The sequence below is a fragment of the Nocardia sichangensis genome, assembly GCF_047200615.1.
Taxonomy (GTDB): Bacteria; Actinomycetota; Actinomycetes; order Mycobacteriales; family Mycobacteriaceae; genus Nocardia; species Nocardia sichangensis.
This window is the reverse complement of record NZ_JBJZOK010000012.1, coordinates 1-113380: the sequence shown is the minus strand read 5'-3', so window position 1 is coordinate 113380 and position 113380 is coordinate 1. Positions and strand designations below refer to the sequence as shown.

The 113380-nt window shown below is 68.3% G+C and carries 105 protein-coding genes, 4 tRNA genes and 2 pseudogenes (1 of these 111 cut by a window edge); 49 read left to right on the top strand and 62 right to left on the bottom strand.

The annotated features are described in order from the left end of the window. A protein-coding gene (locus ACL03I_RS18700) for a lipase family protein (RefSeq protein ID WP_412806554.1) crosses the window boundary here: on the top strand, positions 1-114 show its final stretch. It extends 1161 nt beyond the left edge of the window; the window shows 114 of its 1275 coding nt (coding positions 1162-1275); its start codon lies off the left edge, out of view; its stop codon occupies positions 112-114. An 18-nt stretch (positions 115-132) separates the two neighbouring features. Here the strand turns inward: ACL03I_RS18700 and ACL03I_RS18695 are convergent. Together ACL03I_RS18695 and ACL03I_RS18690 are read right to left on the bottom strand one after the other, a co-directional pair. Next, a pseudogene (locus ACL03I_RS18695) lies at positions 133-1189 on the bottom strand (phosphotransferase family protein). Further along, positions 1186-2394 carry an acyl-CoA dehydrogenase family protein gene (locus ACL03I_RS18690; protein WP_355075763.1) on the bottom strand — a complete coding sequence of 403 codons (1209 nt, stop codon included), beginning with the start codon at positions 2392-2394 and terminating at the stop codon, positions 1186-1188. The pseudogene ACL03I_RS18695 and the gene ACL03I_RS18690 overlap by 4 nt, the downstream one beginning before the upstream one ends. 90 nt (positions 2395-2484) lie before the next feature. Between ACL03I_RS18690 and ACL03I_RS18685 the strand changes: the two genes are divergently transcribed. Next, positions 2485-3096 (top strand): TetR/AcrR family transcriptional regulator, encoded by a 612-nt coding sequence (locus tag ACL03I_RS18685; protein ID WP_355075765.1) that lies wholly within the window; start codon positions 2485-2487, stop codon positions 3094-3096. A 406-nt stretch (positions 3097-3502) separates the two neighbouring features. After that, positions 3503-5071, top strand: coding sequence for a hypothetical protein (locus ACL03I_RS18680; protein WP_412806553.1), 1569 nt, complete (start codon positions 3503-3505; stop codon positions 5069-5071). Positions 5072-5158: 87 nt separating this feature from the next. Here the strand turns inward: ACL03I_RS18680 and ACL03I_RS18675 are convergent, their stop codons facing one another. Further along, complete coding sequence (locus ACL03I_RS18675; RefSeq protein WP_355075767.1) at positions 5159-5695, bottom strand: PadR family transcriptional regulator; 537 nt, start codon at positions 5693-5695, stop codon at positions 5159-5161. A 141-nt stretch (positions 5696-5836) separates the two neighbouring features. On the opposite strand from ACL03I_RS18675, the gene ACL03I_RS18670 reads away from it, so the two are divergent. The 4 genes from ACL03I_RS18670 to ACL03I_RS18655 all read left to right on the top strand — a co-directional run bounded on the left by ACL03I_RS18670 (position 5837) and on the right by ACL03I_RS18655 (position 8956). Continuing rightward, a complete protein-coding gene (locus ACL03I_RS18670; RefSeq protein ID WP_412806552.1) occupies positions 5837-6709 on the top strand; it encodes an SDR family NAD(P)-dependent oxidoreductase in 873 nt (290 codons plus the stop codon). Then, positions 6706-7548: an SDR family NAD(P)-dependent oxidoreductase gene (locus tag ACL03I_RS18665; RefSeq protein ID WP_364429931.1), complete on the top strand. Its 843-nt coding sequence runs from the start codon at positions 6706-6708 to the stop codon at positions 7546-7548. The genes ACL03I_RS18670 and ACL03I_RS18665 overlap by 4 nt, the downstream gene beginning before the upstream one ends. Before the next feature lie 63 nt (positions 7549-7611). Beyond that, a complete protein-coding gene (locus ACL03I_RS18660) occupies positions 7612-8217 on the top strand; it encodes a ClpP family protease (protein ID WP_364429928.1) in 606 nt (201 codons plus the stop codon). Positions 8218-8362: 145 nt separating this feature from the next. Next, positions 8363-8956, top strand: a complete 594-nt coding sequence (locus ACL03I_RS18655; RefSeq protein ID WP_355075775.1) for a ClpP family protease — start codon at positions 8363-8365, stop codon at positions 8954-8956. Here the strand turns inward: ACL03I_RS18655 and ACL03I_RS18650 are convergent, their stop codons facing one another. Then, positions 8957-9343 carry a helix-turn-helix domain-containing protein gene (locus tag ACL03I_RS18650; protein WP_355075777.1) on the bottom strand — a complete coding sequence of 129 codons (387 nt, stop codon included), beginning with the start codon at positions 9341-9343 and terminating at the stop codon, positions 8957-8959. Between the two features lie 129 nt (positions 9344-9472). Between ACL03I_RS18650 and ilvD the strand changes: the two genes are divergently transcribed. Beyond that, the gene (gene ilvD, locus ACL03I_RS18645) at positions 9473-11179 is read left to right on the top strand and encodes a dihydroxy-acid dehydratase (RefSeq protein ID WP_355075779.1); all 1707 of its coding nucleotides are present in this window, start codon (positions 9473-9475) and stop codon (positions 11177-11179) included. A gap of 314 nt (positions 11180-11493) precedes the next feature. On the opposite strand, the gene ACL03I_RS18640 is transcribed toward ilvD, so the two are convergent. The 4 genes from ACL03I_RS18640 to ACL03I_RS18625 form a co-directional block, all read right to left on the bottom strand. Then, a complete protein-coding gene (locus ACL03I_RS18640; RefSeq protein WP_355075781.1) occupies positions 11494-12222 on the bottom strand; it encodes an alpha/beta fold hydrolase in 729 nt (242 codons plus the stop codon). A 37-nt stretch (positions 12223-12259) separates the two neighbouring features. Further along, positions 12260-13225 (bottom strand): alpha/beta hydrolase, encoded by a 966-nt coding sequence (locus ACL03I_RS18635; protein WP_355075783.1) that lies wholly within the window; start codon positions 13223-13225, stop codon positions 12260-12262. A 39-nt stretch (positions 13226-13264) separates the two neighbouring features. Next, on the bottom strand, positions 13265-13987 hold the full coding sequence (locus ACL03I_RS18630) for an alpha/beta fold hydrolase (protein ID WP_355075785.1): 723 nt from the start codon (positions 13985-13987) through the stop codon (positions 13265-13267). 103 nt (positions 13988-14090) lie between these two features. Beyond that, positions 14091-15098, bottom strand: coding sequence for a GlxA family transcriptional regulator (locus ACL03I_RS18625; protein WP_379254187.1), 1008 nt, complete (start codon positions 15096-15098; stop codon positions 14091-14093). A 77-nt stretch (positions 15099-15175) separates the two neighbouring features. On the opposite strand from ACL03I_RS18625, the gene ACL03I_RS18620 reads away from it, so the two are divergent. After that, positions 15176-15787, top strand: a complete 612-nt coding sequence (locus tag ACL03I_RS18620) for a TetR/AcrR family transcriptional regulator (protein ID WP_397279212.1) — start codon at positions 15176-15178, stop codon at positions 15785-15787. 24 nt (positions 15788-15811) lie between these two features. Here ACL03I_RS18620 and ACL03I_RS18615 read toward each other — a convergent pair whose 3' ends face one another. Then, positions 15812-16675 (bottom strand): helix-turn-helix transcriptional regulator, encoded by an 864-nt coding sequence (locus ACL03I_RS18615; protein ID WP_412806551.1) that lies wholly within the window; start codon positions 16673-16675, stop codon positions 15812-15814. Between the two features lie 137 nt (positions 16676-16812). Between ACL03I_RS18615 and ACL03I_RS18610 the strand changes: the two genes are divergently transcribed. Further along, positions 16813-17736, top strand: a complete 924-nt coding sequence (locus ACL03I_RS18610; protein WP_355075791.1) for an SDR family NAD(P)-dependent oxidoreductase — start codon at positions 16813-16815, stop codon at positions 17734-17736. Positions 17737-17861: 125 nt separating this feature from the next. Here the strand turns inward: ACL03I_RS18610 and ACL03I_RS18605 are convergent, their stop codons facing one another. Next, entirely contained in the window at positions 17862-18284 is a 423-nt protein-coding gene (locus ACL03I_RS18605) for a hypothetical protein (protein ID WP_355075793.1), read from the bottom strand. A gap of 151 nt (positions 18285-18435) precedes the next feature. On the opposite strand from ACL03I_RS18605, the gene ACL03I_RS18600 reads away from it, so the two are divergent. Further along, the gene (locus tag ACL03I_RS18600; protein ID WP_412806550.1) at positions 18436-19449 is read left to right on the top strand and encodes a Ppx/GppA phosphatase family protein; all 1014 of its coding nucleotides are present in this window, start codon (positions 18436-18438) and stop codon (positions 19447-19449) included. 9 nt (positions 19450-19458) lie between these two features. On the opposite strand, the gene ACL03I_RS18595 is transcribed toward ACL03I_RS18600, so the two are convergent. Together ACL03I_RS18595 and ACL03I_RS18590 are read right to left on the bottom strand one after the other, a co-directional pair. After that, positions 19459-20409: a serine/threonine-protein kinase gene (locus ACL03I_RS18595; RefSeq protein ID WP_412806549.1), complete on the bottom strand. Its 951-nt coding sequence runs from the start codon at positions 20407-20409 to the stop codon at positions 19459-19461. A 188-nt stretch (positions 20410-20597) separates the two neighbouring features. Beyond that, positions 20598-21014 (bottom strand): hypothetical protein, encoded by a 417-nt coding sequence (locus tag ACL03I_RS18590; protein WP_355075798.1) that lies wholly within the window; start codon positions 21012-21014, stop codon positions 20598-20600. Positions 21015-21241: 227 nt separating this feature from the next. Here ACL03I_RS18590 and ACL03I_RS18585 point away from each other — a divergent pair, with 227 nt between their 5' ends. Then, positions 21242-21400 (top strand): DUF6011 domain-containing protein, encoded by a 159-nt coding sequence (locus tag ACL03I_RS18585; protein WP_364430161.1) that lies wholly within the window; start codon positions 21242-21244, stop codon positions 21398-21400. Between the two features lie 114 nt (positions 21401-21514). Here ACL03I_RS18585 and ACL03I_RS18580 read toward each other — a convergent pair whose 3' ends face one another. Genes ACL03I_RS18580 through ACL03I_RS18570 form a run of 3 tightly spaced genes read right to left on the bottom strand, consistent with a single transcriptional unit; the run spans position 21515 to position 22864 of the window. Continuing rightward, complete coding sequence (locus ACL03I_RS18580; RefSeq protein ID WP_356967063.1) at positions 21515-22366, bottom strand: class I SAM-dependent methyltransferase; 852 nt, start codon at positions 22364-22366, stop codon at positions 21515-21517. Positions 22367-22370: 4 nt separating this feature from the next. Continuing rightward, the gene (locus ACL03I_RS18575; RefSeq protein WP_356967066.1) at positions 22371-22712 is read right to left on the bottom strand and encodes a VOC family protein; all 342 of its coding nucleotides are present in this window, start codon (positions 22710-22712) and stop codon (positions 22371-22373) included. Beyond that, positions 22709-22864 (bottom strand): CopG family transcriptional regulator, encoded by a 156-nt coding sequence (locus tag ACL03I_RS18570; RefSeq protein WP_355075803.1) that lies wholly within the window; start codon positions 22862-22864, stop codon positions 22709-22711. The genes ACL03I_RS18575 and ACL03I_RS18570 overlap by 4 nt, the downstream gene beginning before the upstream one ends. 148 nt (positions 22865-23012) lie before the next feature. Here ACL03I_RS18570 and ACL03I_RS18565 point away from each other — a divergent pair, with 148 nt between their 5' ends. The 4 genes from ACL03I_RS18565 to ACL03I_RS18550 all read left to right on the top strand — a co-directional run bounded on the left by ACL03I_RS18565 (position 23013) and on the right by ACL03I_RS18550 (position 28170). Continuing rightward, a complete protein-coding gene (locus ACL03I_RS18565; RefSeq protein ID WP_355075804.1) occupies positions 23013-23645 on the top strand; it encodes a TetR/AcrR family transcriptional regulator in 633 nt (210 codons plus the stop codon). A 285-nt stretch (positions 23646-23930) separates the two neighbouring features. After that, on the top strand, positions 23931-25172 hold the full coding sequence (locus ACL03I_RS18560) for a PucR family transcriptional regulator (RefSeq protein WP_355075806.1): 1242 nt from the start codon (positions 23931-23933) through the stop codon (positions 25170-25172). 97 nt (positions 25173-25269) lie between these two features. Then, a complete protein-coding gene (locus ACL03I_RS18555; protein ID WP_355075808.1) occupies positions 25270-26640 on the top strand; it encodes an ABC1 kinase family protein in 1371 nt (456 codons plus the stop codon). Positions 26641-27024: 384 nt separating this feature from the next. Further along, a complete protein-coding gene (locus ACL03I_RS18550) occupies positions 27025-28170 on the top strand; it encodes an esterase/lipase family protein (protein WP_355075809.1) in 1146 nt (381 codons plus the stop codon). 219 nt (positions 28171-28389) lie between these two features. Here ACL03I_RS18550 and ACL03I_RS18545 read toward each other — a convergent pair whose 3' ends face one another. Then, on the bottom strand, positions 28390-29019 hold the full coding sequence (locus tag ACL03I_RS18545; RefSeq protein WP_356967072.1) for a VOC family protein: 630 nt from the start codon (positions 29017-29019) through the stop codon (positions 28390-28392). A gap of 295 nt (positions 29020-29314) precedes the next feature. On the opposite strand from ACL03I_RS18545, the gene ACL03I_RS18540 reads away from it, so the two are divergent. Then, positions 29315-30595 carry an ATP-binding protein gene (locus ACL03I_RS18540; RefSeq protein WP_356967176.1) on the top strand — a complete coding sequence of 427 codons (1281 nt, stop codon included), beginning with the start codon at positions 29315-29317 and terminating at the stop codon, positions 30593-30595. 88 nt (positions 30596-30683) lie between these two features. Here the strand turns inward: ACL03I_RS18540 and ACL03I_RS18535 are convergent, their stop codons facing one another. The 3 genes from ACL03I_RS18535 to ACL03I_RS18525 form a co-directional block, all read right to left on the bottom strand. Further along, the gene (locus ACL03I_RS18535; protein WP_412806548.1) at positions 30684-31700 is read right to left on the bottom strand and encodes an LLM class flavin-dependent oxidoreductase; all 1017 of its coding nucleotides are present in this window, start codon (positions 31698-31700) and stop codon (positions 30684-30686) included. 267 nt (positions 31701-31967) lie between these two features. Next, a complete protein-coding gene (locus ACL03I_RS18530; RefSeq protein WP_355075815.1) occupies positions 31968-32264 on the bottom strand; it encodes a putative quinol monooxygenase in 297 nt (98 codons plus the stop codon). Positions 32265-32289: 25 nt separating this feature from the next. Beyond that, positions 32290-33339 carry an aldo/keto reductase gene (locus ACL03I_RS18525; protein WP_364429876.1) on the bottom strand — a complete coding sequence of 350 codons (1050 nt, stop codon included), beginning with the start codon at positions 33337-33339 and terminating at the stop codon, positions 32290-32292. A gap of 141 nt (positions 33340-33480) precedes the next feature. On the opposite strand from ACL03I_RS18525, the gene ACL03I_RS18520 reads away from it, so the two are divergent. After that, the gene (locus ACL03I_RS18520) at positions 33481-34335 is read left to right on the top strand and encodes a helix-turn-helix transcriptional regulator (protein WP_364429873.1); all 855 of its coding nucleotides are present in this window, start codon (positions 33481-33483) and stop codon (positions 34333-34335) included. Here ACL03I_RS18520 and ACL03I_RS18515 read toward each other — a convergent pair. From ACL03I_RS18515 to ACL03I_RS18485, 7 genes are all read right to left on the bottom strand, one after another. Next, positions 34294-35541 carry an FAD-dependent monooxygenase gene (locus ACL03I_RS18515; RefSeq protein ID WP_355075819.1) on the bottom strand — a complete coding sequence of 416 codons (1248 nt, stop codon included), beginning with the start codon at positions 35539-35541 and terminating at the stop codon, positions 34294-34296. The genes ACL03I_RS18520 and ACL03I_RS18515 overlap by 42 nt on opposite strands. Positions 35542-36138: 597 nt before the next feature. Next, positions 36139-37221 (bottom strand): zinc-dependent alcohol dehydrogenase, encoded by a 1083-nt coding sequence (locus tag ACL03I_RS18510; RefSeq protein ID WP_412806547.1) that lies wholly within the window; start codon positions 37219-37221, stop codon positions 36139-36141. 77 nt (positions 37222-37298) lie between these two features. Further along, entirely contained in the window at positions 37299-38531 is a 1233-nt protein-coding gene (locus ACL03I_RS18505; RefSeq protein ID WP_412806546.1) for an MFS transporter, read from the bottom strand. 141 nt (positions 38532-38672) lie between these two features. Continuing rightward, complete coding sequence (locus tag ACL03I_RS18500; RefSeq protein ID WP_355075824.1) at positions 38673-39560, bottom strand: intradiol ring-cleavage dioxygenase; 888 nt, start codon at positions 39558-39560, stop codon at positions 38673-38675. Continuing rightward, positions 39557-40627, bottom strand: coding sequence for a maleylacetate reductase (locus tag ACL03I_RS18495; RefSeq protein ID WP_412806545.1), 1071 nt, complete (start codon positions 40625-40627; stop codon positions 39557-39559). The genes ACL03I_RS18500 and ACL03I_RS18495 overlap by 4 nt, the downstream gene beginning before the upstream one ends. Beyond that, entirely contained in the window at positions 40624-41031 is a 408-nt protein-coding gene (locus ACL03I_RS18490) for a nuclear transport factor 2 family protein (protein WP_412806544.1), read from the bottom strand. Before ACL03I_RS18490 ends, ACL03I_RS18495 begins: the two co-directional genes overlap by 4 nt. Then, positions 41028-41918, bottom strand: a complete 891-nt coding sequence (locus ACL03I_RS18485) for an NAD(P)-dependent oxidoreductase (RefSeq protein WP_355075830.1) — start codon at positions 41916-41918, stop codon at positions 41028-41030. The genes ACL03I_RS18490 and ACL03I_RS18485 overlap by 4 nt, the downstream gene beginning before the upstream one ends. A 469-nt stretch (positions 41919-42387) precedes the next feature. Here ACL03I_RS18485 and ACL03I_RS18480 point away from each other — a divergent pair, with 469 nt between their 5' ends. Continuing rightward, positions 42388-43137 (top strand): helix-turn-helix domain-containing protein, encoded by a 750-nt coding sequence (locus tag ACL03I_RS18480; RefSeq protein WP_355075832.1) that lies wholly within the window; start codon positions 42388-42390, stop codon positions 43135-43137. A 414-nt stretch (positions 43138-43551) separates the two neighbouring features. Here the strand turns inward: ACL03I_RS18480 and ACL03I_RS18475 are convergent, their stop codons facing one another. Together ACL03I_RS18475 and ACL03I_RS18470 are read right to left on the bottom strand one after the other, a co-directional pair. Continuing rightward, positions 43552-44181 (bottom strand): TetR/AcrR family transcriptional regulator, encoded by a 630-nt coding sequence (locus ACL03I_RS18475; protein ID WP_355075834.1) that lies wholly within the window; start codon positions 44179-44181, stop codon positions 43552-43554. Positions 44182-44240: 59 nt separating this feature from the next. Continuing rightward, positions 44241-45116, bottom strand: coding sequence for a hypothetical protein (locus tag ACL03I_RS18470; protein WP_412806543.1), 876 nt, complete (start codon positions 45114-45116; stop codon positions 44241-44243). 294 nt (positions 45117-45410) lie between these two features. Between ACL03I_RS18470 and ACL03I_RS18465 the strand changes: the two genes are divergently transcribed. Beyond that, entirely contained in the window at positions 45411-46202 is a 792-nt protein-coding gene (locus tag ACL03I_RS18465) for a hypothetical protein (RefSeq protein WP_355075838.1), read from the top strand. A 708-nt stretch (positions 46203-46910) separates the two neighbouring features. On the opposite strand, the gene ACL03I_RS18460 is transcribed toward ACL03I_RS18465, so the two are convergent. Beyond that, a tRNA-Leu gene (locus tag ACL03I_RS18460) sits at positions 46911-46992 on the bottom strand. Positions 46993-47378: 386 nt separating this feature from the next. Between ACL03I_RS18460 and ACL03I_RS18455 the strand changes: the two genes are divergently transcribed. Both ACL03I_RS18455 and acpS read left to right on the top strand, forming a co-directional pair. Further along, entirely contained in the window at positions 47379-56696 is a 9318-nt protein-coding gene (locus ACL03I_RS18455) for a fatty acid synthase subunit beta domain-containing protein (protein ID WP_412806542.1), read from the top strand. Between the two features lie 76 nt (positions 56697-56772). Next, entirely contained in the window at positions 56773-57210 is a 438-nt protein-coding gene (gene acpS / locus ACL03I_RS18450; RefSeq protein WP_043721202.1) for a holo-ACP synthase AcpS, read from the top strand. A 38-nt stretch (positions 57211-57248) separates the two neighbouring features. Here acpS and ACL03I_RS18445 read toward each other — a convergent pair whose 3' ends face one another. Beyond that, on the bottom strand, positions 57249-57869 hold the full coding sequence (locus tag ACL03I_RS18445; protein ID WP_355075985.1) for a TetR/AcrR family transcriptional regulator: 621 nt from the start codon (positions 57867-57869) through the stop codon (positions 57249-57251). A 298-nt stretch (positions 57870-58167) separates the two neighbouring features. Between ACL03I_RS18445 and ACL03I_RS18440 the strand changes: the two genes are divergently transcribed. Then, complete coding sequence (locus ACL03I_RS18440; RefSeq protein WP_412806541.1) at positions 58168-59394, top strand: hypothetical protein; 1227 nt, start codon at positions 58168-58170, stop codon at positions 59392-59394. 59 nt (positions 59395-59453) lie between these two features. Here ACL03I_RS18440 and bcp read toward each other — a convergent pair whose 3' ends face one another. Beyond that, positions 59454-59927, bottom strand: a complete 474-nt coding sequence (gene bcp / locus ACL03I_RS18435; RefSeq protein WP_355075844.1) for a thioredoxin-dependent thiol peroxidase — start codon at positions 59925-59927, stop codon at positions 59454-59456. 166 nt (positions 59928-60093) lie between these two features. On the opposite strand from bcp, the gene ACL03I_RS18430 reads away from it, so the two are divergent. Further along, positions 60094-60315, top strand: coding sequence for a DUF3618 domain-containing protein (locus ACL03I_RS18430; protein WP_067802691.1), 222 nt, complete (start codon positions 60094-60096; stop codon positions 60313-60315). 63 nt (positions 60316-60378) lie between these two features. On the opposite strand, the gene ACL03I_RS18425 is transcribed toward ACL03I_RS18430, so the two are convergent. Together ACL03I_RS18425 and ACL03I_RS18420 are read right to left on the bottom strand one after the other, a co-directional pair. Next, a complete protein-coding gene (locus tag ACL03I_RS18425) occupies positions 60379-60675 on the bottom strand; it encodes an excalibur calcium-binding domain-containing protein (protein WP_355075846.1) in 297 nt (98 codons plus the stop codon). 139 nt (positions 60676-60814) lie between these two features. Then, on the bottom strand, positions 60815-61792 hold the full coding sequence (locus ACL03I_RS18420; RefSeq protein WP_355075848.1) for a pirin family protein: 978 nt from the start codon (positions 61790-61792) through the stop codon (positions 60815-60817). 70 nt (positions 61793-61862) lie between these two features. On the opposite strand from ACL03I_RS18420, the gene ACL03I_RS18415 reads away from it, so the two are divergent. After that, positions 61863-62315 carry a MarR family winged helix-turn-helix transcriptional regulator gene (locus ACL03I_RS18415; RefSeq protein ID WP_355075850.1) on the top strand — a complete coding sequence of 151 codons (453 nt, stop codon included), beginning with the start codon at positions 61863-61865 and terminating at the stop codon, positions 62313-62315. A 15-nt stretch (positions 62316-62330) separates the two neighbouring features. Here ACL03I_RS18415 and ACL03I_RS18410 read toward each other — a convergent pair whose 3' ends face one another. The 5 genes from ACL03I_RS18410 to ACL03I_RS18390 all read right to left on the bottom strand — a co-directional run bounded on the left by ACL03I_RS18410 (position 62331) and on the right by ACL03I_RS18390 (position 64829). Beyond that, positions 62331-62867: a DnaJ family domain-containing protein gene (locus tag ACL03I_RS18410; RefSeq protein ID WP_355075851.1), complete on the bottom strand. Its 537-nt coding sequence runs from the start codon at positions 62865-62867 to the stop codon at positions 62331-62333. A gap of 93 nt (positions 62868-62960) precedes the next feature. Next, the gene (locus tag ACL03I_RS18405) at positions 62961-63275 is read right to left on the bottom strand and encodes a hypothetical protein (RefSeq protein WP_355075853.1); all 315 of its coding nucleotides are present in this window, start codon (positions 63273-63275) and stop codon (positions 62961-62963) included. A 137-nt stretch (positions 63276-63412) separates the two neighbouring features. Then, positions 63413-64045 (bottom strand): transglycosylase SLT domain-containing protein, encoded by a 633-nt coding sequence (locus ACL03I_RS18400; RefSeq protein ID WP_356968312.1) that lies wholly within the window; start codon positions 64043-64045, stop codon positions 63413-63415. A gap of 518 nt (positions 64046-64563) precedes the next feature. After that, positions 64564-64764, bottom strand: coding sequence for a hypothetical protein (locus ACL03I_RS18395; protein ID WP_355075856.1), 201 nt, complete (start codon positions 64762-64764; stop codon positions 64564-64566). Continuing rightward, positions 64757-64829: transfer RNA gene (locus tag ACL03I_RS18390), tRNA-Lys, on the bottom strand. Before ACL03I_RS18390 ends, ACL03I_RS18395 begins: the two co-directional genes overlap by 8 nt. 305 nt (positions 64830-65134) lie before the next feature. Between ACL03I_RS18390 and ACL03I_RS18385 the strand changes: the two genes are divergently transcribed. After that, positions 65135-66373 (top strand): L,D-transpeptidase, encoded by a 1239-nt coding sequence (locus ACL03I_RS18385; RefSeq protein ID WP_412806540.1) that lies wholly within the window; start codon positions 65135-65137, stop codon positions 66371-66373. A 63-nt stretch (positions 66374-66436) separates the two neighbouring features. Here the strand turns inward: ACL03I_RS18385 and ACL03I_RS18380 are convergent, their stop codons facing one another. The 3 genes from ACL03I_RS18380 to orn form a co-directional block, all read right to left on the bottom strand. Continuing rightward, a complete protein-coding gene (locus ACL03I_RS18380) occupies positions 66437-66688 on the bottom strand; it encodes a hypothetical protein (RefSeq protein WP_355075858.1) in 252 nt (83 codons plus the stop codon). Positions 66689-67288: 600 nt separating this feature from the next. Then, positions 67289-67364 (bottom strand) — tRNA-His (locus tag ACL03I_RS18375). A gap of 55 nt (positions 67365-67419) precedes the next feature. Then, positions 67420-68058: an oligoribonuclease gene (gene orn / locus ACL03I_RS18370; RefSeq protein WP_397279306.1), complete on the bottom strand. Its 639-nt coding sequence runs from the start codon at positions 68056-68058 to the stop codon at positions 67420-67422. 200 nt (positions 68059-68258) lie between these two features. On the opposite strand from orn, the gene ACL03I_RS18365 reads away from it, so the two are divergent. Further along, positions 68259-69947 carry a helicase HerA-like domain-containing protein gene (locus tag ACL03I_RS18365; RefSeq protein ID WP_412806539.1) on the top strand — a complete coding sequence of 563 codons (1689 nt, stop codon included), beginning with the start codon at positions 68259-68261 and terminating at the stop codon, positions 69945-69947. A 9-nt stretch (positions 69948-69956) separates the two neighbouring features. Here the strand turns inward: ACL03I_RS18365 and lysA are convergent, their stop codons facing one another. From lysA to ACL03I_RS18345, 4 genes are all read right to left on the bottom strand, one after another. After that, the gene (gene lysA, locus ACL03I_RS18360) at positions 69957-71297 is read right to left on the bottom strand and encodes a diaminopimelate decarboxylase (protein ID WP_412806538.1); all 1341 of its coding nucleotides are present in this window, start codon (positions 71295-71297) and stop codon (positions 69957-69959) included. Positions 71298-71439: 142 nt separating this feature from the next. Beyond that, a complete protein-coding gene (cmrA, locus tag ACL03I_RS18355; RefSeq protein WP_355075865.1) occupies positions 71440-72243 on the bottom strand; it encodes a mycolate reductase in 804 nt (267 codons plus the stop codon). Positions 72244-72349: 106 nt separating this feature from the next. Further along, a complete protein-coding gene (locus ACL03I_RS18350) occupies positions 72350-74380 on the bottom strand; it encodes an FAD-dependent oxidoreductase (protein WP_412806537.1) in 2031 nt (676 codons plus the stop codon). Beyond that, positions 74377-74955 (bottom strand): PadR family transcriptional regulator, encoded by a 579-nt coding sequence (locus ACL03I_RS18345; protein ID WP_355075869.1) that lies wholly within the window; start codon positions 74953-74955, stop codon positions 74377-74379. Before ACL03I_RS18345 ends, ACL03I_RS18350 begins: the two co-directional genes overlap by 4 nt. A gap of 123 nt (positions 74956-75078) precedes the next feature. On the opposite strand from ACL03I_RS18345, the gene ACL03I_RS18340 reads away from it, so the two are divergent. Beyond that, the gene (locus ACL03I_RS18340; protein WP_355075871.1) at positions 75079-76440 is read left to right on the top strand and encodes an MFS transporter; all 1362 of its coding nucleotides are present in this window, start codon (positions 75079-75081) and stop codon (positions 76438-76440) included. 72 nt (positions 76441-76512) lie between these two features. Here ACL03I_RS18340 and ACL03I_RS18335 read toward each other — a convergent pair whose 3' ends face one another. Next, positions 76513-77133: a TetR family transcriptional regulator gene (locus tag ACL03I_RS18335; protein WP_355075873.1), complete on the bottom strand. Its 621-nt coding sequence runs from the start codon at positions 77131-77133 to the stop codon at positions 76513-76515. A gap of 172 nt (positions 77134-77305) precedes the next feature. Between ACL03I_RS18335 and ACL03I_RS18330 the strand changes: the two genes are divergently transcribed. Genes ACL03I_RS18330 through ACL03I_RS18320 form a run of 3 tightly spaced genes read left to right on the top strand, consistent with a single transcriptional unit; the run spans position 77306 to position 79914 of the window. Next, on the top strand, positions 77306-78427 hold the full coding sequence (locus ACL03I_RS18330; protein ID WP_412806536.1) for a ferredoxin reductase: 1122 nt from the start codon (positions 77306-77308) through the stop codon (positions 78425-78427). 20 nt (positions 78428-78447) lie between these two features. Beyond that, positions 78448-79596, top strand: a complete 1149-nt coding sequence (locus tag ACL03I_RS18325) for a fatty acid desaturase family protein (RefSeq protein ID WP_355075877.1) — start codon at positions 78448-78450, stop codon at positions 79594-79596. Then, positions 79597-79914, top strand: coding sequence for a hypothetical protein (locus tag ACL03I_RS18320; protein ID WP_355075879.1), 318 nt, complete (start codon positions 79597-79599; stop codon positions 79912-79914). Here ACL03I_RS18320 and ACL03I_RS18315 read toward each other — a convergent pair whose 3' ends face one another. Next, the gene (locus tag ACL03I_RS18315; RefSeq protein WP_355075881.1) at positions 79915-80445 is read right to left on the bottom strand and encodes a DUF4254 domain-containing protein; all 531 of its coding nucleotides are present in this window, start codon (positions 80443-80445) and stop codon (positions 79915-79917) included. Positions 80446-80831: 386 nt separating this feature from the next. On the opposite strand from ACL03I_RS18315, the gene ACL03I_RS18310 reads away from it, so the two are divergent. Next, the gene (locus tag ACL03I_RS18310; RefSeq protein ID WP_355075883.1) at positions 80832-81152 is read left to right on the top strand and encodes a hypothetical protein; all 321 of its coding nucleotides are present in this window, start codon (positions 80832-80834) and stop codon (positions 81150-81152) included. Between the two features lie 43 nt (positions 81153-81195). Here ACL03I_RS18310 and ACL03I_RS18305 read toward each other — a convergent pair whose 3' ends face one another. From ACL03I_RS18305 to lpqS, 3 genes are all read right to left on the bottom strand, one after another. After that, on the bottom strand, positions 81196-82434 hold the full coding sequence (locus ACL03I_RS18305; RefSeq protein ID WP_412806535.1) for an MFS transporter: 1239 nt from the start codon (positions 82432-82434) through the stop codon (positions 81196-81198). Continuing rightward, complete coding sequence (locus ACL03I_RS18300) at positions 82431-83483, bottom strand: PLP-dependent cysteine synthase family protein (protein WP_412806605.1); 1053 nt, start codon at positions 83481-83483, stop codon at positions 82431-82433. The genes ACL03I_RS18305 and ACL03I_RS18300 overlap by 4 nt, the downstream gene beginning before the upstream one ends. A 229-nt stretch (positions 83484-83712) precedes the next feature. Continuing rightward, positions 83713-84129: a putative copper homeostasis (lipo)protein LpqS gene (gene lpqS / locus ACL03I_RS18295; RefSeq protein WP_412806534.1), complete on the bottom strand. Its 417-nt coding sequence runs from the start codon at positions 84127-84129 to the stop codon at positions 83713-83715. 238 nt (positions 84130-84367) lie between these two features. Between lpqS and ACL03I_RS18290 the strand changes: the two genes are divergently transcribed. Further along, positions 84368-85045, top strand: a complete 678-nt coding sequence (locus ACL03I_RS18290; protein WP_355075891.1) for a DUF4389 domain-containing protein — start codon at positions 84368-84370, stop codon at positions 85043-85045. A 25-nt stretch (positions 85046-85070) separates the two neighbouring features. Here the strand turns inward: ACL03I_RS18290 and ACL03I_RS18285 are convergent, their stop codons facing one another. Genes ACL03I_RS18285 through ACL03I_RS18275 form a run of 3 tightly spaced genes read right to left on the bottom strand, consistent with a single transcriptional unit; the run spans position 85071 to position 87647 of the window. Next, positions 85071-86057: an ABC transporter ATP-binding protein gene (locus ACL03I_RS18285; RefSeq protein WP_356968286.1), complete on the bottom strand. Its 987-nt coding sequence runs from the start codon at positions 86055-86057 to the stop codon at positions 85071-85073. Further along, positions 86054-86881: an ABC transporter permease gene (locus ACL03I_RS18280; RefSeq protein WP_356968284.1), complete on the bottom strand. Its 828-nt coding sequence runs from the start codon at positions 86879-86881 to the stop codon at positions 86054-86056. The genes ACL03I_RS18285 and ACL03I_RS18280 overlap by 4 nt, the downstream gene beginning before the upstream one ends. Beyond that, positions 86874-87647 carry an ABC transporter permease gene (locus ACL03I_RS18275; protein WP_355075897.1) on the bottom strand — a complete coding sequence of 258 codons (774 nt, stop codon included), beginning with the start codon at positions 87645-87647 and terminating at the stop codon, positions 86874-86876. Before ACL03I_RS18275 ends, ACL03I_RS18280 begins: the two co-directional genes overlap by 8 nt. Before the next feature lie 227 nt (positions 87648-87874). Here ACL03I_RS18275 and ectB point away from each other — a divergent pair, with 227 nt between their 5' ends. Together ectB and ACL03I_RS18265 are read left to right on the top strand one after the other, a co-directional pair. Then, positions 87875-89131 carry a diaminobutyrate--2-oxoglutarate transaminase gene (ectB, locus tag ACL03I_RS18270; RefSeq protein WP_412806533.1) on the top strand — a complete coding sequence of 419 codons (1257 nt, stop codon included), beginning with the start codon at positions 87875-87877 and terminating at the stop codon, positions 89129-89131. 147 nt (positions 89132-89278) lie between these two features. Next, positions 89279-89677 (top strand): group I truncated hemoglobin, encoded by a 399-nt coding sequence (locus ACL03I_RS18265; protein WP_412806604.1) that lies wholly within the window; start codon positions 89279-89281, stop codon positions 89675-89677. Positions 89678-89801: 124 nt separating this feature from the next. On the opposite strand, the gene ACL03I_RS18260 is transcribed toward ACL03I_RS18265, so the two are convergent. Beyond that, positions 89802-90131, bottom strand: a complete 330-nt coding sequence (locus tag ACL03I_RS18260; protein WP_356968276.1) for an ArsR/SmtB family transcription factor — start codon at positions 90129-90131, stop codon at positions 89802-89804. A gap of 86 nt (positions 90132-90217) precedes the next feature. Between ACL03I_RS18260 and ACL03I_RS18255 the strand changes: the two genes are divergently transcribed. Next, positions 90218-91207 carry a quinone oxidoreductase family protein gene (locus tag ACL03I_RS18255; protein WP_355075903.1) on the top strand — a complete coding sequence of 330 codons (990 nt, stop codon included), beginning with the start codon at positions 90218-90220 and terminating at the stop codon, positions 91205-91207. A 31-nt stretch (positions 91208-91238) separates the two neighbouring features. Here the strand turns inward: ACL03I_RS18255 and ACL03I_RS18250 are convergent, their stop codons facing one another. The 5 genes and pseudogenes from ACL03I_RS18250 to ACL03I_RS18230 form a co-directional block, all read right to left on the bottom strand. Then, a complete protein-coding gene (locus ACL03I_RS18250) occupies positions 91239-91403 on the bottom strand; it encodes a hypothetical protein (RefSeq protein ID WP_355075998.1) in 165 nt (54 codons plus the stop codon). A 16-nt stretch (positions 91404-91419) separates the two neighbouring features. After that, positions 91420-91773 (bottom strand): annotated as a pseudogene (locus ACL03I_RS18245) (carboxylesterase family protein); the annotation flags it as partial. Between the two features lie 3 nt (positions 91774-91776). Further along, on the bottom strand, positions 91777-92649 hold the full coding sequence (locus tag ACL03I_RS18240) for a VOC family protein (RefSeq protein WP_412806532.1): 873 nt from the start codon (positions 92647-92649) through the stop codon (positions 91777-91779). 160 nt (positions 92650-92809) lie between these two features. Beyond that, positions 92810-93781, bottom strand: a complete 972-nt coding sequence (locus ACL03I_RS18235) for an Lrp/AsnC family transcriptional regulator (RefSeq protein WP_355075907.1) — start codon at positions 93779-93781, stop codon at positions 92810-92812. Between the two features lie 285 nt (positions 93782-94066). Further along, positions 94067-94140: transfer RNA gene (locus ACL03I_RS18230), tRNA-Arg, on the bottom strand. A 199-nt stretch (positions 94141-94339) separates the two neighbouring features. Between ACL03I_RS18230 and ACL03I_RS18225 the strand changes: the two genes are divergently transcribed. The 8 genes from ACL03I_RS18225 (at position 94340) to ACL03I_RS18190 (ending at position 106751) form a co-directional block, all read left to right on the top strand. Next, positions 94340-96373 carry a cytochrome c oxidase assembly protein gene (locus ACL03I_RS18225; RefSeq protein WP_412806531.1) on the top strand — a complete coding sequence of 678 codons (2034 nt, stop codon included), beginning with the start codon at positions 94340-94342 and terminating at the stop codon, positions 96371-96373. Then, entirely contained in the window at positions 96370-97338 is a 969-nt protein-coding gene (locus ACL03I_RS18220) for a serine/threonine dehydratase (RefSeq protein WP_355075911.1), read from the top strand. The genes ACL03I_RS18225 and ACL03I_RS18220 overlap by 4 nt, the downstream gene beginning before the upstream one ends. Before the next feature lie 159 nt (positions 97339-97497). Continuing rightward, complete coding sequence (locus tag ACL03I_RS18215) at positions 97498-97995, top strand: single-stranded DNA-binding protein (RefSeq protein ID WP_355075913.1); 498 nt, start codon at positions 97498-97500, stop codon at positions 97993-97995. An 80-nt stretch (positions 97996-98075) separates the two neighbouring features. Beyond that, the gene (gene ettA, locus ACL03I_RS18210; protein ID WP_039796561.1) at positions 98076-99752 is read left to right on the top strand and encodes an energy-dependent translational throttle protein EttA; all 1677 of its coding nucleotides are present in this window, start codon (positions 98076-98078) and stop codon (positions 99750-99752) included. Positions 99753-100324: 572 nt separating this feature from the next. Next, complete coding sequence (locus ACL03I_RS18205; RefSeq protein ID WP_355075915.1) at positions 100325-100447, top strand: hypothetical protein; 123 nt, start codon at positions 100325-100327, stop codon at positions 100445-100447. A gap of 193 nt (positions 100448-100640) precedes the next feature. Then, complete coding sequence (locus tag ACL03I_RS18200) at positions 100641-105578, top strand: NAD-glutamate dehydrogenase (RefSeq protein ID WP_412806530.1); 4938 nt, start codon at positions 100641-100643, stop codon at positions 105576-105578. Next, positions 105575-106039, top strand: a complete 465-nt coding sequence (locus tag ACL03I_RS18195; RefSeq protein WP_452493430.1) for an acyl-CoA thioesterase — start codon at positions 105575-105577, stop codon at positions 106037-106039. The genes ACL03I_RS18200 and ACL03I_RS18195 overlap by 4 nt, the downstream gene beginning before the upstream one ends. A gap of 46 nt (positions 106040-106085) precedes the next feature. Next, a complete protein-coding gene (locus tag ACL03I_RS18190; protein WP_355075919.1) occupies positions 106086-106751 on the top strand; it encodes a hypothetical protein in 666 nt (221 codons plus the stop codon). Between the two features lie 551 nt (positions 106752-107302). Here the strand turns inward: ACL03I_RS18190 and ACL03I_RS18185 are convergent. Together ACL03I_RS18185 and ACL03I_RS18180 are read right to left on the bottom strand one after the other, a co-directional pair. Next, complete coding sequence (locus tag ACL03I_RS18185) at positions 107303-107611, bottom strand: AzlD domain-containing protein (protein ID WP_355075921.1); 309 nt, start codon at positions 107609-107611, stop codon at positions 107303-107305. Further along, the gene (locus ACL03I_RS18180) at positions 107611-108306 is read right to left on the bottom strand and encodes an AzlC family ABC transporter permease (RefSeq protein ID WP_355075923.1); all 696 of its coding nucleotides are present in this window, start codon (positions 108304-108306) and stop codon (positions 107611-107613) included. The genes ACL03I_RS18185 and ACL03I_RS18180 overlap by 1 nt, the downstream gene beginning before the upstream one ends. Positions 108307-108501: 195 nt before the next feature. On the opposite strand from ACL03I_RS18180, the gene ACL03I_RS18175 reads away from it, so the two are divergent. Then, positions 108502-109068: a helix-turn-helix domain-containing protein gene (locus tag ACL03I_RS18175; protein ID WP_412806529.1), complete on the top strand. Its 567-nt coding sequence runs from the start codon at positions 108502-108504 to the stop codon at positions 109066-109068. Positions 109069-109072: 4 nt separating this feature from the next. Here the strand turns inward: ACL03I_RS18175 and ACL03I_RS18170 are convergent, their stop codons facing one another. Further along, complete coding sequence (locus tag ACL03I_RS18170) at positions 109073-109777, bottom strand: HNH endonuclease (RefSeq protein ID WP_355075927.1); 705 nt, start codon at positions 109775-109777, stop codon at positions 109073-109075. Positions 109778-110020: 243 nt separating this feature from the next. Here ACL03I_RS18170 and ACL03I_RS18165 point away from each other — a divergent pair, with 243 nt between their 5' ends. From ACL03I_RS18165 to ACL03I_RS18150, 4 genes are all read left to right on the top strand, one after another. Then, the gene (locus ACL03I_RS18165) at positions 110021-110425 is read left to right on the top strand and encodes a globin (RefSeq protein ID WP_195043276.1); all 405 of its coding nucleotides are present in this window, start codon (positions 110021-110023) and stop codon (positions 110423-110425) included. A gap of 217 nt (positions 110426-110642) precedes the next feature. After that, a complete protein-coding gene (locus ACL03I_RS18160; RefSeq protein WP_412806528.1) occupies positions 110643-112247 on the top strand; it encodes a glycoside hydrolase family 13 protein in 1605 nt (534 codons plus the stop codon). 104 nt (positions 112248-112351) lie between these two features. Next, a complete protein-coding gene (ctaJ, locus tag ACL03I_RS18155) occupies positions 112352-112630 on the top strand; it encodes an aa3-type cytochrome oxidase subunit CtaJ (protein WP_355075930.1) in 279 nt (92 codons plus the stop codon). Continuing rightward, a complete protein-coding gene (locus ACL03I_RS18150) occupies positions 112617-113081 on the top strand; it encodes a DUF5130 domain-containing protein (protein ID WP_355075932.1) in 465 nt (154 codons plus the stop codon). The genes ctaJ and ACL03I_RS18150 overlap by 14 nt, the downstream gene beginning before the upstream one ends. Positions 113082-113380 lie beyond the last annotated feature (299 nt).

Here is a 113380-nt window from a genome sequence, read left to right as displayed (position 1 = left end):
AACACCCTTGCCGAGCAGAGCGTGGTCGCTTGGCTGCGCGACCGATTCGCCGGGATACCGGTCGCCAACGGCTGCGCCGTCGCGGATGTGGGGTCCATCGCGCTCGGTCGATGACGGAGTTCGCGTGACGTGTTACTCGAGGCCCGCGTCCTTCCGGCAGCGGAAATCCAGGTAGTTGATCATCTTCCAGAAATCCTTGAACGCCGGGTTCGTGGTCTGGCCGTGGTGGTAGCGGTAGTAGATCTGCTGGGCGATGACGGCCAGGCGGAACAGCCCGAAGACCTCGTAGAACGGCCAGTTCTCGGCGGAACGGCCGGTGCGCGCGCAATAGTGTTCGACGATCTGCGCGCGGGTCAGCATGCCGGGCAGGTGACTCGGCTGGCGGCGGGAAGCCCGCATGACCTCGTCGTCGTCCGCCTGCACCCAATAGGCCAGCGCGCCACCGAGATCCATCAGTCGGGTCGCCCAGCGTCGCCATTTCCCAATCGAGCACACCGACGATCGTGCCGGAGCCCGACGGATCCAGCACCAGATTGTCGAGCCGGAAGTCGTTGTGGATGACAGTGGTGGCGACGTCCGCGGGCTGGTTGGCATCGAGCCAGGCCATCACCGCGGCGAAATCGCTGACATTGTCGGTGCGCGCGTTCACGAAGCGCCGCGACCACCCCGCGACTTGGCGGCCGACATAGCCCGCGCCTTTGCCGATTCCGGTAAGACCGGCCGCCTCGGGGTCGACCTGGTGCAATTCGATCAGGCAGTCGAAAGCCGTGGTGGACAACCGCTTCGCCTGATCGGGGGACAGGCTGGTGCCCTCCGGCAGATCGCCGCGCAGGATCGTCCCCGCCACCCGCTCCATCACGTAGAAATCGCTGCCGATCACGTCCGGATCGGCGCACCGGGCCACCATCCGCGGCACGTAGCGATAGTGCGGACGCAGCCGCTCCTGCACCAGGAACTCGCGGCCCATGTCGTGCGCGGAAGCCGCCTTCGTTCCGCTCGGCGGACGGCGCAGGATCAGGTCACGATCCGGGTAGCGCAGCAGATACGTCAGATTGGACGCGCCGCCGGAGAATTGGCGCACCTCGGGCGGCTCGCTCAGACCGGGAACCCGCTCGGCGAGCCAGGTGTGCAGGGCGGCGACGTCGAAGGCGTCCTCCGCGCGGACGGCGGTGGCCTCCGGAGCGCTCACCGGTCGGTCCCGTATTTACGCAGCTCCTGCCGGGCGATCACGCCGAGGTGCACCTCGTCGGGGCCGTCGGCGAAGCGCAGCGAACGAATGCCGGCGAACGCGCGCGCCAGCGGGAAGTCATCGGAAAGCCCCGCCCCGCCGTGCAATTGGATCGCCATGTCCAGCACCTCTTGGGTCATCCTCGGCACGACCGCTTTGATCTGGGAGACCTCGCTGCGCGCGCCGGCCAAGCCCTTGGTGTCCAGCAGCCAGGCGGTGTGCAGGACCAGCAACCGCGCCTGATCGATCGCGACGCGCGCGTTGGCGATGCGCTCGCGGTTCCCGCCGAGGTTGGCCAGCGGCTTGCCGAACGCGGTGCGCGACAGGGCGCGGCGGCAGCCCAGTTCGAGCGCGCGCTCGGCTAGGCCGATGGCGCGCATGCAGTGGTGGATGCGGCCGGGACCGAGACGGCCCTGCGCGATCTCGAAGCCACGTCCCGGCCCGGCGATCACGGCGTCCAGCGGCAGCCGCACGTCGGTGAAAGTGACCTCGCCGTGGCCGAAGGGCTCGTCCAGGTAGCCGAAGGTGGTGAGCATCCGTTCGACCCGCACGCCCGGGGTGTCCAGCGGAACCAGCACCATCGAATGCCGCTGGTAGGGGTGCGCCTCCGGGTCGGTGAGGCCCATGAAGATGACGAACTTGCAGTTCGGGTGGCCGATGCCGGTGCTCCACCATTTGCGGCCGTTGAGCACGATCTCCTCACCGTCCACCACGGCGGTCGCGGCCATATTGGTCGCGTCGGAGGAGGCCACCTCGGGTTCGGTCATGCAGAACGCCGAGCGGATCGTGCCGTCCAGCAGCGGTCGCAGCCACTGCTGCCGCTGCTCGATGCTGCCGTAGTGCAGCAGGACCTCGGCGTTGCCGGTGTCGGGTGCGTTGCAGTTGAACACTTCCGGCGCCCACCCGGAACTGCCCATCGCCTCCGCCATCGGGGCGTAGTCGACGTTGCTCAGGCCCGCGCCGAGTTCCGGATCGGGCAGGAAGAGGTTCCACAGACCCGCGTCCCGCGCCTTCTTCTTGAGCTCCTCGACCACCGGCGGAACCGCCCATGGCGATTCCCGCAGGGCGGCGGCGTGCTCCTCGTCGCGCGGCTCGATCTCGTCGCGCACGAACTGCCGCACCTGATCGGTGAGGCGGACGGCTCGATCGGAGTGCGTGAAGTCCATACCCATCCTCGAGGTCTGCTGAGCATTGCTCAACTTCCGGTCAGGTCATTGGTAGCATATTGTTGAGCATTGCTCAATAGAGGAGGGTGGATGACCGAGGTCGCCGTGGAGCCGGGCGGCCGGCGCTCGGCGGACGACCGGCGCAGGCAGCTGATCGGAATCGGCCTGGGCATGCTGATCGACCGGCCCTGGCACCGGATCACCGTCGACGCGGTCGCGCAGCAGGCGGGCATCTCGCGCGGGCTGCTGTTCCACTACTTCCCGACCAAGCAGGACTATTACGCGCAACTCGTCCGCGCCGCGTCGCAGCGATTCCTGCGCGCCACCGGCCCGGACCCCGACGCCGCGGACCCGCTCGCTTCGATGATCGCGAACTTCGTGAGCTACATGCGCAAGCGCAGCGGACCGCTGGTGGGGCTGCTGCGCGCCGCCGGGCAGGACCCGGTCCTCGAATCGATCATGGAGCGGATGCACGACGAACTGACCGATCGGGTGTTCGCCGCGCTCGGCAGGCCCGCGCGGTCGACCGCCGAGCGCCTGGTGGTGCGTTCGTGGTGGGCGATGGCCGAGGACCTGACGGTGCAGTGGTTGTCCCGCGACGACATCGACCAGGACCGGCTGGACTCGTTGCTGTTCGACACATTGTCGCGGGTGCTCGACTCGGTGGACGCCGAATGCCGGGCGGATCCGCCTGCGGAGTGAGCCGCCCGGTGCGAGAAGGTTTCCGCGATTCGGCGGGCCGGAATGGCCGCGCGAAATACTTGGTGCGCGGAAATGGCGGAACGCGGTCGGCCCGGTGCCGCCGAGGGGCGAATCTCGACGGCACCGGCGTATCCGAACGCGCTGCGGGAGCGCACGCGCCGCCGCGAAGGGAAAGCGCGCCAGTTCAGCATAGAGCGATCAATGGTCTGGCGCGCGGGGAAGGAAGTGCCTGCGACCGCCGGGAAATCACGTCGCACAGCGTGTGTCGTCCGCGGCACGCCGAATAGTTTTGCGAGATGGCAAATGAACAGTTTCGCCGGTAGCGGTGGATCGACTATGAATAAACCGTGCCGTTGCCATACGTGATCACTTGTCTGCCATCGCGTCTCCCGTGCGGGGAGCGCTGATGGTCATCGAACATCCCATCGAGGACGAGGTTACACAGCTGGCGAGGCGGGTCGAGAAGGCCCGTGGACGGCTCGCCTACCAGTTCGATCCCGCGCTCACCGAGGCGCTGTCGGAGGACGAACTGTATGCCGAACGTGAGCTCGCCGAACGGATTCGCACCCAGGAGCGCGGACAGCGCTGGAAAGAGGCGCAGGCTGCCGCCGCGGCATCCGACCGCGCCAGGCAGACCACCGAAGCGATCGAGAAGGCCGACATGCGAGATCTCCTGCTCGCCCGCAAGGCGATTGCCGCGCAGCGACGCGAATCCAGCCCGCACGCGAAGCTGGCCTCGCTGTATCGGCATCGGTCCTGGTCGCTGCGCGCGCTGGCGGGTGTCGTCGCGGCGGGCATGTTGTGGTCGGCGGTCAACGTCCAGCACAACATCGCTCCCGGCGGCGCGACCGATCCGCTCTACTGGTTCAGCTACCTGCTCGAAGGCATGATCAGCGTCTGCCTGATCATCATCATGATCGGCACGAACAAAGTCGCCGAATGGGGTGTGATCGACAACCGCCGCCAGGTCGCGACGGCCGAAGTCGCCCTGCTGGCGCTGACCGTCAGCCTCAACACCTATCCCTACTTGCGCGCGGGCGCCTGGTACGACGCGGCCGTGCACGCCATCGCGCCGGTGATGATCGGTGTCGCGCTGCTCATCCACGACGCCGCGAGCGCTCGCTACGGCCTCGCCATCGCCAGGGCCACCGAGCAGGTCCGTGACCTGCCCGACCCGGCCGAGCAGATCCGGCTCACGCTGCCCAGATACCGCGCGCCGGTCGCGCCCGAGGCGCCGAGCGCTCCACCCGAACAGCGGCACTACGAACCGCCTCCTGTTGTCCCGGCGCCCCCGGAGGAGATCGTCGAGCAGGACGTGGTCGAGGTCGCCGAAATCCAGTTCCTGCCGGAGGTCTCCGACGAGCAGCCCGTGGCCACGGTGAAAGCCGAGAAGAAGCGGCCGCCGGTCGAGGCGCCCCGCAAGCCCGTGCTGCCCGAGTCCATCGAAGATCTCGACGCGATGGCGGCTTTCGACGCGCGCCCCACGTCGCCGGTGCAGGTCAAGGACACCGACGTCATCGTCACCAATGGCGGTGCGCCCGCCGCCAATGGGAAGAAGCTCGCTGCGAACGAGCCCGCACCGGTATCGGCCGCGAAGGCCGAGTCCCGGCCGGCCGCGCGCGTGCCCGCCGAAGACTCCGCGGCGAAGGTGGTCGTCCGGCAGACGCCGCCGGCCAAGCCGCGTACGCCGGTGGCCGAGGCGGAGGTCTCGACGGCCGAGATCCCGGCCGTCACCCGGCAACCGCTGGCGGACGGCAAGAGCGACAGCTCGACGCCGGAGCCGAAGAACGGCAAGGACAGCCCCGCGCCCGACGTCGCGCAAGCGCCGACGGCTCGCCCGCCGGACATCTACGACACCGGTTCGTTCCGCGTCGCCGACATCCTCGAGCAGGAACTCGCCGAACTGCAGGCCGAACGCCGCCGCGCCCGCACCAGCAGGCAGCGTTCCGCCTCCACCGCGGGTCGCGAGTCCTAGCGAGTACGCCCCCCGGTAAGGATGCCCGCCGGCGCACCACGCGCCCGGCGGGCATCGGCGTCTTCCGGTCGGAATACGCTGGGATCGTCAGGATTCCGGGTCGGACAAAGGCGCTGTCTTCGCCCACTCCGCCCACTCGGCGAGGGCGTCGTACAGTCGGACCGCGGCTTCGACCGTGACACGCATCGAGCGGGTCTGCGGGGAGTCGCCGAAGTCCCCGCGGTCTTTGGCGTTCGCGTACTCGCGGTAGATTTCCGCCTTCTCCCGGTAGAACCGGGCTTCCCTGGTGAGGTGCGCCTCCAGTTCGTCGGAGTTCAACAGCCAGAAGAACAACGAGCGCAGGACCGGTTCCAGACGGATGGTGTGGTCCACATCGACGTGCACCAGCCAGCGGCGCAACTCGGCGACGCCGTCGTCGGTGATGCGGTACTCCTTGCGCCGGCGCGGGCCCTCCGCCGCCGCCTCGACCAGTCCTTCTTCCGCGAGCCTGGTCAGCTCCCCGTAGATCTGGGGATGCTTGGCGGGCCAGATCGCGCCGAGCATCTCCTCGAATCGGCGCGTCAGGTCGTAGCCACTGCCGGGCTGGTCGGCGAGAAGTCCGAGTAACCCGTGACGCAGTGACATCGACGCTCCCTATTCCGTGATCAGTGGCCCGGCTGGAGCGTACCTCTGTCGTTCTGCCGTAGTTCACCGTCTTGACTGTTCCAACATGTACATTTATACATGTTGCAAGGAACATGTGGTTGCCTACTTATGGAGGCTGATATGACGACTCAGGGTTCGAAGGCGGTGCTGATCACCGGTGCGGGCGGCGGAATCGGTTCCGCCACCGTCGAGGCATTCGCCGCGCGGGGCTACCGCGTCTACGCCGGAGTGCGGACGCTGCGAAACGCCCCCCGGTTCGGGCACGCGAACGTCGTGCCGGTGGAACTCGATGTGACCGACAGCGCGGGCGTTCGCCATGCGCTCGACGCGGTCGCGGCCGACCGTGGCCCAGCCGGATTGCAGGTGCTGGTGAACAACGCGGGCGTCATCGTGCAGGGGCCGCTGGAGCTGGTCCCCGACGCGGAACTGCACCGGCAGTTCGACATCAACGTCTACGGCCCGCACCGGGTCCTGGTGGCCGCACTTCCGCTGTTGCGGGCTGGCGGCGGCCGGGTGATCAACATCAGCGCGGCGAGCGCTCGCACCGCGATGCCGTACCTGGGACCGATCTCGGCGAGCAAGGCCGCGCTCGAATCGTTGTCCCACGCGGCACGCGTCGAGCTCGCGCCCTGGGGCATCCCGGTCTCTGTGGTGGAGCCGGGCGCGCTCGAGACGACGATCTTCGCCAAGGCCGAATCGGCTGCGCGCGAAGCACTCTTGCTGGCCGACGCCGACCGTGTCGAGCTCTACCGCGCACAATTGGCCGCCGTCGAAAAGGCGCTGGCGGAACAGAAGACACGGCCGGTCGGCACGGTGGTCGACGCGATCGTGCGGGCAGCCGAGGCCAGGCGGCCCAAAGACTGCTACGTCGCGAGTTCGGACGCACGCATGCTGCGGATGCTCGCGTATCTGCCTTTCCGCCTGCGCGATCGGGTGATCGCCGGTGCATTGGGCTTGGGCAAATCCGACGTAGCGGCCGGAGCGGCGCGATGAGCCGGATCGTGTTCGCCGGAGCCACGTCCGGGCTGGGACGGCAAGCGGCACTGCGGCTGGCGAAGGACGGCCACGACCTCGTGCTGGTCGGCCGCGACGCGGACAAAGGCGCGCGGCTGGCTCGCGAGACCGGTGGCCGGTTCGTGCGCGCCGATCTGGCGGTCTCGACGGGTATCGACCACGTCGCGGAGCAGGTCGCCGAGCGGTTCGACGGCGTGGACATCTTGATCAACAACGCCGGTGTCATGACGCCCGAACGTCGCGTGACCGGCGAGGGAATCGAGCTGAATCTCGCCGTCCATCATCTCGCGCCGTTCTCCCTGACCGGACGACTGCTGCCGTTGCTGTGTCGCGGCGGCGGCCGGGTGGTCAACGTCAATTCCGAAGGCCACCGGCAGTCGATGTTCCGCGCGGGCCCGGTGCGCATCGACTTCGACGACTTGCCGAGCGAGCGGAACTTCGACCCGTTCGTGACCTACAGCCGTACCAAGTTGGCCAACCTGTTGTTCACCTACGAACTGCGTCGCAGGTACCCGCAATTGACTGTGGCCGCATTGCATCCCGGCTTCGTGCGCACCGACCTCGGCCGAGAATTCCCACGGGCGCGGGTGGCGATGCTGCACCTGACGGCATTGTCCGCGCGGCAAGGCGCCGCGCCGGTCGTCCACCTGGCGACGACGCGGGATCTGGTGAACGGGGCCTATTACAACCGCTTCACCGAGACGCGCAGCTCGGACGCGTCCTACGACCGGGATACCGCGCTGCGGCTGTGGGAGGTGACCGAACGGCTGCGTGGCCCGTTCGCCGCCCCGGTTCGGGATCCCTCGCTCGACTGCTGAGAGCGGATCTGCCGAGGGCAGCAGGGGAACGGTCCGGCGCCACGCGTGCGGCACCGTGGAGCCATGGCTCACGATGACAAGACTCCGATGTTCAGCTGGCGGGCACGCGAGCAACTGCTCAGTCGCCGCATCGTCGTGCTCGACGGCGCGCTCGACGACGACAACGGGACGCTGCTGATGACCCAGCTGCTCACGCTCGCCGCCGAGGATCCCGAGGCGGGTATCTCACTGTGGATCCATTCGCCGGGCGGATCGGTCCCCTCGATGCTCGCCATCCGCGACGTCATGCGGCTGGTGCCGTGCGAAGTCTCCACGCTCGCGCTCGGATTGGCTTGCAGCGCGGGACAATTTCTCTTGTCGTCGGGCACCAAGGGTAAACGTTTCGCGCTGCCGCACGCCCGGGTGCTGATGCACCAGGGATCGGCGGGCATCGGCGGCACGGCCGTCGACGTCGAGGTCCAGGCCGACGATCTGCGCTACACCGTGGACACCGTGCTCGGGATCATCGCCGAGGACACCGGCCAGCCGTTCGATCGGATCTACGAGGATTCGCTGCACGACCGATGGTTCACGGCCGCGCAGGCCAAGGAGTACGGCTTCATCGACCACATCGTCGACTCGTTCGGGCAGGTCGTCCCGCAACGCCAGCGAATCGGGATCTCGGCATGATCGGTCAGCCCCGGAGGCGGCAGCGCAGCGTGACCACGGAGGGGCCCGATCATGCCGGAAGCGGGCACAGCATGATCGGTCAGCCCCGGAGGCGGCAGCGCGGCGTGACCACGGAGGGGCCCGATCATGCCGGAAAGGACACAGCATGAGCACCTACACCATCCCGAATGTGATCGCGCAGCATCCGCGTGGCGGGGAGCGGATCACCGACATCTACTCCCACCTGCTCGCCGAGCGCATCGTCTACCTCGGCACGCCGATCGACTCCGGGGTCGCCAACGCGCTCATCGCGCAGCTGCTGCACCTGGAATCGGAGAGCCCGGAGCAGGAGATCAACCTCTACATCAACTGCGAGGGCGGCGATCTGTCCTCCATGCTCGCCGTGTACGACACCATGCAGCACATTCGTTCGCCCATACAGACCACCTGCGTCGGCCAGGCGATCGCGGTCGGCGCGGTGCTGCTTGCGGGCGGCGAGCCGGGCCGTCGCGCCATGCTCCCGCACGCCAGGGTGGTGCTGCACCAACCCGCCGCACGTGGACAGGGCGCGATTCCCGACCTGATCCTGCAGGCCGACGAGCTGGTGCGGTTGCGGGCGGAGATCGAGTCGATCCTGTCCCGGCACACCGGGCAGTCGGTGGAGCGACTTCGGCACGACACCGACCGCGACCGGGTCTTCACCGCGTCGGCCGCGATCGAGTACGGCCTGGTCGACCAGGTTCTGGGACGGCGCGACTGATCAGGCCGCCAGCGCCATCAGCGTGGGCCCGGTGCCGGAACGCGGCGCCGACCGCGGCAGGAGGGCGATCCTGCGGCGCGCGCGGAGTTCGTCCGCCACCTGGCCGGTGAGCTCACCCAGCGTGGTGGCGAGCGATCCGGCCAGGGCGGCGATCATCTCGCTCGACGGCTCCTTGCGTCCCCGCTCGACCTCCGACAGATACTGCGGGGAGATACCCGCCCGCCGGGCCGTCTCGACCAGCGTCTCGCCGCGGTCCTGCCGCAGGGTGCGCAACTGTTCGCCGAGCACCTCGCGCCACAAGGGTTCCGGCGGCGTTCGCGAGTCCGGTTGAGGGGTGCGGTCATCGCGTCCACCGGGAATCGAGTGCAGTCTCGGGTGCTCGCTCATGAGCAGAGCGTACGGTTCCGGGCCGCCGGAGTGCCCGGCATTACGCTCAGGGCGGACGAGCGGCGGGTCTTCGCGAATTCGGCGTGGTCGTCGCGGTAATCGGCGCGGAGGCGAGCATGATGGGAAACCGTGCCCGAGAACTCGAAAGTCCCCGATCTGAAACCGCGCAGCCGTGACGTCACCGACGGGCTGGAGAAGACCGCCGCTCGCGGGATGTTGCGCGCGGTCGGCATGGGCGACGACGACTGGGAGAAGCCGCAGATCGGCGTGGCCTCCTCGTGGAACGAGATCACGCCCTGCAATCTGTCTCTGGAGCGACTCGCCCGGGGCTGCAAGGACGGCGTCTTCTCCGGCGGCGGCTTCCCCATGCAGTTCGGCACCATCTCGGTGTCCGACGGCATCTCCATGGGACACGAGGGGATGCACTTCTCCCTGGTCTCACGTGAGGTGATCGCCGACTCCGTCGAGACGGTGATGCAGGCCGAGCGGCTCGACGGTTCGGTGCTGCTGGCCGGCTGTGACAAATCGCTGCCCGGGATGCTGATGGCCGCGGCCCGGCTGAACCTGGCGAGCGTGTTCCTGTACGCGGGGTCGATCCTGCCCGGCATCGCGAAGCTCTCCGACGGCAGCGAGCGCGAAGTGACGATCATCGACGCCTTCGAAGCGGTCGGCGCCTGCGCCCGAGGGTTGATGAGCCGTGACGACGTCGCCGCGATCGAGCGGGCGATCTGTCCCGGCGAAGGCGCATGCGGCGGCATGTACACCGCCAACACCATGGCCAGCGCGGCCGAGGCGCTGGGCATGTCGCTGCCCGGCAGCGCGGCGCCGCCCGCGACCGACCGGCGCCGCGACGGTTACGCCCGCCGCAGCGGCGAGGCCGTGGTCGAGTTGATCCGCCAGGGCATCACCCCGTCGGACATTCTCACCAAACCCGCTTTCGAGAACGCGATCGCGGTCGTCATGGCGTTCGGCGGCTCCACCAATGCCGTGCTGCACCTATTGGCCATCGCGCACGAGGCGAATGTCGACCTGTCGCTGGACGACTTCGCGCGCATCGGTCGCCGTGTGCCGCACCTGGCGGACGTCAAGCCCTTCGGCAACCACGTGATGACCGATGTGGACCGGATCGGCGGCGTGCCGGTCATGATGAAAGCCTTGCTCGATGCCGGGTTGCTGCACGGCGACTGCCTGACCGTGACGGGTCGGACGGTGGCGGAGAACCTGGCCGACATCACCCCGCCGGACCCCGACGGCAAGGTGATCCGCGCGATGGCCGCGCCGATCCATCCGACCGGTGGCATCACCATCCTCTCCGGTTCTCTCGCGCCGGATGGCGCCGTGGTCAAGTCGGCGGGTTTCGACTCCGACGTGTTCACCGGCACGGCACGGGTTTTCGATCGGGAACGGGCCGCGATGGACGCCCTCGAAGACGGCACGATCGCGGCCGGCGACGTGGTCGTCATCCGGTACGAGGGGCCGAAGGGCGGTCCCGGGATGCGCGAGATGCTGGCCATCACCGCGGCCATCAAAGGCGCGGGCCTGGGCAAGGACGTGTTGCTGCTCACCGACGGGCGGTTCTCCGGCGGCACCACGGGCCTGTGCGTCGGGCACGTCGCGCCGGAAGCCGTCGACGGCGGCCCGATCGCCTTCGTGCGTGACGGCGACCCCATTCGGCTCGATGTCGCCGAGGGCACGCTCGACCTGCTGGTCGATGCCGACGAACTCGCCCGCCGCCGCGCCGGCTGGGAACCGTTGCCGCCCCGCTACACCCGCGGCGTCCTGGCCAAGTACACGAAGCTGGTGGGCTCGGCTTCGATCGGTGCCGTCTGCGGCTGACGGATGCTCGATGCCGCGCACGACAGGGCCGAGTATCGAGGCCGCGCAGGCTGAGAACCGTTGCCGCCGATTGCATCGCAATGTCGTATCGAAGTACGCGGAGCTGGTGGCCCGGGCTCGATCAGGGCTGTGCGGCTGAGGAATTCGGTGCAGCGCAAGGCATCCGGTCTAGTACTGCGACCGCGCCTAGCTCTGTGAACTGGTTGTACGGCTCGACGGCTCGCCGCCAGTCGAGCTACGGAGGAGGGGATGGGTCGGGCCCGCGCGGGGGAATCTCCCACCGCGCGGGCCGCTTTGCGTGACCGCGCTGATCCCTAACCGGCGGCGGCTCGGGCGATCAGCTCACCGACTGCGTCGGGAGCGGACACCGAGACCGCGTGCGAGGCCGAGACCTCGACGATTTCGGCGCTCGCGCGTTCGGCCATGAACCGCTGCGCCTCCACCGGAATGTTCTTGTCCTCGCCGGTGACCAGCGCGAACGACCGGATGTCCTGCCAAGCGGTGGCCGTCGCGGGCTGTTGCAACGCGTCGAGGGCGACCGGTCGCTGGGTCGCGGCCATCAGCTCGGCCGTGGCGGCGGGCACGTCGGCGGCGAACTGCCGGTGGAATTCCGCCTGCCGGATGTAGAGCTCGGTACCGGTGCCCCCGTCGGGAAGCGGATAGGACGCGGCCCGGGTAGTGGGCCCGAGCGTCGATCCGGGGAACTTGTCGGTCAATTGCAGTGCGCTCTCGCCTACATCCGGAATGAACGCGGCGATATAGACGAGCGCTTCGACGTCGCTCCGTCCGGCGGCGGCCACCGTGATGACGCTTCCGCCGTAGGAATGGCCGACCAGAACGCTCGGCCCTTCCACGGAATCGAGTACCGACGCGACATAGGCCGCGTCACTGTCCAGACCGCGCAGTGGATTAGCGGCCGCGATCACGGGATGTCCCTGTGCGCGCAGCCGTTCGATGACCCCGTTCCAGCTGGACGAGTCGGCGAACGCGCCGTGGACCAGCACGATGGTCGGCGTGGAAGGACTGACGGGCTCGGTGCTCACAAGTGTGGTTCCTTCGAATCGGGTGGTCGGGGACCGGTCAGTCGGTGTACAGCGCGGACCGCAACGTCGCGACGGCCTGCGCCACCGCGGCTTTGGCGGCATGGGTGTCGTGCAGCGAGTTGACCATCACGAAGTCGTGGACGATCCCGCCGTAGCGCACCTGGGTGACCGGCACGCCCGCGGCGCGCAACTTGCCCGCGAAGGCCTCGCCCTCGTCGCGCAGCACGTCGGCTTCGGCGGTGATGACCAGCGCGGGCGGCAGCCCGGCCAGTTGCTCGGTGGTCGCCCGCAGCGGTGAGACGGTGATCTGCGCGCGCTCGTCGGCGCTGGTGGTGTACTGATCCCAGAACCACTTCATGCCCTCGCGGGTGAGGAAGTAGCCCTCGGCGAACTGCTGGTAGGAGCCGGTGTCGAAGTTGGCGTCGGTGACCGGGTAGAACAGCACCTGCTGAACGAAGGAGACGTCGCCGCGCTCCTTGGCCATCAGGGTCAGCGCGATGGCCATGTTGCCACCGACCGAGTCACCCGCGATCGCGATCCGGGACGAGTCGAGGCCCTTCGTCGCGCCCTCCGCGGTAACCCACTGCGCCACCCGGTAGGACTGCTCGTTGGCCACGGGATACCGCACATCGGGCGACCGGTCGTATTCGGGGAAGACCACGGCGGCGTGCGTGCCGACGGCCAGGTCGCGAACCAGGCGGTCGTGGGTGTGCGCGTCGCCGAAAACCCATCCCGCGCCGTGGGTGTAGATGATCACCGGCAGCGTTTCGGTGACGCCCTGCGGCTTGACGATCCGAACCCGCACCGAGCCCGTCGGGCCGCCCTCGACCGTGATCCACTCCTCGTCGACCTCGGGCTTGAAGATCGGCGCGTCCTGCACGGAGTCCACCGCCTTGCGCCCCTCCTCGGGCGGGAGCTGGTAGAGGAACGGCGGCTGCGAGGTCGCGTCGACGAACTCCTGCGCCGCCGGTTCGAGCGAGATGCCCAGCGGGTTACCTGACATGATCGTGCCTCTCGTAGAAGTGGTGGAAACTGCGGTTATTCAGGCGGATTGATCGATCGCGCCGGTGATGACAGCCACGACTTCGTCAGGGTGGGTCTGCATCACCAGGTGTGGTCCGTCGATCTCGACCACCGCGCGCATTCCGGCTCGCTGGTAGCCGAATCGTTCGACGTCGGGGTTGATGGTGCGGTCGGCGCCGGACACGATGCCCCAGGCCGGTTTCGTCTTCCACGCGGCCGCCGAGGCGGGCTCGGTGAACGCGAACGCCGACAGCGGCCGCTGCGAGACCGCGAGGACCGCGGCCTTCGCCGGGTCCAGGCCCGCGGCGAAGACATCGGGGAAGGCGTCGATGGCGACCGAGACGTCCGTGCCGGGCTCGTCACCCTCGATCGGGTACGGCGCGTAGACGAGGTTGGCCGCCAGATCGGAATCCGGGAATCCGCCCTGTAATTGCCCGAGGCTCTCGCCTTCTTCCAGGGCGTAACCGGACACGTAGACCAAGCCCACCACGTTGTCGGCGACGCCTGCCACGGTGATGACGGCGCCGCCGTAGGAGTGGCCGGCCAGCAGGACGGGGCCGTCGATCCGTTCCACGAACGACTTGATGTAGGCCGCGTCCGCCGACAGGCTGCGGTTGAACACCGGGGGAACCACGACGCGATGGCCCTGGTCGAGCAGCCGTGCGGTGACGGGGGACCAGCTCGAGGCGTCGGCGAAGGCGCCGTGCACCAGAACGATGGTCGGACTTGCCGGGGCGGACATCGGTTTCCTTTCTCCAGCGCTCGGTGAGCGGCGCTGTGGCCGACTCAGTCTCGGCCGTAGGCCCCGCCGCGCGCCCCTCCCCACGGGCCACAAAAGCCTCCGTTCAGGACACGGCCTGCTCCAGCGCCGGATCGATCCGGGCGGTCGACCGGAAACGCTGCTGGTACTTGCGCGGGGAAATGCCAACGCGTGCCACGAAGGCCCTGCGCAACGCCTCGCTGGTGCCGTACCCCGCGGCCATGGCGGTCTCCGTCACGCTGTATCCGGCGTGCAGCATGTCCCTGGCCGTGCCGAAGCGGATGAACGCGACGTATTCCGCGGGCGAGCGTTCCAGTTCCGCGCGGAACAGCCGGGTCAGATGCCGGACGCTGACCCGTGCGTGGGCGGCCAGCGTCTGCACCGTATGCGGATAAGCGGGGTCCGCGCAGATCAGATCCACCACCCCGCGCACCAGCGGGCTGCGCGGCGCCGGTCCGGTGAGCGACGCGGAGAACTGTGACTGACCGCCCGCGCGCTGCATGTAGACCACCAGCGCCTGCGCGACGCGCCGCGCGACGTCGGCGCCGTGGTCCTCTTCGACCAGCGCCAGGGCGAGATCGACGCCCGCGGCGACCCCGGCCGAGCTGTACAGATTGCCGTCCCGCACGAAGATCGCGTCCGGGTCCACCTCGATCGACGGATAGCGTCGCGCGAGCTCGGTCGCGAATTTCCAGTGCGTCGTCGCGCGGCGCCCGTCGAACAGGCCCAGATCGGCCAGGACGAACGCACCGCTGCAAATGGACGCCAGCCTGCGGGTGTTGCAGGAAAGATGCCGCGCGGCCGCCAAGACCTCCGGTGTCATGAACTTCCCTGGTGGCAGCTCGCTGCCCGGAATCACCACGGTGTCGAAACGACCCGCGTCGGCCGCCGCACAGCTCACCTCCACCCGCGCGCCGATCGAGGTCTGCGCGTCCTTGCCGTCAGCCGAGACCAGCACCACCTCGTACCCCGCCACCGACTGATTGGCCTCGACGAACACCTCGGCGGGCCCGACGAAGTCGAGCATCTTCACGCCGTCGAAGACCAGGATGCCCACCCGTTTGCTGGGCGAGGCGGCGAATTTGTTGGACATGTCACCATTATTGTGGAGGCACGGCTCCAGAACAAGCGATGTGCCGCAGTTCGCACGCCGATTGGTACGGTGAGCACATGGGACGGCCGCGACGATTCGACGAGTCGAACCTGCTCGACGCCGCGACCGAGTTGTTCTGGTCGAAGGGTTTCGACAGCACTTCGGTGGAAGACGTCTCGCTCGCGACCGGCGTCGGGAACGGGAGCATCTACGCCGCCTACGGCAGCAAGCGCGGACTGTTCCTGGCCGCGTTCGAACGCTATTGCGAGGGCCGTGCGCGTCTGGTGCGCGATGCCATCGGTTCGGCGGGCGGTTCGGCGCGCTCCGCGGTGCGCGCGCTGTATCAAGCGATCATCGAAGACTGCGCGGCGCAACCGGATCGGCGCGGTTGCCTGATGATCAACAGCATCGCGCAGCTCGGCACTCGGATCCCCGAAGTCGCCACCATCGGCAGCCGCACCACCACCGAGATGGAGCGGGGCGTCGCCGACCGGCTGCGGCCCGCGATGCACGACGCGGGAGACGACGACGAAGCCACGCTCTCGGCGGTCAGCGCCGCTGTCGTGGTGGTCGCCCAGGGCCTGATCCAGCTCAGCCGTCAGGGATTTCCAGCACAGCGGCTGCACGAGATCGCCGATGTGTCGAGCGCGGCCTTACCGCGGGAATGGGCCGATCAGCTCGTGCACTGACCCGGGACGTCGATCGCCGTGCGTTCAGGGCAGTGTGCCCGCCGCGCGCCCGTTGGTGACGCGCAGGAGGTCGAGCTTCCCCGCGTCCTCGCTGCCGCCTGCCGCCGTGTAGGTGACCATGCGGAGGTCGGCGCCCGGGACGACGAGGACGTCGCAGTCGAGGGTGATGTCGCCGAGCTCGGGATGCCGGACCGTCTTCCGGTCGCTGGTGTGCTGCGACGCTGTCGCCGTCGTCCACAGCTGGGCGAATGCGGCGGAGGTGTCGCGCAATTCCCGCACGAGACGATCGAGTCCCGCGTCGGCGGGATAGCGGGACACCGCGTCCCTGAGATCGGCCACGATCGACGCCGCGAAGGCGCCGTGCCCGCGGTCGGACCGGAACGGACGCATCGAGGCGCGGGCCGCGCCGGTGCCGAAAACCGCACGGGCGAGGTTGCGCTCGCCGACCGGGACCAGCGCGGGGTCACCATGCAGCCCGCTCCACATGCCGTTCCACCACAGCAGCGTCCAGTCGGCGCCGAACACCCCGATCGGGACGTCGCCGAGGCGGGCGGTGAGCCGTTGGATGCCCGGCGGGACATGCGTGCCGATCGTCCCGTCCCGCGGGGGCAGCAATCCGGCTGCGCGATACAGCTCGTCGCGCTCGGTCCTGGACAGTTGCAGGGCCCGCGCGAGGGCGCCGACCACCTGCGCGGAGGGGTTACGCGCGCGACCCTGCTCCAAGCGCAAGACGTAGTCGACCGAGAGTCCGGCCAGCTGCGCGAGCTCCTCACGGCGCAATCCCGGAGCACGACGGCCGCCGGTCACCGGGAACCCGGCGTCGGCGGGCGCGAGACGATCCCGCCAGGCGTGCAGGAGCGCGCCGAAATCGGAGCGAGCGGAAGCCATGCGCTCATTCTCGCCGCCGCGCGCCGCATCAGCCTGGGTACTGTCAGTCCTGGTGACGAGCGCGGCACTGGCTGCCGAGGGCCGCGGCGGCGACCATCGAGGCGACCGACGGGCTGTCATCAAGTGAAGGAGCCGCTATGCCCTCGACCATCGTGATGACCGGGGCGAGTCGCGGGATCGGCCGCGTCGCCGCGGAGCGCATCGTGCACGCGGCGCCGCAGGCGCATCTCGTCGTCGCCGCACGCGGGTCCACCGGTGCGCGACTCGCGGCCGAACTCGGCGCGGGCGGGCACCGGGTCTCGCACGTCCCGGTGGACCTCGATTCGCTGGACAGCGTGCGATCGGCCGCGGACGAGATCCGCAGCAGGCTCGACCTGGGCGAGCTGCCGCCGCTGCACGGTTTCGTGGGCAATGCGGGAATCCAGTACACGAACGCGCTCACCGAAGGGCCGGACGGATTCGAGTCCACCTTCACCGTCAACGTGCTCGCCAACCACCTGTTCATCCGCCTGCTCGAGGATCGCTTCCGCACTCCGTCGCGCATCGTGATCACCGTGAGCGACACTCACTTCGGCGACTTCCGGCACAACTTGGGCATGGTGCCAGGCCCGGTCTGGCGGTCCGCGGACGTCCTCGCCCGCCCCGGCGCGTTCTCCGAGCCGGGCACCACCGCCGCCGGGCGCACCGCGTACTCGACGAGCAAACTCGCCGCCATCCACCTCCTGCACGAGTACGCCCGCCGCCTGCCGGACGGCATCGATGCCATCGGCTTCAACCCGGGCTTCGTCCCCGGCACCGACCTCGCTCGCAACGCGGGTCGGGTCTCCCGGTTCGCGATGCGCCGCGTCCTGCCGGTATTGACCCGCACGCCGTTCGCGACCAGCCGCGCTGCCGCCGGGCGCCATCTCGCGGACGTCGTCCTCGGCGCCACCGCCGCGCCGACCGGCTCCTACGTCGACCGCGACCGGGTCGCCCGCTCGTCGGAGGAGTCGTACGATCCGCCGCGCGAAGCCGAACTCTGGGACGCTGTCGAGCGGCTCATCGCGCCTTATGCGGCCTGAGCCGGCGCAACTGTCCCTCCTGATCGGCAGAACCGGCCGGGTGATCGGAGAGAACTCGACGCAGGTCTTCGGAGCCGGGTAGGTCGAACCGCTCCGGATCACCGAGCGTCTCTCCGCGAGTCACCTCACAGGTAGGGGAAGCAATCGATATCGCGGTGCGTCAGGCAGGGTTGCTCGACGGGCCGCAGCCAGCGGGCGGGGACTCGCAGCGGTTCGACCTCGGGCAGGCGCACGGGCCGATCCTCGCCGTCGAACAAGGTCCCGCGCACCCGGAACACACCCATCGGCAGTCCGAGCGCGTCGGCTTGCTCGCTGGTCAGCATCACCGCGATGCGGGAGTTCGCGGTGATCCGCAGCCCTTCGACGGTGGTCGGCTCGCTGGTGTGGTCGATGTCGGTGACGGTGAGCCGGAACCGGCCGCCGCGCAGCCACGACCACGCCCACGTGAGCGAACCCGGCTGGTCGCAGTCGGGGTAGCGACTGCGTGGCAAGCGCTGCGGGACCAACACCATATAGGTGCACCCGACCTCGATATCGCGGGTCCGCATACCTTTCAGGGTGGCCGCAGCACCGGCTCATCGCAAGGAAACCAGCAAATCAGCGCTACACCGGGGCGGACCCGAAGGCGTAGGCGCAACCGGCCGCCGAAACCGCGCCGGAGTCGGGTATGAAAGCCGCCGCGCGGGGTAGGCGGCAGGTGTGCGACTGGGTGTGCTGGACATCGGTTCGAATTCCGCGCAGTTTCTGGTGGTGGACGCCTCTCGCGGGGCGCCTCCGTTGCCCCTGCGCGCGCTGAAGGAGCCGGTGCTGCTCGGCGAAGACATCGACGCGGCCGGGGTGATCACCGCGGACGGGGCGCAGCGGGTCGCCGACGCCGTCGAGCGGGTGCTGTCCGAGGCCACGCGCTACGACGTCGACAGCTTCTACGCGTTCGTCACCGCGGCGATCCGCGACGCGCCGAACCAGCAGGCGGTGCTGGACAAGATCGAGGCCGCCAGCGGCATCCGGCCCCAGTTCCTCAGCGGCGTGCAGGAGGCGCGACTGACGTATCTGGCCGTTCGCCACTGGTTCGGCTGGTGTGCTGGCACGCTGCTCATGCTCGACATCGGCGGCGGCTCCATGGAGATCGCACTCGGCCGCGACGCCGAGCCGAGCCTCGCGCTGTCGCTGCCGCTCGGCGCGGGCAGGCTCACACGGGCGTTCTTCGCCCAGGACCCACCGCGCCGGTCGGAGCTCGAGCTGATGCGCAGGCACATCCGCGACTGCCTCGGACAGGTGCGCGACCGCTTGCTGTGGGAAGGCACCCCACGACACGTGATCGGCAGCTCGAAGACGTTCAAACAGCTCGCTCGCCTCTCGGGAGCCGCACCGCAACGCCACGGACTCTTCGTCGCGCGCACCTTGCGGCGGGGCCAAGTGCATGGCAGCGTCCGCAAGCTGGCCGCCATGCCTGCCGAGAAGCGGGCGGCCCTGCGCGGGGTCTCACCGGCACGCGCGAGTCAGATCCTGGCCGGAGCGATGGTGGCGGACGCGACCATGGCGGCACTGGACATCGACTGCCTGGAAGTGAGCCCGTGGGCCTTGCGAGAAGGGGTCGTCCTGGAACACATCTCCACGCGCGTCGACAGTGACCGGACGCTGCCGTTGCACGCGCTCGAGCTGCCGCGGCACGGCCCGGAGTCCCCGGTCAGCGTGCTCCCGCGACGGGTGTGATCAGGGGGATCAGCGGTTGCCGAACACTTTGCCGCCGAATCGTCCGAATGCGGCATTCATCAGTGGCGAGCGGGTGACCGTCACTTTGAGGCGGTTCAGAATGGGGGCGATGGGGCGGGGGTCGACGTCGCGAAGCGCCTCGGTGAGCAGGCGGACGGGTTCGGCGCAGGAGTCGTAGCGGTCACCGGGGGCTTTCGCGAGTGCCCGGTGCAGGATCGCGTCGACCTCGGGCGGGATCCAGCGGTGCTGCGCGGAGAGCGCCGGGGGAGGCTCCTGCAGCTGCGCTTCGGCGGTGGCCATGAGGTTCACGCGAGAGAACGGCGTGTGGCCGGTGAGCAGCTCGACGGCGGAACAGGCCAACGCGTACTGGTCGGTGGCCGGTGACACCGTCTCCGCCCGCAGCAGTTCCGGCGCGGCATACGGCACCGATACGACGACGAACCCGTTGGTGGCCAAAGGCGGTTCCGGCCGATCCAGCCACCGCGCCGAATCGAAATCCGAGATCTTCACCGTCGACTCGTCCGTCCCGACCAGCACGTTCGCCGGTTTCACGTCGAGATGGACCACTCCGTTGGCGTGCGCGAAATCCAATCCCGCCGCGACGTGCGTCAGTACGTGGAGCACCCGCCGCAGGTCCGGGTACCGATGCGGTGAACGCACCAATGTCGAACCCGTCGCGCCCGCCACGTACTCGTGTGCCGACCACAGCCTGCCGTCGGTTTCCCCGTGCGTGTACATCCGCACGATGTCGGGGTGTCGCAACGCCGACAAGATGTCGAACTCGTGCACGAATCGGGCGCGCGCCTCGGGTGACCGACTGTCCTCGGGCCCCAAGATCTTCAAGGACACCGGGCGTGACCACTCCGGATCCTCGGCCAGGTACACGTGGCTGCTGCCACCGTGTCCCAGCGGGGCCCGCACGACGAAGCCCGCGAACTGGTCACCTGGTTCTAGCAGCACCGCCTCACCATAGTGCGACGCCCCCAGCCGCACGCCCGTGTTTGCCTTCGGTGTGCCCAACGGCACTGCGCCCGCGCGGTGAGCGCGATGATGCCCGCCGACGCGCAGCCTGCGGGACGCGAGACTGCTCCCGCCGGCCCGAAGGTCGTGGCACGACACATCAGGCCGACGGGCAGCACGGCGGTGGGTCAGACGAGGGTGATCTTGAGGGTGTAACCGGCCGCCGAGCCGTCGGCGGAGGTGACGAGGATCTGGTAGTCGTTGCCGTCGGCGACGAGATCGGCGTGCGGTGCCTCGTTGGCGACCTGCGGCCCGATCAGCGGGGCCACCGAGACGCGGGCATTGCCCGCGACGTCGAAGCTCAGGCGCTGCCCCGGCGCGGTGGCGATGGAGTAGCTGTCGGCCTTGCCCTGCCCGACGTTGCCGCTGATCTCGGCGCTGTTCTGGCCGGGAGCGATCTGCAGGCGTTGCACGACGCCGGGAACCGAAGGAATACCGGGCGCGGCCTGGGCGGTCGCTGCCCCTCCGGCCGCGGTGAAGCTGACGACGGCGAGCACCGCGGGCACGGTACCCACCAACGAACGAATCAGTCGAGAAGCGGTCATGGGCACCATCTTTCCTCAGCGCGTGTGCGAGATCTCATGCGGCTGCGGTAAACCGATGGCTACGCCCGGGGATCGCGCGTGGTCACCGCACAGACGAAGGCGCCCCAGTGACCGATCACGGATGGAAACACCGGTAATGGACGGGAGATGTCGGTGCCTCATGCCACACTGGCGGTGTAGTCACCTGGCCAGAGGAGAACGAATTGGCCGACATTGATGACCGCCCCGTGGTGCGACTGGTCGCGCATTGCCGTCGCTGTCACGGTTGGCTGCTGTCGCCACAATCGGTCGCACAAGGAATCGGCCCGACCTGTGCGATCCGTGAACGCGCGGAGCTGCGCGCCCAATCTACCCGAGAGCTCACTCTTTTCGACGTCGCGGCGTAGCCGGGGTTCGGTGCGTTGTCCGGCCGACCCGAAGATGCTGACCGGGCCGTCCCGCATCGAGTCCATAGCCGAGCTGTGGCATGGGGAGCGAGACGGCCCGGCGGGCCGATGCGTTCAGGTCGTCGCGATCAGAATCTGTTCCGATTCGGCCGGTCGCAGCCCGTCGGTCCGGTCGGCGAAGTAGCGGCCGGTCAGCTCCGCGGCGGAGACGTGCCGGGTGGCGGCGAATCCCGCGTCTTCGGCCAGCCGCACCATTTCCTCGGGACGGAAGAAACTGATGAACGGCGTGCCGGATCGGCGGGCGCCCTCCTCGGCGAATCCGCGCATGACCTGTTCATCGGCGTCGACGAGTTCGAGCGGCAGCAGGAAGGTCGTGACCAGAGCGGAGCCCGGCGCGAGCGCCGAAAGTTGCCGCAGAGTAGCGATATTCGCCTCGCGGGTCAGGTACATCGACACACCGGTGGAGGCGACTAGCGCCGGACGAGCGGGGTCGAAACCGGCCTCGAGGAGCCGCTGCCACCACGCGTCCACCTCGAAATCGACCGGAACCAGCCGCAACCACGGCGGGATGTCGAAGCCGAGTTCGCTGAGGCGCTGCCGTTTCCATGCCTGCGGTCCGGGTTGATCGACCTCGAAGACGGTGAACCGTGCGGCCAGCTCCGGTCTGCGCTGGGCGAAGGTGTCCAGTCCCGCGCCGAGTACCACGTACTGATCCACGCCGCGCTCGGCCTGCTCGGCCAGCAGATCCTCTACGAAACGCGCCCGCGACACGATGCCCGCGCGCATCGGCGCGGTGGACCGCGGATCCATGTCCGGGCGGTCCCGCCAGCCGTCCTCGGGCGCGGCCAGGCGTAGGCCGACGCGGTCGTCGAACACGTGCGGTGCCTGGTCGTGCAGCGCGTGCACGGCTCGCCACAGCGCTACCCGGACCGCGGTGCTGTCCGGCGCGATCGTCTCGGGTGTCATCGGCTCACTCCTCTCCCGGGGCCTGCAGGCTCCATACCCGCCCGTCCGGGTCGTGGACGGTCATCTCCCTCGTCCCGTAATGGGTCGGCTCGAAGTCGGTGCGGATCTCGACACCGTCACCCGGACGTACCTCTGGGCTCGCCACCTTCAGCACCAACCGGGTGCTCGTCTGCTGTGTCGGCGGCACCTCGGCCACGAAGACGTAAGCTCCCTCGCCGTTGCGGAACTGGCCGGAGTTGTGATCGGTCTCGAAGTCGACCGTGAAGCCCAGCCCTTGCAGGAATTTCGCCATCCGGCCCCAGTTGTGGGTCTCCAGGAACACGGCCTCGATGCCATCGGTGGTCATTGTCGATCCTCTCCTTCGTCGTCGAGGTAGGCGCGCAGCGCGGCGGTGACCAGCGCCGACAACGACATCTCCGACTCGATCGCCCGATACTTGACCTGCTTGATCAGCTCGATCGGCAGGTAGACGTTGAACTGCTTCACTTCCTCGGCCACGAGGCAATGCTAGCAAACTAGCATGCTAAGGGACAGGGTTCCAGCATCGACCGTCGATCGGGTCATCGAACCCGAGTTCGAGCACGACGCCGGTCGCTGTGGTTAAGATGAGCGACGCTCATTTTCCGTGGACGGGCGGGAGGAAGTCATGCCGCCGAAGGCTGTCGGTCAACGTCGTCGCCCCGCGCAGGCGCGGGCCAAAGCGACCAGGGAGCACATCCTGGACACAGCGGCGCGGCTGTTCGGTGAGCGCGGTATCGCCAATACCTCCACGAACAAGATCGCGGCGGAAGCGGGCGTGAGCATCGGCACGGTCTACCGGTACTTCGCCGATCGCGGTGTCCTGGTCGAAGAACTGCTCGAGCGGTTGCTCGAAACGGTGGAGCGGCGTTTCACCCAGCGCGTCTTCGACTTGTCGGGAAAAACGATGCATCAGGTCGCCGCCGACATCCTGGGCGTGATCACCGAAGAGCTGGTGGCCAATGCGAAGTTGGTGCGCGCGCTCGTCGCAGGCGTGCAGTTCTACAGCAGTGGCATTCCCGAGTTCGAACCGCGGCTGCGCCTGCTGGTGAAAGTGATGCTGATCCAAGTGCTCGGTCCGGGCGACGATCACGAGTACGACGTGATGACCTTCGTCGTGATCAATACCGGTTTCGCGGCTGTTTTGCGCGCGTCCGCCCTGGAGGTCGACGACCCCGCGCGCGCGGAGGCGATCGACATGACAGCGCGGATGATCGGCGCCTGGGCCGAAGCCGAGGCGGCGGCGCGCGCCGCCGTTTGAGCAGCTGTGGCGCTCTGCGCAAAAAAGTGAGCACCTGACCATGTATGTGGTGCGCATGAGCTTCCCAAATCGGGCTTTCCTTCATGATCTTTGCTGGTCAGAGCTTATTTTTCCGTTACTTCCCCAGTCGCCGGAAGCGGAGTAGCAGCTGAGTCGGCCTGCGGTTTACCGTTTTTCCACGGACCGAACGGCAGATAGTGCCGCGGACACCGCGAGGTAGTCACGGTCGCCGATCGAGCGCGAACCCGACGCTCCCTCGGTTCCACGGCGACAAGGAGGTCACCAGTGACGATCGAGAGCATCGCCCACGTCGAATCGAACAACGCGCGGCGCGTCACGCCGCATACACCGAAAACCCACCGGGCCGCCGCGAAGGTCGTCGCGCACCTCATCGATTCCGCCGCGTTGCCCGGGGGCACGGCCGAGGCGGAAGCCGCTGCCGTGGTTCGGATGTGCTTGGAGTGGGCCGTCCAGCGATTGAACGGGCAGGAATCGACCGGACGAACCGACATTCTGCAGACAGCGGCGGCGGGATGGGCCAGGAAGGGGATCCCGATCGACGGCATCCTCCATGCGATCCACGCCGGGTTCAAATTCGGATTGGGCATGCTGTTCGCCGACGAAGACGGCCGCGCCGACCTCATCGCGGGCGCCGCCGTCACGCTCGAGCTCTTGAACCTGATCACCGCGACGGTCAGTAAAGCGTATGTGCGAGAGTGCAAAGCCGTGGCGGCCGAGGACCACGCCGCGACGCACACCTTGACTTCGGCGCTGCTCGGCGGGCACGCGTCCTCGATGATGGCTCGCGAATGCGGAATACCGGTCGCCGACGAGTATTTCGTGCTCGCGGTCGCGGTGCCCGCGCATCCCGACGAAAGCCTTCCCCAGCTCGACAGCCGAGTCGTCGCCCGGCGTAAGCTGCGCCGCCTGCAGTCCGGCCTCGCCGACCTGTTCGACGGCCGGGCGCTGTCGCTGCTGTCGGTCGACGGAGGAACGATCCTCATTCCCACCACCCAGCTCAACGCCCTCGATCTCGACAGCGTGGTCGACAAGCTGTCCGCGGCGGCGCGCGTGCCGGTCACCGCCACCGTCGTGACCGCCGGTCCCCGGCAGGTCTCCGTCGCCGCTGCCCAAGCCCATGAGTTGCTCGACACCGTAGAGCAACTCGGACGCGAACCCGGGTTGTACAGATTCACCGAACTGGCGCTGCAATATCAGCTCACCCGGCCCGGCATCGGCCGCGATGTACTCGGCACCCGGGTCGCGCCGCTGATGGAACATCCGGACCTGTTGGAGACGCTGCGGATCCACATCGACAACGACCTCAACCGCCAGCGCACAGCGCGGCAACTCCATGTGCATCCGAACACCGTCGATTACCGGCTGCGCCGAATCGCGCAGCTCACCGGACTCGATCCCGCCGACGCCAGGGGACTGTGGTACCTGCGTTCAGCGCTGATCGTCTGGACCGACGACGGCACCCGGCGGCTCCCCGCCGATGCCAGGCGAATGGCCGACTCGCGGTAGTCCGCAGGCCGCCTCGCCCCCTCGACAATCCGCGATGGAGGTGCGAAGAATATCCGGACGCGCGACGCACGCGCGGATGCTCATGGAGGTGCGTGCCGTGGCCGATCGAGTGCCCGGAGGACGTCTGGTCAGGAGCGGTCGGTTGGGCAGACTGGCCACAGGCCAAGCCGTGCGTGGGGTCGGAGCCCGGTTGTCGATGATCGGCCGGACCGAAGAGGCCCGGCGCGTACTCGCCGAACGTTCCACACTCGCGACCGCGCAGCAGGTTGTCACGGTGCTCGGCAGCATGAAAGGCGCGGCGATGAAGCTGGGCCAGATGCTGTCGGTCCTGGATGTCGACCTCGTTCCGGAATCGCATCGCGAGCTCTTTCGGACCAAGCTGGCCGAACTCCGCGATCAGGCGCCGGCCGTGCCGTTCGCGGAGATGCTGAAAGTCATCGAGGACGATCTCGGGCCGCCTGCGCGCGTATTCGCCGACTTCGACGAGACACCGATCGCCGCGGCATCGATCGGCCAGGTCTATCGGGCACGACTGCACGACGGGCGCACCGTCGCGGTCAAGGTGCAATATCCCGGTGTCGATCGAGCCGTCCACGCGGACATGCGCAATCTCGAGATGCTCAGCAAGCTGTGGAAGTCCATGTTGCCCAGCGCCGCCGACAATGCCGTGCTGGACGAGATCTCGCGCAATATCGGTAACGAACTCGACTATCCGCGGGAAGCCAGGACCCAGCATCGGGTCGCGATGCGTTATCGGGGGCATCCTTTCATCACGGTGCCCGACAGTATCGAAGAGTACTGCGCGCGAAGAGTTCTCGTAACCGAGTTCGTCGAAGGCGGCACTTTTCAGCAGATCCGGACGCTGCCCGACACCGAGCGTGACCGGCTCGGTGAGTTGATCTACCGCTTCTATATCAGTTCGCTGTTCTGCGACAACGAATTCTGCGGTGATCCGCATCCGGGAAATATTCTATTGGCGGCCGACGGCAGGCTCGCGTTCGTCGATTTCGGACTCTACGACCGGATGGACCCCCTGCATGTCGACTTCGAACGCGCATGTCTGCGTGCGGCCGGGGAGCACCGCGCCCGAGACCTCTACGAGGCCTGGGTCGGGCGCGGCATCATCGACCCGGATGTGGGGGTCACTGCCGAGGAATGCTTGGAATACGTATGGGCCGCGACGGGATGGCATTTGCTCGACGAGCGAATAACGATCACCCCCGAGGTCGCGACCGGTGCGGTGATTCTGGCTGTCGACCCTCGTGCCGCCCAGTTCAAAGGCATGCGGCAGCAGTTGCTTCCGCCCGAGCATGTGTTCTCGCGACGCGCGGATCTGTTCACCTTCGCTGTGCTCGGTCAGTTGCGGGCCACCAACAATTGGCATCGGCTCGCGCGTGAGTGGCTCTATCACGAGGACCCCGTCACCGAGATCGGGCAGGCCATCGCGAAATGGCGGGCCGGCTTGTGACGCCGTTCGGGTTTCCGGACCCCGCAATCCACTGATGCGCTGAATCCGGTGACCGACTCCGACGCCTTGCGTTTCGGATTTCGGTCCGGAAATGGGACTGCGTGACCGCGGTATCTCGTCGGCGGCCTATGCCATGTGGTCGATCTCGGTTTCTCTCGTTCTGTGGCCGCTCATATAGGTAGCCGCAACTTCGCAGTGAGCCGCCCAGAATCCGTTGCTGACCAGCATCTTTCGCCGAATTCCGTCCTATCGTTGCTGCCGTTCGACATTGCGAGGCGCGCCTGCCGGCAAGGACAACCATGCCGAAATACGGAAAGGCATTCGATGAGATCAAGCGTCAGTCGGCGAATATTGCGCACCGCCGTATTCACCGTAACCGCGACCATGACGATGGGGTTGAGCGTGCTGACCGTGCACGCGGCCCCGGAGACGGGTCCGACGGAGCAGCAGTTGGCCGATTACATCGCGGCGGGCCGTAAGGCAGCGCCGGTTGCGGATTCGGGGAGCGCGGGGTCGGGGTCGGCGTGTACGTCGGGGAGTGGTGCGGGTTCCGGGAATGGATCCGGTGACTGCTACGGGGGTTCGGGAAGTAGTTCCGGGTCGTCGGGTGGCTATGCCAGTGACACCGTGGGATTCGGTCCGCCGATGACGTCGTGGTTGGCGGCGTTCGGGTACGGATTGACTCATCCGGATGTAGCGCCGCCGGGAGCGAACGACTGGAACTGCAAGCCGACGGCGGAGCATCCGCGTCCGGTGGTGTTGGTGCACGGGACGTGGATGAACGCCTACAACGGATTCGCGTTCATGGGGCAGCCGATCAAGGATGCGGGGTTCTGCACGTTCACGTTCAACTATGGACGGTCGAATCTGTTGGAGGGCGGCGGTCTGGGGTCGGTGTTGCCGGGGGTGATGGGCACCGGTTACATCCAGGATTCGGCCAAGCAGTTGGCGGTCTTCGTGGATCGCGTGCTGGCGGCGACGGGGGCCTCGGAGGTGGATCTCGTGGCGCATTCCCAGGGTGGGTCGATGTCGAACTGGTACACGAAGTTCGAAGGCGGCGCGGCGAAGGTGAAGAACTTGGTCACTTTCGGTGCGACGCATCACGGGACGAGTCTCGACGGGATCGGCGCGCTGGGGCGGGCGATCAACAACTTCGGAATCGACGTGCTGGGTTTCATCGAGATTTTCGTGGGGCATGCGGGAATTCAGCAGACGATCGGTTCCGACTTCGTCAACAAGCTGAACGAGCACGGTGACACGATCGCGGGGGTGGACTACACCGTGGTCGGTACCCGGTATGACGAGATCACCAATCCGTATGACCTGACGTTCCTGAAGGCGGCGCCGGGGGTGTCGGTGCAGAACATCACGTTGCAGGACGGGTGTGAGCAGGATGTGTCGGATCATCTGACGATGATGTATTCGCCGCGAGCGTTGTCGATCGCGTTGCGGGCATTGGACCCGGTGGGTCATCCGAATCTGGAGTGCACGTTCAACCCGTGGCTGCTGGGCGGGGGAGGCTCGCTGTAATCACCGAATTCTCGAGCGTGCGCCGTAGGCGGCGGTTCTAGTGGACTCCGACGCCGCGTTCCGGCGCACATTCGCCGCGAAGTCTCGGTCATCGACGCGTTGCCCCGATCGGTGATCCACACCGCGGCGAGTGCCCATCGAGCGACCTGGATCCTCGCTCGATGGGCACACCCATGCGGTCAGTGAGCATGTCCGGCGAGCACCGGCCGACCGACCGGCTCAGACCGCCGCCTCCCAGGCGAACCCGTCCGGGTCCACGAAAGGGCCGATATTGCCGCGGATGGCGATCCGGTGCGACCCGGTGCCTTCGGGTGCGATGCCGGCGTCCTTGGCAGCGGCACGGCGCCCGTAGAGCGCCAGTTTGACCGACGCGGCCGGGGTGGCGAACTCCACGTACTTGCTGCCGAAGCTCTTCGCCACAGCCAGGCCGTGGTCGATGTAGAACTGCTTGGTCGCCTTGACGTCGTCGACCCCGAGGAGCACGACGAAATCATCGACTTCCCGGGTGGCCGGGCCGGTGTCCTTCTTCGATGACGTCGCCACCTTCCAGAGCGCGCCGTCCGGCGCCTGGACGACACCGCCGTAGCCCCAGAAGCTCTTCTTGACGGGCTTGAGCGTCGTCGCACCTGCGTCGACAGCGGTACCGACGAGGCTGTCGACGGTGCTCGGCTGAGACACCACCAGCGACAGCACATAGCCGCGGAAACCGCTGGTCGGAGCGTCGGAGGCGCGGAAGCGCAACTTGCCGCCGAGTCCGAACGCGGCGGCGTAGAAAGCCTCGGCAGCGCCCGGATCGGGCACCTCGAGCACGACGGAATCGATTGCGGCCTGATCAGTGGTGAGGTTCATGGCACCAACGCTAGGCGGCGCGCGGCGAGCGCCGCTTCTCGATTCCTGACCGGTCGGTTCCGGCGGCCCGAGATCCCGCCCGAGACCGTCCGGCGGATGTGCCACAGCTACCTGGCGGCCGCGGTGATCAGCCGCTGAATCCCTCGTCGGACCCGAGGCGGCCGTCGGGGGCGCAAGGCGCGCCTGGTCGCCAGCTGCGGCGGGGCGCAGGGATCGGCTTGCTCACGTACGCCATGGGTGTTTACTGAAGGAGCGGTTCGGTTCGCCCACCCTTCGATGGCGGTTCGAGGTGCGTATGCCGGTATGGCGGATTCGCGAGTTTCGTGACGCTGATCTGGATCAGGCGATCCAGATCTGGGAGCAGAGCCGTATGGACACCGCGGGTGAGCCGGTGTTCGCGTTGGCGGAGGTGCTTGCGTCCGCGCGGGCGGGGCAGCCGGCGGTGGTGGCCGAGGTCGGCGAAGAGATGGTGGGTATGGCCGTCGCGCAGGTCCAAGGTGAGCGGGCGTGGGTGTTGCTGGTGGCGCTCGGTGCGCAGTGGCGGCGGCGCGGTATCGGCAGTGCGTTGCTGACCGAACTGGAGAGGCGGCTGCGGGCGGATGGGGTGCGGCGGATCTGCACGCTCGTTCCCGAGGGCGCCACCGGGTCGGTCGCGTTCGAGAATTCCGGCTATCTGCGCAGGACGGGTTTGGTCTTCTACGAGCTGGTCGAACCGTTGGCGCCCGCGCAGTCCAGTCTGCTGAGCGAGCTGGGCGGTCGGCTGTTGCCACCGGGGTTGTGGGAGTCGATGGCGGGCATGGACCGAGAGAAAGAGGTCATCGAGCGGCGGATCGTGTTGCCGTTGGCGCGCCCGGATGTCGCGGAACGTTATCGGGTCAGGCCACCCAAGAGCGTGATCTTGTTCGGACCGCCGGGTACCGGGAAGACCAGTTTCGCGAAAGCGGTCGCTTCACGGCTGGGTTGGCCGTTCGTGGAGTTGTTCCCGTCTCGGCTGGCCGCGACGGCCAGCGGTGGTCTCGCGGCCTCGCTGCGTGAGGTGTTCGCGGATTTGAGCGACCTCGATGAACTGCTGTTGTTCATCGATGAGGTCGAGGAGATCGCCGGTGCGCGCGAGGGGACGGCGACCAGCCCGGCGCACGGGGTGACGAACGAGTTGCTGAAGCTGATCCCGGTTTTCCGGGAGGACTACAGCCGGTTGCTGATCTGCGCGACCAACTCGGTCCGGTCTCTGGATTCGGCATTCCTGCGGCCGGGCCGCTTCGACTACGTGATACCGGTCGGCCCGCCCGACGAGCCTGCCCGCAAGGCGATCTGGCGGCGCTACCTGGGTCCGGCAGCCGAGACCATCGATCTCGCACGCCTGGTCCGCGCGACAGTCCACTTCACTCCCGCGGACATCGAGTTCGCCGCGCGTGCCGGTGCGCAGTCGGCGTTCGAACGCGCGGTCCGCGAGGAAACGAGCGAACCCGCCGACCTCGAGGACTATCTGGCCGCCGTCGCCAACACTCGCCTGACGCTGACACCGGAAATCCTGACAGCGTTCGAGCAGGACCAGGCCAACTACACCCGACTATGAGATTCGGCCACATTTGAGGCGTGCTTGCGGAGATTCAGGACTCGATACCGAGGAGTGGGCCGCAGCCTGTGGTGGACGCCTTCGCCGATCACTTCTCCGAGGCCCGCCGAAGGGAGTGCGACTCCATCAACAGTTCATAAGATCTGCGGCGGTCGCTCGGGTCGTACAGGTCGGTCTTGATCAACAACTCGTCGGCACCGGTGGCATCGACCAGCGCTTGCAACTGCGGTAGCACCGTGGCGGCGCACCCGACGAACACACCGGTCAGCTTGTCATCGGTGTTCCGAATATCCATATACCCGTGTGCTTCAGCGGTTTGCGGGCTGGGCAGTTGTATCGGTCGGCCCTGCCGTCGCCGGGCGACCTTCATTCTCAGCGATCCGGCCAGCCACTGGGCTTGCTCGTCGCTGTCGGCGACGATAACCGCCACACTGATGACGATGCGCGGAGCCGGGCACAGCGATGACGGCTGGAACGTTTGCAAGTAGCTTCGGACCGCATCAATCGTGCTCGAGGGTTTCAGATGGTGGGCGGCGGCGAACGGGAGCGCGAGGCTCCCAGCGATCCGGGCGGTATGGTCGCCGCTGCCGAGCATCCAGATTTCAGGCCTATTGCCCACGGCAGGCACAGCCGCCACGCGGCCACCGGCTCTATCCACCTCGAACAGCGCGAGCAGCGCTCGAACCTGATCTTCGAACGTTTCGGCCGGGCGGTCGTGCTCGCTGCGTACGAGGTCGGTGATCTCGCGAGGTCCGCCGAGCGCTCGTCCGAGTCCGAGATCGATTCGCCCCGGGTGAAAAGCCTCCAAGGTGCCGAACTGTTCGGCGACCACGATCGGAGCGTGATTCGGCAACATCACCCCGCCGGCGCCGACCCGAATCCGCCGCGTCACCGAGGCCACGCGTTCGACAACGACTGCCGGTGCCGCGCAGGCCACACCCGCCATCCCGTGGTGCTCGGGCACCCAGTACCGGTAGTAGCCGAGATCGTCGACGAGCTGTGCCAGCTCAACGCTATTGCGCAGCGCCATCCTCGCGTTCGATCCCTGCGTGACAGGAGCCGTGTCCAGAACCGAGATACGAACCTCACGACGGTGTTCGACCATTCAGAGCACCTTTCCGCAGCGATATCCCGCGCTTGCTCAGCTCCCGCCGGCCGTTGAGCATCCGTCGTGCTCGATGCCGCGACGGTATCCGCGCTGACGCTGTGGATATCGTCGCACTGCCTCGTGCAGTCGCACCGGGCCGCAGCGTCCGCTCCCACGAATGCGGGTTCTCGGAGAGGCCAGCGCTCGCGGTAGTTCCTCCCGGTCAGGAACCCCGAACTCGCGTATGGAATCGCGGTCGGGGTTCCGTCGCGGGCTCTCGACAGTTCACCCGATAGGGGCGGCGACGAGTGTGCGGAGGGTCATCGGCTCGGCGAGCACGAGTTCGAGCACCTGCTCCACATGTCGGAAGTGCGCTGTCGTGAAGTGGTCGGCGAGAGACTGAGCGCTGGTCCACTCCTCGACGATCACCATCCGGCCGACGTGGTTCGGGTCGAGGTAGGGCCGGTAGGCCAGGCAGCCTGGCTCCTCCAGCGAAGGCTCGATCATCGCTTCCAGCGCGGTGCGAAGCCGATCCTCCTGTCCTGGCGCGGCCAGGCACTCGGCGATGACGGTGAGCGACATGTGATCTCCTGTGCGGTAGAGGTTCTCACGGCTGAGTGGGACCGGCGCCCGCGCCGGAGGCGGTGATCGCCGCGGCGATCTCGGCCAGGTCCGACGGCGTCAACGCCACCGAGTCCGCGCCGATCCAGCCGTCGACCTGGTCGGACTTGCGCGCACCGACGATGGCTCCGGTGATACCGGGCCAGGCAAGCACCCAGGCGATGGCCACCTCGGCGACGGTCACGCCGTGTCGTGCGGCGATGGGGCGCAGCGCGTCCGCCAACTGGAGGTTGGCGGTCAGGCCGGTGGTGAAGTCGTGGTGGGCGGTCCGCCAGTCCTCTGCGGGCAGACCGGCCACACGCTCGGCGGAAAAGGCCCCGGTCAGCAGGCCGGACTGCAACGGCGAGTAGACGATCACGCCGGTTTCGTGTGCGTGTGCCCAAGCGATCTCGGCGGCGGACGACCGGTTGATCGCCGAGAACGGCGGCTGGATGACGTCGACGTGAGCGATCCGCTCGGCGGCCTCGAGCAGGTCGGGCGTGTGGTTGGACAATCCGATCGCCCGAACCTTGCCCTCGGCCTTCAGGTCGGCCATGACCTGCCAGTACTCCTCCAAGGGGGTAGCGTTGGGCGACACCGCCCCGAAGCCGCCGCCGGCGTACTCCAGCGATTCGCCGGTGTCGGGATAATGCACCTGGTACAGGTCGATGTGGTCGACCCCCAGCCGCCGCAGGGAGTCTTCGACCTCGCGGCGCACGCTCGCGGGTTTCATGATCCGCCGAGGCGCGGCCGACGGGTTCTCCGGGTCCCAGACCAGGCCGACCTTGGTGAAGATGTACGGGCGGTCGGCCTGCGGCAGGCCGGAGATGGCCTTGCCGACCAGTTCCTCCGAATGGCCCAGGCCGTACACGGCGGCGGTATCGATCCAGTTGACGCCCGCGTCGAGCGCGTGGCGGATCGCGGCGACCGATTCGGCGTCGTCCGTGGCGCCCCAGCTGAAGGTCCAGCCCGATCCTGAAACGGCCCACGAACCGAAGCCGAGCCGGGTGATGTCCATACCGGTGGTGCCGAGGGGGACGGCGGTCAGGGTGGTCATTGCGCAGTGCTCTTTTCTTGTCGGCGTTCGTTTTCGGTGCCTCCAACCTTGGCGGCCGCGTCCCGGGCTACCCAGTGCCAGCTGGAGCCTGGGCACCGCATGACCAGGCTCGCGTCCGGCAGGCGCGGGGATACTGGCCGCATGCCATTGGACAGACGGGCGGAACTAGGCGAATTCCTGCGCTCCCGGCGGGCCCGCTTGCGGCCCGAGGAACTCGGCCTGCCGGACTACGGCGGTCGCCGCCGCGTTCCCGGGCTGCGCCGGGAGGAACTCGCGCAGCTCGCCGGGGTGAGCGTCGACCACTACGTGCGGCTGGAACAGGGGCGCACCCTGCACTTTTCCGAAGCGGTACTGGATGCGGTCGCCCGGGCGCTGCGCCTGAACGATGTCGAGCGGCAACACCTCTACCGGCTCGCACGACCTTGGTCGGAAGGCGACCGCGCGGATGCGCCGCAGCGGGTCCGGCCGGGGTTGCGGCGGCTGCTGGACTCGGCCGCCGACGTGCCCGCGTACATCGTCGGCCGCAACACCGATGTCCTGGCCTGGAACCGACTCGCCGCCGCGCTGATCACGGACTTCGGCGCACTGCCACCCGCACAGCGGAACCTGGCCCGCCTCGTCTTCCTGGACGAAGGCATGCGCAGCCTCTACGCCGACTGGCCGGAGAAGACCCGCGACGTGGCCGCCTACCTCCGACTCGACGCCGGGCGGCACCCGGACGACCCGGAAACGGCGGCGTTGCTCGACGAGCTTGCCGCGAGCAGCGCGGAATTCCGGAAAGCGTGGGCAGAGCACCAGATCAAGGACAAGACCCACGGCCGGTACGTCTACCGGCACCCGGTGGTCGGCGAACTGGACCTCGGCTTCGAAACCCTGCGCTTCCCGGACGATCCGGACCAAGCGCTGATCGCGCACACCGTCGAAGACGGGTCGGCCTCGCAAACCGCCTTGCGGTTACTGGCGAGCTGGGCTGAGGAAACGCGGCCGGTGAGTTGAGACCACTCTTGCCATCGCGAGTTCCCCTCGTCGAGCAGCGCGCCACCACCGCCGTCCGGAGTCGATGGCACGCCGGATCTTGCGCACAGTGGGTATCTGTGTGAGCAGGTGTTGCTGATATCGCCACGGCATTTGTGGCCCGTGCCGAGCCGCCATCGCATAGGCGAGTTGCACGGGGCTGCGGTCGAGATACCGGTCAGCGTGTTCGAACCAGATCATGCTGGTGCGGGCGGCCGCCTGGATCGGGCGTAGCGCAGCGCGGCGCTGCGCATCGTAGTTCTCCAGCGCGTCGGTGAGCTCGGCATGCTCGTACAGGTTCTGTGCGAGCACGACGGCGTCGACAATTGCCAACCGGGTGCCGGAACCGATGGTGAAGTGCGTCGTGTGCGCTGCGTCGCCGAGCAGCACCACGTTGTCGTGATACCAGATCTTGTTGGTCACCTCGAGAAAGCGGCTCCACCTCGCCGCTTCGCCTCGTGTGGTGCTGAGCAAGGAGTGATCGTCGAGAGTGCGCGCGAATATGTTCTCCAAAACGCGCAAGTTCTCCAGATTGTCCTGGGAATCGAATCCCAGTCCACGCCAAGTCTGCGGTTGGCACTCGACGATGCAGGTGCTGACTTTCCCGGCAATCGACGGGTAGGCATGGAACCAGATCCATCCGGCCGAGGTGTGTTCGAAGGCGAAGGTGAATCGGGTGAAGACCTTGTCCGTACCGAGCCAGACATATCGATTCTCGCCGAGTGTGACGGACGTGCCGAAACGATCGTCAACCAGCCGCCGTACCCGGCTGTTCGCGCCGTCGGAGGCGACGATGAGATCGGTGTCGCCGAAGCCGGACAGATCGTGCACCTCTCGCCCATGCCGGACATCGACGCCCAGGTCGCTCGCCCGCCGGGAAAGTACGTCCAGCAATGCCGCGCGCCCCATGCTGAACCCGTAGCCCCCGAAATACGCGGCTCGGTCGTCACGCACATGAATTTCCTGCTCACGCCATAGGACCGACCCGGCCCGCACCGCCTGGGCGCTGTCGGGGTCATTCCGATACAGAATGTCGAGCAGGTCGTCCCAATACACGACGCCCCAGCCATAGGTGGACCCAGCGGGATCGCGGTCGATCACCGTGATGTCATGAGCCGGGTCGCGCCGCTTCATCGAAATCGCGAAGTACAGTCCGGCCGGCCCGCCACCGACGCACACGATCTTCATTTCGTCACCAGCTCCAGCCCGGTCGGTCGAACTCGGCTTCAGATGAGCCCTGCTCGATGCGACCGAGCCCGGCACGCTGTACGTGTCCGGGCTCGGTCACCGGCGCTAGAAGCTGCCCCAGCCACCCCAGCCGGGGTTCCACCACCCCCAGCCACCGTTACCCCAGCCACCGCCCCAACCCCAACCCCAACCGCCGCGGCCCCAGCCGCCACCGCCCCACCCCCAGCCGCCGCGGCCCCAGCCGCCGCCGCCCCAACCCCAGCCGCCGCCGTGACCCCAACCAGGGCTGTCGACGAGCTGGGTCGCAGACGTGGGCGTCGTTGCGCGGGCGGTAGGCGCTTGCGCCGCGGCTGCGACGACCGGAACTGCGGCAACTGCGGCTATACCGGCGGCGGCCGCTAACCGGGCGAACTTTGTATGTGAATTCTTTCTGTCGAACATGATAGGGCTCCAGGGACAGTCCCGACCTGCCCGAATTGTACGCGTTTTCGCGGAATTGTAGAAGTTTCCGTGTTGCCCAATTTATAATGCTCGCCGCATTCCCTACCGTTTCCTGATCCGAGGATGCCCGCGTGCCCTGTGGAGGGGATGGAATCGTCAGTAAGGCCGGTGTATTCGGTGGCCGGGATCGATGAGGATCTTGCCTTCGATCCGGCCGGCGGCCAGCTGGTCCAGTGCGTCGCCCAGCTCGGCGAGCGCTATCGGGGGTCGGGCGAATTCGTTGCCCAGTTCCGGGGTGGCGGTGAGGATGTCCAATGCCGCCGGAAGGTCGGTGTCGCAGATGTGGGCCAAGGTCGTGTCGAGGGTGATCTCGCGGAAGATCATCGAGTGCAGGTCGAGTGTGGGATGTTGTTTCGGGATGCCGACGGCTTGGACTCGACCGCCGTCGGCGACCATGTCGAGGGCGGCGGCCAGTTGGCCCGGCGCGCCACTGGCTTCGATCACCACATCGGGCTTGCGGCCGCCGAGCGCGTCGCGGACGTCGGCGCTCAGCGCTGAGGAGGGCGGCAGGGTACGGGCGGCGCCGAGCCGTCTGGCGCGTTCGAGGCGGGCGCCGGGGAAGTCGATGACGGTGATGTCGTAGTCGCCGAGATGTTTCAGGCCGGCCAGGACGAACGAGCCGATCGCTCCGGCGCCGATGACCACGACATGGTCGCCGTCGCGTACCCCGGCTCGGCGGGCGGCGTGGATGCCGACGGCCAAGGGCTGCGCGAGTGCGGCGTGGTCGAGGGGGAGGCCGGGCGGCAGTCGGCGCAATGTTCGCACCGGAACGGCGACGTATTCGGCCATGCCACCGTCGAGGTCGAGCCCGAGGGTCTGGTATCGCGCGCACCGGTTGGTGCGGCCTTCGTGGCAGCGTCGGCAGGTGCCGCACCAGATCCCGGCTCCGCTGGCCACGAGTGTGCCGGAGGCGAGGTCTGTTCCGGTGTCGACTTCCACGATCTCGCCGACGAATTCGTGCCCGGGGATGATCGGGCCGAGGTGGCGGCTGTGGGGGTGACGGTGGTGGACGGGAAAGATCTTCGGCCCGGCTGTCCACTCGGCGGCGTCGGTTCCGCAGATGCCCGAGCGCAGCACACGCACCAGCGCTTCGGTCGCACCCGGGGTGGGGATGGCGACGTGTCGCAGACGGATATCGCGGGCGCCGTGGTAGACGGCGGCTTGCATCGTCGATGGCACAGAAGGTCCTCGAGGTCGGGGCGTGTTGCCGGACAGCGCCGTCGGGCCGGTCGTATGACGAGCGGCCCGACGGTGTTTCATACGGTGACGGGTGCGTCGTCGCGAGGGTCGGTCATCGGTCGGATGACGACCGTGTCGTCGGTGGCGCCGGAACGGGGCAGCAGCAGGGCGACGACGGCGGCGAGTCCGAAGAAGCAGGCACACAGGATGAGTCCGCCGCTGAAACCGATGTCGGCGGCCAGTCCGGCCAAGGCGAACGGCGCGAGCGCGGAGATGCCGCGGCCGACGTTGAAGCAGAATCCGGCTCCGGTGGCGCGGGCTCGCGTGGGGAACAGTTCACCGAGGTAGGAGCCGAACAGGCCGAAGAAGGCGGTGAACGCGCCGAACAGCGGTCCCAGCCACAGCAGACTGGTTTGGTGGGTGGTCACCGCGTAGATCGGCAGTGTCAGGGAGACCCCGGCCAGGGTCAGGATGATGGTCCGGTGGCGGCCGATGTGGTCTGCGAGGAACCCGAATCCGTTGTAACCGGCGAACATTCCCAGGTTCAGGATGGTCACGAAGACCGCGACCGAACTCGAGGGCAGGTCGCGTTCGGTCGTGAGGTACGTGGGCAGCCAGGTCGTCGCGCCCCAGTAGCCGAACAGCGCGAGGGCCGCCATCAGGGTGCCGAGCAGGGTCGTGCGGCGCAGGCCGGGGCCGAGGACATCGCGCACGGAGACGACCTCGCCGGTGTCGGCGGCCTTGTGCACCGCCCAACCCGCGGATTCGGTGAAGAAGATCAGGACCACGACGACGGGGAGTGCGACCGCGGCGCCCGCCACGAGGAACATCAGTCGCCAGTCCGGCAGGAACCAGCCGGAGATGGTGGCGGCCATCGCGCCACCGGCGGGGAAGGCGCTGATGACGAAGGCGGCGGCGCGGCCTCTGCTGTGTTCGGGCCAGGTCTCCACGACGTAGGCCGAGACCACGCTCCACACCGCGCCCAGGCCGATGCCGGCGAGGAACCGCAGCAGCAGGACGGTCTCGAAGTTCGGGGCGACGGCGATCACGGCGGTGAAGACACCGAAGGTGACCAGCGACGCGATCAGTGCCTTCTTACGTCCGAAGTTGTCGGCGACGTAACCGCCCAGGACGCTGCTGACGCCGATGCCTATCAAGGTGGCGGTGGCCAGCAGTCCGCCCTGGGTGACCGATAGCCCCATGTCCTTGCGGATGGTTGGCAGGGCCATGGACAGCAGCACTATCTCGAGCGCGTCGAACAGGTAGGCGAGAAAACACCCGCCGAGCACGATCCAACGACTACGTCGCATCGCGACACCTCCAAAGTGGCCTGCCGCGGACATGACTGCGCGGCAGGGAAAATCGTGTTCGCAGGGAATGAAGCCCGCCCTGCCGGGCAGATCCGGGATCCGCGTGCGCGGACGGCGCGGTGTGCGGCCCGCGATAGCCGGCTAGGAGCCGTCGTGGGCGGCCAGGACGAGGTCGAAGTCGATGCTCGTCCAGCCGCGTTCGGAACGGGTGCCATCGGGCGTGGGGTCGACGGCATCGTGGCTCACGACGTCGACCACAAGGTTCTGCTTCACCCCGAACACCGCGTCACTGTCCAGGTACGGGTCGCCGGCGACGAAGATGTGGGTGATCAGGGTCCGGTATCCGGGTGCGGTGACCATGAAGTGCAGGTGGGCGGGCCGCATGGGGCCGCGGGCAGTGGCCGCGAGCAGGTCGCCGACCGGGCCGTCGTGCGGGATCGGATAGGGCGCGGGGAGAATCGAGCGGAAACGGTATTCGCCGTCGTGGCCGGACCGCAGCCAACCGCGACCCGCCGAGCGGCCGTCGGGATACTGGACGTCGTAGAAGCCGTCTTCGTCGGCCTCCCACACTTCGATGCGCGCACCCTCGATGGGGACGCCGGTGACCGAGCGCACCTGGCCGGACACATAGCAGGGGATTCCGGCCGCACCGCGGGCGATGTCACCGCCGAGCGGCACTTCAGGGGCTGTGTCGACGAAGAACGGGCCGAAGACTGTGGATTCGGTGGCTCCGGGTTCGCGCGGTTCGTTGATGGCGATGGTCAGCATCGACAGGCCGAGCACGTCGGAGAGCAAGATGAACTCCTGGCGGCGCTGGTCGGTGATGTGCCCGGCGCGGGTCAGGAAGCCGATGGCGACCTCCCACTCGCGTTCGCTGAGCCGCACGTCGCGGGCGAAGGCGTGCAGGTGCTCCACAAGGCTGTGCATGATCTCGCGCAGGCGGGGATCGGGGGTGGCGTCGAAGCTGGCCAGCACCTCCTCGGTGACGGCTTCCTCGCGGTCGGTGGTCAGGGTTCGGTCGATGCTCATGTGGTGTGCCTCGAAGGGTCGGATCCCGACCATGCGGCGTGCAGCAGGGCACGGAGGCCGGCAGGAGTGACCGGAGTGGGGTTGTCGGCGGGTGCGATCGCGAGGATGTCGTCGCCGACCGCGGCAATGTCGAGTTCGGTGACGCCGAGTTCGCATAATCCTTTGGGAATTTCGAGCTTCTCGCCGAGTTCGCGCAACGCGGTCACCGCGTCGGGGCGGGCGAGCGCGTTGGCGATCCGGTCTCCGGCCTGCGGCGCGTTGGGCAGGTTGTAGGCCAGCACGTACGGCAGGACGATGGCGTGTGTCTGCGCGTGGGGCAGATCGAACGCGCCACCCAGGACGTGGCAGATCTTGTGGTGCAGACCGGATCCGGCGACGGCGAACGCCGATCCTGCGAGGTAGGCGCCGAGCAGCAGTTCACCGCGCGCCGCGAGATCCGAGGGCGCGGCGTGGATGGTGGGTAATCCGTTGACCAGATGGCGAATACCGGCTTCGGCGACAGCACTCGAGATCGGGTTGCGCTGCGGCGCCCAGAACGCTTCGACGCAGTGGGCCATCGCGTTGAGACCGCTGGCGACCGAGAGGTCCACCGGGAGCGCAACAGTCAGTTCGGGGTCGTAGATCACCGTGCGGGGCAGGACCCGTTGATCGGTGCCGGTGGTCTTGCGGCCTCGATCGGTCAGCCCCCACACCGGCGTGACTTCCGAGCCCGCGTAGGTGGTGGGCACCGCGAGGATCGGCAGCCCGGTGGTCAGGGCGACGGCCTTGGCGGTTCCGGTGGTCGACCCGCCGCCGACCGACAGCACGAGATCGGCATGTTCGGCGGCGGCGCGGGCGCGTTCGGCGACCTCGGTGGGCACGTGCGGACGCACGTCGGTGAATGTCGCGATCATCCTGTCGGCGAACGGCGCGCACAACCGCGCCCCGATCACACCTTCCTTGCCGGTGCCGATGAGCAGGATCCGTTCCGCGCCGAGACGGTCGATCTCGCCGAGCAGCTGGGTGCGCGCTGCGCCCGCACCGAAGACGACGCGGCCGGGCAACCCGTCGTAGGTGAAACTCGTCATCGGCGTTCACCCGCCGGGATGACGGTGGGCTGGAATGCGAGCAACAGCCATTCGTCGTTCTCGTACACCCAGACCGCGAGTACTCGGTTGGCCAGCGTCTTGCGGACGCCGCCGGCGGTGATCTCGGCGTGCATCTCACCGACGACGATCGCGGTGTCCGCGGCGACGACGACCCGTGTCACCGGGTGGTCGATGCGGTGGTAGCGGTAGTGACCGGTGCGGAGTTTGTCGAGGTAGCTGTCGCGGGTGTCGACCTCGGCGTTGGAATGGGTGTAGACGAGGTCGGGGTGGGCCAGCGCGGCGAAACGGTCGAACTCGCCGGTGAGGACCGCGGCGTAGCGCCGATCCTCGAGCCCCCGGATGGCGGTCTCGATGCTGGCAGCGGTCATGGTTGCGCCGGTCATGGGCGCGCTCCTGTCTGTTCGAGTTCGGCAGCGGTCGTGTGGTTCGGTTTCTCCGCGCGATCGCGCAGGGCGGTGAGTACTCGGGCCATGTCGGCCTCGGCGAGGCCGGCGTCCACGGCTTTGTCGAGGACGGACAGCGCCGCTTCGGAGCCGGGCAGGTCGAGCCCGTGTCGGTGGGCGAGGTCCAGGGCCAGACCGAGGTCTTTGCGGATGAGGGAGACCGGGGCCGCGACGGCGGTGGACTCCGGTGTGAGATACGTCTGGCGTTTGTAGCCGACGTACGGGGCTCCGGCGGCGCTGCCGCTCAGGATGTCGTAGAAGACACCGAGGTCGAGATCGGCGGCCTCGGCGATCAGCAGGCCTTCGGCGACAGCCTGGTTGAGCCCGGCCAGCACCGCGTTGACGGCGAGTTTGGCCGCCGAGCCCGCACCGACCGGGCCCGCGTGGAACTGGGCCGCGGTCATCGCGGCCAGTACCGGGCGGGCACGCTCGAACTGGTCGGCCGACGCGCCGACCATCGTGGTGATGGACGCGGTCTCGGCCATGGAGACGCTGCCCGAGACCGGCGCGTCGATGAGCTGGAGGTGGGGCAGTTCGCCGAGTGCGCGCACGGCTTCGGGGCCGATGGTGCCCATCACGATGTGCAGGTGACCGGGCCGCGCGGCGCGCAGCACTTCGCTCACCACGGTGAAGGTGGAGGGACCGTCTGGCAGCATGCTGATCGACAGCGAGGCGGCGGTGAGGTCCTGCGCGGAGGCGACCGCGGTCGCTCCCTGCGGAGTCAGTCCGGGAACGGGGTCGTAGGCGAGGACGGAGTGGCCCGCCCGGACCAGATGCGTCGCCATCGGATGTCCCATACGGCCCAGGCCGGCGAATCCGATCAGCATGACCGCCTCCCTCGTTCGGACATCGCGTGTCGCGCGAGCGGTGGCACGGCTGCCGTGGGGTGACGCGCTGCGAGGAAAGACATGGGTCTCCTTCGTCATCGGTGACCGGAATGGACGCACTCGTGAGAGTGACGTTCAGTATCATGGAACAAAATTCCACATAGTGTCAAGTAACACCAAACATGATGATTGATAGAAGGTAGCTATTCGATCGGAGGATTTCCGCCATGTCGGACACTGGAAAGGACTTTTCGTCACTACGTAAACTGTTGTGCCGAAGCCAATTAGAGGCTTCAGTGGCCATGTTCGACGCGACTCGGTCCAGGACGGCGCAGACGCGGATGCCTCAGCGGCGATGTTGCCGGACTGTGATGCCAGGCCGAACGCCGATCGCGCTGGCATGCGAACGACCCGCATAGTGTTCACTGTGAATGAATGATCGAGGGCGTCCGGATGAAAGGGTGAGCCGATGGAGGACAGGATCGGATCGGCGTTGCGGCAGGCTCGCCTCGAGCAGAAACTGAGTCTGCGCGGCTTGGCGGCCGCCGCAGGCATCTCGGCCAGCCAGCTCTCCCAGATCGAGACCGGCAAATCCCAGCCCTCGGTGAGCACTCTCTATGCCCTGGTGACCCACCTCGGCGTCTCACTCGACGAGTTGCTGGGGATCGGACAGACGCGCCCGGACGCCGACCGCGCCGCAGAACCCCGCCGCCAGTCCACGGGGGTCGTGCAGCGGGCCGCCGACAATCCGGTGTTGGAGATGGCAAACGGGGTCCGGTGGGAACGGCTGGCGGTCGATCCGCGCGCCGACGTCGACGCACTGCTGGTGACCTATCAGCCGGGTGCGGCCAGTTCCGTCGACCGGACGATGATGCGCCACCAGGGAACCGAGTACGCCTACCTGCTCGCGGGTGAGTTGACGCTGCTGCTCGACTTCGACCGGCATCGTGTCGCCGCAGGCGACTCGCTGTGCTTCGACTCCACCAGGCCGCACATGTACGTCAATCAGGGGGCCGAACCGGCGACGGGAGTGTGGTTCGTCTCCGGTCGCCACAATCCCGGTCCCTCGCGGACCTGGGTCGCCGAACAACTCGGCGAGGCCGGAGCGCAGGCGTCCCCGCGGGTCACCAACGCCGTCGACGTGCTGAGCCTGCTCGGAGCGGTCGGCGCGCCGCCCGGCGAACGCGACACGGAGGTCGCGCCGCACGGGGACGCCTGAGCAACCCTCGCTCAGGCAGGCAAGGGCCTTCTCGGTGGCCGGGATCGGTCCGATGCCCATGGTGGCGGACGGAATTGCCGCCGTCGCCGCGGAGTTCTTGCCGCCCATGGTGATTCGATCGCGGGCGAGGTGGTCGTGCAGAGCCGCGCCTTCGCCTCGGACGCCCCTTCGGATGTCGGTGGCGTAGAACTCGCTGCGGCTCACAGATTCCAGGCCGCCGGCCACGATGGGGTCGCGGTCACCGAAGCGCACGTGCATGCACACGTCGAGCACGGCCTGCGAACTGATCCGCAGTGTCGATCCACCTGTTGACCCGGGCGCGATGACACCGAGGCCTACGTCCAGCGGGCCGATCCGCCCGATCGCGGGCGCCTCCCCGTTCGGGTTGAGCGCAGTCGCCGAATACGCGGACCGTCAGCGGGACACCCCGTGCAGGATGAGCGTGTGCTCGATGCAGCGCGCGATGAATTCGTCGTCGAGCGCACCATCGACCACCAGAAGACGGAAATATATGGGGGCTGAGAGGGTTTCGAGTACTTCGCGGGGATCGACGTCCGACGGCAGCTCGCCGCGGTCGACGGCCCTGCCGATGACGTGCGCGGTTCGGTCGAAGCGGTCGACCCAGAAGCGTCGGCGCGCCTCGGCGACCTCGGGATCGGCCGACAGCGCGATGGTCGTGCCGAGCAGCCGCGCTATGCCGGGTCGCGAGACCAGGTGGGAGATCTGTTCGGCGAGTTGCCGGAGATCGCCGCGCAACGTCCCGGTATCGGGTGCGGGGTTGCCCGCCGCCGCCAATTCGGTGACGGTCTCGGCGATCAGGGCCGTGCGCGTGCCCCATCGCCGGTAGATCGTCGTTTCCGCGACTCCTGCCCTGGCGGCGACATCGCCGATGGTCAGCCCCTCGATCCCGTGTTCGGCTACCTGCTCCAGGGTGGCGGTCAGTACCGCGTCGCGCACGCGCGCCGACCGTCCCCCGGTCCGCTTGCGCGGGGCCGGGGGCGGTGACGATTCGTCGATGCTCGCGTCGCGTCCGCGCTGATCCATGCCCCTGTTCTACTCGATGCGCACCCGACGATGGGCGGACCGGGCCGCGAACGGCTCGGTCAGCGCAGGTAGGCGGTGATCCAGTTGCCGAACTCGCAGGCCAGATGCCACTCGTGTTCGGCGATGTACAGGCCCGGAACGGCCGCCGGAAAGGCCACCGCGAGACGGCTGCGGAAGCCGCCGCCGGGCTCGTCGCGGAACTGGTGCCGCACGCCCCCGACGACAGTGCCATCGGCGAGTGCGGCGGTTCCGGCGACGGCGAGCGGATAGGCCGGGTCAGCGGAAACGGGAACTCCGGTCGAGTCGGCGTAGTCGACGAAGAAGCGGCTGGCCAGGACCGCTCCACCGGTCACCTCGACGACTTCCTGACGTCCGTCCGCCAGGGTGGCGATGATGTAGTGGTCAGGGCACGCGTCGGTCCAGATCGCGCGCGCGTCGGTCGTGCGTGCGAGGCCGAACCATTGGACGAAACCCGCGGCGCTGCCTCGGTCGCTGACGATCTCGGTAGTCGAGATCGCCCATTGCCCGCCCGAGGCGGCGAGCGCGGTCCGCGTGGCCGCCTCGGAGGCGGCGAGTTCGGCGGCGAGCAGTTCCCGCAGTCCGTCCGAGCCGATCAGCGCGCGCGCTTTCGACAGGGCCGATCGCGCGGCGGCGATGTCGTCCACGGCGACGGCGAACCGACCGAGCAGGGAATCGAGCTCACCCCGCAACAGTCCGGCGAAGTCGGTCGACAGTCGCGCCGCCGCCACCGACAGTCGTCGACGCTCCCATTCCACGACCCCGGACGGCTCGACCGGCGCACCGCCGATGAAGGTCCGCAGCCCGGTTCCGAAGGCCGGGGACCCTGGATTCGCCCCCGCCGCGCCGCAGGCCAGGTACATCGCGGTCGCGGCCGCTCCTGCGGTCCGGTTCATGAAGTTTCGCCTGGTCAGCATTGACCGATTCCTCTCGCCTGCCGCCCTGTTCGCGCGCGTCGACGACGTGCTCGAACGGGGATGAAATGTTAATGCAAGATGGACTTGCGTTAAGGTAGCATGGGTGACTCGGGTCACTCTGTCAACAGTTCCGGGACATTAAAGCTAGGAAAGCTTGCGTTTGCGAGGGGGTGGGATTACGTTGACGCTGGTCTGCTCGGCGTTAGCCACCGCGCTTCCCGAGCGGGCGGACGTTGGTTCATCCCCCGCCGACGGGAAGTGGTCGGGACGGAAACGGAGAGGAAGGCGAGGCTCATGGGCGAGTCCATCGCGATTCGGACGTATATCGGCGGCGAGCAAGTCTCGCGGGAACAAGTACGAGCATGGGAAGCCCGCCGGGCCGCGGTGGTGCTGACCAAGCTCGCCCGTCGTCTGGGAGCGCGAGCCTTCGCCGAACTCGCGCCGGGAAAGCGTTTGGACGACCTGCTCGGCGCTCCGCTCGACGCGCAACGATCCGCGTTGACCTCGATGAAGACCCGCCTGGGTCACGCGGGCGTGTACGCCGCCCTCAGGCGTGACCTCGAGATCTCCGAGCGGATGACGCGCACCGGCGTCGCGCTCAGCCGGGGCCGCACCGAGCACGCCGTCACCCGCCTCGAGGTTCCCGGTTACAGCGCCGAACGATTCGCCGCCTGGTTCTCCGACCTCACCGCCACCAACGCCGAGACCGATATGGTCGACGCCTGCCCCGACCACTACCTCCTGCGCGGCCTCCCCGACGGCCGCCAGGAAGTCGTCGAAACCACCGGCGGGTCAATCCTTGCCACCCGATTTCTCGTCGACTACGGCAGAACCGAAGCGCTCACCATCCCCGCCGACCCCCGCTACCCCCAGCAGATCGCGGGCCGGGCCCTGCTCGACGACGGCCTCGTGATCGGCGGTGTACGACACCAATTCCTCGACCGCCGCGGAACGATGGAAGCGCTGCTGACCGTGCAGTTCCCGGCGAGTCTGCCCGCCCGGTTCATCCGCGAGCACCGATGGCACCTGGCGGTGGAATTCGGCAACTGGATCACCGCCGCCGCGCCCACAGCCTGCACGTCGTGAGCCGACTTCGGCTTGACGCCGATCCCTCCGCGGGCACGCAAATTGGAACATGCAGCGCTGCAACGCAGTACTGTCCGCAACTTCGGCGCCCGTGTTGATGTGAGGCGGCCCGGCAACGGAGTCATCGGCGCAGTCTCCCTCCTGTGGCAGACCTGAACAGCCCGACAGCGACGCGATCCGCGGGGAAGATGCCCATCTGGTTCAACACCAGGCGTGCCGCGGCGAGCGTTTCTGCGCTGACTGCCGGTGTGGTCATCGGCGCACCTGCTCGAGCAGTCGCCGGCTGGCCACGCACAACTCATCGAGTGCGGTGAGGGGCAGCAGCCTTCCGGCATCGAGCCGAGTCGGTTCCAGGCGAATGCTCGGCCGCCGGTCGAGGGCGGTGACGGGGTGCTTGTCGAGGATGCGGCCTCAGTCTCCGGGTGTGCAGATTCCGTGGACGACATCGCCGTCGGCGGTACGAACCACGCGGTTCGTGACCTGCGGTCGGTGAACACGTTCCTGCAACGGCGACTGTGGCGGGATGACCGGCGCGATCACGGCTGACCACCACCGCCAGCAAACTTTTCGCAGAAGGCAAATGTGTCGCGATCCGGCACATGTGGCATGGATCGCAGCAGGTCAGAGCGTGTTCAGCTGGTCGACTCCGTGTGCGCGAGTGCGCTCCCACGCGCGGCTCGGGAAGGTGTCACGACTGACGGGATTCTGTGCGCGAGAGGGGACTTGAACCCCTACGTCCGTGGACACCAGAACCTAAATCTGGCGCGTCTGCCAATTTCGCCACTCGCGCTTGATGGTACGACCGTCCAAACTCTACCGGGCCAATCGGTCATCGCGAAGCATTGGGTTGGCGTGGCGTACTCGTCAGTAACCTCACCTGGGATTATAACGATTTGGCAAACCTCAATGTGAGGGGCACTCATGTTTCGTACGTGTTGGTAACCCGATGGACCAGCGTGTTCAAACATGAGGCGGAGTCATGTTTACGACTATTCTGGTACGTACGTACTCAAATACTCTCTAGTAGTGGGCGCGCCCAGGGGCAAACGTGAGGATTTCCTCATGATTCTGTGTCATCCTCGCCCGTATCAGGCCGATCAACCGCGATCACTCGTGAACCGGTAGGGACCGGCGTGTCGCCGAGGCATGTCGCATGGAGAAGGAAGTCGAAGCGTCTTGACGATCAACGAGAGCACCAAGACCGAAGCCGGACAGAGCACGAAGGTGGCTGCCGCCGCCGGGAAGGCCGCGTCGGGCGGGGCGCGGTCGCCGCTGTTGGATCGTCTGCTCGGCGGCGTGTCGTACGCGCTCGCCTTCGGTGGGCAGGGTGCGCAGTGGCTGAGCGAGCTGGAGGAGATCGCGCGCGACAGTGCGCTGGAGCCGGAGCTGACCGCGCTGGTCAACGAGGCGGCGGCGCTGTTGGAGCCGGTCGCGGCGCAGTTGCTGGTGGTTCGTCCGGTCGGCTTCGACCCGATCGGCTGGATGCTGGAGAACGAACTCGCCGACGGTGACGAGGGCGAGATCTCCGCGGCCCCGTCCGACGCTGTACTGCGCTCGGCGGCGGTGTCCATGCCCGGTGTGCTGCTGACCCAGGTGGCGGCCGTGCGGGCGCTGCGGCTGCAAGGCTTGGATCCGGCCGAGCACGCGCCGGTCGCGATCGTCGGGCATTCGCAGGGTCTGCTCGCCGCCGCCGCGGTCGAAGCCGGTGGCGCCCGCGACGCGGAGCTGCTCGCGGTAGCCCAGATGATCGGCGCGGCAGCGGGTTTGGTCGCGCGGCGGCGCGGGCTGATGCCGGTGGGCGAGCGCTCGCCGATGGTCGCGGTGTCCAATGTCGATCCCGAGCAGCTCGGCGCCGTGGTGGCCGAGGTGTGTGACGGATCCGATCCCGCTGCGGCCGTGGTGGTCTCGATCCGCAACGGACGTCGGCGCGCGGTGCTGTCCGGGCCGCCCGCGCAGCTGGAGCGGGTGCGGCAGCGGTGCGCGCAGATCCACGACGAGCAGGCGCGCGAGCGCGACGCGAAGGTGCGCGGCGGCTCGGTGTTCGCTCCGGTCTTCGAGGACGTGGCCGTCGACGTGGCGTTCCACCACCCGGCGCTGGCCGACACCGTCGACCTGGTGAGCAGCTGGGCCGACCAGTGCGGCCTGGACAAGGAGCTGGCGGGCGAGCTGGCGCGGCAGATCCTGGTCGATCCGATCGACTGGGTGGCCGTCGTCGAGGGCGTGATCTCCGCGGGCGCGGAGTGGATCCTTGACCTGGGCCCGGGCGACCTGCTCTCCCGCGTCACGGGGGGCACGCTGAAGGGCACCGGCCTCGGCATCATCGCGGCCGCTACCCGCGCCGGACAGCGCAGCCTGCTCACCCCCGGTGCCGCGCCGGAGCCCGCGGCCCCGTGGTCGGCGTTCGCGCCGCGGCCGGTGCGGCTGCCCAACGGGCGCATCGTGGTCGAGACGGCCTTCACCAAGCTGACCGGGCGCTCGCCGATCCTGCTCGCGGGCATGACTCCGACCACGGTCGACGCGAAGATCGTCGCGGCCGCGGCGAACGCGGGCCACTGGGCGGAGCTGGCCGGCGGCGGGCAGGTGACCGAGCAGATCTTCGCCGACCGGGTGGCCGAGCTGCGGACGCTGCTGCACCCGGGGCGCTCGGTGCAGTTCAACTCCTTGTTCCTCGACCCCTACCTGTGGAAGCTGCAGCTGGGCGGAAAGCGACTGGTGCAGCGGGCCCGCACGGCAGGCGCCCCGTTCGACGGCGTCATCGTGACGGCGGGCATTCCCGAGCTGGAGGAAGCTGTCGCGCTGATCCAGGAACTCACCGAGGTCGGGATCAGCCACGTCGCGTTCAAGCCGGGCACGGTCGCCCAGATCCGGGCCGTGCTGCGCATCGCCGACGAGGTCCCGGACTACCCGGTGATCATGCACATCGAGGGCGGCAAGGCCGGTGGTCACCACTCCTGGGAGGACCTGGACGACCTGCTGCTGGACACCTACTCCGAGCTGCGCAACCGCGCCAACGTCGTGGTGTGCGTCGGCGGTGGCATCGGAACCCCCGAGCGCGCGACGGAGTACCTCACCGGCCAGTGGGCGGTCCGGCACGGCTACCCGGTGATGCCGCTGGACGGCGTGCTGGTCGGTACGGCGGCCATGGCCACGCTGGAAGCCACCACCGCGCCGGAGGTCAAGCAACTGCTCGTGGACACTCCCGGCACGCCCGACTGGGTCGGTGCGGGCACCGCGTCCGGCGGCATGGCCTCGGGCCGCAGCCAGCTGGGCGCCGACATCCACGAGATCGACAACGCCGCGTCGCGCACCGGCCGACTGCTGGACGAGGTCGCGGGCGACGCGGAGGCGGTCGCGGCGCGTCGCGACGAGATCATCGCGGCGCTGAACGCCACCGCCAAGCCGTACTTCGGCGACCTGGCCACCATGACCTACCAGGACTGGCTGGAGCGCTACGTCGAGCTCGCGGTCGGGCTGGACCGGCGCAAGGACTTCGACTGCGGCAGCGACCTGGGCGACGCGATCGCCGAGGCGACGCGTTCGGTGTGGTTGGACATCACCTGGCGGGACCGGTTCGCGGAGATGGTGCGCCGCACCGAATCCCGGCTGCACCCGGCCGACCGCGGCGAGATCCCCACGCTGTTCGCGAGTGACGACGACTTCGAGAACCCGGTCGCGGCGCTGTGCGCCTTGAAGGACGCCTACCCCGCCACGGCGCAGACGCTGCTGCACCCGGCCGACGTCCCGTTCTTCATCGCGTTGTGCAAGACCCCGGGCAAGCCGGTGAACTTCGTGCCCGTCGTGGACGGCGACGTGCGTCGCTGGTGGCGCTCGGATTCACTGTGGCAGGCGCACGATCCGCGCTACTCGGCCGATCAGGTGTGCGTCATCCCCGGCACGGTCGCGGTCGCGGGCATCACCCGGGTCGACGAGCCGGTCGGCGAACTGCTCGACCGCTTCGAACAGGACACGGCGTACTCCCTGGTGCGCGCGGGCGTGGCGCCAACCCCGGTGGACGCGCGTCGCACGGCGGGCGTCACGAGCGGCCCGATCGACGCCGTGCTGGCCGCCCCGGACGTGCAGTGGGCCGGACGCACCGCGATCAGCCCGGTGCACCGGCTCGGTGACCTGTCCGAGTGGGTCGTCGACGGCAAGGGTGCGGTGCATCCGCCCACCGGCGCGACGCTGGTCGAGACCGCAGGCGCCGAGCCGGAGAACGCCTACGTGGAGCTGACCGTCCCGCTGCTGGCTGGCAACGCGGTGCGCATCCGGATCACCGTGCCGACCTCGGTCTACAACGGTGGCGCCCCGGTCGTCACCGAGGCCGACGCCGACGAGGCCATGGCCGCGCTGCTCGCGGTCGCCGCGGGCCAGGATCTGCCCGAGGTCAAGGGCAAGGTCGCCCACGTGAATCTGGCCTGGACGCCGGATCTGATCGCCGATCACGCCGGGGTCACCGGCTCCGGCCTGCCCGCCACGCTGAGCACGCTCGGCCGCACCGTGCCGGACGTGCTGGTCGGCGCGTGCTGGCCCGCCGTGTTCGCGGTGCTCGGCGCGACCCGCACCGCGAAGGGCGAGAGCGTCATCGAGGGCATGCTCGACCTGGTGCACCTGGACCACCAAGTGCACCTCGCCGGTGCGCTGCCCGCCGAGACCAGTGTGCTGGCGGTGCGCGCGGAGGCCGGTGAGACCGTCGACACCGACCTGGGCCGGGTCGTCGAGGTGCACGTGCGGATCACCGCCATGCTGGACAAGCCCGAGACCGGGATGTCGATGCCGGTGCTGGCCACCCTCACCGAGCGGTTCGCGATCCGCGGGCGCAACGGCGCGGGCGAACTGGCCGATCCGCCGCGCGCGGCTGGCACGGTGTCCGACGCGGCCACCGACACCCCGCGCAGGCGTCGCCGCGACGTCACGATCGTGGCTCCGCGCACCATGCACGCCTTCGCCGCCGTCTCCGGCGACCACAACCCGATCCACACCAGCGATGCCGCGGCGAAGCTCGCCGGGCTCGGCAGCCCGATCGTGCACGGCATGTGGCTGTCGGCGGCCGCGCAGCACGTCGTGTCGGCGGTCGATCCCACGAGTTCGGTACCCGCGCGGACGGTGACCGCGTGGACCACCCGGTTCCTCGGCATGGTCCGTCCCGGGGCGCAGATCGATGTGCGCGTCGAGCGGGTAGCGCTCGACGCGGGCAGCGAGGTCGTCGAGGTCTCCTGCCGCACCGAAGGCGAGCTGGTGATGACCGCGACCGGTCGCACCGTGGCGCCGAAGACCGTCTACGCCTTCCCCGGACAGGGCATCCAGCGCAAGGGGATGGGGCTGGACGCCCGCTCCCGGTCGAAGGCGGCCAAGGAGATCTGGGACCGCGCGGACAAGCACACCCGTGCGGCGCTCGGCTTCTCGATTCTCGCCGTGGTGCGCGACAACCCGACCTACCTGAAGGCGCGCGGCGTCGAACACCGCCACCCGGACGGCGTGCTGCACCTGACCCAGTTCACCCAGGTCGCCATGGCGACCCTCGGCGTCGCCCAGGTGGCGGAACTGCGCGAGTCCGGTGCGTTCGTCGAGGGCGCGCTGCTCGCGGGCCACTCGGTGGGCGAGTACAACGCGCTCGCCGCCGTCGCCGGAGTGCTGCCGCTGGAGGCGGTGCTCGAGGTCGTGTTCCAGCGCGGTTCCGCGATGCACGAGCTGGTGCCGCGGGATGCGCAGGGACGCAGCGACTATCGGATGGCTGCGATCCGGCCCTCACAGATCGGATTGCCCGACGCGGAGGTCGTCGGCTTCGTCAAGGAAGTCGGCGATCGGGTCGGGGAGTTCCTCGAGGTGGTCAACCTGAACCTGCGCGGTTCGCAGTACGCGATCGCGGGCACGGTGGCCGGGCTGGACGCGCTGGAGCAGGAGATCGACCGTCGTCGCGCCGAATTCGGCGGCAAGCGGGCGTTCATCCTGGTCCCCGGCATCGACGTGCCGTTCCACTCGACGGTGCTGCGCAAGGGCGTTCCGGAGTTCCGGCAGAAGCTCGAGCAGCTGCTGCCGGTGGATCTGCGCCCGGAGACCTTGATCGGCCGCTACATCCCGAACCTGGTGCCGAGGCTTTTCACACTCGAGCGGGCGTTCGTGCAGGAGATCGCGGACCTGGTGCCGTCCGAACCGCTCGCGGAGGTGCTGGCCGACTTCGACAGCTGGGCCGCCCGGCCGACCGAGTTGTGCCGCGTGGTGCTGATCGAGTTGCTCGCGTGGCAGTTCGCCAGCCCGGTGCGCTGGATCGAGACCCAGGACCTGCTGTTCACCGACCCCGCACAGGGCGGCCTCGGCATCGAGCGGTTCATCGAGATCGGTCTCGGCGCGACGCCGACGGTGGCCAACCTGGCCAGCCAGACGTTGAAGCTCCCCGCTTTCGGCGGAGCCAAGGTGGAAGTGCTCAACATCGAGCGCGAGGCGGCGATCGTCTACGCGACCGACACCGATCCCGCCCCGGTCGACGAGCCGGTGGAGGAGCCTGCCGCCGCAGCGGCTCCGGCAGCGGCCGTCGCCGCCGCACCCGTGGCCGCGCCCGCCCCGAGTTCGGGCGGCCCGCGTCCGGACGACATCGCGTTCACCGCCGCCGACGCCACGCGCGTGCTGATCGCGCTGTGGACCAAGTTGCGGCTGGACCAGATCGGCCCGGTGGACACCATCGAGGGCCTGTGCGACGGCGTTTCCTCCCGGCGTAACCAGCTGCTGGTCGACCTCGGCTCCGAGCTCTCGCTCGGCGCGATCGACGGCGCGGCCGACGCCGACATGGGTGCGCTGTCCGCGACGGTGGAGCGGCTCGCCCGTACCTACCGTCCGTTCGGCACGGTGCTCACCGACGCCATCGGCGACCATCTGCGCAAGGTGTTCGGGCCGTCCGGCAAGCGTCCGGCCGCCATCGCGGACCGGGTCAAGAAGGTCTGGGAACTCGGTGACGGGTGGGCCAGCCACGTGACCGCCGAGGTGTCGCTGGGCACCAGGGAAGGCACCAGCGTGCGAGGTGGCGACCTGGGCGGCCTGGTCTCCGGCGCGCTGGGCGACGCCGCATCGGTCGACGCGGCCATCGATGCCGCCGTGCAGGCCGTCGCGGCCCGTCGCGGTGTCGCGGTGTCGCTGCCCTCGGCGGGCGGCGGTGGCGGTGCGACCGTCGACGCCGCCGCGCTGGGCGAGTTCACCGAGCAGATCACCGGACGCGACGGCGTGCTCGCCACGGCCGCGCGCGTCGTGCTGGAACAGCTCGGACTGTCCGAGCGCGTCTCCGCGCCGGAAGCGACCGACAACTCCCTGGTCGATCTGGTGTCGGCCGAACTGGGTTCGGACTGGCCGCGTCTGGTGGCGCCCGCGTTCGACGCCCGCAAGGCGGTGCTGCTGGACGACCGGTGGGCCACGGCGCGCGAGGACTTGGCCCGGCTGTGGCTCGCCGACGACGCAGGCAGCGCGAACGGACCGGTCACGGGGTTCATCGGTGCGGGGGAAGCCGTTGCGGCGCAGGCGAACTGGTGGCGGCAGCGGGCGATGCACGAAGCGCGCTCGGTGCTGGCCGGCTTGTACGAGCGCATCGCCGAGGCGGCGCTGAGCACGGAGGAGCCCGGGCTGTGGTCCTCCGACATCGCGGTGATCACCGGCGCCAGCAAGGGATCCATCGCGGCGGCGACGACCGGCAGGCTGCTCAGCGGTGGCGCCACGGTCGTGGTCACCACCTCGTCGCTGAACGACGAACGCCTCGCCTTCTACCGGAAGCTCTACCGCGACAACGCCCGGCACGGCGCGGCTCTGTGGGTGGTGCCCGCCAACATGGCGTCCTACCAGGACGTCGACGCCCTGATCGACTGGATCGGCACCGAGCAGGTCGACAGCGCGGGCGGCGCGAAGATCAAGGTCAAGGACGCGATGACGCCCACGCTGCTGCTGCCGTTCGCGGCGCCGCGAGTGGCCGGTGACCTCGCGGACGCGGGCGCGCGCGCCGAAATGGAGATGCGCGTGCTGCTCTGGTCGGTCGAACGGCTGATCGGCGGGCTGTCCAAGCTGGGCGCCGATCACGACGTGGACGCGAAACTGCACGTGGTGCTGCCGGGTTCGCCCAACCGCGGCATGTTCGGCGGCGACGGCGCCTACGGCGAGTCGAAGGCGGCGCTGGACGCGGTGGTCGCCAAGTGGCGGGCCGAGAAGTCGTGGTCGACCCGGGTCACCCTGGTGCACGCGCTGATCGGCTGGGTGCGCGGCACCGGCCTGATGGGCCACAACGACCCGATGGTCGAGGCGGTCGAGAAGGCGGGTGTGCAGACCTGGTCCACCGCGGAGATGGCCGACGAGTTGCTCAAGTGGTGCACCTCGCGGGCCCGCCAGGTGACCGCGACCGGCCCGCAGCAGATCGACCTGACCGGTGGGTTGGCCAGGGCCAAGCTGGACCTGCCCGCGCTGGCCAAGCAGGCCGCGGAGCAGGCGGAGCCGGAGACCGACGCGGACGCGGGTCGCACGATCGCCGCGCTGCCGGCGCCGCCGACCGTGACCTCCGCGCTGCCGGTGCCCGAGTGGGGCGAGGTGACGGTGGATCCGGCCGACATGGTGGTCATCGTCGGCGCGGGCGAGCTGGGCCCGTACGGCTCGGCGCGCACCCGCTTCGAGATGGAGGTCTCCGACGAACTGTCGGCGGCGGGCGTGCTGGAACTGGCTTGGACCACCGGCATGGTCACCTGGGAGAACGACCCGAAGCCGGGCTGGTACGACGCCGCGTCCGGTGACTACGTCCCCGAGCACGAGCTGGCCGAGCGTTACCACGACGCCGTGGTCGCCCGTTGCGGTGTGCGCCGCTACGAGGACGACGGCGCCATGACCGACAATTCGGCCCCACTGATGACCTCGGTCTTCCTCGACCAGGACCTGTCGTTCACGGTGGGCGGCGAGGCCGAGGCGCGTGCCTTCCACGCCGCCGATCCGGAGCACACGGTGATCACACCGGTCGCGGACTCCGGCGACTGGACGGTGACGCGCCGAGCGGGCACGGAGATCCGCGTGCCGCGCCGGGCCAAGCTCTCGCGCACCGTCGGCGGCCAGATCCCGACCGGCTGGGACCCGACCATCTGGGGCATCTCGCCCGATATGGCCGCTTCGGTGGACCGGGTCGCGCTGTGGAACATCGTCTGCACGGTCGACGCGTTCATCGGCTCCGGGTTCAGCCCCGCTGAACTCATGAGCTGGGTGCACCCCTCGCTGGTCGCCAACACGCAGGGCACCGGCATGGGCGGCATGTCCTCGATGCGCTCCCTGTACATCGACAACCTGCTCGGTGAGTCGCGGCCGAACGACATCCTGCAGGAGGCGCTGCCGAACGTGGCGCTGGCGCACGTGGTGCAGTCCTACGTCGGCAGCTACGGCGCGATGGTGCACCCGGTGGCGGCCTGCGCGACCGCCGCGGTGTCGGTCGAGGAGGGCGTCGACAAGATCCGGCTGGGCAAGGCCGATCTGGTCGTGGCAGGCGGCTACGACGATCTCGGCATCGAAGGCATCGTCGGCTTCGGTGACATGTCGGCCACCGCGGATTCCGCGGCCATGAGCGCCAAGGGCATCAGCGACCGGTACTTCTCCCGCGCCAACGATCGCCGCCGCGGCGGGTTCATCGAATCGCAGGGCGGCGGCACGGTCCTGCTGGCGCGCGGCAGCGTCGCGCTGGAGATGGGCCTGCCGGTGCTGGGCGTGGTGGCCTACGCGCAGTCCTTCGCCGACGGCGTGCACACGTCCATCCCGGCTCCGGGTCTGGGCGCGCTGGGCGCCGGTCGTGGCGGGACGGAATCCCGGCTGGCGACCGAACTGCGCAAGCTCGGCGTCACCCCGGACGAGATCGCGGTGGTGTCCAAGCACGACACCTCGACGGCCGCCAACGACCCGAACGAGTCGGAACTGCACGAGCGGCTCGCGACGGCCATCGGGCGCTCGGACGGCGCTCCGCTGTTCGTCGTCTCGCAGAAGACCCTCACCGGGCACGCGAAGGGCGGGGCGGCCGCATTCCAGCTCATCGGCCTGTGCCAGGTGCTGGAGCAGGGCGTCATCCCGCCGAACCGCAGCCTCGACTGCGTCGACGAGAAGATGCTGGCCTTCCCGCACCTGGTGTGGCTGCGCGAACCGCTGCGGCTGGGCGGGCGCCTTCCGCTGAAGGCGGGTCTGGTCACCTCGCTCGGCTTCGGCCACGTGAACGGTCTGCTGGCGATCGTGCACCCGGAGGCGTTCATCCAGGCCATCGAGCCGGGACGGCGCGAGGAGTACCAGCGCACGGCGCAGGAGCGTCAGCTGACCGGCCGCCAGCGGTTCGTGGAGGCGATGTGCGGCGGCGCGCCGCTGTACGAACGTCCCGCGGATCGCAGGCTCGGCGGGGAGGGCACCCCGTCCCAGCGGGCGCGTCAGCTGGAGGCCGACGTGCTGCTCTCGCCGGAGGCGCGCCTGGATCAGGACGGCGCCTACCGCGCGAAGGGCATCGGATGCGCGTAACCGGAAGCGCGGCGGGGCAACTCGCCGCGCCGGGTCCGTGCGCGGGCTCGCCGAGGACGTCGTAGGCTGGCCGCCTATGACGATCCTCGGTATCGGCTTGGACTTGGTGACCATCTCCGAGTTCGCCGAACAGCTCGAACGCGCCGGAACGACGATGCTCCGGGAAAGTTTCACCGCGGGTGAGCGGCGCTACTGCCAGAGCAAAGGGACCGACCCGGCGCGCAGCTACGCGGCGCGGTGGGCGGCGAAAGAGGCGGTGCTCAAAGCATGGGCGTCGTCGCGGTTCGCCCGCCGCCCGCAGATCGGGGACAACCCCTATCCGCTGATCGAGGTGGTCAACGACGCGTGGGGCAGGCCGAGCATCAAGCTGCACGGCCTGGCCGCCGAATTCCTGCCCCGGGTAAGGGTTCACCTGTCGCTGACCCACGACGGCGACACCGCCGCCGCGATGGTGGTGCTGGAGGACCCGGGCGAGCTGGCCGACCTCATCGAAGGCCGCGACAGCGCCGGTTGAGTCGCGCGGTTGGTCCCGGTTCCGGCCGGGACCACCACTTATTTTTGGCCGCCGGTCCGCGATTCCTTCTCCGCGACCAGCAGGTAGGCGACCATCAGCCGCTTGAGTTCGGCGACCGCTTCGGCGCTGCTCTGCTCGTCCTGCACGGAGAAGTTGAGCATCGAATAGACCACGTGCACCAGCACTTCCGCCATCATGGTGCGCCGTGCCCGCGGGGTGCGCGGCGTGAGCGGGCGCAGCATCTGCGACACGACCTCGGCGAACTGCTTCTCGTGGATCGCCCCGGTGGCCCGGGTGGACGGCGTGGACTGCATGGCCAGCCACACCTCCCGCCGGGACGGGTCGGTCATCCAGAGGTTGGCCAGGTGGTCGACGAACTGGTTCATGTGCCGCAACCAGTCCAGCGAGGGAATCTCGCCGTGGAAGTCGGCCAGCTCCTGGGAAACGGCAACCAGATCTTGGCGATTCAGCTCACAGACGATGACGTACTTGTTGGCGAAGAACTGGTACAGCGTGCCGATCGGCACCTCCGCCCTGGCCGCCACCTCCTCGCAGGTGAACGACTCGAACCCGACCTCGACGAGCAGCTCCCTGGACGCCTGGAGTAAGGCGTCGAACTTTCGTTTGCTGCGTTCCTGCGTCGGCCGGCGTCGCGGCATGAGCTCCTGTGGGTCGTCCTGCAGCTCCAACGCAGGGTCCAGACGGTGCTTCACCCTGGCCTCCGCGCGTACTTCCACGCATCCAGGCTAACGGTAGGGACAAGCGTGCGATACGCGCATCCGCCGTTCGCGTCCAGCTGACTTGATTTCCGCTACCCATCCGTAACCGATGCGGCATCGAACATATACCGAGCGCGCGTGCATCGCGACGTGTGTTCCGAGCAGGGGAATCCATGGGGCTCATGGCTTTCGGCAAGCCCGTGAGCTCGGTCAATGCACAGAGGGGAAGGCGTGATCAGTGGTAGCTGAATCTGTGGTGACTCTCGGCGTTTCGACCGAACGCGGTGCCGTGCACGCGGTAGCGCTCGCCGACGGCAGGAAGCTGGCCGATCGGGTGCTGCTGCGCCGGATCGAGCGAACGGACGGCGACAGCAAGGCGGACGTGGCCGAGGCGGTCGAGACCGCGCTGGACGCCCTGGCCGCCGGGCTGGGCTCGGAGCGGGAAGTCGGTGGCGTAGCCGTCGCCTATCGGGACGCCGCGGAGCGGCGCGCCATCGTGACCCGGCTGGCGGCAGGCCCGTGGCACAGCGCCTCGCTGGTCTCGGTGAAATCGGCCCACCTGAGCGTGGCGAGCATGATGACGTGGCTCGACGCCTACGACAACCTGCTGGTGTGCGAGGTGGTGCCCGGGTACCACGCGTTCACCCTGGTCGACCGGGGCCGCCGCCGGGTGCTCGCCGCCGTGGGGCAGGCGGGCCGGGCGACGCCCCGGTCGCTGGGCATCGGCGTCACGGCGGCGTGGGATCAGCTGGACGCGGCCGGCGCGCGGCCGGACGCGGTGGCGCTGATCGGCTCGGCGGGCGCGGGCTCCGCGGTGCTGAGGGCGGTCGAGAAATTCGGGGCTCCGGTGATCCCCTGCACCGTAGGCGCTTTCGCGTCCGCCGCGGGCGCGGCGTTGAGCGCCCGGCTGGAGCAGGACAGCTACGTCGGGCCGGTGAGCGAGTCGAGTCGGGCGCGCGGCGGCGTCGCGGTGTTCGCCGCGGCCGGTGTGCTGGCCAGCGGAATGGTCGTCGGCGGGAGCTATCTGCTGAACGATTCCGCGCAGCCGACACCGACCGTCGTGGCGGACGCCCGGATCGAGGGCGCAGGCGCGACGCATCCGGTAGAGCCGGTCAGTCCCGCGGACACCGAGGCGGACGAGTCGTTCGACGGGCCGCGGGGCGGCGACGCCACCACGACCGGAGTGTGGCTTCCGGACCAGCGCGGGGGGCTCGCCCCGCGGCATCGTCCGTTGCCGTTGGTCGCCGCAGACGCGACAACCAGGCCGGAGACGGAAACCCCGGAGCCGCTCCTGCCGGGGACCGGGGTCCCGACCGATCGCAAGGTGGGCGCACCCGACGCCGCGTTGCTGTTCCCCGGTGAGGCCCCACCACCCGCCGTGTTCACCCCGGAAGCCGCGGACTGGTGGGACGAGCACCTTCGCCTGATGGCGCAGTGGGCAGCCCAGCAGGTGTGGCAGGTCTGATCCGATCCACCCGACTTCGGCCCGGCGCCCCTGCGGCGCCGGGCTTTTCGTTGCCCGCGCTACACCGACAGATCGCGGCGCAACTTGGCGACGTGGCCGGTGGCGCGGACGTTGTACTGCGCGACGGCGATCTTGCCCGCTTCGTCCACCAGGAAGGTCGAGCGGATTACGCCGACGACCGTCTTGCCGTACATGGTCTTCTCTCCGTACGCGCCCCACGCGGTGAGCACGGCGCGATCGGGATCCGACAGCAGCGGGAAGGTCAGCCGTTCCGCGTCGCGGAACTTGGCCAGCTTGGCGGGCTTGTCCGGTGAGATGCCGACGACGTCGATGCCCGCGCCGTCCAGGTCGGCCAGGTTGTCGCGGAAGTCGCAGGCTTGCTTGGTGCAGCCGGGCGTGCTCGCGGCGGGGTAGAAGTACACGATCACCTTGCGACCGCGGTAGTCCGACAGCGAGACGTCCTTGCCGTCGGCGTCGGGAAGCGTGAAGTCGGGGGCGGTGTCGCCCGGGGAGAGTCGTTGGTTGGTGGTCACCTTCTGCACGGTATCCGAAGGTCCCGACCGGAGATCCTCGCGCGGCCGGATAGCGGCGCGTGGCGGCGGATAGACTCGTCCGCGAGCCCCGGGTGCTCCGCGAACGGCCGAGCGTGCGGCCCGATTCGTGCACCGGGTGCGGCAATCGACAACAGGAGGGTGGAACGTGGCAAGGGATACCGAGCGGATCGAGCAGGAGATCGAGGCCGCCCGCACTCGGCTGGCGAGCACGCTCGACGAACTCGCGGTACGCGCGGACCCGCATCGGATCGCGGACGACACCAAGCAGATCGTGGTCTCGAAGCTGAACGAGCCGAAGGTGAAATACAGCCTGATCGGCGCCGCCGCGGTCGTCGTCGGGCTGGTGCTGCTCAAGATCTTCCGCTGAGCTGGAAAAACGACGACACCCGGTGTGGCGATGCCCACCGGGTGTCGTCGTTTCGCGGTCGGTTCAGACCGTCGGGCAGGCGAAGCCGTCGCCGTCGGGATCCAGGTGCGGGCCGTAGCCCGGTTCGCCGCGGAACAGCGGCGCGTGTCCCGCGGCGCGGGCGTCGTCGCAGTTGGCGTAGGCGCCACCGGCCGAACCGGTCTGCGACAGACCGGCCGAGCCGGTCGCGGCGGAGCCGGTGTCGACGGCCGAGGAGCCGGTTCCGGCGGATCCGGACGGAGGGGCGGCTAGGGCGGCAGGAGCCGCGAGAAAGGTCAATCCCGCGATGGCCGCGCTGACGGAGAGCCGGCGAACGTTCATGTATTCCTCTATGTATGTGGTTGCTGCGGTGGATGGGCGTCCGACCGGACGCCGCATCCACTGTTGTGACGGGCCGCTCTCTTGTCAACCTCGCGGGGACGGAACTAGGGGATTAGGGGATCGCACCCAGTGCCGTGGCTCAGGGGGCCGTCCCGATGCCGCGGATGTGTTCCGCTGGGATGTTTCCCATGCGTCCGGCCTGGTAGTCCTCCATCGCTTCGATGATCTCCGCGCGAGTGTTCATCACGAACGGCCCGTACTGCACCACCGGTTCGCGGATCGGCTGTCCGCCGAGCAGCAGGACTTCGAGTGCTCCGGTCCGATTGTCTTGGCGCGCATCGGCTGTCACGCTGATCGCGTCTCCGCGGCCGAAGACCGCGAGCTGCCCCTCGTTCAGCGGCCTGCGCTCCGCGCCCACCGTGCCGCTGCCGGATAGCACGTACGCCATCGCCGTGAACTCTTGCGGCCAAGGTGTTTCGAGGATCCCGCCGGGCGTGATCGACGCGTGGGCGTAGGCGATCGGGGTGTATGTCGAACCGGGGCCGGTGAATCCGCCGACCTCTCCGGCGATGAGCCGCACCAGCGCGCCGCCGTCGTGCGAACTCACCAGCGTCAGTTCGCGAGCGCGCAGGTCCTGGTAGCGCGGCGTGGCGAACTTGAGCGCGCGCGGCAGGTTCACCCACAGCTGGATGCCGTGGAACCAGCCGCCGGAGGCGACCATCTCCTCCGGCGGGACCTCGTCGTGCAGGATGCCGGAGCCCGCGGTCATCCACTGGGTGTCGCCTTCGCCGATGACGCCGCCGCCGCCCTGCGAGTCGTGGTGCACCATGGTGCCGTCGAGCATGTAGGTGACCGTCTCGAAGCCGCGGTGCGGATGCCACGGTGCACCCTTCGCCTCGTGCGGTTCGTAGGCGACCGGACCCATCTGGTCGAGCAGGATGAAGGGATCGGCCGTGCGCAGATCCATGCTGGGGAACGGCCTGCGCACCTCGAATCCCGCGCCTTCGCGCTGTTTGTGCGCGGTGACCACGCTCCGGACCGGCCGTTGGCGCAGGGTCGCGTCCGGGCGGGGGAGGCGTGGCAGGACCATGATGTCGGGAACAGTGACGGCGGGCACGGGGACCTCCTCGGGAGTTGGTGTCCATGTCAACCAACGGTGACTACACTTCATTCCCATGGTCCGGTGGTTGAGTGACGACGAGCAGGCGACGTGGCAGGCCTACGTGCGGCTGCGCCAGCGTTTGGACGGGGCGATTTCCGCCGGGCTGGCCGAGGACGGCCTGTCCCTGGCGGACTACGAGCTGATGGTGGCGTTGTCGGCAGCCGCCAACGGGTGTCTGCGCGCCAAAGAGCTGGCCACCGAGGTGTGCTGGGAGAAGAGCCGGCTGTCCAAGCATCTGGCCAGGATGGACGCGCGCGGACTGGTCGAGCGGCGCCCCGCCGAGGAGGATGCCCGCGGCATCATCGTGCAGCTCACGCCGCAAGGGCGGGTGGCGCTGGAGCGGGCCGCGCCCAACCATGTCGATCTGGTCCGTCGCGTCTTCGTCGAGCTGATGACGCCGGGTGAGGCGCGTGCGCTGCGCGCGCTGGCGGACAAGGTGGTCACCGAGGTCGAGCAGGTGACCGAACTCGGCGCCTGATCGCCGTTCCCGCCGCTATCCGGCTTCGGTGTCGTGCCGCCGCCACCGACGCCACCACTGGCGGCGTGGACGCGGCGCGATGCGGCCGGCCTGCGCTCCGGCGGGGCCGGTGGCTTCGAGGCTGGGTTGCGCGCGTTTCGGCCCTGCGACCTCGCGTGCGCGCCTCCATTGCTCGACGATCTCGTCCGCGTTCACCGGAGCGATCGGCACGAACGGTCCTTGCGGCATCCGCAGCCACTCCACGATGCGTTTGTTGAGTTCGCTCACGGCGGCTCGCACCTCCCGCTCGCCGGTCGCATCACGCACGGTCTCGGGCAAATGCTCGATATCGCGTCGCAGCAACAGCGACGGGGGCAGCAGCGCGTCACCGCTGACGCCTTCGCGACGCAGATATGCGCGCAGCCACCAGTCCTCGTCGGGAGCCGTGCCCACTCCGGGAATCGGTTTGCCGGTACCGGGCAGATTGTCGAATTCGCCGCGCTCGGCCGCCTCGCGGATCTGCTTGTCGATCCACGATTCGAAGGTCTGCTTCGGCGGCTTGCGCTCGGTCATCGTGGCGGCTGAGTCGGCGGGTGCATGACGCTAGTCTACGGAAGTCTGTAGTAGACGCAGAAAACGTTGAATCGCAAAGACTTTCGCCGAAACTCAGAACCACGGCGTGATCGGCGGCTTCACCCAGAGCAGTTTCTCGTCGGTGTGCTCGCGCCGGGCAGCGGGATGCCGCGGATGTCGGGCGGCCCAGTCGTCCTTCTCCGTCAGCAGCCGTGCCACCGCGGTCCAGGTCTCGTCGGTGCTCGGCGGATTCGTTCCGGCGGCCCTGGCCAGTTTGCGCCGTACCGGCGCGGGCATCGCGAGCACCTCGGAGCCGGTGATGCCACGGGGCCAGAGGTAACTCGCCAGCCGGCGTGCTTTCTCGGCGCGGCTCTTGGCCGCCGCGTCGTTGTGTGCGTAGTCGGTCACGGCAAGGTCCAAGGGGTCGCGGGTATGTGGACCATTATTGCCGAGCCGCAGATACGCCTGCCCGACCGCGCGGACACGGCCGGAAAGCGCCGCAGCCTCCCCATCCGATGGATGGGGAGGCTGCGTGACGGTGTGGATCAGTACGCGCTGTTGACGTTGTCCATCGAGCCGTAGCGGTGCGCCGCGTAGTTGCAGGCGGCGGCGATGTTGGCGACCGGGTCCCAGATGTCGAAGGGCGTGCCGGCGACGTGGTAGGCGGCGAAGGTGGGGTCGATCACCTGGAGCAGGCCCTTGGACGGGATGCCCATGGCGGCGTTGGAGTCCCACAGGTTGATGGCCTGGGGGTTGCCCGTCGACTCGCGCATGATGTTGCGGTAGATGCCGTTGTAGGTGCCGGGGATGCCGTTCGCCGACATGATGTCGAGCGCCTGGCGGATCCAGCCGTCCAGGTTGTCCGCGTAGACCGGCGGGGCCGGGGCGGGCATCGGGGCCGGGACCGGGGCCGCCTCCGGAGCGGGCGCGGGGGCGGGGGCGGGCGCGGGTGCGGGCATCGGCGCGGGGATCGCCTCGGCCGCCGGTGCGGCGACCGGAGCGGCGGCGGCCTCGGGCTGCTGCTCGGCCACCATGGCGATGCGAGACGGGACGCTGTTGTCGGCAACGGACGCCGCGGAGCAGGCGGCCACGGCGACGACACCCGCGGCGGCGAAGGCGACGGTGACGGTTTCGCGGAGCGAGGGGCGGCGAAGGGTGGAAAGGCGTCTGTCAGGCATTGCGAATCGGTTCCTTGATCGGGGACTTACTCGATCCGGCCGCAGTTGGGCAGCACGGATCCTGCGGCGTACGCTCGTGTGCGTTCGCCGAAACGGCCATGTGCTTTTGTGTGGTTTTGTTGTGGGGGACGCTGATGTCCCCGGAACGCGACGCTTCTGCGTGCGGCACCGGATCGCCCTCGGTGGGCTCGGCCGCTTGTCGCGCGAGACCCGCATCCTCGATGCGGTGAGACGGGCGGAAGTATGGGATTGCGGGTCCGTTGCCGGATTCCGCTCCGCCGATCACGTGGCGGGCAGGGTGCCTGCCGTGTGATCGTTACCGAATCGGTGTCTACAACTCCTCGGGCTGACCAAACTTCAGGTCGCTTTGTGACCTGATTGCAGAATGGTCACGCATGGTTAACGGACGGTGAACTGATCATGAACGGCAGGCGCTGACGATCTTGGAAAGCCCAAGACGCGGTTGTCGAATCGTTATCCAAGCTGGGAGTTTGCCGTTAAACCTCTTGTGCCGTAGGTCACAGAAATTTTCGGGCGCACAGGTGGATTTCGCGGCGATCGCGGGCGTATAGCTGTCCGAATTGAGACCACTGGTGCAACTGGGAAAAACTCCAGGTCACGGTGATGTCACGGAAATCGGGGCCATCGGGGAGACGAAAAAAACCGTGCCCTTGCCAGCCGATGACTGACAAGGGCACGGTTTGCGTGTTGTGCGCCATCAGGGACTCGAACCCCGAACCCGCTGATTAAGAGTCAGCTGCTCTGCCAATTGAGCTAATGGCGCTTGCTCCGTGTTCCGGTGCGGGACAAACCTTAACAGGCCGGGGCCGCAGAAGTGAAATCGTGTCCTGACCGGCGCGGATGTGATGCTCTCCGCCGCCGTAACGCGTGGGTTCGCCGCGGTGATCTAGTGGTGGTAACGCTGCAGTGACGGACTAGGTGTTCACATTGGCCAGGACGTGACGCACTGGCAGAATGTCCGATTGTGGTTTCGACCGCCCGCGTACACGGCGGGGTGAGCGGCGTGGCGGTCGGTATCCGAAGCCCTCGGTGTGTCCTGGAGCGCCGAGACTTTGAAACGGGGTTGAAATGAGTTTTGGTCGAGGTCGGCACGTGCGCAAGCCGACTACGAGGCGGTCGCTACGCACGTTCGCGGGACCGGTGATAGTTGTCGCGGTCGCCGCGCTGGCATTGACCGGATGTTCGGCATCCGACGCCAAGGACGCGGCTCAGGTCGCCATCGACCGCAACCCCATCACAGAACTGATCAAGCCGAAGTTGTTGTCGCCGGTGAAAGATGGCGAGGTAGGGGTATCGCCGGGCGTCCCGTTGGCGCTCAAGGTGGAAGACGGCAAGTTCACCAACGTGAGCTTGGTCAGCCCGCAGGGCAAGGCGGTGGAGGGCAGGCTCGCCGCCGACGGGCGTTCGTGGGAGACCACCGAGGTGCTCGGCTACGGCAAGACCTACCGACTGAAGGCCGACGCGATCGGGCTCGGCGGGGCGAACTCCGCGACGCTGAGTTTCACCACGAGTTCGCCCGGTAACCAGACCAAGCCCTACCTGGTGCCCGGCGAGGCGGAGGTCGTCGGTATCGGACAGCCGGTGGCCGTCCAGTTCGACGAGAACATCCCCGACCGGAAGGCCGCGCAGGATGCGATCAAGATCACCACGGAGCCGCCGGTGGAGGGCGCGTTCTACTGGGTGAACAACCGCGAGGTGCGCTGGCGGCCGGAGCATTTCTGGGCGCCGGGATCGAAGATCACCGTCGATGTGAACGTCTACGGACGTAATCTCGGCAACGGCCTGTACGGGCAGGACAACATCCACTCGTTCTTCACCATCGGCGACGCGATGGTCTTCACCGCCGACGACAACACCAAGCAGGTGACCGTCGAGTTGAACGGCCAGGTGATCCGCACCATGCCGACCTCGATGGGCAAGGACAGCACCCCCACCGACAACGGGGTCTACATCGTGGCCGACCGCCACGAGAAGATCATCATGGACTCCTCGACCTACGGCGTGGCGGTCAACGCGCCCGACGGGTACAAGACGCCGGTCGACTTCGCGACGCGACTGTCCTACAGCGGCATCTTCTTCCACTCGGCGCCCTGGTCGGTCGGTGCGCAGGGGTACAGCAACACCAGTCACGGCTGCCTGAACCTCAGTCCGGCGAACGCGCAGTGGGTCTTTCAGAACGCCAAGCGCGGTGACATCACGATCGTGAAGAACACCGTGGGCGGCACCCTGTCCGGTGTGGACGGCTTGGGTGACTGGAACATCCCGTGGTCGGTCTGGAAAGCGGGCAACGTCGAAGACAATCGCTGAGCCGAAGCGGAACGCCGAACGGGCCACCGGAGCGATCCGGTGGCCCGTTCGGCGTTCAGGGGGTCACGGCAGCATGTTGCAACCCAACTGGGCGTCGCCCAGGATCGCGATGGCGCTGCCGGTGGCGGCGCACAGCAGCTTGCTGCCCGCCGAACCAGTGCCGGAGGAGCCGGTGGTGGCCAGGCCGCCCGCCGATCCGCTCGACGCCGAGCCGGAGTCGGGCAGCGGGGGAAGTCCGATTCCCGCGACCGCGGTTCCGCTGGATCCGGTGAGGAGAGTGGCGCCGACGAAGGCTGCGATAACCGCGGAACGCATCACGAGGTGTGTCTTTCTGGTCGAACCGGGAAGGCGCCCCAGCGACACCGTCCCACGTGCACCGCAGTCTACGGACGCGTGGCGGATTCTGGAGTGGTTTCGTTTCACATCGCGGCGAGTGCCTGCGGCAAAAGGTCTGGGGCGCAGTGAAAGAGCCTTGCGCGGAGTGTCAGCCGCGCCCGATCGAGCCGACTCGGCTCTCGGTGGGGACGTGGGCCGGTTTCCTCGATCGGCGGCGCGAAGCGATGCCCGCGACGAACGCGTCAGGACCCGGCCGGTGCGGCGAGGCGGGTCATGCGGGCGCTCGGCCTCTGCGGAAGATGATTTCCATAGGCGCCGAGACCTTCGGTGGTCGGCCGTGGCAGGAGGGCGCGCTCAGGCATGAAATGGCACGCCGCATCGTGACGCATTTCGCATGTGGACCCATTCGAGTGCAGGCGCTTGCCGATGGCTTGGGGTCTTCGGGACATGATCGCCGCCTCGGAGAGATACGGACGGCTATTTCACGTCGCGCGCCGATGCGGGGAATGAACAGAGTAGAGAAAGCGCCAGCCGTAGTGTGCGAACCGCCTCAGAGGACGGTTCGCACACCGCGACACCTGGGGTGAGCGACGGGACTCGAACCCGCGACAGCCAGGATCACAACCTGGTGCTCTACCAACTGAACTACGCTCACCATCGCCGGTGAAGAACCAGCGGGCTAGATATTAGCGTGTCTACCCGCCCACTCCCTAATCGTTATCTGGCGAGCCGTTGACCTGCGCCGATTCGGTCCGCTGTTCGGCGGTCTCGGAGACCTCGGCGGCGACGGCGGCGATTTCGGTGGTGGAGGGACCGGGCGGCGCGACGAACGCGGTCCGCCGGTAGTACTCCAGTTCCCGGATGGACTCCTGGATGTCGGCCAGTGCGCGATGGCTCAGGCCCTTCTCCGGCTGGCCGAAGTAGATGCGCGGGTACCAGCGGCGGCACAGCTCCTTGATCGAGCTCACGTCGACCATCCGGTAGTGCAGGTGGGCATCCAGCAGCGGCATGTCCCTGGCGATGAAACCGCGGTCGGTGGCGATCGAGTTGCCTGCCAGCGGCACGGTGCGCGGGGTGGGGATGTACTGGCGGATGTAGTCGAGCACGCGCTGCTCGGCCTCTTCGAGGGTGACGGTGGAGCGACGGACCTCGTCGGTCAGCCCGGAGCGCGCGTGCATCTCGGCGACCACGGCAGGCATCGCGGCCAGCGCGTCGTCGTCGGCGTGGATGACGATGTCCACGCCCTCGCCGAGGATGTTGAGATCGCTGTCGGTCACGAGTGCGGCCACCTCGATCAGCTTGTCGCTGTCCAAGCGCAAGCCGGTCATCTCGCAATCCATCCACACCATGTATTTGTCGGACACCCGTGCAACATTAGCCGGGCGAAGGTCCGGTGCCCGCGATACGGCTCGGCAACCCCGAAGCCGCCGATGCGGACGGGAATCCGACCGGTGGCGATACAGTTTCTTCCAGATCGTCACCCGGAGTTTTCGGTGCGGCAGCAAACATTGAGTGAAGCAGCCCGGTCGAGCCAGGACGGAGACGTGCGATGACCACCCCGCAGGAGAAGGCGGCCGCGGCGCGCAAAGCGGCCGACGAGGCGGCGCGGATCGCGGCGGAGGCGTCCGCCGCCGCGGAGGCCGCGGAACGTGAACTGGCCGAGCAGACAGCGGGTGGAGCCGGTGCTGCCGAAGGAAGAGACGAACCGTCCCCGGGCTCGACCGCCGCACAAGAGATCGCCGCGGGCTACGCGTTCGAGGGCGCTGCGCTGGACCTGGGCACCGTGGTGGTCGACGGGAGGGTGGATTCCGGCGCGCGCGTCCGTATCCCGATGCGGATGATGAACCGGCACGGTCTGGTCGCGGGGGCGACCGGCACGGGGAAGACGAAGACCCTCCAAGGCATCGCGGAGCAACTGTCGAGCGCCGGGGTTCCGGTGGTGCTGGCCGATATCAAAGGCGACCTGTCGGGTTTGGCCGAGCCGGGCCGATCGAGCGAAAGACTCGCCACGCGGATCGCGGAGACCGGCGCCGCGGACTGGGCGGCGACCGGCTTCCCCACCGAGTTCGTGTCGCTGGGCACCACCGGGGCAGGGCTTCCGATCCGCGCCACGATCAGTTCGTTCGGCCCGGTTCTGCTGAGCAAGGTGCTCGGGCTGAACGAGACGCAGGAATCCACCCTCGGACTGATCTTCCACTGGGCCGACCGCAATGGCCTCGCGCTGCTGGACCTGAAGGACCTGCGCGCCGTGATCACTCATCTGACCAGCTCCGAGGGAAAGGATGACCTGAAAGGCATCGGCGGTGTCTCCGCGGCCACCGCGGGCGTGATCCTGCGCGCCTTGGCGAATCTGGAGGCCGACGGCGGCGACACGTTCTTCGGCGAGCCGGAACTCGACCCGGCCGACCTGGTGCGGGTGGTGGACGGAAAAGGGGTGATCACACTCTTCGAGCTGGGTGCCGAGGCGGCGCGGCCGGTGATGTTCTCCACATTCCTGATGTGGGTGCTGGCCGACCTGTTCCAGACCCTGCCGGAGGTCGGCGACGTGGAGCGTCCCGAGCTGGTGTTCATCTTCGACGAGGCGCACCTCCTGTTCTCCGACGCCTCGAAGGCGTTCTTGGATCAGGTGGAGCAGACCGTCAAACTGATCAGGTCCAAGGGAGTGGGCGTGTTCTTCTGCACACAGTTGCCCACCGATATCCCGAACCCGGTGTTGTCCCAGCTCGGCGCGCGCATCCAGCACGCGCTGCGCGCGTTCACCCCGGACGACCAGAAGGCGTTGGCCAAGACCGTCCGCACCTACCCCAGGACCGGTGTATACGACCTGGAGCAGGCGCTGACCTCCCTCGGCACCGGCGAGGCGATCGTGACGGTGCTCTCCGAGCAGGGCGCGCCGACGCCGGTGGCCTGGACCAGGATGCGGCCACCTCGGTCGCTGATGGACACCATCGGCGTGGACGCGATCCGGTCGCGGGCGCTGTCCAGCCCGCTGGCCTCGAAGTACGCCCGGACCATCGACCGGGAATCGGCCTACGAACTGCTGGCCGCCAAGATGGCCGACGCGGCGCGGGAGCCGGAACCGGCACCCGTCCCCGGCCGTAACGTGAACCGCGTGGAAGAGGAGTCCGCCGCCGAGCGGATCATGCGGAATCCCGCGGTCCGCGGCTTCCTGCGCTCGGCCGCCACCGCGGCGGGACGCGAGATCACCCGCAGCCTGTTCGGCACCCGGCGCCGTTGAGCGCGCCGGTCATCCGACCTCGCGGGCGAGCAGGTCCGCCGTCGTCTCCCTGCGGATCAGTTCGCGGGCGCGGCCGTGTCGAACGGCGATGATCGGCGGCCGCCCGACAGTGTTGTAGGACGAGGCAAGGCTGTGATGGTAGGCGCCGGTGCACGGCATCGCGAGCACCTCGCCGGGGCGCAGGTCGGCAGGTAGCCGGACGTCGGCGGCGAGGATGTCGCCCGCCTCGCAGAAGCGACCGGCGACCGTCGCGGTCATCTGCGGACCGCACGGGTGGCGGCTGGCGACCACGACCTCGTAGCGCGCGCCGTAGAGCGCGACGCGCGGGTTGTCGCTCATCCCGCCGTCCACGGTGACGTAGGTGTGCCCGCCTTCGACGTGCTTGATCGAGAGCACTCGGTACAGCGTCACCCCGGCCCTGGCGACGACGGCGCGGCCGGGTTCCAGCGCGAGGACCGGGCGTGGGAAGTGGTGGCGGGCGCAGGCGGCGTCGAGGGCGTCTTCGAGGATGTCGGCGAGTTCGGCGAGATTCATTTCGGCGTCACCGGCGCGATAGGCCACCGCGTGACCGCCGCCGAGATCCAGTTGGGTCAGCACGACGCCGTGGTCTTGCCGCACCTGCGCCATCGCGGCGACCAAGCGCCGTACCGCCTCGCCGTAGTGATCCGGGTTGTAGATCTGCGAGCCCAGATGGCAGTGGAAGCCGACCAGGGTGAGGTTCGGTTGGCGCAGCACACGGTCGATCGCCTCGGCGGCCGAATCGCTGCCGAGGGGGAAGCCGAACTTCTGGTCGTGCACACCGGTGCGCACCGCGGGATGACCGTGGACATCGATGCCGGGGGACAGCCGCAGCAACACCTGCTGTGGCTTCGTGGCCAGGGCGGACAGCAGCGTGATCTCGGTGTGCGAGTCGATCACGATCCGGCCGACCCCGCTGCGCACGGCGGTGGCCAGTTCGTCGAACGACTTTCCGTTGCCGTGCAGGACGATGCGCGCGGGGTCCACACCGGCCGCCAGCGCGACGGCCAGTTCGCCCGCCGAGCACACGTCGACCGAAAGGCCTTCCTGGGTAACCCAATCCAGCACCGACCGGGTCATCAGGGCCTTGCCCGCGTAGATGATCTCGGCCTCGGGAAAAGCTTTGCGATAGGCCCGGCAGCGGGACCGTACCTCCTGCTCGTCCAGGACGTAGGTGGGCGTCCCGTACTGATCGGCGATGTCGGCGAGGGCGACGCCGCCGAGGGTGATCCCGCCGTCGCCGTCGTAGTGCGTGTCCCGCGGCCAGACCGCGGCATCCAGGCGCGAAGGTGATCCCGACCGCAATGACGGGAGGATGTCGAGCAGCGTCACGATGTTCTCCTGGGTCGCCCCCGCTTTCTCGAATTGCGGGGCCGATGCCAGGACTACGCCGGGTGCGGGGCCGGTGGGCCGGTCATTTGCGGATCCTTGACCACCGGGCGTCGCTTCTTGACAGCTCGCTGACGCGGCTGGCTCAGCTGCCGAGTTTCTTGTAGAACGCGCCGGCGATGGGAGCGGTGACCGCGCGCGGGCCGTACTGTCCCGCCACACTCATTCCCTTGCTGATCAGGCCGGGGACAACGCGCATCTTGTTGCGGGCGAGCGCGTCGATGGACACCTTCGCGGTGGCTTCCGAGGAGACCCACATGAAGTCGGGCACCATCCGGTCGACGATGGAGGCGTCGGCGGGATCCGGGGTCTCGGTGCGGACCGGGCCGGGCGCGAGCAGGGTGACGTGCACCCCGGAGCCTTTCAGCTCGCCGCGCAGCGATTCGGAGAAGGTGTTGGCGAACGCCTTGCTCGCGGCGTAGGTGGCGTTGTTCGGGATCGGCATGTTGCCCGCGGCCGAGCCGCTGATCAGGATGCCGCCGCTGCCGCGGGCGAGCATGCCGGGCAACACGGCCAGCGTCAGGTCGTGCACGGCGACGGCGTTGAGTTCCATCTGCGCGCGCTCGTAGGCCGGGTCGAGTTCGGCGATCGCGCCGAAGGTCGCGATGCCCGCGTTGTTGCACAAGACGGCGATCTCGCGGGTCGCCAGTTCTTTCACCAGTACAGCGCGCTGCTCGCGGTCGGCCAGGTCGACCGCGCGCACCTCGGCGGTGATGCCGTGGGCCAGGGTCAGTCGCTGCGCGAGCTCGGTGAGCAGCTCCTCGCGGCGGGCGACCAGGATCAGCGAGTAGCCGCGGGCGGCGAGTTCGGCGGCGAGCGCGGTGCCGATGCCGGAGGAGGCGCCGGTGACGACCGCGCGGTTCTCGGAAGTGGGGGAGGGCAGGCTCACCCGATGCAGCCTAGGCGACGTGACCCGGTGGTCCGCCGCACGATCCCCGGCGGGGTTCCGTGCCGCGGTCACGGCGGCCGGGCGTCCGGGCCCGGCCGCCGCCCGCTCACAGCCGTGCGGCCAGCCGGGTGCCCTGGTCGATGGCTCGTTTGGCGTCCAGCTCGGCGGCCAGTTCGGCGCCGCCGATGAGGTGCGGGCTCATCCCGGCGGCGCGCAGCGGGGCCTCCAGGTCGCGCACGGATTCCTGGCCCGCGCAGACGATGACGTTGTCGACCGGGATCAATTGGGGCCGTTGTCGCTTCTCTCCGAAGCTGATGTGCAGGCCGTTGTCGTCGATGCGCTCATAGTTCACACCGCCGATCTGCTCGACGCCCTTGGCCTTCAGCGCGGCCCGATGCACCCACCCGGAGGTCTTGCCCAGGTCCTTCCCGAACGGAGTGGTCTTGCGTTGCAACAGAACGACTTCGCGCGCCGCCGGAGCCGGCCTGGGCGTAGTGAGCTGCCCGGGAACCTGCTCGTCGTCGGAGGTGACGCCCCACTCCTCCTTCCACTCGTCCAGCTTGAGGGCGGGATGCCCTTCTACGGTGAGGAATTCGCTGACGTCGTAGCCGATGCCGCCCGCGCCGATCACGGCGACGCGCTTGCCGACCGGCTTCTCCTCCCGCACCAGTTCGGCGTAGGACAGCACCATGGGGTGGTCGATACCGGGGATGTCCGGGATCCGCGGCTGTACGCCGGTGGCGAGCACGACCTCGTCGTAGCCGCCCGCGATGAGTTCTGCGGCGCCGACCCGCTTGTTCAGGTGCACCGTGACGCCGGTGAGCTCGAGCATCCGGGTGTAGTACCGGATCGACTCACTGAATTCTTCCTTGCCCGGGATGCGGCGGGCGATGTCGAACTGGCCGCCGATCTTGTCGTCGGCCTCGAACAGGTCGACGCGATGGCCGCGTTCGGCGAGGCTCACCGCCGCCGAGAGCCCGGCCGGGCCCGCGCCGACCACGGCGACGCGCTTGCTGCGGCGGGTCGGCAGCAGTTTCAGCTCGGTCTCGTGCCCGGCGCGCGGATTGAGCAGGCAGGACACCGTCTTGCGCTGGAAGGCGTGATCCAGGCACGCCTGGTTGCACGCGATGCAGGTGTTGATCTCGTCGACGCGATCCTGGGCGGCCTTGTTCACCCACTCCGGATCGGTGAGGAAGGGACGGGCCAGCGAAATCAGCTGCGCGTCACCGCGGGTCAAGATCTCCTCGGCCACCTCGGGCATGTTGATCCGGTTCGACGCGCACACCGGGATGGTCACCCGCGCGGTGATCTTCGCGGTGAATTCGACGAAGGCGGCACGGGGTACCGAGGTGACGATGGTGGGCACCCGCGCTTCGTGCCAGCCGATGTCGGTGTTGAGGATGTTCACCCCGGCGGCTTCGAGTTCCACGGCCAGCGCGACGATCTCGTCGAAGCTCTGTCCCTTCTCCACCAGCTCGGCCATGGACAGCCGGAACACGATGATGAAGTCCGGGCCGACCGCGGCGCGGGTGCGGCGCACGATCTCCACCGCGATCCGGCGCCGGTTCTCCGGGGAGCCGCCCCACGCGTCCGTGCGCTTGTTGGTGCGCGGCGCGAGGAACTGGTTGATGAAATATCCTTCACCGCCCATGATCTCGCAGCCGTCGTAGCCCGCGAACTGGGCCAGCTTCGCGCAGCGGGCGTAGTCGTCGATGGTGCGCTCGACGCCTTTGGCCGACAGCGCGCGCGGCCGGAACGGGTTGATGGGCGCCTTGATGGACGACGCCGACACACTGCCCGGCATGTAGGAGTAGCGACCCGCGTGCAGGATCTGGATGGCGATCTTGCCGCCGTGCTCGTGCACCGCTTTGGTGATCGCGCGGTGCCGGTACGCTTCGGTTTTGTTGGTCAGCTTGGCGCCGAAAGGCAGCAGCCAGCCTGCGCGATTCGGCGCGTAGCCGCCGGTGATGATCAGGCCCGCGCCGCCGCGTGCTCGTTCGGCGAAGTAGGCGGCCAGTTTGTTGGTGTCCCAGGCGCGGTCCTCCAGCCCGGTGTGCATCGAACCCATCACCACGCGATTGCGCAGGGTGGTGAAGCCGAGATCGAGCGGCTCGAACAAATGGGGGAAGGAGCTCATGGGGCAGGTCGCCTTTCTCCGTCCGCGTGCGGGGCTGTCGCGCGCGGGTGTAGTGCTTGCAGAACTTCGTCGCACCATTCGACGAATCCGGCCTCCACGCGGATGCCCGCGCGCAGGACGAGGTACTGGTGCAGGGCCGTCCCGGCGAGCCGCTCGGGAGCGGGGAAGTCGTGTTTCTCGATGTGCCGGTACAGCTCGAGCCGCTGGGCGTGCTGGTCGCGGTGGCGGGCCACCTCCGCGCGCAACGCGGTGATGTCGCCGTACGCGGCGGCGCGGATCTTCACGGCGAGTTCGTTGCGCGGAGTGGCGGAATCGCTCGGTTCGGCGATCCAGCGCGCGAGTTCGGCGCGTCCGGTCTCGCTCACCGAGTAGACCTTCTTGTCCGGCCTGCCCTCCTGGATCACCGTCTCGCCGTCGACCCAGCCGGACTCCTCCATGCGCTTGAGGACGCGATAGATCTGCTGGTGGGTCGCGCTCCAGAAGTAGCCGATGGACTTGTCGAAGCGGCGCGCCAGCTCGTACCCCGAGCCGGCGCGCTCGGTCAGCGATACCAGCAACGCATGCTCGAGTGCCATGCGGTGAGGATAGCCGTGACACTCGGTACTATGCAACTAGGTGCATAAGTACCCTCCGTTTCGTCACGGCCGGACCCGATTTCGGCCCGCCTCGTCACCGTCTCGCGCATTAAGCTGCGCGGCATGACCGAGGTGAACGCCCAGGCGACAGTCGGGCAGGCCGCCGGGCGCGGGCAAGTGGTGGCGTGGGGGCTGTGGGATTGGGGATCTTCGGCATTCAACGCCGTGATCCTCACCTTCGTCTTCTCGGTGTATCTCACCGACAAGGTTGGCGACGATCTGCCCGGCGGTGTCTCCGCCAGCGCGTGGCTTGGGTGGGCGCTGGGCATCGCGGGCCTGATCGTGGCGTTGACCGCGCCGGTCAGCGGACAGCGCTTCGACGCGTCCGCGAAACGCAAGGGCTCGCTCGGTGCGCTGACCGCGCTGACCGTCGCGGCGATGACGCTGATGTTCTTCGTGCACGACGACTACCACGACCTGTGGTTCGGCTTGGCGCTGCTGGCGTTCGCGTCGGCCTGCTTCGAACTGGCGAACGTGCCGTACAACGCGATGCTGCGGCAGGTCTCCACGCCGCAGACCGTTGGCCGGGTCTCCGGATTCGGTTGGGCGATGGGTTATTTCGGCGGCATCTTGCTGCTGCTGATCTGCTATTTCGGCTTCATATCCGGCGAGGGAGACAACCGCGGGCTGCTCGGCGTGCCCACCGATCAGGGACTCAACATCCGGCTGGTCGCCGTGCTCGCCGCCGTCTGGTTCGCCGCCTTCGCGTTGCCGGTGCTGTTCGCGGTCCCCGAACTGCCACGGACGAACGCCGATCCCGGCGCGGCGAGCGCGGGGTTCCTCGGCTCGTACCGGGTGTTGTGGCGTGACCTGCGCGAGCTGTGGCGCGTCGACCGGCGCACGGTCGGCTTCCTGGTGGCCAGCGCCGTCTTCCGGGACGGCCTCGCCGGGGTGTTCACCTTCGGTGCGGTGCTCGCCGTGCGGGTCTACGGGATCGCCGACTCGGATGTGCTGCTGTTCGGCATCGCGGCCAATGTCGTTGCGGCGCTGGGTGCGATCGTCGCGGGGCGCTTCGACGACCGGGCCGGGCCGAAGATCGTCATCGTGGTGTCCCTGGCCGCGATGCTGGTGTGCGGGCTGGCGCTGCTGGTGGTGTCCGGCCCACTGATGTTCTGGATCTTCGGCTTGCTGCTCACCGTCTTCGTCGGCCCGGCGCAGGCGGCGGCGCGCTCGTTCCTGACCCGCCTCGCGCCGCCGGGCCGGGAGGGGCAGCTCTTCGGCTTGTATACGACCACCGGGCGCGCGGTGTCCTTCCTCGCCCCGAGCCTGTTCGGCTTGTTCGTCTGGCTGTTCGGTTCGGACCGGGCGGGGATCGCGGGCCTGTTGGTCGTGCTCGCGGCCGGGCTCGCGGTGCTGCTGCCGGTGCGGTCACCGGATCCGGTCACGGTGCGCGGCGATGTCGAGGAGCCCCGGCCCGCCGAGTGAGTTCGGCGGATTCGGTCGCGGCGGGCGGCGGCGTCGAGGAGTCACGGCCCGCCGAGTGAGTTCGGCGGCGGATCAGCGCCGCTTCGGTGGCCGCCAGCCGCCCATGCCGAGTGCGATCAAACGCATCTGCTGGACGGTGCGGTCGATGATCGCCTGCTCGTCGCGCGGCGCGGCCGACACGTAGGCGGCGATCCCGTCGGTCACCGTGCTGACCATCAGGTCGGCGGCGATCTCCAGGTCTCGTGGCGTCCAGGAGTCCAGGGCCCGGATGCGGGAGAGGTCGGCGACGAGCTCTCGGACGATCAGTTGGATCTCCCGGGCGATGGCCGTGCGCAAGGCGGCGGACCCGCCGTGGCGCTCCCTGGTGAGGAAGCCGAACAGCTCACGTTTGGGGCCCACTTGCGCGAACACGAAGCGGACCGTGTCCGACAGGCCCGCGTCGGCATTGCGGCGGACTTCGCGCAGCGCCAGCCGCAGCGCGGTGACGCCGTCGTCGACCAGCGTGGCGCCGAGGTCCTCCAGCGACGCGAAGTGCCGGTAGAACGCCGTCGGCACGATGCCGGCCGAACGGGCGATCTCCCGCAGGCTGAGCGCGGCGAATCCGCGTTCGGCGGCCAGCGCGAGCGTGCCGTCCAGGAGCGCCTGCCTGGTCCGCTCCTTGCGTTCGCCTCGGGTAGCCGCCTGCTCACTCATCTCGGTGAGCATACATCCGTTCACCATTCGACCTATCCCCAGATGTAGTTCGAGTCACATGTTTCGCCGGTTGACACCTAGCCCCGGTCATCCGTCACACTAGTTGAGTGTACAGACGTGCACTGAAATTCCAGCCGCACGTCGTCAGTCCGACAAGAGGTACGGAGAACAAATGGTGGATCTCATCAACTTGGTGCAGACCCTGACCTCGCCGCACCCGCTGGATCGGTACCTCGAGCTGGTCCGCCCCACCCTCACGGTGCGGGACATGCGGGCCGAGATCACTCACGTGCGCCGCTCGGCGCCCGGCTCGGTGACGTTCACGCTGCGCCCCACCCGGCACTGGCAGGGCCACGTCGCCGGACAGTACGTCCAGATCGGCGTGGTGATCGACGGCGTGCGGCACACGCGGTGCTACTCGCCGGTGAACCCGGAAGGCGGTCGGGATCGTCATATCGAGCTGACCGTGAAAGCGCATCCGGACGGTTTGGTGTCGCAGTACCTGTACCGTCACGCCGCCCCCGGCATGGTGGTCGACCTGGCACCCGCCGACGGCGTGTTCCGGCTGCCCGAGTCGCGGCCGCGGCGCGTCCTGCTGATCAGCGGTGGCAGCGGCATCACGCCGGTGCTGTCCATGCTGCGCACGCTCGCCGCGGAGGACCATTCGGGCGAGGTCGTCTTCCTGCACTACGCCAAGTCGCCCGCTGTGCTGCCGCACCGAGCGGAACTGGACGCGATCGCTGCACGGCATCCGAACTTCCGCATCGAGCTGCGCTATCCGCATCGCATGCCGGATCTGGCGCCGCGGGCGGATTCCGGTGCGCCGTGGGTGGATCTCGCCCGGCCGAAGGGCAGCGGGTACTTCGACTACGACGAACTGGAGCGCGTCGCGCCTTGGTTCGCCGACGCGCAGACCTTCGTCTGCGGCCCGCCGTCGCTGATGGACGCGGTGCGCACGGTCTATCAGGCCGAGCAACTCGAGGACCGGCTGCACTCCGAGGAGTTCACGCTGTCGGTCGCGCCGGTGGACGCCGCCGACGCACACGGCACCGTCAGTTTCTCGGCCAGCGGCGTGAGCGCCGACAACACCGGAGCCACGTTGCTCGAGCAAGCCGAATCCGCCGGTCTCACGCCCGAGTACGGCTGCCGCATGGGGATCTGCTTCTCCTGCACAGCGGTGCGCCGCTCCGGCTGCACGCGCAATCTGCGCACCGGCGAGACCGACACCGACCCCGACCAGCCGATCCAGCTGTGCATCAGCGCGCCGGTCGGCGACGTCGACATCGACATCTGATTCACGAAGGGGAGCCAATTATGACCATCCTGACCGAAACCGAGAACGGACCGCTGGTCCTGAGCCCGGACCAGATCGAGGAACTCGGCCGTGAACTCGACGAGCTGCGCGCGGCCATCGTCGCCGACCTCGGCGAGCGCGACCGGGAATACCTGTACTCGATCATCAAGGCGCAGCGGGGATTCGAGATCGCCGGGCGCGGCCTGATGTATCTCGGCTTCCTTCCGCCCTTCTGGCTGGCCGCCGTGGCGGCGCTGAGTGTGTCGAAGATCCTGGACAACATGGAGATCGGCCACAACGTCATGCACGGCCAGTACGACTGGATGCGCGAGCCCGGCCTGAATTCCCGCGTGTTCGAATGGGACACGGTCTGCCCGGCCGACCAGTGGAAGCACTCGCACAACTACCTGCACCACACCTACACCAACATCCACAACAAGGACCGCGACATCGGCTACTCCATCCTGCGCATGGACGAGGCGCAGGAGTGGAACGTGCTCCGGCTCGGCCAGCCGCTGTACGCCTTCGTGCTCATGATGCTGTTCGAGTGGGGTGTGATGGGCCACGACCTCGAGGTCGAGCACATCCTGGCGGGTAAGAAGAAGTGGCCGGAGGTCAAGAACCTGATCCTCGGTCAGTGGCGCAAGGCGGGCAAGCAGGTGCTCAAGGACTACCTGGTGTTCCCCGCGCTGACCGGACCGCTGTTCTTCCACACGCTGGCGGGTAACGTCACCGCCAACCTGGTGCGCAACGTGTGGGCCTTCGCCATCATCTTCTGCGGTCACTTCCCGGCCGGCGTACAGACGTTCACCGAGGAGGAGACCGCGGACGAGACCCGCGGCGAGTGGTACATCCGGCAGATGCTCGGCTCGGCCAACATCACCGGCAGCAAGCTGTTCCACATCATGTCCGGGAATTTGTCGCATCAGATCGAACACCATCTGTTTCCCGATCTGCCCGCGAGCCGTTATCCGGAGATGGCGCCTACGGTCCGCGCACTGTGTGAAAAGTACGGTTTGCCGTACAACACCGGCTCGCTCGGTAAGCAGATCGGCTCGGTATGGAAGAAGATTTTCAAGCTGGCACTTCCGCCGCGCTGGGTCGAGAGCGAACCGTCCCCCGGTGTTATCGTGATGCGTCAGCGAAAGGCGAGCGAAGCGGGCGTGTGAATGATCGGGAAATTCGAGAGCAACAAGGATCTCATTCAGGAATTGACGTCTTCCGGTGCCAGGCACGTCGGCAATATCGCCAACATCATCACGGGGACGGTCGCCGAGGTCACCAAGGAGATCGGTGAGTGGATCACCGACGCCATCGAGATGAACGAGGCGGCGGCCGCGGCGCGCCGGGACGCGGAGGCACAGCGGGATCTCGATCGTGACCTCGACACCGAGACCGAGGTCACGGTCACGAAACCGCGGGCGGACGCGACGGAGGCGTTCCTCGACGCCGAGGTCGTCGAGCCGGGCGTCGACGAGCCGCGCTGATCACCAGACCGGCAGCCTGCGCCGATGCTCGATGACGTCGGTGATCAGATCCTGATAGCCGTCGACCAGCTCGGCCAGCCTGGACCACTGCAGGTGGGCCTCACCGCCCGCCTGCCCCGGGTGCGGCCCGGTCGTGATCTCGTCGTCCAAAGAGTGTCGGGCCGAAACCCATTTGGCCGCGATTCGGTCGATGACCGCGCCGAGTGTCTCGGTATGCAGGGAGGCGCCCTCTCGGTGCTGCACGTTCTCCGCCACCCATGCGTCGATCCGCCCGATCCATTCCGCGCGGCAGCCGTCGATGTCCTCCACTTGCTGGGTGCAGGCGGCGACGCGGGTGCTGGATGCCTCCGGGGCGTGTGATCGCTCGAGTGCCCGCTGCCGTCGCTCATGGCAGTCGACGAGCTTCCGCGCGGCGTGCAGCACGCTGTGCCGGTGCTGGTTCTCGCCGGGTTCGCGAATCGCGCGAAGCAGTGCGGCGGGCGGCGGCAGCTCTTGGGCTCCGAAACTGCGCTGAGCGTATTCGGTGGGCATGACATACCTCTGCGACACGACGAATCCTGGATGCGCCAGGGCCGAGGGGGATTTCGGGGAGGGCGCCCCTCGGCTCCGGCGCAGTCCCGCACCCGGATGCCATCCCGCGTTCCACCAGCACGGCAGAGAAACCGGGAAATCCGCGACGATGCGGGAGAAGACGGTCCGAGAAATCAGGACACTTTCAGGAAAGCGCGGTAACCGAAGCCGCGCAATACTCTGGTCTGTGAATCCGAAAGCTGCCGGGAAATCGTTATATTCCGTTACGGATCGGTCACCCGGACCGGCGCTCGGCGGTGCGTTCTCGAAATTGTCGAGCGTATGAGCAGCAACCGATTCGGTGCGTGCGCTGCGCGCCACCGCCGCATGGGCTAGCCTCGGTATTCGTGCCCGCCTACGTGTCATCGCCGGAGCTGACATTCGGCTTCATGTTCGCGCTGGAAGACCCTGAGCGAATCGCGGAGGTCGTGCGTGATCTGATCGTCCGCAAGACCGTCTCGGTCTTCCGTCTCGCCCGGCTGTCCGACGACGACGGCCCGCCGGAGCGCTACGTGGTCAACTGGGCGGTCATCCCGCAGATCTCGATCACCACCGCCGCGCCGGACGAGGAGGAGCTGCGAACCACCCGTACCATGCTGGTCAACGCTTTTCTCAGTGAGGGTGGCGAGGTCAGCCTGTATTCGGCGCAGTCGAGCGGACCGGCCTGAGGCGGACAGTCCCGGAGGCGCACATCCAGGACGGTCCGATCGATCACCCGACCGGTAGCGGTGCGTCGAGCCGTCCGGAGCGGGCGAGCGCGAACAGCCCCGCCGCCGCGGCTGCTCCCACGGCGACGAGCGCGGCCCACGCCAGTGCGCTCATCCCGGCCTCGCGCGTGCGGTCCAGCAGCGTTCCGATGCCCAGATTCCCGAGCAGGATGCCGATACCGACGATGGTGTTGTAGAGGCCGTAGTGCGTCGCCACCAGGCGGTTGCCCGACAACGCGACCACGGTGTCCATTTCGAACGGAAAGACCGCTGCCGCACCGATTCCCAGCGCGACCGCGGTCAACAGCAGTGCGCCGATCGCGGGCCCCGCGCCGAAGCCGGTGCCCGGGATCACCACCAGCGGCACGAACGCGGACGCGAGTATCGCCATGCCGAGCGCCAGGCTGTGCGCGCGGCCCCACCGCTGCCCGAACCAGCGGGTGATGCGCAGTTGCCCGGCGATCGCGATCAACCCGGACAGTACGAACACCGCCGTCATCAGCACGGTGGCCGAGTCGCCCGCGATCCGTGCGGCGTGCACCGGCAACGCCAGGTAGACCTGGAAGGCCAGGACCGAGGAACTGATCATCGCCGCGGCGAACAGCAGGAACGGGCGGTTGGCCAGCACCACGCGCCAATCGTCCAGCACCGAGGTGGTTTTCGGCTCGGCGCGGTGTTGCGGCAGCGCGCGTAACTGGGCCAGCGTCAGCACGCCGAACACCACCGCGGCGCCCGTGGCGGTCGCACGGAAGTCGACGGCCATCAGCGCGAGCCCGGCGATCGGGCCGAACAGTATGCCCGCCTGGTAGAAGACGTTGAACACGGCGAACGCCTCCACCCGGCGCTCGCCCGAGTCGACCGCCAGATACGCGCGGACCGCCGGGTTGAACAACGCGCCCGCGAAGCCGGTCGCGGCCGAGGCCACCAGCAGCGCGGGCAGCGTGTCCGCGACCGCGAGCAGCGCGAAACCGCCGGTGCGCAGCAGGCATCCGGTCACGATGAGCGGCTTGTAGCCGAGTCGATCGGCCAGCGTGCCGCCGACGAGGAACATGCCCTGCTGGGAGAAGTTGCGGATACCGAGGACGAGCCCGACCGCCCACGCGGCCAGCCCGAGCGGACCGGCCAGGTAACCGGCCAGGTAGGGCATCAGCATGTAGAAGCCGGTGTTGATGGCGAACTGATTGACCATCAGCATCCGGCTGGGACGGTTGAAGCCGCGGTAGGTGGCGATCAGATCGGTCATCGCGTCCGCTCCTTCCCGGCGGCGTCGCGGGGATCGACGACCGTCGTGCACCGGGTCCACGAGAGCGCGACGGCGTCGGACGGATGCGCGATGCGCAGCGGTGCGGTGGGTGGTGCGACGTCGAGCAAGCCGTGCTCGCGGCAGTAGTCGTCGTTGTACACCGTGTCGAAGTAGCGCAGCGGTCCGTCGGGAAAGACCGCGGCGATCCGCGTGGCCGGATCGCCGGTGCGGGCGAGCCAACCCGCGACCAGGGCGACCGCGCCGACGCTCCAGCCGCCGCTGGCGTGGTGTGTCGCGGCGAGTCTGCGGCAGGCCCAGACCGCCTCCGCGGGCGCGACCCAGTGCACCTCGTCGAACGCCGAATAGTCGACGTTGTCCGGGTGGATACTCGAACCCAGCCCGCGCATCAGCCGTGGCCCCGCGGGCTGTCCGAAGATCGTGGACGCCACCGTGTCGACGCCGACCAAGCGCAGGTGCGGAAAGTATCGGCGCAGCGTGCGGGTGATCCCCGCGGAATGGCCGCCGGTGCCGACCGAGCAGACCAGGACGTCGATCCTGCCCAGCTGGGCGACCAACTCGAGCGCCAGGGTCTCGTAGGCGTCCTGGTTGTCGGGGTTGCGGTACTGGTCCGGGCACCAAGCCCGCGGATCGCGCGCCAGCAGTTCGGCGACGCGGTCGCGCCGCGCCTGCTGCCAGCCGCCGGTGGGGTGCGGCTCGGTGACCAGTTCCACCCGCGCGCCGTAGGCCGCGAGCATCCGGTGCATGAGCGGTTCCAAGCCGGGGTCGGTGACCAGCGTGACCGGGTGGCGATACACCATTCCCGCCAGCGCCAGGCCCAGACCGAGCGTGCCGCTGGTGGATTCGATGATCGGAGCGCCAGGTGCGAGCGCACCGCGCGCGATGGCGCGCTCGACCATGTGCAGCGCGGGCCGGTCCTTCATGCCGCCGGGGTTGGCGCCCTCCAGCTTGGCCCAGAAGCCGAGGCCGTCCGGTCGCGTTGTGCCGCCGAGCGGTTCGGTGATCCAGAGCACGGGCGTGTTGCCCACCATGGTCGCCGGACGCGGACAGCGCTGGGCCGCCGTCAGGAGACTCGCCGGGCTCGCGAGCGGGGTCGTCTCCGGTTCGCGCGGAGCGGGATCGGGCACAGCCGGGTTCTGCAGCGCAGAAGTCATAGGGAATCGTCGATTCTGTGCGGTCGCTGTCGCAGCGACGGTGTGAGTGCGGACTTCGCACGAACACCGGCCGGGCCCCGGCAGGCTCCGGCCTGACGCTGACCGATCAGTTCCGATCGATGCCGAATCGAGTGAGTCTGTCTCTGCCCGGATACACCGGGAGGGTCGCGACCGGGGGTGCGCGCACGCCGCCCCCGAGCGCGGACCCAGGGGCCGCGAGCAGCACCGACACGGACGCGATCAACAGCAACAGCAGCAGCGAGACAGCGCGCGGCAGGGCGGCGAGCACACCATCGGCGGGCACATGCCGGTCCGGTTCGACGGCGTGCTGATGCCGGTCGACGAGGATCGCCGGGGAGACGATAGAGGCCACGACGGGCCCGGACGCTTCGATGTGGGCGTGTGACGCGACAGCGTGGCCGAAGACATGGCACTGGGGCACCGCCATGGCGACCACCCAGACGGTGTACGTGAGAGCCACGATCATCCGGATCACCGGTAGCCGCAGCGCGCCGAACGTCACGCTGTCCGATGGTACAAGTTCGCCCGCGCGACGATCCGCGGGCGGGAACGACGATGCGGTCGCGGTGCGGGTGATATCGGCTGCGGCACAACGCCGATCGTTTGCCGAAGACCGAATGCACCCCGATTCGTTGGCATGTCGGTATCAGATGGTGCCGTTCGCCGGCGGCCGAATACGCGACAATCAGGACACCTACTGGTTGTGGCATGGATCACAGCAACCGTAAGGAGCGTTGCTCATGGAACTCGAGAAGCCCGTCACGCCGCCCAGCCCGATTCGTGTTCGAGGCGATCTGGACTCCGCGCTGTCGCGGTGGCTGTGGCTGGTCAAGTGGCTACTGGCGATTCCGCACTACGTCGTGCTGTTCTTCCTACACATCGCGTACGCCGTGCTCACGGTGGTGGCCTTCTTCGCCATCCTGATCACCGGCAAGTACCCGCGGGGACTGTTCGACTTCAACGTGGGCGTCATGCGCTGGGGATGGCGGGTGACTTTCTACGCGCTCTCGGTACTGGGCACCGACAAGTACCCGCCGTTCAGCCTGCAACCGAACGCGGACTACCCGGCCGACCTGGAGATCGACTATCCGGAGACCTTGCACCGCGGCCTGGTGCTGGTGAAGTGGTGGCTGCTCGCCATTCCGCACTACCTGATCGTCGGCGCGGTGCTCAGCGGCGGCATCGCGATCGCGGGGAGCGACGGTGACGACTGGGGCGGCGGCTCGATCTCGTTGCTGAGCATCCTGCTGATCGTCGCGTTGATCGGGTTGCTGTTCACGGCGCGCTACCCGCAGGGCATCTACGACTTCGTGATGGGCGTCAATCGCTGGATCATCCGCGTGCAGGCCTATGCCGGTTTGATGCGGGACGAGTACCCGCCCTTCCGGCTCGACCAGGGCGCTCGCGAGCCCGACTGAACCGGTACCGAATCCGCCCGCCTGTTCAGCGGGCGGATTCGTATATCCGCCGGACGACGTCCTCGATCTCGGGCTCCTCGATCGACAGGTCCCGCACTTCGGCGCGCTCCGACACCGCGGCCAGCAATTGCGCGGCCGTGATCTGCTCGGGATCGAAGGCCAGCCGCTGCCGCATACCGTCGCCTTCGGTGCCGAGCAGCTGGGCGCAGCGTAGATCGTCGAGGTCGGGCGCCGGTTCGGCCAGGTCGACCACCAGTACCCGGCGCGCGCCGACGGTGGCCGCCAGGCCGGTCAGCGACCCGTCGTACACCAAGTGTCCGTGATCCACGACGAGCACACGCTCGCAAAGCCTTTCGATATCGCCCATATCGTGGGTGGTGAGCAGCAGGGTCGTACCGCGCTCGGCCCGCTCCGTGCGCAGGAACTCGCGCAGCCGTTGTTTGGACAGCACATCGAGGCCGATCGTGGGCTCGTCCAGGATGACCAACTCGGGCGAATGCAGCAGTGCCGCGGCGACTTCCGCGCGCATGCGCTGGCCCAGCGAGAGCTGGCGCACCGGTGTGTCGAGTGTGTCGGCCATTTCCAGCTGCTCGATCAGTTCGTGCGCGCGCTTGCGCGCGGCGCCCGGCTCCAACCGGTGGATCGCGGCGAGGATCGAGAACGACTCGCGCAGGGGCAGATCCCACCACAGTTGCGAGCGCTGGCCGAACACCACGCCGATCCGCCCGGCCAGTTCACGTCGCTGCCGCACGGGATCCAGCCCGCAGGTGCGTACGGTGCCCGCGGTGGGGACCAGGATGCCGGTGAGCATTTTGATCGTGGTGGATTTGCCCGCGCCGTTGGCGCCGATGTAGCCGACGGCGGCGCCCCGGTCGATCCGGACGGTCATCCCGTCGACGGCGGTGAGCGTCTCGCGGCGCCTGCGCCAGCGGCGGCCGTTTTTGCGATACAGGATGAACTGCCTGGTGAGGCTCTCCATGTCGATGATCGCCTCCGGGCTGCCCGTGCTCATCCGCCGCCTCCCTGGTAATGCCGAGTGCCCGATCGCCACAAACCCAGCGCCAGTAGCCACACCCACAGCGCCGCCACCGGGGTGAGCCAGGCCAGCCAGGCGGGCAGCAGCGGAGGGCCGGGCAGGCCGAGCAGCGCGAGGGTGGGCAGATAGGCCGTGAACGAGACCGGAATCGCGAACCCGAACAGCAGCCGCATGGGGGTGGGGAACACCGACGCCGGTTGCGTCGCCGCGAACGAGCCGCCGTAAGTGAAACTGTTGGTGAGCTCGGAGCCGTCGATCAGATAGAACTGCAATCCGGCGGCGCAGACGAACACCCCGCCGAACAGTGCGATACCGCCGACCAGCGTGAGTGCGAGCAGCGCGGCCGTGGTCGAACTCCAGGCGATGTCGTTGCGTGCCGCACCGGTCACCAGCGCGACGATCGAGACCGAGGCGCGAGCGAACCGGCGCAGGGAGATGTCGCTGGTGATCAATTGCAGCAGCAGTGGTTGCGGCCGCAGGTGGTAGGCGTCGAGCTGGCCCATCCGGATCAGCACCGGCAGCGTGTCGAGGTGGCCGAAAAGCACTTGGGACAGCGCGAAACTCGTGTTGCTCAACCCGAACAGAAGCAGTGCGCCGTCCAGGTCGAGGCCGCCGAGGACGCGTGCGGTGCGGAAGATGAGCCACACCTCGGCCAATTCGACCAGGCCCACCAGAAATGCGCTCAGAAGCTCACTGGCGAACGACAACCGGTAGCTGCGCTGCGCCCGGATCCTGGAGCGCAACACGGCCACGTAGGGCGTCGACCACGACTCGGTGCGCGGGGCAACGATGTCACCCACCCTGCACCTCCAGCCTGCGTCGGCCCGCGACGAGCAGCACGCGTCCGGCGATCGCGGTGACCACCACCCAGAACACTTGGATCCCGACGACCGAGAGTGCTTCCGCGCCGGTGATCCGTCCCGAGAGCACGTCGATCGGAGATTGCAGAATCGACGGGAAAGGCGTGGCCGCCGCGATGGCGCCCAGCCACGATGGGAACATGTGCACCGGCACGAACAGTCCGGCCAGGAACGTGCCCGCGGCGTAGTACAGCACCCGGATGCCGCGGGTTTCCACGACCCAGAATCCGATCAGCACCACGAGGAACCGGCACAGGAACGAGATGACCACCGCCAGCAGGACACTCACCGCTCCGAGCAGGTAGGGACCGGGCGTGACCGGCATCGCCAGCCCGAAGGTGAGCGTGCCCACCAGCACGCTCGGCACTCCGCGCGGCAGGAAAGTGCACGCCGCGCGCCCGAGATCATCGGCGAGATAACCGCATTGGATGTCGACCGGGCGCAGGAAATCGATCGCGATGTCGCCGTTCTTCACCCGATCGTCCAGCGGTCCCAGCGGTCCCATGAACTGCACCGCGCCGAGCAGCCCCTGGGAGAGCCACACGTAGGCGCCGACGCTGCCCCGGTCGTACCCGCCGAAGTCGCCCGCGGCATCCACCGCCGCGGCGAGGACGGCCGCGCGGACGAACCCGAACACGCAGTTGGTGAACAGCCCCGCGAACATGGCCATTTTGTATTGCCACTGTCTGCGGAATCCGGCGCCCACGAGGGATGTGTAGAGGGCGACGGCGCTGCGAAATCGTTCCCTGACGGCACGCTGTCCGCCCCCCTCCGGTCTGCCGCGCACAAGGAGTTGACTCTACTGGCCGCGGCGCGGAGCGGGAAAGGCTTCGGCGCGTTTTGAAGAAAAGGCCACATCCGGGCTGCGTCGATGTTAGAAACACTCTCACTTCAGATTGTGGAGCGCTCGCGCACGACGAGTAAGGAACGCCGATGACCGTCGCCGAGATGACTGTTTTCGAGGCACTCGAATCGAACGTGCGCGGGTACTGTCGCTGCTGGCCCGCCGTCTTCGACACCGCCAGCGGAGCGTGGTTGCGCGACGAGAACGGCAAGGAGTACTTGGATTTCTTCGCGGGCGCGGGCTCGCTCAACTACGGCCACAACAACCCCGTACTCAAGCGGGCGCTGCTCGACTACATCGCCGGGGACGGCATCACCCACGGGCTGGACATGTCCACCGTCGCCAAGCGGCGGTTGCTGGAAGTGTTGCGCGACAACGTCCTCGCCTCGCGCGGGCTGGATTGGAAAGTCCAGTTCCCCGGGCCGACCGGAGCCAACGCGGTCGAGGCCGCGTTGAAGCTCGCGCGCAAGGTGACCGGGCGGCAGACCGTGCTGAGCTTCACCAACGCTTTCCACGGGATGTCGCTGGGCGCGCTGGCGGTGACCGGGAACGCCGCGAAGCGGTCGGGTGCAGGGGTGTCGCTCGGGCACGCGATGCCGATGCCATACGACGGGTATCTCGGTGTCGCCGACGATCTGCTGTGGATGCGTAAGGCGCTGGATGATCCGTCATCGGGGTTGGACAAGCCTGCGGCGGTGATCGTGGAGACGGTGCAGGGCGAAGGCGGCATCAATGTGGCCCGGGCGGAGTGGTTGCGCGGACTGGCCGAATTGTGTTCGGCCCGCGGCATTCTGTTGATCGTCGACGACGTGCAGATGGGTTGCGGCCGTACCGGGCCGTTCTTCTCTTTCGAGGTCGCCAGGATCACGCCCGATATCGTGACGTTGTCGAAGTCGATCGGCGGCTACGGTCTGCCGATGGCGTTGGTGTTGTTCCGGCCGGAGCTCGATCAGTGGGCGCCCGGTGAGCACAATGGCACCTTCCGGGGCAACAACGCGGCGTTCGTGACGGGGCGTGTCGCGCTCGAGCACTATTGGTCGGATTCCGCACTGGAACTCGCGACCGTCGCCAAGGGGGAGCGGATCGCGCGAGCCCTGGGCGAATTCGTCTCGACCTTCCCCGGAGTCTCGACGCGGGGGCGGGGTTTGGTGCACGGCGTCGCGTTCGAGGACACGTCTCTCGCGGAAAAGGTCGGCCGGGCCGCTTTCGATCGTGGCTTGCTCGTGGAGACGTCCGGTTCGATGGACGAGGTGATCAAATTGATGCCGCCCCTGACGATCGCCGACGACGAGATCGACCACGGCATCCGGCTATTGGCGGCAGCGATGGAAGCGGTGTGCGGATGAAGGCTTTCCGTACGTGTTGCGAAACTATCTCAGCGATGCCCGCGTGGCGGTGAGGAGCGAGTAATCGCGCTGCGACGAAGGCAAAAGAGTCGCGACACTGTACTAATCCGGACGCAACAGTCCGGTGGTGTCCTGGTAGCCATGCGAATGCCCTCCTGGCTCGGGAAGAGCAAGACAACCAGCAGCATCTACGACCAGATCGGCGGTCACGCGGCACTCGAGGTCGTCGTGGAAGATTTCTATACCCGCGTGCTCGCGGAGGGTGAACTGGCCGGATTCTTCACCGGCACGAACATGTCGCGCTTGAAGGGAAAACAGGTCGAGTTCTTCGCCGCGGCCCTCGGCGGTCCCATCCCGTACACCGGTGCTCCGATGAAGCAGGTACACCAGGGCCGGGGTATCACCATGCAGCACTTCGGCTTGGTAGCGGGGCATCTGGAGGCGTCGCTCACCGCGGCGGGCGTGCCCGCCGATCTGGTCGCCCAGATCCTGGGCGCCATCGCCCCGCTGGCCGACGACATCGCCTCGTCGACCGCGACGATCTAGCCGCCGGGTCCGGTGGCGTGCCCGCTTCCGGTGGCGGGCAGGCGGGCTCGGCGACTGCGGTCCGCGCCCTACGCCGTAGTCGCCGCACTTTTCGGGTCCTGGCGGTTGCGCACCACGGTGTGATTCACGCGCGTTCGAAGGCGTCGACTATGTGGCCGACGAGGCCGGGGAATCGGGCCTCGATATCGTTGCGGCGCAGTGATGTCCAGCGCTTGGTGCCTTCGTCTCGCTGGTGGATCAGGCCGGCTTCGCGTAGGACACGGAAGTGATGGCTGAGCGTCGAGGGCGCGACATCCACGGGAAAGGTGCCGCAAACCCGCTCCGGCCCGGTCCACAGCGTCCGCACGATCGTCATTCTGGTCCGGTCGGACAGCGCGTGCAGGATGTCGAGGAGGTCCAGCTCGGCGACGTCGGGGTGCCGCGGTGGGGCCGTGTTCCGTTGCGATCGGGCCATGTGCGCACTCCTTCCCTCTTGGTGAAACCAGGCTACCGTGCTTATTCTATGTTCGACGAACATCGAACATCGAATAAGGGGTCCTCATGCGGGCAGTGCAGCTGACCGGTCCGGCGCCGGATGCCACCACGACGCGGGTCGTCACGACCGACGAGCCGCGCCCGGGTCCGGGCGAGCTGGCGATCGAGGTCGCCTACGCAGGTATCAACTTCATGGATGTCATGGCGCGACGCGGCGACGCGGGATATGCCTCCGGCTGGCCGTACACGCCCGGGCTGGAGGTGGCGGGCCGGGTGCGCGCGCTCGGCGCGGGGGTCGACCGTTTCGCCGTCGGAGACCGCGTCGCCGCGTTGACCCGCGCGGGCGGGCTGGCCGAGGTCGCACTCGCTTCCGCCGACGTGGTCACCGCGGTACCTGCCGCCGTACCGCTACCGGTCGCGGCCGCCGCGCCGCTCGTGCTGTCGACCGCCACGTTGTTGCTGCGCGATGCCGCCCGGCTGCGGCCCGGCGACTCGGTGCTCATGCACTCGGCCAGCGGGGGAGTCGGCCACGCGGTCGCGCGACTGGCGGCCGCCGAGGGCGCGGGCCCGCGGTTGGGCACGGTGGGCAGGCCGGACAAGATCGCGGACGGGCTCGCGGCGGGGTGGGATGTCGTCACCGCGCGCGGCGAGGATGTCGTCGCCGCGGTGCGGGCCGCGGCCCCGGGCGGGGTGGACGTCATCCTCGATCCGACCGGTACCGCGAATCTCGAGCTCGACCTGGAACTGGCCGCGCCCGGTGCGCGAATCGTGCTGTTCGGCAACGCGACCGGTGGCACGCCCACGCCGTTGCCGCCGTTGGCCCGGCTCATCGGCGGCAACGTCGCCCTGATCGGGTTCAGCATCAGCCGGCTGCGGGACACGGTGCCGCACAGAGTCGCCGCGGCCCTCGCCGACGGTCTGGCCAAGGTCGGTGACGGCGGACTGGAACTGCCGGTGACGGTGGTCGACTCGCTGGACCGGGTCGCTGAAATACACGATCTGCTTGCCACTGGACGAGGTTCCGGCAAGTACGTCGTCGCGATCGGCGGCGAGTGAGGCTTCGGTGATCTCGGCTCGAGACACGGACCTAGACGAAGTGCTCGATGTGCGGGAACCCGGCCCAGCCGGGATCACCGGTGTGCACGAACGCAGCGCAGGCCTGCTGCACCTTCATGGTCAATCGCCGCAGGTCGGCCGGGTCCGCGCCGGCCAGCATCGGCGCCGTGCGCCAGGCCTCGAGACGGCCGAACACTCCGCCCACGCTCGGCCAACAGGGAGCCGTCGTACCAGGCTTCGGCGCCCGAACCGCTGGAGAACCCGCCGCCGTGCAGCCAGACCAGCACCGGCAGCCCGGTGCCGCCCGGTGTCCATACGTTCAGCGACAGGCAGTCCTCGCTTCTGTCGAGAGCACTGCCCGGCCCCATCACCCGTTCCAGCCGCGAGCGTGGCTGTGGAGACGCCGGACCCGGCCGCCGAGCATCGCGTATCCCGGTCCAGGCGGCAGCGGGCCCCGGCGCGGCGAACCGCGCGGCCCGGCCGAACGGGATGCCGCGAAACGCGGTCACCGACCCGCTGGTGACACCGCGCAATGCCCCGGCGGGCGCGTGTACCAGTTCGTTCATCGCTCATGCCGCCAGGAAGGCGACCGCCCCGCCGCGGGCCTCGGCAGCCCCGACAAAGAATCCCCCGGGCAGCTCGCGCACGGTGAAACCGTTGCCAACCACCAGTTTCCGCGCGGCGTCGAGATCGGCGACGGCGACGGCCTGGCCCGCGAGGTAGGGCAGTGCGGGCACCGGCTCCCCGGGCAGGACCGCCTCGAAGTCGGAGACCGCGACGATCTCCATCCGGCCCACTGTCAGCGGCAGGACCGTCAGCGGCGGCTCGGTCAGCGGCCGGACGTCGAGGATGCGGGCGTAGCGGTCGACGGTCGCCGCCAGTTCCGTGTCGTCCACGACGAGCAGCACGCTGTGCAAGTGGGTGGCGCCGTTGGCGTGGTCCAGGTAGCGGGACTGATGGATCAGTTCGGCCGTCAGATGCCGGGCGATGTGGATCAGCCCCTCGGGGGTCAGCGCGCGGTCGAGGTGCACCGCCTCGAACCGCGCGGTCGCCGGGCCGTCGGGGGTGTCCACGTCGCGTTGCAGCGGCAGCACCCCGGACGACGACAGATCGGCCGCGCGCAGCCGGCGCTCGACCGCTTCGGCGTCCGCGCAGCCGAACGAGCAGCCGTGCAGACCCTCGTATTGTGCGATCAGGGGCCGGATCTGCCACGGATCGACCGAACCGTCCCCGAACAGCCCGAGCAGTTCCAGGTAGGTCGAGCCGAACAGCGCGCACCGGTTGCCCGCACCCATCGGTTTGCGCTCACCACCGGGCCGATCCGAGCCCATGTGCATGGACAGCGGCGTGAGGGTGAAGCCGAGCGCCTCGTATGTTCCGGCGGTGGCATCCATGTCGGTGGTGTAGAGGACGGAGTGGTCGATGCGATCGATGTCGGTCATGCCCAAAGGCTGGGCCGCCGTGGGGCACCTGTTCCAGTCACCGCCCGTTGATTGCGGGATTTCGACATATTGCCGTCTGCAATGGTGGAATCGCTCACTCGGCCACGCAACGGCTCCCGCCCGGACTGTGCACCGAATAGGGCGGAAGTATGTGTCGCGCTCAGCGGCGTGTTCGGGTGAGGGCTGCGCCGACTCGCTTGCTGTTACGGATGACCGGAGCGCTCTCCACGCCGCGGATGCCCGGTAGGTTGCCGATGCCCTGTTCGAGAAAGTCGTAGAGGGCGTCCACATCGCGGCAGGCCGCGAACAGCAGCAGGTTGGTGGGGCCGGTGGTGGCGGCGGCGAAGGCGACGTCGGGATGCGCGGCGATCGCCTCGGCGGCCTGCCGCACCCGTGCCGGGTCGACGGTCAGCCACAGGATCGCCAGCGTCTCGAATCCCAGCAGTACCGGATCGATATCCACGTCGAAGAACAACGCACCGCACTCGCGTAACTGGGCCAGGCGGCGTTTGGCCGTCATCTCGGACCACCCGGTCGCCCGGGCGATGTCGGAGTAACCGACGCGACCGTCCTGCGCGAGGATGGCGAACAATTCCTCGTCGCCCTCCGCAGGCGCTGTCGACGCCTGTTGAGACGGGGCCAGCGCGGCGATCTGCTCGGCGGTGAGCGAGTCGGCCCGGCCGTGCCAGCCGGCCGGACCGCCCGCGAAGACGCGCAGCAGGCAGTGCGCGGTGACGCCGGTGACCCGCGGCGTCTTCGGCAACTGCCCGAGCAGCAGGGCATCGCTCTCTCGGGAACTGCGGGTGCGGGTGACGCAGACGATCTGCGTGCCGCCCGAGGTGAGGCAGACCCACGAGGTATCCGGCCGCCGGGCCAGCGCATCGGCGACAGCCACCGCCGCGTCGGGGGTCACCTGGACCCGGACGAACCACTCCACCCACCCCAGTCGCCGGGCGTTCGGCAGGCCGACCACCCGCAGTTGCCCGGTGGCGCGCAGCCTGCGATACCGCCGTGCGACCGTCTGATCGGACACGCCGAGCACCGCTGCGATGCGGCTGAACGGTGCGCGCCCGTCGATGTGCAGCGCGTGCACGATCGCGCGATCGATGTGGTCCAGGACCGGAGAACTCACCGGCGACAGCGTACTGCGGCCCTCCGCGACCGAATCCTCATCATGGGCGTGCTCACCCACGGCGATCTTCCGGGCCACCTTCGGCGTGCCGCCGTACTTCCTGGCCGGCTGCTCCGAAGCGGGGCCGCAACTCGGTCGCGAAGTCGTCGGCGAACTCGGCCGGATCGTCGAAATTACGCTCCGGATAGGGAAGCCGACCGGGCAATGTTCTTTGGTGTTTGAGCGACGCGCTCGGTGGGTACTACCCCTGTGACCCGTTGTATGTACAGGTCACAGGGGTTGTTGCGCCCCCGGCAGGAATCGAACCTGCGACCTAGGGATTAGAAGGCCCTTGCTCTATCCAACTGAGCTACGGAGGCAGCGGGTTCTACGATGGCCGACATTGGCCGTGCTGTCCAGCGAGTCGATTATAGCGAGCGTCCAGGTGGCCGGATTCTTAGCGTTAGCAACGTTTCAGCCATCCCGAACAGTAGGTGACGCGCCGTGGTGATCGGGGCCAAGGATATCGGTACAAACCCGACCGGGCCACGGAATACTCGCCGAACTACGCTCAGTCGTATGTCCTCCGCCCCCACCTCGTCCGCCGCTCCCCGAGTCGAGGCCGCTCGGTCGGGGGCGACGTTCGGCACGATCACCGCGCTGGCCGGCGCCATCGCGGCCGTGGTCGCGGCGCTGGTGGTGGGGTTGTCGGCGGCGCAGGCACTGAGCCTGCTCGGCATCCCCGACCCGGGTGCGGCGACCACCTACGGACTGCCCGCGGTCCGGGCGCTCGCCGACCTGTCGGCCGCGCTGACAGTCGGCTCGCTGTTGTTCGCGGCCTTCCTGGTGCCGCCGCAGTCGAACGGGCTGCTGGACGTCGGCGGGTATCGCGCGGTGCGCAGGGCGTCGAATTTCGCGGTGGTCTGGGCGTGTTGCGCGGCGCTGCTGGTGCCGCTGACGGTTTCGGACACCACCGGACGGGCGGTGGGGGATGTTCTGCGCCCGCAGGAACTGTGGCAGGCGATCGATCGAATCGAGTTGGCCGGAGCTTGGCGGACGACCGTCGTTTTCGCCCTGATCGTCGCCGTGGGCTGCCGCCTCGCATTGCGCTGGGGCTGGACTCCGGTCCTGCTCGGGGCCGCGATCGCCACCATGATGCCGCTGGCGTTGACCGGCCATTCCTCCTCGGGCGGGTCGCACGACGTGGCGACCAACAGCCTGATCCTGCATCTGATCTCGTCCGCCGTCTGGGTCGGCGGCCTGTTCGCGGTGCTCGCGCACGCCCTGCGCGGCGGTGCGTACACCGACGTCGCGGCCCGGCGTTTCTCGTCGACCGCCACGGTCGCCTTCGCCGTGATCGCGGTCAGCGGCGTGATCAACTCCTGGGTCCGCGTGCCGCTGGACGAACTGCTCTCCAGCACCTACGGCAGGCTGGTGCTGGCCAAGGCCGCCGCGCTGGCGGTGCTCGGTGTGTTCGGTTACGTGCAGCGCCGCGCCTCGTTGCCCGCCCTGGCGGCCGATCCCGGCGACCGGTTGGCCCTGGTGCGGTACGCGGGCGTCGAAGTATTGATCTTCGCCGCGACCATCGGCCTCGCGGTCGGGCTCGGCCGTACGCCGCCGCCACCGCCGGATTCCGTTCCGACGCCGGTCGAAGTGGAGCTGGGCTACAACCTGGCCGGGCCGCCCAGCTTCGCCCGCCTGGCGTTCGACTGGCGGTTCGATCTGATCTTCGGAACGCTGTCCATCGTGCTCGCGGTGCTGTACCTGCTCGGCGTGCGGCGGCTGCGAGCGCGGGGTGACGCGTGGCCGGCCGGGCGGACGTTCGCCTGGCTGTCCGGTTGTGTGGTGCTGCTCGTCGCCACCTCCTCCGGCGTCGGCCGGTACTCACCCGCGATGTTCAGCGTGCATATGGGAGCCCATATGGCGCTGTCCATGCTCGCGCCGATCCTGTTGGCGCTCGGTGGCGCGGTGACGCTGGCGCTGCGCGCGCTGCCGCCGGCCGGCCGCGGTGGCGTGCCGGGTCCGCGGGAATGGCTACTGGCCGCGGTGCACAACCCGGTCTCGCGTTTCCTTACTCACCCGATCGTGGCGTCGGCGATCTTCGTCGGCGGCTTCTACGCGCTGTACCTGGGCGGCATCTTCGACGGCTACGCCGACTCGCACGCGGCGCACCTGCTGATGAACGTGCACTTCCTGCTCAGCGGTTACCTGTTCTACTGGGTGGTGATCGGCATCGATCCCAAGCCGAGGCAGGTGGAGCCGTTGACCAAGCTCGCCATGGTGTTCGGCTCGCTGCCGTTCCACGCGTTCTTCGGCATCGCGCTGATGAGCATGACCACGGTGCTCGGCGGCTGGTTCTACCACGGCCTCGGTCTCGGCTGGAACGGCGATCTGCTCGGCGACCAGCGCACCGGCGGCAGCCTCGCGTGGGCGAGCGGTGAGGTCCCCCTGGTGGTGGTGATGCTGGCGTTGCTGATCCAATGGTCGCGCAGCGATCAGCGACTCGCGCAGCGCACCGATCGAGCCGCCGAACGCGACAACGACGCCGCACTCGCCGCACACAACGCGATGTTCGCCGAACTGGCCAAGCGAGATGGAGAAGTGCGTAAGTGAGTGAACGCGCCACCACGGTCTCCCCACACAGACCGGCCGGGCGGGTGGAACGGTCGGACGTGCGATCCGCACGCAAGCGGCTGGCGGGGCAGATCCGTAAGACGCCGGTCTTCCACACCTCCATCGCGAGCCCGTCCGGTCCCGTCCCGGTGACGATCAAGCTCGAGCACCTCCAGCACGGCGGGACGTTCAAAGTACGCGGCAGCCTCAACGCGCTGCTCGAGTCGGGCGCCGGGGTCGATCAGGTGGTGATCGCCTCCGGCGGCAACGCGGGTATCGCGGCGGCGCTGGCCGCGGCGCGGCTCGGAAAATCCTGCACCGTCGTCGTCCCGGAGACGGCGCCGCACACCAAGGTCGCCGCGATGTGGTCGCACGGCGCGGAGGTGCTCTGGCACGGCACCTGCTACGCCGAGGCCTTGCAGCACGCGACCGAGCTGGCCACCGAACGGGGCGCGCTGCTGCTGCACGGCTACGACCTGCCCGCGGTGGTCGCGGGCATCGGTGTGGTGGGGCTGGAACTCGAGGAGCAGGTACGTGGTCGGCCGCCGGTGCTGGCCGCGGTGGGCGGTGGCGGACTGGTCGCGGGCATCGCGGCCGCGGTCGGGCGGCGTCAGCGGGTGATCGGGGTGGAACCCGACGGCGCCGCGATCCTGCGCGCGGCGTTGGCGGCCGAGCGTCCGGTGGACATTGTCGGGTCCGGGATCACCGTCGACTCGCTGGGGCCGACCCGGATCGGTGACATCGCACTCGACGTCGCCCGCCGCCACGGCGTGCGCTCGGTGCTGGTCAGCGACGACGCGATCAGCGCGGCGCGGGAATATCTGTGGCGCGAATTCCGCATCCTGGTGGAAGTGTCCGGCGCCACGGCGCTGGCCGCAGTGCACAGCGGCGTCTACGTTCCCGCGCCGGACGAGCGACCGGTCGTGGTCCTCTGCGGCGCCAATACCGACGTGGCGGTGTTCTGACCACGCGGGCGTGAAAGCTCGGTCTTCACATTTCGGGAAGTTGTGCACATTCCCGGATCGGATCGCTCGGGTCCGCGAAATCGGCGCACGCTGGAAGTGCCTCCTGGAGGGGGAGGACATTCCGGGCGGTTCCGGATCCGAATGTGAAGGGGCGTAGCTATGTACGAGGCGAATGCGACCGTGATCGGAACGATCGCCACCCATCCGGTCAAGCGTGATCTGACCAATGGCGAGCAGGTGGTCACCTTCCGGTTGGCCAGCAATTCCCGCCGATTGGACCAGACGTCGGGGCAATGGGTGGACAACGGCACCCTCTATCTCACCGTCAGCTGCTGGCGCAGGCTGGTGGCAGGTGTCGACGCGTCACTGCGGCGCGGCGATCCGATCATCGCCTACGGCCAGCTGCGCTCCCACGAGTACCGGAGCAAGGACGGTGTGGAGCGACGGGATCTGGAGATGCGCGCCACCGCGGTCGGACCGGACCTGTCCCGCTGTGTCGCGCACTTGACGCGGCTGTCCGACCTGCCGCCACGGAATACTTCCGCGATCGCGAGCGCTGAAGGTCAGGTGCCGGTGGGCGACGCGCCGGGGGAGAATATCGTTGCCGCCGATTCGGCACCGCCGCGCGGCAACGCGCCCGAGCCGGTCGACGCTTGATCGCATGGCCGGTTTTCGTCCCGGCGGCAGGGTAGCTCTGCTTCGTCCCCCCATCTCTCGCACCGATAGGCTTCACACTTATGGCTGAGTTCATCTACCAAATGAAGAAGGTTCGCAAGGCGCACGGCGACAAAGTCGTGCTCGACGATGTCACCTTGAACTTCCTTCCCGGCGCCAAGATCGGCGTCGTCGGCCCGAACGGCGCGGGTAAATCCAGCGTGCTGAAGATCATGGCCGGACTGGACCAGCCGAACAACGGTGACGCGTTCCTCGCCGCCGGCGCCACCGTCGGGATCCTCCAGCAGGAGCCGCCGCTCAACGAGGAGAAGACCGTCCGCGGCAACGTCGAGGAGGGCATGGGCGAGATCAAGGTGAAGCTGGATCGCTTCAACGAGATCGCCGAGCTGATGGCCACCGACTACTCCGACGAGCTCATGGAGGAGATGGGCAAGCTGCAGGAGGACCTGGATCACGCCGACGCGTGGGACCTGGACTCCCAGCTCGAGCAGGCAATGGACGCGCTGCGCTGCCCGCCGCCGGACGAGCCGGTCACCAACCTCTCCGGTGGTGAGCGCCGCCGCGTGGCGCTGTGCAAGTTGCTGCTGAGCAAGCCCGACCTGCTGCTGCTCGACGAGCCGACCAACCACCTGGACGCCGAGAGCGTGAACTGGCTCGAACAGCACCTGGCGCAGTACCAGGGCGCCGTGCTCGCGGTCACCCACGACCGGTACTTCCTGGACAATGTCGCCCAGTGGATTCTGGAGCTGGACCGCGGCCGCGCCTACCCGTACGAGGGCAACTACTCCACCTACCTCGAGAAGAAGGCCGAGCGGCTCGAGGTCCAGGGCAAGAAGGACCAGAAGCTGCAGAAGCGGCTCAAGGAAGAGCTCGCCTGGGTCCGTTCCGGCGCCAAGGCCAGGCAGGCCAAGAACAAGGCTCGCCTCGGCCGGTACGAGGAGATGGCGGCCGAGGCCGAGAAGATGCGGAAGCTCGACTTCGAGGAGATCCAGATTCCCGCGGGCCCGCGCTTGGGCAACGTGGTGGTCGAGGTCGAGCACTTGGACAAGGGCTTCGGCGACCGTCAGCTGATCAAGGACCTGTCGTTCACCCTGCCGCGTAACGGCATCGTCGGCGTGATCGGGCCCAACGGCGTCGGTAAGACCACGCTCTTCAAGACCATCGTCGGGCTCGAGTCGCCGGACAGCGGCGAGGTGAAGGTCGGCGAGACGGTCAAGCTGAGCTACGTCGACCAGAATCGCGCGGGCATCGACCCCAAGAAGACGGTTTGGCAGGTCGTCTCCGACGGCCTCGACTACATCGAGGTCGGCCAGCAGGAGATGCCGTCGCGCGCCTACGTGAGCGCGTTCGGCTTCAAGGGCCCCGACCAGCAGAAGCCCGCAGGCGTTCTGTCCGGCGGTGAACGCAACCGGCTGAACCTGGCGATGACGCTCAAACAGGGCGGCAACCTGATCCTGCTGGACGAGCCGACCAACGACCTCGACGTCGAGACCCTCGGCTCGCTGGAGAACGCGCTGGAGAAGTTCCCCGGCTGCGCCGTGGTCATCTCGCACGACCGCTGGTTCCTGGACCGCACCTGCACCCACATCCTCGCGTGGGAGGGCGACTCCGACAACGAGGCCAAGTGGTTCTGGTTCGAGGGCAACTTCGAAGCGTACGAAGCCAACAAGGTCGAGCGGCTCGGCCCGGAAGCGGCCCGCCCGCACCGGGTTACGCACCGCAAACTCACCCGCGGCTGAGTTCGTCGGCGTAGGCGGGTGCACGGTGCGGCCGCACCCGCCCTACGTGCCGCACTGCCTGGATGCTGTGGCCGGGCGAGGTCGACAACGCCGCGAAAGCCCGGATTTCGGCGGACCCCACGGTTCGACTTCGGGCGGCGCAGGACCTCGCCTGTGGAGGGGCCCCGGTCGGCGGTGGTTGCTGGGGGCCATAGGGGGCAAGACAGGGACATCGGACGCATATGTTCCCGGGGTGGGTCACTCGGATGCAGTTCGCCCCGCGCAGCGTAAACCTTGTTGGGCCTGGTCGGTGAGCGGGGAAGGGCTCCGACTGTTCGATATACGTCCGGGGCACCTTCACCGCCGCTGGATCTGGTGTCGGCGAGGTTTCTCCTTGCCAGGGTGCCCGCCTGCCTGCTAGGAGCGAGTGCGCGCTGCCTGGCGTTTGCTGGTGTGCCATGCGGGGCCGGTTGAGCCGGAGTTCCGGTCGAGAGCGGGGGTGACGGCCGCGGTGGGGTGGCGCGAAAAGTCTTTCCGGGGAACGCGGAACAGGAGTGACACCTACCCACGCGTAGCTCGCTAGGGTGGGAGTCGTGAATGCGCAGGCGCAGTTCGAGCAATCGGTGGCTTCGACCGCCGACGCGGTGGTCGAGCTGACCCGAGGTACCGGTGCGGCGCCGCTGCCGCCACGGATACGACCTGTCGCGCTCACCTGACGTTCGCGGGTCCGACTTCTGTGCTGTGCCCGAGGTTGTCGCGTGTGATCTCGGCACACGAGCGGCGAACTCCGCCGTCGTGGTGAACCACCGGATGTGAAAAGGGAATTCACCCACGCGTCATCGGCGCACAGTTACTCTCGGACCGGCGTCACTTTGTTACGGAACCGATATCCGAGGGAGTTGGCGAAAAATGACCGTCTCGTCCGAATTGTCCAGCGCGGCGTGGGCCGCGGGTTTGCCGCAGTCACTGCGCGGCGAACTCGCGACGCTCGAGGAGGCGTACTTCCGCCACGTCGACGCGGGCGATGTGGACTGTGCGATCACCGGCATCACCCAGATCTTCCGAAGGCACTTGGAGTTGGCGGTGACGCGCCGCCCCGGTCGCGCACTGGTGCGGGTGTACCACCCGGACGACGGCTCCGGAATCGGTGCGGCGGTGCAGATCGTCACCGATGACATGGCGCTGCTGGTCGAGTCGATCAGCTCGTCGCTGAGCCGGATCGGCGCCAGCGTCAGCGAGATCATCCACCCGATCTTCGAGGTCGAGCGGGACGAGGAGGGGCGGCTGACGCACGCCGCCGCGCACGAGGTGGACGGCACCGGCGGGGCGGGACTGCGGGAGTCCTGGATGCACGTGCAATTGCACCCGTCGACCAGTGCGGCGCTGCTGGCCAAGATCGAATCCGCGGTGCCGGACGTGGTGGACGACGTGCGTCAGGTGATCGGCGACACCGAGGCCATCGAAGACGTGCAGAGCAGACTGGCCGACGATCTCGAATCGGCCGCGCAATCCGGGTCCGCGCCGTTCCAGCCGACCGAACTGACCGACACCGCTCACTTGCTGCGTTGGCTGGCCGGGGGGAACTTCACCCTGCTCGGCTACGCGCGCTACCGACTGAGCACCGACCAGGGCCGCGAGATGTCCACCGTCGTGCCCGACACCTGCCTCGGCGTGCTGCGGCCCGACGTGGGCACCGACTTCCACGTGCCGGTCAACGGCGGTGACCGTCCGCTGCTCACGCTGACCCAGGGGCTGGTCCCCGCCACCGTGCATCGTGCGGTGTATCCCTATTTCGTCGGTGTCGCCGATTTCGACGCCGACGGAACCATCGTCGGTGAACACCTGTTCATCGGCGTCTTCACCGTCACCGCCGTGCACGAGAACGTTCTGGACATCCCGGTGATCGAACGCCGGGTCCGTTCGGCGATCGAGGAGAGCGGATTCGACCTGGACTCGTTCTCCGGTCAGGCCATGCTCGAGGTCATCCAGTCCTTCCCGCGCACCGAGCTGTTCTCCGCCGACAGCGAGACGCTGCGCCGCACCGCCACCGCCGTGCTGAGCGTCAGCCTGCGGCGCCAGGTGCGCCTGTTCCTGCGCGCGGACACCTATGGTCGCTATGTCGCCTGCCTGGTCTACCTGCCGCGGGACCGGTACACCACCAGCGCTCGGCTCGAGATGCAGGAGATCCTGGTCCGCGAACTGGGTGGCGTGTCCATCGACTACTCCGCGCGGGTGGGCGAAAGCGAGTTGGCGCGAGTGTATTTCACCGTGCGCATGCCGGAGGCCGAACTCGGTGTCCCGCGCCGTACGCCGCCCGGCGCCGATACCTCCGAGCCCACCAGGCTGCGCTTGCAGAACATGCTCGCCGAGGCCAGCCGCACCTGGGAGGACCGGCTGAACGACGAGGTGAGCACGTCGACGGTGCTGGATCCCGCGGTGGTGCAGCGATACGCGGAGGCCTTCCCCGAGGGTTACAAACAGGATTTCGCCGCGGCCCGCGCGCTGAGGGACATCGTGCGCCTGGAACATTTGCGAGACGGCGTCATCGATCAATATCTATACCGGAAGCCGGATTCGGCGCCGGGCTCGTGGCGTTTCACGCTCTACGTCGGTGGTAGCGGCATCTCCTTGAGCCAGGTGCTTCCGCTGTTGCAGAGCCTCGGTGTGGAGGTGGTCGACGAGCGGCCGTACCAGATCGCGCTGGAGGCGGCGGCGGACGGCACCGGCGGTGAGCGGTGGATCTACGACTTCGGCCTGCTGGCCCGCCCGGAGCTGCTGCGCAGTTCGCTCGACCGCGATCTGGACGCCGAACTGCTCGAGTCCTCCAAACGCGCCGACGTGCTGGAGGCGGAGGTGCGCGGGCTGCGGGAACGGTTCGTGGAAGCCTTCGCGGCCATGTGGTACGGCCGCGCGGAGGCGGACGGGATGAACGAGCTCGTGCTGCGTGCCCGGTTGCCGTGGCGGGCCGTGTCGATCCTGCGCACCTACGCGAAGTACTTGCAGCAGGCCAATTTTCCGTACAGCCAGGCCAACATCTGCCGTGTGCTGCTCACCTATCCGGATATCGCGCGCCTGTTCGTCGACCTGTTCGCGGCGCGCTTCGACCCCGACACCGTCTCCGCCGAGCACGCCGCGGAACTGGAGACCCAGGTGCGCGGGCGGATCGACGAGGTGGTCAGCCTGGACGCGGACCGCATCCTGCGCGCGATCCTCGGCCTGGTCAAAGCGACGCTGCGGACGAACTTCTACGTGACCGACGCGGAAGGCAAACCGCGCGACTTCGTGTCGGTGAAGGTCGAGCCACGGGAGATCGCCGAATTGCCCAGGCCGAAGCCGCAGTTCGAGATCTTCGTGTACTCGCCGCGGGTGGAAGGCGTGCACCTGCGCTTCGGGCCGGTGGCCCGTGGTGGTTTGCGGTGGTCGGACCGTTTGGAGGATTTCCGTACGGAGATCTTGGGCCTGGTGAAGGCGCAGGCGGTGAAGAACGCGGTCATCGTGCCGGTCGGCGCCAAGGGCGGTTTCGTGGTGAAGCAACCACCCGCGGCCACCGGTGATCCGGTCGCGGACCGGCAGGCGCTGGGCGCCGAGGGTGTGGCTTGCTATCGCACGTTCATCTCGGGCCTGCTGGATGTCACCGACAACGTGGATCGCGCGAGCGGGGAGGTGCTTCCGCCCGCTCGGGTGGTGCGGCGTGACGGTGACGATACCTATCTGGTCGTTGCGGCCGATAAGGGCACTGCGACGTTCTCCGATATCGCCAACGACGTGGCCCAAAGTTATGGCTTTTGGTTGGGTGATGCGTTCGCTTCGGGTGGTTCGGCGGGTTATGACCACAAGGCGATGGGCATCACCGCCAAGGGTGCGTGGGAAAGCGTCAAGCGGCATTTCCGTGAGATGGAGATCGACACTCAGACCCAGGACTTCACGGTGGTCGGTGTGGGTGACATGAGTGGTGATGTGTTCGGCAACGGCATGTTGTTGTCCGAGCACATTCGTCTGGTGGCCGCTTTCGACCACCGCCACATCTTCCTCGACCCGATTCCCGACGCCGCGCGTTCCTATCAGGAGCGGCAGCGGTTGTTCGCGTTGCCGAGGTCGTCGTGGGCGGATTACGACACGTCGCTGATCAGCCCCGGTGGCGGTGTGTGGGATCGCACCGTGAAGGCCGTGCCGATCAGCCCGCAGGCCAGGGCAGCTCTCGGCCTGGGCGACGACGTCGTATCGCTGTCGCCGCCGGATCTGGTTCGCGCGATCCTGCTCGCTCCGGTGGATTTGTTGTGGAACGGCGGTATCGGCACCTACATCAAGGCGAGCACCGAGACCAACGCCGAGGTGGGCGACAAGTCCAACGATGCGGTCCGGGTCAACGGGGATCAGTTGCGAGTCAAGGTGATCGGCGAGGGCGGCAATCTCGGCGCCACGGCCCTCGGCCGCATCGAGTTCAACCGCAACGGCGGCAAGATCAACACCGACGCGCTGGACAACTCGGCGGGCGTGGACTGCTCCGACCACGAGGTCAACATCAAGATCCTGCTCGACGCCGTGGTCTCCGGCGGTCAGCTGCCGCCGGACGAGCGCAACCCGCTACTGGCCTCCATGACCGACGAGGTCGCCCAGATGGTCCTGCAGGACAATGTGGCGCAGAACTTCCTCATGGGCATCTCGCGCACCGAGGCGCCGCAGATGCTCAGCGTGCAGACGCGGCTCATCGAGGAACTCGAACAGCGTCGCGGCCTGGACCGCGAACTCGAGGCGCTGCCCTCGGACCAGGAGATGAAGCACAGGCTGGAGGAGAACGCCGGACTGGCCTCGCCCGAGCTGGCCAATCTCATGGCGCACGTCAAGCTCTCGCTCAAGGCCGATCTGCTCGATTCCGACCTGCCCGACAGTCAATACTTCGCCGCGCGGCTGCCGGAGTACTTCCCCACGCCGCTGCGCGACCGGTTCGGAGCGGCGATCAAACGCCACCGGCTGCGCCGGGAGATCGTCACCACCATGATCGTCAACGAGATGGTGGACTACGGCGGCATCACCTACGCGCACCGGTTGAACGAAGAGGTCGGCGCCACCACCACCGACGCGGTGCGCGCCTTCGCCGCGGCGAGCGGAATCTTCGACCTGGACGAACGATGGGCGCGAATCCGCGCCTGTGACGCGCCGACCCCGGTGCGCGACCTGCTCGAACTGGAGACGAAGCGGACCCTCGACCGGGCATCCCGGTGGCTGCTGAGCAATCGCCCGCAGCCGATCGCGGTGGGCTCCGAGATCAGCCGGTACCGGGCCGACGTGCGGGAACTCGCCCCCAAGGTGCCGGGATGGCTGCGCGGGCACCACGTGTTCTCGCTCACCGACCGGTCCGCCGAGTTGATCGCTCGCGGTGCGCCGACCGACCTCGCCACCGAGGTGTTCGGTCTGCTCCACCTCTTCCCGCTGCTGGACATCGTGGACATCGCCGACATCACCGACCGGGACGGAGACGAGGTCGGGTCGCTGTACTACGCGCTCAACGACCACCTCAAGATCGACTGGCTGCTGCAGGCGGTCAGCCACCTCGAACGCGGCGACCGCTGGCACGCGCTGGCGCGGCTCGCGCTGCGCGACGACATGTACGGGTCGCTGCGCTCGCTCACGCTCGACGTGCTCTCCGGCGGCGACCCCGAGGAGACGGCGGACGAGAAGATTGCATACTGGGAGTCGAAGAATCAGTCCCGCCTCGGCAGAGCCAGGGCGGCGCTGTCGGAATTGTTCGAGTCCGGAACCCACGATCTCGCCACGTTGTCGGTTGCAGCGCGGCAAGTGCGGAGCATGGTGAGCGGGGTGGGCGCTCAATCGGAGGTACCACGTTGACGAGTTCGGTGAGCGGCAGCGGGAAGGCCGCGGGCAGTCTGGTGCTGCCCAAGCGGTTCCACGCCAAGGTGGATGTCAGGTGGTCGGACATGGACGTGTTCCAGCACGTCAACCATGCCCGGATGGTGACGCTGCTGGAAGAGGCGCGCATTCCGTGGCTGTTCGAGGACGGCCGCCCGACCGCACCGCTGCGTGAGGGGTGCGTCCTCGCCGATCTGCGTGTCCGCTATCGCGGTCAATTGCGGCATGAGGACACGCCGCTGGACATCGCCATGTGGATCGAGCAGCTGCGCGCGGTCGACTTCACCATCGGCTACGAGGTGCGGGCGGCGGGCGCGCTGCCCGACTCGCCCGCAGCCGTGGTGGCGTCCACGCAGATCGCGGCGTTCGACATGCGGGCGCAGCGGTTGCGCAGGCTCACCGACGCCGAGCGTGATTACCTGTCCGAATGGATGGACTGAGCGACCGCGTCGGTGGCGGCGGAGTGCTGACGGCGGAGCGGCCGTGATGGCGGAACAACGAGTGCTGCATGTGCCCGATCCGGCGGAGCGGGAGAATCTCGCGACGTTTCTGACCAGGGCCGTGCGGCTGGACCCCGGGGCGGTGGTGCGCCTGCGCCGCCGCGGGGAGAAATACGTCTCGGCCTGGGTGGCGACGGGTTTCGAAGCGCTGGCGATGCGCACCGTGGTCGCCGAACTCGGCGTCGACGACGTGACGGTCGGCGCCGACCTCGTGCTGGCCGGTTCGGCCGGTGGCAGTCCGATCGACCTCGGATATTCGATGGACTCCGCATGGCGCGGCGCGCTGCCACCCGTCGACGGTTTCGCACACGTCGACGACGTGCCCGCACGCACCCTGGTCGAGCTCGCCGAGCAGGGTGCGCAGCTGGCGAAGGAACACGGCAGCGGCCACGGCCCGCCCGCCTCGTTGCTGGATCAGGCGGTGCTGACCGTGTCCGGCGCGGGCACCCGGGTGCAGGTGCCGATGCGTGTCGTCTTCGCGCTCACGGCGATGGATTTCATCCCGCACTCGGGGGAGAAGGCCGACCCTCGCCGTATCCCAGCCGCCGAGATCGTCCGTGTCCGCGCGACCAGAACCTGGCTGCGACTCGACGCTCGCTACGGCTCGGTCGCGCGTCGGCTCGGCGGTGGAATTCCTCTGCTACCGCGTTGATCGCGTCGTTCGATGGTCGTCGCCGGGTGCGGCGCACCATCCGCGCCGGAGGGCGGTCAGCCGGGGATCGTCGCTACCGATCATCATTCGGGATGAGGTCGCGGGGCTCGGCCGCTCCGCTGCCTCCCCACGAAGCGCTGGTGCGTTCATTCCTGCTCGCCCGCGATCCGCGGTGGGCGGCCGACCTCTCGACGGAGGACAAGGCCCTACAGCCGCGTCGGACCGATTCCCGCAGTGAAAACTGCCTTTCGGTCGGTTTGAAGGAATTGGTGCCGAGCGCATGTCGCTCCGGCCGCGGCGGTGCGAGGCCGCCCGAACGCGCGCTGTATCGCTCCGTCGCGTGAGTCGCCGGGTGACCATCACGGCCTAGCGGGGGTCGGCATCGAAAATACGCACATCTCTAGTTCCTTCGCTGCCGCTGGATCGGTGCCAATGCGGGCCGCGGACTGTAAACCCGAGTAGCACAGGAGCGCTCGGATGCGATCGATGGGACAGGCGGCGCCGTCGGCAGGAGGGGACGGCGCCGCCTCCTGCTGCGGGCACGGTGCCGCTCAAGAGACGCCGATGTAGCGGAGGACTGCCGTCGTCGCGGCTGCGGCGAGAATGACCAGCAGAATGGGGCGTCGGAACCATGCGACCAGTCCACCCGCGAAAACGCCTGCGGGCACCGCGAATCCGAGGTCTGCGGTGCCCAGCGGCAAGGTGGTGACGGCCACGAGCGCGGTGAGCAATACGACGGCGCCGATCTCCAGCAGCCACACCACACGTTCGGGAAGGCGCACTCGGTCGCGGAGTGCGGGGCCGGCCCAGCGGAACGCGTAGGTGCCCGCGGCGAGAGCGACGACTCCGGCGGCCAGCATCACGCCGCTCCCCGCGCGGTCGCTGGTAGAGGCTTTTGCCGCGCCGCGACCAGCACCCCGGACAGGGCGAGCAGCACCGGCAGCCCCGTGGGCAGGAACGGAGCGCTGACCAGGGCGATCGCGGTGCCGACACCCACCGCGGCGAGGGTGGTCCGGTCACGCAGCGCGGGCAACACCAGCGCTAGCAGGACCGCGGGGAACACCGCATCGAGTCCGAGCGCCGAGGTGTCGGTGACCACCGATCCGATCAGCGCTCCGACGGCGGCGCCGCCGGGCCAGGCGAGCAGCACCCCAGCGCCGGTGATCCAGTAGGCCGCCCGTCTGCGTGGCGCGTCGGGCTGCGCGATGGTCATCGCGACGGACTCGTCGTTCATCAGATGAACGCCGAGCGAGCGGCGCCAGCCCGTGCCGACCGCGTCGGGAACCGACAGCCCGTACGGAACATGCCGCGCGTTCACCAGCAGTCCTGCCAGCACGGCCGCGATCGGGTTGCCGCCGGCGGCAACGATCCCGAGAAACAGGAACTCCGAGCTTCCGGCCAGCACCACGCACCCGAGTAGCACCGGCAGCCAGACCGGAAAGCCCGCCGCGACCGCGGTCGCCCCGTAGGAAATCCCGATCACACCGACGGCGAGGCACACCGCACCGATCCCGAGCAGCGCATTCCGATCGAGTGTTCGCCATATCGAACGCATGTAGTTTATAGTGAACATGCCGCCGCACTTCGTCAACATGGTTTCCCGGCGAGAGCTCCGAAGGACACGCGCTGCGAACATGTCCGCACCGCAACCATCCCGCACTCCAGCGCAACCACAACACCACGACCCCACGGCATAATCGCGGCACACGCGGCGCCGAAGGCGCTGCAAAACAAGCAAGCAGAGGTGGGAATGACGCAGCAGGACGCGACGACAACACCCCAGGCGGTGATCGCCGCCGCGCTGCGCCGCGAGCGCGCCAGGGCCGGACTCTCGCTGAGCGAGGTCGCCGGCCGGGCGGGTATCGCGAAATCCACTCTGTCGCAATTGGAATCGGGAACCGGGAATCCGAGCCTGGAGACCTTGTGGGCGTTGTGCGTCGCCCTGGACATGCCGTTCTCCCGATTGCTCGACCCGCCGCGCCCGAACGTGCACGTCATTCGCGCCGGTGAGGGGCCGGTGGTGGCGGCCGAGCAGTCGGAGTACCGGGCGACGCTGCTGGCGGCCGGGCCGGCCAATTCCCGCCGCGACCTGTTCCGCATCACCGCGGAACCGGGGCATGCGCGGCGATCGGATCCGCATAGCGTCGGTGTGGTCGAGCACGTCCTGCTCGCCGAAGGGCGCGCGCTGGTCGGCCCCGTCGACGCGCCCGTCGAACTACACCCGGGCGACTACATCGCGTACCCGGGTGACCAACCGCACGTGTTCGAGGCACTGGCGTCGCCGACCTGGGCGACGCTGGTGGTGGAGTACACCTGATCGGTCAGGCGGCGCCTTCGTCGAGATACTGCAACCACACGGGGTCGAGTTCGGCGGTAGTGGACAGCAGGCGCCAGTGCGGGCCCTTCGGGGAGACCAGTGGGGCACGCAGCGTCCAGCCCAGCTCGCTGAGCAGTTTGTCGGCTTTGCGATGGTTGCACGGCGCGCAGCTGGCGACGCAGTTCTCCCAGGAATGTTCCCCACCGCGGCTGCGCGGGATGACGTGGTCGATGGTCTCGGCCTTGCCGCCGCAGTAGCCGCAGCGGTAGCGATCCCGGTGCATGAGCGCGGCGCGGGTCATCGGCACCCTGGCGCGATACGGAACGTGCACGTAGGTGCGCAGGCGGATCACCGAGGGAATGGCCACCGACGTATCGGCGGAGTGCACTACCGGCCCTTCGTCGTTGTGGTGAACGGCGTCGGCCTTGTCGCAGATGAGGAGGACGATCGCGCGGCGCGCGGACAATGCGGTGAGCGGCTCGTAGGTGGCGTTCAACAGCAACACCCTGGTCTTGAGCCAGTTCGTGCCCTCGGCGGGCGGGGCGGTCGGGCGGGGTCCGTGGTCGTGATGGCCACGATGTCCACCCGGATATCGTTCGGACAAGATGTGCAGCGGAGTAGCCCCCGACCCACAATTGTGGACGTCGGCGGGCTGGAGTTGTCGGTGCGCTCGCGCCTCATGTGATCGGGCGCCGTGCCGCTGCTTCATCTCGACCTCGATTTCATGATTGGCAGGATCATGTGGTATCTGCAAAGCAGAGACTGTCCCCCAGTTGACCATGGAATGTCGGGCATTGCACGGTGATTTTCAACAATGTCCGGTTAACTGTGGCTGAAGTGCCATTCCGGCGCGATGTTCCGGTTGCCGATCGGCGGCGCAAGGGCGGTACGGCGGCGGTGCCCGGGCGCGGGCACAATGGACAGCGGCGCATCCGGTGAAGCGAGAGGGTCTATGACTTCGGGCGAGCAAACGGCGACGTCGTTCTACGAGGCGGTCGGTGGGGCGGAGACGTTCCGGCGGCTCGTCGCGACGTTCTATCGCGAGGTGGCCGCCGATGAGGTGCTGCGCCCGCTGTATCCGGAGGAGGATCTCGGTCCGGCGGAGCGTCGTTTGCGGATGTTCCTGGAGCAGTATTGGGGCGGTCCGCGCACTTACTCCGACGAGCGCGGCCATCCCCGCTTGCGCATGCGGCACATGCCGTTCACCATCGGACCGATCGAGCGGGACGCGTGGCTGCGGTGCATGCGTATCGCGGTCGCCGAGATCGAGCCGGAAACGCTCGACGACGAGCACCGTAAGGCGCTGCTCGACTACCTGGAAATGGCTGCCAACTCGTTGGTGAACGCCCCGTTCTGACCACGGCGCAGCACCGCGGCGCTGGTGTGTTTTCTACCGCGTTGTGGTGGCGAAACATTCGCTGGTGAACCGCAGGTGGCGTGACGGTTGCGTGCGAGAGGCGGAGCGGAGCAGCCTTTTTCGCCTGTGCGGGTGGCAGTGCTGGGTATTTGCCCGCTATTCGAAACTGTGTGCCGGGAGAAGGCTTTCGCCTCGAAACTTTGGCACTATTGCGGATGTGAGTGATGCACCAGCCTTAACGGCGCCGGTGGATCGCACCACGCAGTCGTGGTGGCGGTCGGCCGTGTTCTACCAGGTTTATCCGAGATCTTTCGCGGACTCGAGCGGAGACGGGGTCGGCGATCTCGGGGGAGTCCGGGACAAACTGGGCTACCTCGAACTGCTCGGCGTCGACGCGCTGTGGATCTGTCCCGTGATGCGTTCGCCGATGGCCGATGGTGGCTACGACGTTGCCGATCCCCGCGACATCGATCAGCTCTTCGGCGGTCTCGCCGCGATGGACGCGCTGATCGCCGAGGCGCATGCCCGCCGGATCAAGGTCACCATGGACCTGGTGCCCAATCACACCAGCGACCAGCATCCGTGGTTCCGCGCGGCGCTGGCGGCGGCTCCCGGCAGCCCGGAGCGCGATCGATACATCTTCCGCGACGGCCGCGGCCCCGGCGGCGCCGAGCCGCCGAACAACTGGCCGAGCATCTTCGGCGGCCCCGCTTGGACCAGGATCACCGAACCCGACGGCACTCCCGGCCAGTGGTACCTGCACATCTTCGCCCGTGAGCAGCCCGACCTGAATTGGGCCGACCCCGAGGTCGCCGCCGATTTCGAGCAGACGCTGCGGTTCTGGCTCGACCGCGGGGTGGACGGATTCCGGATCGACGTCGCACACGGCATGGCCAAACCCGACGGTCTGCCCGACATGCCCGAGCTGTCCGTCTCGGCCCTGCTCGCGCACGACGACAGCGACCCGCGGTTCAACAATCCCGCCGTGCACGACATCCACCGCCGGATCCGCAAGGTGGTCGACGAGTACCCGGACGCGGTCACCATCGGTGAAGTGTGGGTGAACGACAACACCCGCTTCGGCGAGTACGTGCGAGCCGACGAACTGCACCTGGCGTTCAACTTCCGCCTCGCGGAATCGGCGTTCGACGCCGAAGCGGTGCGTGACGCGATCGACAACTCGCTGTCGGCCGTCGCACCGGTCTTCGCCGTGCCCACCTGGACGTTGTCCAACCACGACATCGAGCGCGAGGTCACCCGCTACGGCGGCGGTGCGCTCGGCGTAGCGCGGGCGCGGGCGATGATCCTGCTGGAACTGGCGCTGCCGGGCGCGGTGTTCATCTACAACGGCGCCGAGCTGGGGCTGCCCAACGTCGACGACCTGCCGGACGACGTCTTGCAGGATCCGGTGTGGGAGCGCTCCGGCCACACCCAGCGCGGCCGCGACGGCTGCCGAGTGCCGCTGCCCTGGGAGGGTGCCGCGCCGCCGTACGGGTTCACCACCGGGACACCGTGGCTGCCGATTCCGGGCGACTGGGCGTCGCTGACCGTCGAAGCGCAACTCGAGGAGTTGGGGTCGACTTTGTCGCTGTATCGCCTGGCACTCGAACTGCGCGCGCTGCGGCCGGAGTTCGCCGGGGATCGGATCGAGTGGTACGGCAGCCCGGCGGGTTGTCTCGCCTTCCGCAGGCCGGGGGGACTGGTCTGCGTGCTCAACGCCTCGGACGCGCCCATTCAGCTACCGCCGGGAGACGTGCTGCTGGCCAGCGCACCGACCGACGGAGGTCAGCTGGCGCCGAACGCGACCGCCTGGTTGGTCTGAGGCGCGTCGGAAAGTCCCAGCTCGGAGCCGATGCAATCGACACGGAGGGCGATCCGGCTCGACCGGACGGAGAACTACTACAGAGGATCGTCTACCTTTGATCCGTGAGCATTCTCGAGACAGTGCTGATCTTCGCCGGCATACCGCTGGTGATCTACGGCATCATCGCCGGATTGTCGTTCCTCGGTAAGCCGCTGCCTGGCGAGAAGCCGGTCCACTTCGCCCTCGGCCAGAAGTGGACCGCGTCGCCGGTGCTGTGGAGTGCCACCGAAGAGGTGATCGGCTCGGGTCACCATTTCGCGGAAACGCCGCATGAGCAGCATGCGGCCATCGAGTCCACCGCGGTGGAGCTGATCGGAGGACGGGCAAGTGGCAGGTTCTAAGTGGCCCGCGGTGGTCGAAGCCGATTTGCCGCACGGATACGCGATCACCAGCAGCGGACGCGTCTCCGGCGTGCACGAGGCAGGCGATGTGTTCAAGGAGGCGCCGTTCAACGACGTGGAGCGGCTCACCATGGACAACGTGCTCACCGAGGCGACCCGCGCGACGAAGGTGCGCTTCAACGTCTACATCGGCGATCTGGGCGAGGACCCGGCCGCGTCCGCGGACGCGATCTTCCCTGGCACGCCCGAGGCGGCGCACTCGGTGCTCATCGCCGTCTCGCCCAACGAGAAGGCGATCGAGGTGCGCTCGGGCCGGGCGGTCGCCGACCGTGCGAACGATCGCGTCTGCCAGCTCGGCGTCACCGCCGCGCTGAGCTCGTTCCGGCAGGGCCAGTTGATCGACGGCGTGGTCTCGGCCGTCCGCGTGATGGCCGCCGCCATCGGCAGGTAGCTGTTTCACCTGCAGCGACTGCGGCGCTGGTGTTCGCGGCCCTCTTGTGGCTCCGAACGGTAAATGCGCGGTCTCGCTTCGCTCGTAAGACGTGGTGTGGCCGCTGCGGTTGCGCACCCCGATAGCTGCCGTAAGTCCGGCGCGGCCCCCCCCCCCGGGGGGGGGGGGGGGGGTGGGGGGCGGGGGGGGGGGGGCGGGGGGGGGCCCGGGGGGGGGGTGGGGGCCCCCCCGTGCCACGCGGTCCCCCCGGCGCCGCGCCCGGGGGGTGTATCCCGCCCCGCACGTGTAGGGGCGCGGCC

Coding starts and splice junctions, on each gene's coding strand:
- ACL03I_RS18365 (WP_412806539.1), top strand. CDS start 68,259: ATGACCACCCCGCAGGAGAAGGCGGCCGCGGCGCGCAAAGCGGCCGAC.
- ACL03I_RS18660 (WP_364429928.1), top strand. CDS start 7,612: ATGGCTCACGATGACAAGACTCCGATGTTCAGCTGGCGGGCACGCGAG.
- ACL03I_RS18410 (WP_355075851.1), bottom strand. CDS start 62,867: ATGACCGAGCGCAAGCCGCCGAAGCAGACCTTCGAATCGTGGATCGAC.
- ACL03I_RS18350 (WP_412806537.1), bottom strand. CDS start 74,380: ATGAGCTCCTTCCCCCATTTGTTCGAGCCGCTCGATCTCGGCTTCACC.
- ACL03I_RS18490 (WP_412806544.1), bottom strand. CDS start 41,031: ATGACCGGCGCAACCATGACCGCTGCCAGCATCGAGACCGCCATCCGG.
- ACL03I_RS18225 (WP_412806531.1), top strand. CDS start 94,340: ATGTCCTCCGCCCCCACCTCGTCCGCCGCTCCCCGAGTCGAGGCCGCT.
- ACL03I_RS18665 (WP_364429931.1), top strand. CDS start 6,706: ATGAGCCGGATCGTGTTCGCCGGAGCCACGTCCGGGCTGGGACGGCAA.
- ACL03I_RS18465 (WP_355075838.1), top strand. CDS start 45,411: ATGGGCGAGTCCATCGCGATTCGGACGTATATCGGCGGCGAGCAAGTC.
- ACL03I_RS18190 (WP_355075919.1), top strand. CDS start 106,086: ATGGCGGAACAACGAGTGCTGCATGTGCCCGATCCGGCGGAGCGGGAG.
- ACL03I_RS18380 (WP_355075858.1), bottom strand. CDS start 66,688: ATGCGTTCCGCGGTTATCGCAGCCTTCGTCGGCGCCACTCTCCTCACC.
- ACL03I_RS18340 (WP_355075871.1), top strand. CDS start 75,079: ATGACCGAGGTGAACGCCCAGGCGACAGTCGGGCAGGCCGCCGGGCGC.
- ACL03I_RS18185 (WP_355075921.1), bottom strand. CDS start 107,611: ATGCTGGCCGCCGGAGTCGTCGCTCTCGCCGCGGGCACCTACGCGTTC.
- ACL03I_RS18630 (WP_355075785.1), bottom strand. CDS start 13,987: ATGTCCGCCCCGGCAAGTCCGACCATCGTTCTGGTGCACGGCGCCTTC.
- ACL03I_RS18525 (WP_364429876.1), bottom strand. CDS start 33,339: ATGACCACCCTGACCGCCGTCCCCCTCGGCACCACCGGTATGGACATC.
- ACL03I_RS18605 (WP_355075793.1), bottom strand. CDS start 18,284: ATGCGGACCCGCGATATCGAGGTCGGGTGCACCTATATGGTGTTGGTC.
- ACL03I_RS18385 (WP_412806540.1), top strand. CDS start 65,135: ATGAGTTTTGGTCGAGGTCGGCACGTGCGCAAGCCGACTACGAGGCGG.
- ACL03I_RS18255 (WP_355075903.1), top strand. CDS start 90,218: ATGCGGGCAGTGCAGCTGACCGGTCCGGCGCCGGATGCCACCACGACG.
- ACL03I_RS18500 (WP_355075824.1), bottom strand. CDS start 39,560: ATGAGCATCGACCGAACCCTGACCACCGACCGCGAGGAAGCCGTCACC.
- ACL03I_RS18265 (WP_412806604.1), top strand. CDS start 89,279: ATGCCCTCCTGGCTCGGGAAGAGCAAGACAACCAGCAGCATCTACGAC.
- ACL03I_RS18320 (WP_355075879.1), top strand. CDS start 79,597: ATGATCGGGAAATTCGAGAGCAACAAGGATCTCATTCAGGAATTGACG.
- ACL03I_RS18545 (WP_356967072.1), bottom strand. CDS start 29,019: ATGAACCTCACCACTGATCAGGCCGCAATCGATTCCGTCGTGCTCGAG.
- ACL03I_RS18625 (WP_379254187.1), bottom strand. CDS start 15,098: ATGTCCAACAAATTCGCCGCCTCGCCCAGCAAACGGGTGGGCATCCTG.
- ACL03I_RS18515 (WP_355075819.1), bottom strand. CDS start 35,541: ATGAAGATCGTGTGCGTCGGTGGCGGGCCGGCCGGACTGTACTTCGCG.
- ACL03I_RS18590 (WP_355075798.1), bottom strand. CDS start 21,014: ATGACCGCTTCTCGACTGATTCGTTCGTTGGTGGGTACCGTGCCCGCG.
- ACL03I_RS18240 (WP_412806532.1), bottom strand. CDS start 92,649: ATGACCGACATCGATCGCATCGACCACTCCGTCCTCTACACCACCGAC.
- ectB (WP_412806533.1), top strand. CDS start 87,875: ATGACCGTCGCCGAGATGACTGTTTTCGAGGCACTCGAATCGAACGTG.
- ettA (WP_039796561.1), top strand. CDS start 98,076: ATGGCTGAGTTCATCTACCAAATGAAGAAGGTTCGCAAGGCGCACGGC.
- ACL03I_RS18485 (WP_355075830.1), bottom strand. CDS start 41,918: ATGCTGATCGGATTCGCCGGCCTGGGCCGTATGGGACATCCGATGGCG.
- ACL03I_RS18575 (WP_356967066.1), bottom strand. CDS start 22,712: ATGACCACCGATGGCATCGAGGCCGTGTTCCTGGAGACCCACAACTGG.
- ACL03I_RS18610 (WP_355075791.1), top strand. CDS start 16,813: ATGCCCTCGACCATCGTGATGACCGGGGCGAGTCGCGGGATCGGCCGC.
- ACL03I_RS18470 (WP_412806543.1), bottom strand. CDS start 45,116: ATGCTGACCAGGCGAAACTTCATGAACCGGACCGCAGGAGCGGCCGCG.
- ACL03I_RS18650 (WP_355075777.1), bottom strand. CDS start 9,343: ATGAGCGAGCACCCGAGACTGCACTCGATTCCCGGTGGACGCGATGAC.
- ACL03I_RS18655 (WP_355075775.1), top strand. CDS start 8,363: ATGAGCACCTACACCATCCCGAATGTGATCGCGCAGCATCCGCGTGGC.
- ACL03I_RS18480 (WP_355075832.1), top strand. CDS start 42,388: ATGGAGGACAGGATCGGATCGGCGTTGCGGCAGGCTCGCCTCGAGCAG.
- ACL03I_RS18400 (WP_356968312.1), bottom strand. CDS start 64,045: ATGCCTGACAGACGCCTTTCCACCCTTCGCCGCCCCTCGCTCCGCGAA.
- ACL03I_RS18300 (WP_412806605.1), bottom strand. CDS start 83,483: ATGGTGGGCAACACGCCCGTGCTCTGGATCACCGAACCGCTCGGCGGC.
- ACL03I_RS18170 (WP_355075927.1), bottom strand. CDS start 109,777: ATGAAGCAGCGGCACGGCGCCCGATCACATGAGGCGCGAGCGCACCGA.
- ACL03I_RS18520 (WP_364429873.1), top strand. CDS start 33,481: ATGCCATTGGACAGACGGGCGGAACTAGGCGAATTCCTGCGCTCCCGG.
- ACL03I_RS18495 (WP_412806545.1), bottom strand. CDS start 40,627: ATGACGAGTTTCACCTACGACGGGTTGCCCGGCCGCGTCGTCTTCGGT.
- ACL03I_RS18165 (WP_195043276.1), top strand. CDS start 110,021: ATGACTTCGGGCGAGCAAACGGCGACGTCGTTCTACGAGGCGGTCGGT.
- ACL03I_RS18425 (WP_355075846.1), bottom strand. CDS start 60,675: ATGAACGTTCGCCGGCTCTCCGTCAGCGCGGCCATCGCGGGATTGACC.
- ACL03I_RS18200 (WP_412806530.1), top strand. CDS start 100,641: ATGACCGTCTCGTCCGAATTGTCCAGCGCGGCGTGGGCCGCGGGTTTG.
- ACL03I_RS18260 (WP_356968276.1), bottom strand. CDS start 90,131: ATGGCCCGATCGCAACGGAACACGGCCCCACCGCGGCACCCCGACGTC.
- ACL03I_RS18690 (WP_355075763.1), bottom strand. CDS start 2,394: ATGGACTTCACGCACTCCGATCGAGCCGTCCGCCTCACCGATCAGGTG.
- ACL03I_RS18540 (WP_356967176.1), top strand. CDS start 29,315: ATGCCGGTATGGCGGATTCGCGAGTTTCGTGACGCTGATCTGGATCAG.
- ACL03I_RS18530 (WP_355075815.1), bottom strand. CDS start 32,264: ATGTCGCTCACCGTCATCGCCGAGTGCCTGGCCGCGCCAGGACAGGAG.
- orn (WP_397279306.1), bottom strand. CDS start 68,058: ATGGTGTGGATGGATTGCGAGATGACCGGCTTGCGCTTGGACAGCGAC.
- ACL03I_RS18670 (WP_412806552.1), top strand. CDS start 5,837: ATGACGACTCAGGGTTCGAAGGCGGTGCTGATCACCGGTGCGGGCGGC.
- ACL03I_RS18580 (WP_356967063.1), bottom strand. CDS start 22,366: ATGACACCCGAGACGATCGCGCCGGACAGCACCGCGGTCCGGGTAGCG.
- acpS (WP_043721202.1), top strand. CDS start 56,773: ATGACGATCCTCGGTATCGGCTTGGACTTGGTGACCATCTCCGAGTTC.
- ACL03I_RS18395 (WP_355075856.1), bottom strand. CDS start 64,764: ATGGCGCACAACACGCAAACCGTGCCCTTGTCAGTCATCGGCTGGCAA.
- ACL03I_RS18290 (WP_355075891.1), top strand. CDS start 84,368: ATGGAACTCGAGAAGCCCGTCACGCCGCCCAGCCCGATTCGTGTTCGA.
- ACL03I_RS18180 (WP_355075923.1), bottom strand. CDS start 108,306: ATGCGTTCGATATGGCGAACACTCGATCGGAATGCGCTGCTCGGGATC.
- ACL03I_RS18505 (WP_412806546.1), bottom strand. CDS start 38,531: ATGCGACGTAGTCGTTGGATCGTGCTCGGCGGGTGTTTTCTCGCCTAC.
- ACL03I_RS18685 (WP_355075765.1), top strand. CDS start 2,485: ATGACCGAGGTCGCCGTGGAGCCGGGCGGCCGGCGCTCGGCGGACGAC.
- ACL03I_RS18550 (WP_355075809.1), top strand. CDS start 27,025: ATGACGATGGGGTTGAGCGTGCTGACCGTGCACGCGGCCCCGGAGACG.
- ACL03I_RS18315 (WP_355075881.1), bottom strand. CDS start 80,445: ATGCCCACCGAATACGCTCAGCGCAGTTTCGGAGCCCAAGAGCTGCCG.
- ACL03I_RS18475 (WP_355075834.1), bottom strand. CDS start 44,181: ATGGATCAGCGCGGACGCGACGCGAGCATCGACGAATCGTCACCGCCC.
- ACL03I_RS18285 (WP_356968286.1), bottom strand. CDS start 86,057: ATGAGCACGGGCAGCCCGGAGGCGATCATCGACATGGAGAGCCTCACC.
- ACL03I_RS18305 (WP_412806535.1), bottom strand. CDS start 82,434: ATGACCGATCTGATCGCCACCTACCGCGGCTTCAACCGTCCCAGCCGG.
- ACL03I_RS18345 (WP_355075869.1), bottom strand. CDS start 74,955: ATGGCACTCGAGCATGCGTTGCTGGTATCGCTGACCGAGCGCGCCGGC.
- ACL03I_RS18215 (WP_355075913.1), top strand. CDS start 97,498: ATGTACGAGGCGAATGCGACCGTGATCGGAACGATCGCCACCCATCCG.
- ACL03I_RS18635 (WP_355075783.1), bottom strand. CDS start 13,225: ATGTCAGGTAACCCGCTGGGCATCTCGCTCGAACCGGCGGCGCAGGAG.
- ACL03I_RS18535 (WP_412806548.1), bottom strand. CDS start 31,700: ATGGTCGAACACCGTCGTGAGGTTCGTATCTCGGTTCTGGACACGGCT.
- ACL03I_RS18330 (WP_412806536.1), top strand. CDS start 77,306: ATGGTGGATCTCATCAACTTGGTGCAGACCCTGACCTCGCCGCACCCG.
- ACL03I_RS18680 (WP_412806553.1), top strand. CDS start 3,503: ATGGTCATCGAACATCCCATCGAGGACGAGGTTACACAGCTGGCGAGG.
- ACL03I_RS18675 (WP_355075767.1), bottom strand. CDS start 5,695: ATGTCACTGCGTCACGGGTTACTCGGACTTCTCGCCGACCAGCCCGGC.
- ACL03I_RS18620 (WP_397279212.1), top strand. CDS start 15,176: ATGGGACGGCCGCGACGATTCGACGAGTCGAACCTGCTCGACGCCGCG.
- ACL03I_RS18335 (WP_355075873.1), bottom strand. CDS start 77,133: ATGAGTGAGCAGGCGGCTACCCGAGGCGAACGCAAGGAGCGGACCAGG.
- ACL03I_RS18175 (WP_412806529.1), top strand. CDS start 108,502: ATGACGCAGCAGGACGCGACGACAACACCCCAGGCGGTGATCGCCGCC.
- ACL03I_RS18615 (WP_412806551.1), bottom strand. CDS start 16,675: ATGGCTTCCGCTCGCTCCGATTTCGGCGCGCTCCTGCACGCCTGGCGG.
- ACL03I_RS18325 (WP_355075877.1), top strand. CDS start 78,448: ATGACCATCCTGACCGAAACCGAGAACGGACCGCTGGTCCTGAGCCCG.
- ACL03I_RS18445 (WP_355075985.1), bottom strand. CDS start 57,869: ATGCCGCGACGCCGGCCGACGCAGGAACGCAGCAAACGAAAGTTCGAC.
- ACL03I_RS18565 (WP_355075804.1), top strand. CDS start 23,013: ATGCCGCCGAAGGCTGTCGGTCAACGTCGTCGCCCCGCGCAGGCGCGG.